The following is a 107,020-nucleotide window of genomic DNA, read 5'->3' on the forward strand; positions in this document are numbered from 1 at the left end:
GGCTCAAGGCCGGCCGCGAGGCGCGCGCGGGCCGCAGCGGCGCCGCGGGCACGCCGCGCGGCCAGAAGCTGGTGGTGCAGATGGTCGAGACCTTCCGCGAGCACATGCAGCCGGCCTTCGTCGACCGGCTCGATGCCTGGACCCTGCAGGAGCAGGCCGGCATGGACCTGCCGCCGATCATGATCTACGGCGACGACGTCTCGCACATCCTGACCGAGGAAGGCATCGCCAACCTGCTGCTGTGCCGCAGCGACGAGGAGCGCGAACAGGCGATCCGCGGCGTTGCCGGCTACACCGCCGTCGGGCTGGCGCGCGACCGGCGCGCGGTCGAGAACCTGCGCGACCGCGGCGTGATCCGGCGGCCGCAGGACCTCGGCATCGATCCGCGCGATGCCACCCGCAACCTGCTGGCGGCCCGCAGCATGCGCGACCTGGTGCGCGCGTCGGGCGGGCTGTACCAGCCACCCAGGCGTTTCAGAAACTGGTAGGAGGCCGCTGTGTCCACATCCCATTCCCCAGGGCTCGAGTCCCTCGAATTCACCTTCCCCGGCAGCCGGCCTGCCGGCGCCATCGCCCCGGTGCTGGTCGGCGTGGTCGGCTCCGGCAACCTCGAGGTGCTGCTCGAAGCCGCGGCCGGCCGCGACTGCAGCGTGCGCATCGAGACCTCGGCGCGCGGCTTCGGCCCGATCTGGCAAGCCGTGCTGAGCGACTTCCACCAGCGCCATCCGCTGGCCGGCGTGCGCATCTCGATCAACGACATGGGCGCCACGCCGGCGGTCGTCAGCCTGCGCCTGGACCAGGCGGCGGCGGAGCTGAGCGTATGAGCCGCCGGGCCGCTCCCAAGGCGAATACCGAAGCGCTGCTGCGCGAAGGTTATCCAATGAGCCGCCGGGCCGCTCCCAAGGCGAATACCGAAGCGCTGCTGCGCGAAGGTTATCCAATGAGCCGCCGGGCCGCTCCCAAGGCGAATACCGAAGCGCGCAGCGCGGAGGTACTCCTGTGACCATCATCAGCTTCGCCGAATGCTCGGCGCGCGAGCGGATCGCGCAGCTCTTCGATGCCGGCAGCTTCCACGAATGGCTGCCGCCGGCCGAACGCGCGACCAGCCCACACCTGGCGCAGCTGGGCCTGCCCTGCGCCTTCGACGACGGCGTCGCGGTCGGCCGCGCCACGCTGCACGGACGTCCGGTCTTCGTCGCCGCGCAGGAAGGCACCTTCATGGGCGGCGGCGTCGGCGAGGTGCATGGCGCCAAGCTGGTCGGCCTGTTGCGCCGCGCGCTGCGCGACCGGCCGGCCGCGGTGCTGCTGCTCGCGGAGTCGGGCGGCGTGCGGCTGCACGAGGCCAACGCCGGGCTGATCGCGGTGTCGGAAGTGATGCGTGCGCTGCTCGACGTGCGGGCCGCCGGGATCCCGGTGGTGGTGCTGATCGGCGGTGCCAACGGCTGCTTCGGCGGCATGGGCATCGTGGCGCGCTGCGCCGACCGCATCGTGATGAGCGACGTCGGCCGGCTCGCGATGTCGGGGCCCGAAGTCATCGAGGCTTCGCACGGCGTCGAGGAATTCGATTCGCGCGACCGGGCGCTGGTCTGGCGCACCACGGGCGGCAAGCACCGCTACCTGTGCGGCGACTGCGATGCGCTGGTCGAGGACGACGTGCACGCCTTCCGCGTCGCGGCGATCGCCGCCATCAACGTGCCGGACGCCTCGCTTGCGCTGACGCTCGAGGCGCTGGAGGCCGAGCACGCGCTGCTGGCGGCGCGGCTCGACGCGCTGTCCGGCGCGGCCGACGGCGGTGACGAATCGTTTCGCCTGTGGCAATTGCTGGGCATCCCGGAGCCCGAGCGGGTGCCGGATCTCGACGTCAAGGCGGTGCGCGCGCTGCGCCCTGCCTGAGGAGACAACGATGGAATGGAAAGCACTCGCCGAAGCAATCTTCGGCCCCGGCCACGGCATCGAGCCCGATGGCGACTTCCTGCATGGCGAAGCTCGCTTCGACGGCCGGCCGGTCACCGTGGTCGGCACCACGAACCACGCGCCGATCGGCGTCGCGCTGGCGCTGGCGCAAGCCCGCGTGGTGCTCGACACCATCGCCGCACGGCCGGGCCAGCCGATCCTGCTGCTGATCGACACCCAGGGCCAGCAGCTGCGCCGGCGCGACGAGCTGCTCGGCATCCACCGCGCGATGGCCCACCTGGGCGCCAGCATTGACCTGGCCCGGCGCCGCGGGCACGCGGTGATCGCGCTGGTCTACGACCAGGCCTTGTCGGGCGGGTTCATCACCTCGGGCCTGATCGCCGACGCCTGCTATGCGCTGCCGGAGGCCGAGATCCGCGTCATGCGAATTCCGGCGATGTCGCGCGTCACGAAGCTGCCCGAGGACATGCTGACGGCCCTGTCGCGGTCGAACCCGGTGTTCGCCCCCGGGGTCGGCAACTACCTCGCGATGGGCGGTGTGCGCGCCCTCTGGCAGGGCGACCTGGCGGCGGCGCTGCGCAGCGCCCTGGCGCAGACCGGCACCGACGATCGCCGCGCACGCGACGGCGCCGAGCGTGGCGGCCGCACGCTGGCGGCAGGCATTGTCCAGCGCGTGCTGGACGCGGCTTGAGCTGGCCATGGTGCCGCTGCGTCGCCATCGGCTGGCCTATCTCTGCGCTGCCGGCTGGCACGAGGTGCTGGCTCGCCCCTGGGACGAGGAGGCGCGGGCCTGCCTTTCGCACTGGGCCTCGCAGCGGCTGCCGCTGGTCGTGACCCGGCAGCACCCGGCGGGTGAGGGCGCGGATGCCGCGCCGATCGCGCTGGGCCTGCCGGCACCGCTGCGCTGGGGCCGTCGGCGGCTGGCGCTGCAGGTTTCGCGCGAGGCCCTGTCGTGCTTCGACGAGTTTCCGCGCGCGGCCGAGGCCGGCCGCCTGCTGCCGCGCCCCGTGCGCACGGCATGGCGGGCGCTCGACGCCGGGCTGCGCGCGCTGCAGGCGGGCGCACGTGTCTACGGCAGCCATGGCTGGCAGCTGCTCAGCGGGCTCGACTACCTGCACGCGGGATCCGACATCGACCTGTGGATCGCGGTCGACGACGTCGATCATGCCGATGCCGTCGCGCGGCAACTGCAGGATTTCGCCGGCGGCGAGCGCGTGCGGCTCGACGGCGAACTGGTCTTCCCGGACGGCGCCGCGGTCGCCTGGCGCGAATGGCATGCCTGGCGCGGCGGTTGCACGCGCCGGCTGCTGGTCAAGCGGCTGGACGGCGCGACGCTGGCAGAGGCGGGGCCGTCGATCGGCGCATGCGTGCAGCACGGGGTGCTTGCATGACGGCGGCGTTGTGTCCCCGCGCGCCGCCTGCGCCGTTCGAGCCGGGCCCGGATGCGCACGAGATCGGCCGGGCCGCGGTGCTGGCCCTGCACGACGAGCTGGCACTGGCGCCCAAGCCCGGGCTGGTGTCCTTCGTCGACAACGGCAGCCACGCGGACATGGACGCCCATACCTTCATGCGCAGCCTGTTCGCGCTGCGCCACTACTTCCCGGCGATCTTCGAACGGGGCCGCGAAGGCGCACCGTTCGCCGCGCTCGAGGCCTGCGGCATTGCGGCCGAGCAGCGCATGCTGGCCGCCACCGGCGGCATCAACACCCATCGCGGCGCGGTCTTCTCGCTCGGCCTGCTGTGCGCGGCCGCGGGTGCCGTGCGGACCGAAGGCGGGCGCCTGCGGCCGGCTACGCTGCGCGCCGCCTTGCGCCGTCGTTGGGGCGATGCGCTCGCCGAGCGGGCGCTGCGGGTCTCGATGCTGCCCGGCGGTGTCGCGGCGCGCCGCTACGGCCTGCGCAGCGCGTCGCAGGAAGCGGCGCTGGGTTTCCCGGTCATCTTCGAGACCGCGCTGCCGGCGCTGGAACGCGCGCTCTCGCGCGGCCTCTCGCCCCGGCAGGCACGCATCGACACGCTGTTCGCGGTCATGGCGGTGCTGGACGACAGCAACCTGGCGCACCGCGGCGGCCTCGACGGCCTGCGCTTCGCGCAGGCTGCGGCGCGCCGTTTCCTTGATCGCGGCGGCATCGCCGCACCCGATGGCTTGCAGCAGGCGCAGGCGGTGCACCGCGGCTTCGTGGCCCGCCGCCTGTCGCCCGGGGGCGCAGCGGATGCACTGGCCGCCGCCTGCTGGCTGCGGCGCATCTGCGAGGCAACATGAGCGCAGCGCCGGGCCGCCCCAAGCAAGCTCGCACCGCAGTGCGCAGCACGGAGGTCGTTCAGTGAGCCTGGCGCTGGTCTTCTCGGGCCAGGGCATGCAGCATGCGGCGATGCTGCCGTGGCTGGCAGCCGACGACTCGTTGCGTGCAGTGGCCCGCGTGCTCGGCGAGGATTGGCGTGCGCGGCTGGCCGATCCGGCCTGGGCCGGCCGCAATGCGCATGCGCAGGTCCTGCTGGCCGGCCTCGGCTGCGCGGCCTGGTCGCAGCTGGCACCGCAGCTGCCCGTACCGGTCGCGGTCGCCGGCTACAGCGTCGGCGAGCTGGCGGCTTTCGCCGTGGCCGGGGTCTACGAACCGGCCACGGCGATCGACCTGGCGCGCCAGCGGGCCGCGCTGATGGACCGTGAGGCCGAGAAGGGCGCGGCCGGGCTGCTGGCGATCAGCGGGCTCGCCGACCTTGCGCTGCAAGCGCTGTGCGCGGAGGCGGGGCTGGCGATCGCGATCCGCAATGGCGTCGGCAGCGTCGTGGTCGGCGGCCCGCGCGCCGCGCTGGGCGCGGCTGCCGAGACGGCGTCGCGCCAGGGTGCGCATTGCACGCCGCTCAATGTTCACGTCGCCTCGCACACGCCCTGGATGGCGGGGGCCGCGAACGACTTCGCGCGCGCCATCGCCGCGCTGCCGTTCGAGGCGCCGCGGATGGCTTTGTTCAGCAATTACACCGGCGGTGTCGTCGGTGCGGCGCAAGCGCGCGAGGCGCTCGCCGCGCAGATCGACCACGCCGTGCGCTGGGACGAGTGCATGGAGGGCATCGCCGCCAGGCGGGTCTCGTGCGTGCTCGAGATCGGCCCCGGCCGGGCCCTGGCACGCATGTGGAACGCGCGCTTTGCGCAGATCCCGGCGCGCTCGGCGGACGAGTTCCGCAGCGTGGCGGGGATCGCGGCCTGGGTGGCGCGGGCTACAGCACCTTGACCGCCCGCCCGATGAAATGGCCCCAGCCAGCGCGCTGGCGTCGATGCGCAATAATCATCCCCATGCATTTCGCGAAAAGCGCATCTCGGGGCGGCCTGCCATGAGTTCCAGCGTACCGACTCCGCAGCAACTCGCCGGCATCGACGACGACGAACTCCTGCGCCTTGCCGTGAGCTGGCGGGCCCAGGCCTCGCGGGGTGACCGCGAGGCCTTCGGCATTGCCCATGCACTCGAGGTCGAGTGCCGGCGGCGCCTGCGCACCAGCCAGCTGCAGCAGTTGCCGCCCGAGCCGCCGCCCGCAGCGCGGCCCTGGTGGAAGTTCTGGAGAGCGAAGATCGACTCGGTCTCCGCCCCCTGACTCAGCCCCCGCGCACCATCGACAGCTTGCGCCCGCCGGCGTCGTAGCGCCTGGCGACATGGCCCGGCGCGTAGGTCGTGGCAAAGAAGCCTCAGGTCAGCGCACCCGGAATCGTCATGATGTCCCAGGCGCCGCCGAAGCCGCTCGGCGTCGGGCGTTCGACGGGCGGCTGGAAACTGGCCAGCACCCGGTTGCCCGCCGCCTGCGCGGCCTGGTAGGAGGGCAGCGGCCCGCTGCCCGAATCGACCACTTGGCAAGGCCCCAGCCTCAACCATCCGCCGGGCCGGACGATCATCCAGTAGTAGTGGCCGGCAATGGGTTCTTCGATGACGAGGCTGAGTTCAGGCTTCATGTGCGACGGGGTTTCAAACGCATGTGCTGGCATGGGATTGAATCGAAGGCGCGCGGGCCCGCCAAGGAAAAAGATCACGCCGCCGAGCCCTATTTGCTCCGGGCAATCCCCAGGGGCGCATCGCGCTTGGCCAGCCCCCGCGACAGGGTGCGGGCGATGCCTGCCGCGATGCGCTGGAGCTCGGCCGCCCGCGCCGGTTCGAACAGGGCCTCGGTGTGCTTCTTCCACGCCGCCTGCCAGCGCGCGAACATCGCGGGCTCCAGCCCGGGGATCGCCATGTGACGGCCGAAGACATCGCCCGTGAAAGAGCGGCTGCCGAGCACCAGCGTGGCCCAGAACTCCACCATCCGGTCGAGGTGCGGCTGCCAGTCCTGCCCGATCGCGCGTTCGAACAGCGGGCCGATCTCGGCATCCTGCCGCAGATCGCCGTAGAAGGCATGCACCAGGGTCCGCAGCCGGGCGCGGTCGCTGTTGTCGGCCTCAGCCATCGCGGCCGTCCGCGCGCGTGCTCAGCAGCCAGGGCGCGAAGCGCAGCAGGTAGAGGATGAAGCTCAGGGTCCAGGCCGCGGCGGCACCGAGCAGCGTCGCGGACTGGACCGACGGCGGAAGCCACGGGACGGCCACCCGGGCCAGGGCCGCCGCCATCACCAGCGCGTAGGCCGCGATCTCGGCGCCCGAGACCTTCAGCTCGCGGCCGGTGTGGCCGCGGGCGGTGCGGGTCATCATGCCGATCACGAGGCCGCCGACGCAGCCGACGGCCAGGGCGTGGACGCCGGCCGCGCTGCCGATCCAGCCGGCCTGGGCGGCGGCCAACAGCCCCAGGCCCAGCGGCAGCCAGGCATAGGACAGGTGCAGCACCCAGAGGATCGGCCGGCGCCGGCTGGCCATCGGCGCCCAGGTGGCCAGGCGCAGCGCCTGCAGCAGGGCCGCGGCCGCCAGCGCCGCGGCGCCCGAAACCGCCGCCACGTCCGCGGCCCAGACCGCCAGGCCGAGCGCCGTGCAGGCCACGGCCGCGGGCGACAGCCAGCGCGGCTCGACGATCCTGAGCCCCGGCGTGGCGCTTTGGGTGAAGGCCGGGATCACGCGGCCGGCGACGATCGAGACCAGGACCACGATCAGCGCCAGTCCCGCATGCAGCGCACGCATGGGTTCGGCCCATCGCGCGCTGAGCGCACCCAGGTGGAATGCCGCATTCGCGATGGCCAGCAGCGCCAGGACCGCCACCACTTTCAGGTTGCGCCAGTTGCGCGCCCGCAGGATCAGCGTGGCGAAGATCGCCGCGGCAGCAAGGAGGAACAGCGTGTCGATGGCTGCGAAGAGGGGCGCGGGTGCCGCCACCGAGGCAATGCGCCCCGCCAGCCAGAGCAGCCACAGCGCCGCCAGCGGGGCTCCGCGCGGTGTCTGCAATCCGGTCCAGACCTTGCCCGCCGTCAGCAGGAAGCCGACGATCACGGCGGCGACGAAACCGAACAGCATCTCGTGCGCATGCCAGTAGACCGGCGGCACCTGCTTCGGCAGCGTCGCATGGCCGCTCAGCAGCCCGGCCCACAGCGCCATCCAGGCCACGGCGACGGTTGCCGCGCCGAGGTAGAACGGCCGGAATGCCAGCCGCAGGACCGGCAGGCCCGAAGGTGGGGGTGCCTTTAACATATACATGAGATGTAGTTTATAGATGGCGAGACATCAAAGCAATAGATAAAATAAACCTTATGCGACTGACCCTCTTCACCGACTATTCCCTGCGCGTTCTGCTGGTGCTTGCGACCCGCACCGACTCGCTGGTCACCATCGCCGACCTGTCGAAGGCCTTCGACATCTCGAATGCACACCTGATGAAGGTCACGCACATGCTGGGCAAGTCGGGCTGGGTCGACACCGTGCGCGGCCGCAACGGCGGCATGCGGCTGTCGGCGCATCCCTCCAAGCTCAGGATCGGCACCATCGTTCGCCATCTCGAGACCGATTTCGCGCTGGTCGAGTGCTTCGGCGACGGCAATCGCTGCGTCCTGACCGGCGGCTGCGAGCTGGCCGCGGTGCTGGCGCGGGCGATGCAGGCTTTTCTCGACGAGCTCGACCGCTACAGCCTGGCCGACCTTGCAAATGCCAGCCCGGCGCTGATGGTGCTGCCGCTGTGGCAGGAGCTCACCTGGCACGCGCCGGTGAAGCGTCCGAGCATCGAGGTGGTGCCGGGGATCGCCCAGGCGCTGCTCAGCGAACCCGCCGCCCTGCGGCCGCGCCGCAAGCGCGCGGGCTGAGGGCGCCGGCGACAGGCGCCTGCCACGGGCGCCGTCCGGAGGACAATCGGGGAAAATTCAGCCTGAACCCACAGCCACGACCATGTCCCGCCTCGACGATCCCCTCCACGATGCCGAAATCGGCTCCCGCGACAGCACGCTCGACACCACCCGCATCGACGACGTGCGCATCGGCGCCGTCCGCCCGCTCATGACCCCTGCGCTGCTGCAGGAGCGCGTGCCGGTGCGCGACAACACGCTGGCGCTGGTCGAGGGCAGCCGCGCCGCGATCGCCGACGTGCTGCACGGCCGCGACGACCGGCTGCTGGTGGTGGTCGGCCCGTGCTCCATCCACGACCACGACCAGGCGATCGAGTATGCGCAGCGCCTCAAGCCGGTTGCCGACTCGCTGCAGGACGACCTGCTGATCGTGATGCGCGCCTACTTCGAGAAGCCGCGCACCACGGTGGGCTGGAAGGGCTACATCAACGACCCGCACCTGGACGGCAGCTTCGCGATCAACGAAGGCCTGGAGCGGGCGCGGCGCCTGCTGCTCGAACTGACCACGCTGGGCCTGCCGACCGGCACCGAGTTCCTCGACCTGCTGAGCCCGCAGTTCATCGCCGACCTGATCGCCTGGGGTGCCATCGGCGCCCGCACCACCGAGAGCCAGAGCCATCGCCAGCTGGCCTCGGGCCTGAGCTGTCCGGTTGGGTTCAAGAACGGCACCGACGGCAGCGTCAAGGTCGCGGCCGATGCGATCCTCGCGGCCCGCGCACCGCATGCCTTCATGGGCATGACCAAGATGGGCATGGCGGCGATCTTCGAGACTCGCGGCAACGACGACTGCCACGTGATCCTGCGCGGCGGCAAGGCGCCCAACTATTGCGCCGCCGACGTGGCGGCGAGCTGCGAGGCGCTGGAGGCCAACGGCCTGCGGCCGCAGGTGATGATCGACGTCTCGCATGGCAACAGCAGCAAGCAGCACCAGCGGCAGATCGTGGTCGCCGAAGACGTCGCGGCGCAGATCGCGGCCGGAGAGAAGCGCATCACCGGCATCATGATCGAGAGCCATCTCGAGGAAGGGCGGCAGGACCTGAGGCCGGGCGTGGCGCTCCGGCATGGCGTCTCGATCACCGACGCCTGCATCGGCTTCGCGCAGACGGTGCCGGTGCTGGAGGGGCTGGCCAATGCGGTCAAGGCGCGGCGGCGTCTGGTGAAGGGCGCACCGTCGGTGAGTCCAATCTTCCCGTGATCCTGCAAGCCGAGAACCTGGGCTTTGCCTACCCCGGACAGCAGCCACTCGCCACCGGCTGGACAGCGTCCATCGGCCCGGGCGTGACGCTCCTGCACGGCGACACCGGCAGCGGAAAGTCCACCCTGCTGCGCGTGCTGGCCGGCACCCTGGCCGCCCGTGGGCAACTGACACTGAACGGCGCCCGCCTCGACACGGACGCCGAGGCCTACCGGCGCGGCGTCTTCTTCGTCGATCCTGCCACCGACGCCTTCGATGCGCTCACGGTGCGCGCCTGCACGGCCGCGCTGCGCGAAGGCGATGCAGGCTTCGACGCGGCGACGTGGCAGCGGCTGGTCGACGGCTTCGCGTTGGCCCCGCATCTCGACAAGTCGATGTTCATGCTGTCGACCGGCTCGAAGCGCAAGGTCTGGCTGGCCGCGGCGCTGGCGTCGAGTCGCCCGCTGCTGCTGCTCGACGAGCCGACCGGTGGCCTCGACGCCGCTTCGATCCGCTGCCTCTGGAGCGCACTGTCGGAGAGCGCACAGGCCCGGGCCGTGGTGGTGGCGAGCGGTGAATGCATCGACGCGCTGCCGCTGGCCGCAACGCTCGCACTGCCGCTGCGCTGAGCGCTACGGCGCCACCAGGTCCGCGGGCCCCTCGGTGAGGGGCGCGACATCCAGCATCGTGCCGCGGCAGCTGGCGGCACCGCAGCGGCACGGATAGTCTGAAGGCGACGAGCCGTCGTCGGCCGTGAGCCCGTAGTCGATGAAGAGCTCGTCGCCGGCCTCGACCGGCACCAGCGTCTGGAACTTGAGCACCAGGCGGCCCGCCTCGTCGTATTCCTCGACCGCCTCGCAGTTCGGGTCGCAGGAGTGGTTCAGGTGGCGGGTCGCGTTGCCGCCCTTGCCGCCGTCGATGACCTCCTCGTTGGAGAGCATGAACAGATAGGTGAGCTGGTCGTTCCACTGGCGGGCGGCGACCTCTTCGGCCGTGTAGCGACGGCCTTCGTAGAGACCGAGCATGGCGTTGGCGGGCAGGTCCCGGGTCGCGAATGCGCCCAGCCCGTGGACGCCGCTGGGGGATACCCGCAGGCAGGGCGTGGAGGAGGCGGCGGATTTTCTGGCGGCGGTCATGGTCGGAACGGGATGCGTGGGCGCAGGATCTCGAAGGCCGGTGAAGCGCTCGGCGGATGCGCCGTCGCAGGCGTGCTGCGGCGGGTCTGCATCGTACTCAAGAATCACGCGAAGGATCTCCTCATGAAATTCCTGGCTGCCTGAGTGGTGCAGTGCGGCCAGGCATCGCCGCTGTTGCAACCGCGGCACTCCGACTAAGCTATGGCACTTTTCTCAACGCACAGTGATGCCCATGACTACGACATACGTTCAAATCCAGAAAAAGATCGCATTGCTCCAGCGCCAGGCCGACAGTCTTCGCGAGAAGGAAGTCGCCGGCGTGGTCGAGCGCATCAAGGTGGCCATCGCTCATTACGGATTGACTGCGCCGCAACTGGGCTTCGGTGCCGCGGGCGCGAGCCCGAAGGCAGCGTCGCGCAACAGGAAAGAGAAGGCGGTCGCGACAGCGGCCCGCTTCAGCGATGGCGACGGCGGCACCTGGTCGGGGCGCGGTCCTCGTCCCGGCTGGCTGCGCGAGGCGCTGGCGGCCGGCAAGTCGCTCGATGACTTCAGGGTCGCTTCCGGGCCGGTGATTGCCCCGCGCGCCGCGAAGAAGGCGGCCCGGACGAAGCGCCGCCCGTCGACCGTGCTCTATCGCGACGATGCCGGCCGTTCATGGACCGGTCGCGGGCCGCAGCCTCGCTGGCTGAAGGAAGCACTGGCGCAAGGCAAGACCTTGAGCGAACTGGCCGGCTGAGCAAGCAGCCCCTCATGCACACGGTCAGCGTGATCGGCGGCGGCTTGGCGCTGATGGCTGCCTGCCTGCTGCTGGGGCATGCCTGGGGCGGCAGGGCAGGACTCGTCATGGGTGCCGGGCTCTTCATCCCGATCTGGCTGGTGGGTGCCTTCGTCAACATGTGGGTCGGCGTCAGCACCGCCGGTTATTCATGGGGTGAAGAGTTCCCGATCTTTCTCGGCATCTTCGCCGTGCCGGCGGCGTTGGCGGGGCTGCTGTGGTGGAAGCTGGCCTGAGGGCTGTCGACGATTCGAGGCTGGGAACAGGGACTGCCGGACGGTGACGGCGGCGCGCTGAACGGATCCGTGCATTTGTACGCAAATCGCGATATACACAGCGATGTAATCCATTCGGCTTCATTGTGATCGCTACACAATGGCGCAAATCCCGGTCCTCAGCCCATGAAAGCATCACCTCTTCTCGGAACATTGCATCGCCTGCGCAGTCGCCTTCAGCGACTGTTCGGCGGCCGCAGGCCGGCGCGTTCGGCGCCGCGCGTGGTGGCGTCCGCCATGCCGCGACCCATGGCACCGGTCGACCTGGCGCTGCCGTCGAAGCCAGTCCCGCTGGCGGCTGAGGTGCACAAGCCGGTGGCGGCGCCGGTCCAGCCGGTTGTCGCTGCGCCGCGAGCCGAGCCGGTTCCGGACCCGGCACCGGCACCGGCCAAGACCATGCGCTCGCTCGACGAGGTGCGGGCCGATCTGGCCCGGTTGCGCGAGAGTGCCAAGGAACGGCACGCGCGTGCGTCGGTCCCGGTTCGACGCGACATCAGTTTCGATCCGACCGATTTCATGGACTTCGCCAAGCCGGCGCCAGCGCCGGAGCACGACGAGTCCTTCGAACAGACCGCGTTCCTCGACTTCACGACCTTGAAGCCGCGCTCCTAGCCCTCGCCGAGGCCTTCGCCGGCAGGCTCGGACGGAAGTTCGCGCGGGAAGTACCGTCACGCTTCGAAGAAGCGATCCGGCCCGGTCCGCATGTTGACTGCGCGCGTGGTGGAGGTGCTCAGTGCGAGCGCCGACAGCGGCAGCAGAAGCAGCAACGCCAGGACGAAACCCCTGGCCTGCGCCGGTGATGCCACGGGCCTTTACCAGCCCATCTGCTGCTGCCTGCCGCCCCTGATGTTCCCGGCCACGCCGCCGGCGATGCCGCCGATGGCTGCGCCCGTCCAGGCGTCGCCGCCCGAGATGGCCGCGATGCCGGCGCCGCCCGCCGCACCCATCGCCGCGCCGCTCATCGTTCCCTGCTGCCGCGGCGTCATGTCGGTGCAGGCGCTCGCCAACGTGATCGCCGCAACGATCGCCACCCATTGAAGTCGTTTCATGATCGCTCTCCGCTACTTGTTCTTCTGCAGGCCGGGCAGCGCCATCTCGAACCAGATCGTGTCGAGCACCGGCCGCTTCAGCTTGGCCGGATTGGCCGCATACCAGCGATCGAGGCCTTCACGCACGCTGTCCAGCGTCTGGCCTTGCATGCCCTTGGCAAGGCGCGGGATGAAGTTCTGCGCATCGGTCGGCGGGTTCGCCGCGAAGTAGGCGGTCTGGACCTGGACCAGATTGGCGATGCCGACGAGATAGGCCTTCTTGACGGCCTCGCTCGAGGTGGTCCATTGTTCGCCGGTGACGACGGGGACTTCGGCCGCGCGAGCCGGCAAGGCCGCCATCGCCAGCGCCATGCACGCCGCAGCCAGCGCCGTGCGCATGTGCAGTTTCATTGTCATCGCCTTCTCCGTCAGGTTGCCGTTGCGTACGAGTCGCGGTGGATATTGCGCTTGGGTTTTCGCCTGTGTCAAACACGACGAAGAAGGGTTGTGGAGGGCGTTGCCGAGTCGCGGCGACGCGGGTCGCTTCGGGCCATGACTAAGATGCCGGCTTCGATCTCCGGGGGAACATCGAATGAAGAAAATTGTCATGCTGGTCTTGCTTGCGGCGGGTGTCGTCGGCGCCGCGCAGCCGCAGCGCAGCGCAGCGCCGGCCCTGGCATCGGTCGAGGGCCCGACCTGGCGCCTCACCGAATTGCGCGGCTTCGACGGCGCGGCGCTGCCCAGCGGGCCGCAGTCGGTCACGGCCCGCTTCAAGGGCGGCCGCGTCGACGGCTTCTCGGGATGCAACCGGTATTTCGGCAGCTATGCATTGAAGCCGGGCCGGCTGGAGATCGGCTCGCTGGCCGGTTCGATGATGGCCTGCGACCCGGCATCGATGGCGCTGGAGACCGCCGTGCAGCGGGCCCTGTCGGGTTCGTTCCGGCCGGTGCGCACCGGCGAGCGCCTGGGCCTGCTGTCCGAGGACGGGCAGGCCGTGCTCGTGTTCAAGGCCGAGCCGGCCCCTGCGCTCGCCGGCCTGCGCTCGAACATCACCGGCTTCAACAACGGGCGGCAGGCCGTCGTGAGCCCGCTGCTTGGGACCACGCTCTCACTGTCCTTCGGCGACGGCATCGTCAAGGGCTTCGGCGGCTGCAACACCTTTCGCGCCACCTACAGCAGCAACGGCAACCAGATCGCCATCGGACCCGTGGCCGCCACGCGCAGGCACTGCCCGGCAGAGGGCGTGATGCAGCAGGAGCGGGCGTTCATCGCGGCCCTGGAATCGACCACGGCCTGGGCCTTCAGCGGCGCCATGCTCGACATGCATCGGGCCGATGGGGAGCGCACCCTCACAGGCAGCCGCGAGACCGAGTGATTCTCGAAGATATGACACGTCTTGAAGGGCCCGGCGATATCCCGCTGCCCGCGCATCGGCGGGCATTCATCAGTCTCACAATGAACCGGAGCGCCAGAAGCCCTGAGGCGGGCGCGCCCCGATCAGCCGCGCACGCGCAGCCGCATGCGCAGGCCGATCGGCGTCATCGTGAAGGAGAGATGCTCGCGCGCCGGCTGGCCGTCCGGCGTGTCGACGCTTTCGATGTCGAAGCAGTTCAACAGCTGGGCCATCGCCATCTTCATTTCGAGCAGCGCAAGGTAGCGTCCGGGGCACATGCGCGGCCCGGCGCCGAAGGGCATCGAGACGCGCTTCGCGCTGCTGGCCGCGGCACCGGCCGGGCCATCGGCCAGCCAGCGCCCGGGCTCGAAGGCCTCGGCCTGCGCCAGATGGCTGTCGCTCACGCTGTCGACGCGCATCAGGTTGATGACCACCGTGCCGGCCGGCACCTCGACGTCGCCCAGCCGGGTGTCCCGTTCGGCCTGCAGCGCGAGGATCGGCGCCACCGGCTTGAGCCGCATCGTCTCGTGGGCGCAGGCCTCGACGAAATCGAGCTGCGCCAGCTGCTCGAAGCTCGGGCATCGCGCGTCGCCGAGGACGCCGCGCACTTCGCTGGTGGCGCGCTGCAGGGCCGCCGGGTGACGCCATAGCAGGTCGATCATCCAGGCGATGGTGTTGGCGGTCGTGTCCTCGCCGGCCAGCAGCATGGTGAACACGTTGCCGGCCACTTGCACGTCGGTGATGCCGCTGCCGGGCTGGTCGGCCGCTGCGACCATCGCCTCCAGCAGGTTGCGGGGGTGCGTGCGCAGCGTGGGGTCGGCCTCCAGCCGGCGGCGCGTCTCGGCGATGAACCCCGTCACCGCCTCGTTGACTGCCTGCACGCCGTGCTTCAGTTCGCGGTCGGCCCGGGTCGGCAGCAGGCGCCAGGTCGGCAGCGGCGCCAGCATCCGCCTGACCAGCGCCGGGAAGATCTTGTCGAGATGCTGCTGGATCACGTCGCCGTCGGACTCCAGCGTGTTGACCTCGGCACCGAAGGCGAGCCCGGCGATCGTGTCGACGGTGTAGCGCATCAGGTCGGCCTGGAGGTCGATCGCATCGCCGCGCCGCGTGGCCGCCTGCCATCGGCCGACCAGCCGCTCGGCGACTTTCTGCAGCGACGGGAAGTAGTGCCGCACGTGCGCCGGGTCGAAGCTGGCCATGACCATTCGGCGCTGCCGCCGCCAGTCCTCGCCATTGGCGCCGAAGAGGCCCGGCTTGAGGCCCATCTCGCTGGCCACGGCCTCGAAGCGGGCCGTGCGCTTGAAGCCCTCGGGCCGGTCGCGCAGCGCTGTGGCCACGGCCTCGTGATCGCCGACGATCAGCAGTCTGCGCCGGCCCATCCGCAGCTTGAAGAAGGGACCGAACTCGCGGCACCATTGCTCCAGCTGCTGGTGCATGCGCGGGGCATCGATCTGCAGCAGGTTGCCGATCAATGGGGCGCCGCGCGGTCCCGGTAGGTCGTCGATGTGGCGCAAGGCAAGGGTTTCCATCATGCAATTTTCGTGAAGCCGTCGGCGCTCCAGCGTTCGCTGCCGACGCCGTGGTGGACGAAGAAGAGGCCGTCGGGATCGTAGCGCTCCTTGGCTGCGAGCAGCCGCGGGTAGTTGCTGCCCCAGAAGGAGCGCTGCCAGTCGGGCTCGAAGTAGTTGCTCTCCGACAGGTAGGAGCCGGGTTGCGGCACCCGCTTGCGCAGTTCGTCGACCGCACGGCCGATCGCTGCCGCCTGGCGCCGCGCGAGGGCGGCGTCGGGCTCGTGCCCCGCCACGCCGGGCAAGGCCGGCGGTCCGTCGGCGCCGCAGATCACCAGCGCGAAGGCGTCCAGCACCGCCGGGTTCATCGCCGTGTCGCGGGCGGCGGCGATGACCTCGGGCGGCGCGCCGGCCAGCCCCTTGTTGACGTGCATCGACAGGCCCCAGTGCCGGCTGGCGTCGAACAGGGCATCGCACAGGCCCTGTCGGCGCTCGGGATGCAGCAGCGCGGCAGGCAGCCAGGCGGATTGATAGCCGTGCAGCACCTGTCCCGCCTGGCCCTGGTCGCCGGGCCAGAAGACATTGCCCGGCGGCGCACCGGGCCGGTCGTCGGTGCTGATGAATCCGAGCACGCGCTTGAACAGCGTCGGCGCCCAGAAGTCGCGCGCCGAGGTGGAGACGATCTTGAGCGGCGAGAACTCGATCCTGAATGCGTCGGGCTGCGCCTCGACGGCATCGAGGAAGGGCTGCCAGACCGCCTGCGCTTCGCTGCGGCTCAGGCCCTGGAACACCATCGCGAGACGCAGCGTGTCGTCCGGCCGCAGGCGGATCTGCTCGCCCCAGTGCGGGTTGTGCAGGTTGCCGGCGTAGAAGTCGACGACGAGGCCGATCAGGCGGCGGAAGGCCGGCGCCGAAGATGCCTTGATCGTCATGTTGACCGCGCCGAAGAATTCGGGGAGGGCGTGGACCTTCAGGGTCAGGCGCGTGACCACGCCGAGGCTGCCTCCGCCACCTCCCTTGAGGCCCCAGAACAGCTCCGGCTCGCTGCAGGCGTTGGCGATCCGCACCTGGCCGTCGGCGGTCACCACCTCGGCCTCGAGCAGGCTGGCCGAGGCCAGGCCGTAGGCCTTCGAGAAGCTGCCGAAGCCGCCGCTTTGCACCAGCCCGGCGACGCCGACGGTCATGCAGCCGCCGCCCTGCACGTAGCCGCCGCCGCGCGTGCTCACCGCGTCGTAGACATGGGCCCAGATCGCCCCGGCGCCGACCGAGACCGCTCGCGTGGGTGCCGCCTGCGCCTCGCAGCCCCGGGCGACGAAGGACTCATGCAACGTGACCTGGTTCATCCGGCGGGTCCAGACCAGCAGCGAATCGGGCGCGTTGGAGGTGCCCTGGTAGCTGTGGCCGCCGCCCTTGACCACCAGGCGCAGCCGGTTGTCGCGCGCGAAGTCGACCGCCGCGGCGACGTCGCCGGTGCTGCGGGCCGACACCGCATGGACGCTGGGGCTCGAGGTCCAGGCGCCGACCCAGCCGAGGGTCTGCGTCAGGCCGATGTCGTCGCCGAGGAAGTAAGGGTTGCGGACCGCCTTGAAGAACTGCGTGCAGGCGGGCCCGGCAGCTGCTTCGAGGCAGGGCGCGAACGGCGACTGCACCTTCAGCAGCGCGTCGCCGCCCAGTTGTTCGCCGAACTGCTTCCATTGCGCGTCGGAGGGCCAGCCCGGATCGCCCGGACGCACGCGGGAGGCGGTGGCCGCCGCGTGCACCGGCGTCGCCCACGGATGGGCGAAGGGGATGGCGGCGGCGAGCTGGACCAGACGTCTTCTTTTCACAGGGTCCCTTTCCGAGGACTGCGTTCGAGAGCGGGCTGAAGTATGCCGAAGGCGCTCCGCGACGTCTTCCTCGGCGGTCCTCAGCGGGAGCCGGTTCAGCCCTGCTGCTCGATCGCGGCCTGCACGATCGGCCGGGCCCATTCGGGTGTGGCCTCCAGCGCCGCGGCATCGTCGGCTTCGGGGAACACGAGGCGGCCGCCGACCATCTCGAGCAGCAGGACCGGCTCGGGAATCTCCTCGCCCGGTGCCGCCTCGGCGCTGTTGTCGAACAACTGCAGGCGCGCCAGCAGCGGCATCAGGCGGATCAGGTTCATGCGCGAGCTGATCCAGCGTTCGCGGATCTTGGCGACCGGGATGTCGTGGCCGCCGCAGGCGACCCGGGCCCGGACGCGCCGCAGGTGCATCTCGGCCGAAGCGAGGCCGCAGAAGAGCATGACCAGGTCGTGGCTGCGCGAGGCCTGGGCGAGCAGTTCGGGGATGGTGTTGGCGCCGAGCGTGGTCTCGAAGGCGTAGTTGCGGCCGCTGGCGATCGCGGCGGCGAGCTGGCTGCGGCCGTATTCCCAGGCGCGGCTGTTGGCGTCGACCACCTCGAGCCCGAGCTGCGCGACCAGTTCGCGCGCATAGCTGTCGGGGTTGTACCAGGCCAGGCCGTGCTCGGCGAGCAGGGCGCCGCCGACCGAGCTCTTGCCGGCGCCATTGACGCCGGCCAGCACGAAGATGAAGGGCCGCGCAGCGCCCGCTGGGGCCATCAGAACGAAGCGCCGGCCTTCGGGCGCCGGGCCAGCTTGCCGCGGGCCTCGAACAAGGCGCCGACCCGCTGGGCCGCCTCGGGTTGCTGCAGCACGGCGAGGCGGCTGTCGAAGCGGCCGGACAGCTCTTCGAGCACCGACTGCTCGCGCGCCTGGAGCGTCATCAGGTCTTCGGTCAGCTGCTGGTAGGTGGCGGCATCGAGCAGCACCATCTCGACCGCGGCATGGTTCGTGATGGCCACGCTGCCGCTCTGGCGAACCTGGCGCACGACGTCGCCCCATTTGTTCTTGACCTGCGAGGCGTTCTGGCGCGGCAGGTCGTGGAGGGCGGGCAAGGCGGTGATCATGGCAAGCTCCGAGTGGAATTGCCATTATGGCAAAAATAGCCAGATCGTGCGCTGGGTGTCTTTTTTGCGAGCGAGACGAGCAAAAAAGAGAGCCATCGGTGGGTGGTCCACTCTGGATGGCTCTGGAGAGCCGCCGACCGTTGCCGATCGGCGTACTTGCAACGTAGATGGGTTTGAGCGCGCGACGGCTGCAGTTGTTCCCTTCGTCGCCCGGTTTTTGGGTGCCCCGTACGCGTGCCGCTGGCAGAAGCAGTGTTGAACTCAACGCACGCCTTCTCTGCTTGCCCCAGCCCGCCGACCATGGCGGGAAGCCCTCGCGGGAGAATGAACGCATGAACACCGAACACCATTTCCTGAGCTTGTTGACGGGATCCTTCGCGTCACCGGCCGACGAGAATCCGACGGTGGCGATGATCGAGGCGGCGTACCGTGCGCTCGGGCTCGATGCACGCTATATCAACTGCGACGTGCCTGCCGCCATGTTGGGCGACGCCGTGCGAGGTGCGCGCGCCATGGGATGGGCCGGCTTCAATTGTTCGATTCCGCACAAGCTTGCGGTGATCGAGCATCTGGATGCCCTGGCACCCTCGGCGGCCCTGATCGGTGCCGTGAATTGTGTGGTGCTGCGAGAAGGCCGTCTGGTGGGCGAGAACACCGATGGCCAGGGCTTCCTGGACTCGCTGCGCACGGTGGCCGAACCGGGCGGCAGCCGGGTCACGCTGTTCGGTGCCGGCGGCGCAGCGCGTGCCATCGCGGTCGAACTCGCGCTGGCTGGCGCGGGCCACATCACCATCGTCAACAGGCGTGCCGAACCGGCGCGCGAACTGGCCGAGCTGATCAGCCAGCGCACCGGCGCGCAGGCGAGCGCCGTGCCCTGGACGCCGCATCATCGCGTGGACAGGCAGACCGGCATCGTTGTCAACGCGACCTCGATCGGGCTGTTCCCGAACGTCGGCGCGATGCCCGATCTCGACACCGACAGTTTGCACCCCGGCATGGTGGTGGCCGACGTCATTCCGAATCCGCCGCGTACAGCGCTCATCGAAGCGGCGACGCAACGCGGCTGCGTCACGCTCGATGGGTTGGGAATGCTGGTGAACCAGGGCTTGATCAGCATCGCGCACTGGACGGGACGGACGGCCGACGCCGCCGTGATGCGGGCGACGCTGGAGGGGCTGTTCAGCCCCTGAGCCGGGGGCCGCCCATGAGCTTCGCCATCCGGCCCGTTCTGCTTTCTCGACGATCGCATCGGTGAACTGCGCGCGGCTCTGCTCAGGCCGCTCGCTGCTTGCGCATGCGACAGATGATCTGCCGCTCCGTATCGATTGTTGATTCCAAGTCAATTGTGTTCTGAGCAGAACAGTGTTTTTCTGCAAGGATCATGCGGCCACACTCCGTCCCATTCCCCAGGAGTGTCTACATGCCCATTGCCTTGTTCGCGCTGACGCTCAGCGCATTCGCCATCGGCACGACGGAGTTCGTGATCGTCGGCCTTCTTCCCACCGTCGCGGCCGACCTCGGCATCGGGCTGCCCTCGGCCGGCCTGCTGATCAGCCTCTACGCGCTGGGCGTCGCGATCGGCGCGCCGGTGCTGACCGCGCTCACGGGCAAGCTGCCGCGCAAGGCGCTGCTGCTCGGCCTGATGGCGCTGTTCACCGCCGGCAACCTGCTGGCCTGGAAGGCGCCGAGCTACGAGTCGTTGATCGTGGCGCGCGTGCTGACTGGCCTCGCGCATGGCGTGTTCTTCTCGATCGGCTCCACCATCGCCACCGGCCTGGTGCCGAAGGAGAAGGCGGCCAGCGCCATTGCGATCATGTTCACCGGCCTCACCGTCGCGCTGGTGACCGGTGTGCCGCTGGGCACCTTCATCGGCCAGCAATTCGGCTGGCGCGAGACTTTCCTGGCGGTCTCCGCGCTCGGCGTGGTCGCCTTCATCGGCAGCTGGGTTTTCGTGCCGAACAACATCAAGCACACGCCGCCGGCCTCTCTCGTGCAGCAGGCCAGGGTGCTGGGCGAGCCGCGGCTGCTGCTCGTGTATGCCAAGACGGCCATCGGCTACGGCGGCTCCTTCATCCCCTTCACCTTCCTCGCGCCGATCCTGCAGGAGGTTTCGGGCTTTGACGCCGGCGCGGTGGGCTGGGTGATGCTGGTGTACGGCGTCTCGGTGGCCGCGGGCAACCTCTGGGGCGGCAAGCTGGCCGACCGCAAGGGCCCGATTCCGGCACTCAGGATCATCTTCGCGCTGCTGGCTGCCGTCCTGCTGCTGTTCAACTTCACGGCGCCGCACAAGTGGCTGGCCCTGATCACCGTGCTGCTGTGGGGCGCGGTCGCCTTCGGCAACGTGCCCGGCCTGCAGGTGTATGTGGTCAAGCAGGCTGCGCGCTTCACGCCGCAGGCGGTGGACGTGGCTTCGGGCCTGAATATCGCAGCCTTCAACCTCGGGATCGCTCTCGCGGCCTGGGCCGGCGGCCTGATCGTGACGCACCTGGGCTTGATGCATACGCCCTGGATCGGCGCACTCGTGGTGCTGTCGTCGCTGGCGCTCACGCAGTGGAGCGGCGTGCTGGACCGGCGTGCCGGCATCCCGGTGCGGGCCCACGGCCCCTTGCCCGTCGGCCACTGAACAAATCGCCAACCCCCGCTCTCGGCTTCACCCACAAGGACATCTCATGAACAACGCTATTCCGGCCTTCGGCCTCGGCACTTTCCGCCTGCAGGGCCAGACAGTCATCGACTCGGTCAGGAACGGCCTCGATCTCGGCTACCGCCTGGTCGACACGGCCCAGATCTACGGCAACGAAGCCGAGGTGGGCCAGGCCATCGCCGAAAGCGGCGTGGCCCGCGCGGATCTTTTCATCACCACCAAGATCTGGACCGAGCACCTGGCGAAGGACAAGCTCGTTGCGAGCCTGAAGGTCAGCCTCGGCAAGCTGCGCACCGACCACGTGGACCTGGCGCTGATCCATTGGCCTTCGCCCGGCGATGCGGTGCCGGTGGCGGAGTTCATGGGCGCGCTGGCCGAGGCGCAGGACCGGGGCCTGGCCAGGCGCATCGGCGTCTCGAACTTCAACATCGCGCTGCTGCGTGAAGCCATCGACGCCGTCGGCGCCGAGCGCATCGCGACGCACCAGATCGAACTGCACCCCGCGCTGCAGAACCGCAAGGTGGTTGCGTTCACCGCGGCGCGGGGCATCCACACCACCTCGTACATGACGCTGGGTTACGGCAAGGCGTTGCAGGAGCCGGTGATCCAGGACGTCGCGCGGCAGCGCGGCGCGACGCCCGCACAGGTCACGCTGGCCTGGGCCATGCAGCACGGCCTCGCGGTCATTCCCTCGTCGACGAAGCGCGTCAATCTGGAAAGCAACCTCCAGGCGCCCGCACTGCGGCTGAGCGATGCGGAGATGGCGCGGATCGACGCGCTGGACAAAGGCGCCCGTCTGGTCGATCCCGACGGCCTGGCACCGCGCTGGGATTGATGACGCAACCCCGAGCCATCATCACCCGAGGACCTCATCCCCATGAACGCACCGACCAGACCGCCGTTCGCCGGCAACCCGGCGAGCGAACCAGCCGCGGTCCTCACATCACCTGCTCGAAGCGGATCGGCAGGTCGCGCACGCGCTTGCCGGTCGCGTGATGGATCGCATAGGCCACCCCTTGTCAAGGCTCCTTGGCCGCGATTGTTGAGTTTCCACCTATTGAGTTCAATGCATAGTGAAGATAACCTCAATGCAGAGGCTGCAATTGGCCGCCGAGGAGTCGCATGGACCTCAAGCGTTGGACGCACATCGTCGCCGTGGCCGACAGGCGCAGCTTCGTCCGCGCGGCCGAGCAGGTGCACCTGAGCCAGCCGGCCCTCACGCGCAGCATCCAGGCGGCCGAGGCCGAGCTCGGGTTGCTGCTGTTCGATCGCGGCAGCCAGGAGGTGGTGCCCACGCCAGCCGGCGAATTCATCGTCGCCCGGGCGCGCCGTCTGGTGTTCGACAACCGCTGCCTGGAGCGCGACATCGCGCTCTACCGCAGCCTGGAGCTCGGTGACACCGCCTTCGGCGCCGGGCCGTTTCCGGCTGCGACCTTTCTTGCGCCGCTGCTGGCGTCGATGCGGCGCGAGTTCCCCGCGATCAACCTGCGGGTCGAGATCAGCAACTGGCAGTTGCTGCTGACGCGATTGCGGGAGGAGGACATCGAGTTCTTCGTCGCCGACACGCGCGACCTGCCGACCGACAGCAGCCTCGCGCTGCGTCCGCTGCGGCAGGAGTCCGGTGGCTTCTACGTGCGGGACGGCCACCCGCTCGCACGCCGCGGGCCGGTGACGCTGCCGAAATTGTGGGCGCACGGGGTGCTGTCTGTGCGGCTGCCCGCGGGCGTGCGGGCCGCGCTCGCGCGGCTGGCGGGCCTGCCGTCGGCGAGCGAGCTCTCGCTGGCGCTCGAATGCGACGACGTCGGGCTGCTGAAGGCCATCGCGCTCGAATGCGACTCCGTGCTCGCCGCACCGCACGCGGCGGTGGCGAAGGAGGTCGAGGACGGCCAGCTGCGGGCGCTGGAGGTCAAGGGCCTGGTGTCCACCGCGTCCGAGATGGGCATCGTGACGCTGAACGGGCGCACGCCGTCGCCGATGGCCCGGCTGATCATCGACCGGCTGCCAGTCGGGGCCTCGGCGCCGGGCTCCGCTTGAGCATCGCATGCCGGCCGCGAATGTCGCCTCGCGGGTAGCCGCCGGGCCCTATCATGTCGTGCTCAAAATTCAACTGAGGCCACGAACACGATGCGTCCAACCCTGCACGGCCGGTTCCCGGCGAGGTCCTTCCTCTTCACCTTCTGCGGCCTCGGCGCCACGCTGGCATGCCTGCCGGTGGCGGCCCAGAACATTCCATCGACCAACGACTGGCAGTTCGAATTCGTGCCCTATCTGTGGACGGCCGGTGTCCGCTCGGACTTCAAGTTCGGCCCGCTGCCCGGCAGCACCGTCTCGGTGAATTCCATGACCCTGCTGAAGGCGCTTGAATTCGGCGCCATGGGCACGCTGGAGGCCCGCAAGGGCGACTGGGGCGGCTTTCTCGACATGCAGTACATCAAGCTCGGCGTCTCCAATCAGGTCGCCGGCGGGCTCCTGGGCGGCTACGACGTCGACTACGTGCAGCAGGTCTACACCCTGGCCGGCACCTACCGCGTGCTCAACGGACCGGTGGCGGTCGACGTGCTCGGCGGCGGCCGCTACGCCAATGTCAAGGCCGACGTGAACATCTCGCCGAGCCTGCGGGGTCTGGGAGGCCAGATCGAGGACTCGGGCGGTGCCTGGAACGGCATCGTGGGCGTGCGCGCCCTCATGCCGCTCAATGACAAGTGGTCTCTGCTCGGCTACCTGGATGTGGGTGAAGGCAGTGCGACCTCGAGCTGGCAGGCCCTGGCCGGTGCCAGCTACCAGTATTCGCCCACCGTGTCGCTGAAGTTCGGCTATCGCTACCTGAGCTACACGTTCGACGACCGCGTGCTCAACAAGATCGCGTTGGGCGGTCCCTACTTCGGCGCCGGCTTCAAGTTCTGAAGAGGCCCTATTCGAGCGCCGAGGCCGGCCCGAAGAACTCGTAGCGGGCCTGCCGATCCGGCACGCCCAGGGTTCGCAGCGCGCTCTTCACCTGCTGCATGAAGGGCTTCGGGCCGAGGAAGTAGGCATCGATGTCGCGCGTCGCCGGCAGCCACTGTGCAAGCTTCTGGGCGTCGAGCCGGCCCACCGCGTGCGGTGCATCGGCTTGCGCTGCGTCCCTGGCAACCTCCTCGTAGCAATAGAAGCGCTCGAGCTGCGGGTGCTTGTGCGCCAGCGCATCGATGGCTTGGCGGAAGGCGTGCACGCCGCGGGTGCGTGCGCAATGGATGAAATGCACGGCGCGCGAGGTCTTCAGCGCAGCCTCGAGCATCGCCAGCGTCGGCGTGATGCCGACGCCGCCGCTGATCAGCACCAGCGGCCGCTCGCTGGCCTCCAGCGTGAAGGCGCCCGCAGGCGGGAACAGCTCGACCGTGCCGCCTTCGCCGAGCTGGTCGTGCAGGTAGTTGGACGCCAGGCCGCCGGCTTCGCGCTTGACGCTGATGCGGTAGGTCTTGCCGTTCGGCGCCGCCGACAGCGAGTAGTTGCGGCGGATCTCCTGGCCGTCGACCACCAGCCGCAGGCCGATGTACTGGCCGGGCTTGAAGTCGAGGATCGGGCCGCCATCGGTCGGCGCGAGATAGAAGGAATGGATCTCCTCGCTCTCGACCTCTTTCTTCACCACCGTGAACGACCTGGCGCCGCGCCAGCCGCCGGGCCCGTCGGCGCGCTCGTCGTAGGCCTGCTTCTCGGCGCCGATCAGGATGTCGGCAAGCTGGCCGTAGGCGGCGGCCCAGGCGGCGATGACCTCGTCGGTGGCGATCTCGGCACCCAGCACCTCGCGGATCGCGCGCAGCAGGCAGGCGCCGACGATCGGATAGTGCTCGGGCTGCACCTGCAGCGCGACGTGCTTGTTGACGATCTGGCCGGCGAGATCGCCGAGCGCCTCGAGCCGGTCGATGTTCTTCGCATACATCAGCACGCCGTTGGCGAGCGCACGCGGCTGTTCGCCGCTGGCCTGGTGGGCCTGGTTGAAGAGCGGCCGCACTTCCGGATGCTCGCCGAGCATGATCCGGTAGAAGTGGGTCGTCAGCGCCTCGCCGCCGGTTTCGAGCAGCGGCACGGTGGCGGTGACGATGGACTTTTGTTGGGTGGTCAGCATGGAAGGGTTCCTGGAGTGCACATTGAATGTCTTGTGCACTGCAATACCCGTTCCAGGCGCACCCGCCAGGAAAATCAATGACTTGGCGCGATCAGTGTCTCTTTGACCCAGCTAACATCGTGTCTCAATGACTCATCAACGTGTCCATCTGACTGCCGACAAGCTGCTCGAGGCGGTTGCGCCGCTGTTGGCGGACATGGGCGCCGGCCTGCCCGGCGAGGAACTCTACCGCCGCCTGCTGCAGGCGCTGCGCCTGCTGCTGCCCTGCGATGCGGCGGCGCTGCTTCGGCTGGAGGACGGCAGTCTGCTGCCGCTGGCGGTCGATGGCTTGAGCCGCGACACGCTGGGCCGCCGTTTCCGGATCGCCGAGCACCCGCGCTTCGCTGCGCTGCTGGGAGCGGGCGGGCCCTTGCGCTTTCCGTCCGACAGTCCGCTGCCGGACCCGTACGACGGCCTGGTGGAGGGCGTGCACGGCGGCCTCGACGTGCACGATTGCGTCGGCTGCCCGATCCAGCTCAACCAGCGGATCTGGGGCCTGCTGACGCTCGACGCGCTGCAGGCCGACCGCTTCTCGCGCGGAGACCTGGCGGCGCTGCAACTGTTCGCGAACCTGGCCGCAGCGATCGTGACCGTGGCCGGCCGCATCGAGCAGCTCGAGAACCGGGTCGCGCTCGAGAGCCTGCGCGCGGAGGGCTTCAGGCTCGCCGCCGCGCCGCGGGCGCGCGAGCTGATCGGGCGCAGTGCGGCCATGCGCCAGTTGCTGGCCGACATCCGGCTGGTCGCCGGCAGCGAGCTGTCGGTGCTGATCCAGGGCGAGACCGGCGTCGGCAAGGAACTGGTCGCGGAGGCGATCCATGCCGGCTCGGCGCGGGCGGCGCGACCGATGATCAGTCTCAACTGCGCAGCCTTGCCCGAGACGCTGGTCGAGAGCGAACTCTTCGGCCACGTGAAGGGCGCCTTCACGGGCGCCACCGGCGACCGGCCGGGCAAGTTCGAGCTGGCCGACGGCGGCACGCTGTTTCTCGACGAGGTCGGCGAGCTCTCGATGCCGGTGCAGGCCAAGCTGCTGCGTGTGCTGCAGAGCGGCCAGCTGCAGCGCCTGGGCTCCGACCGCGAGCACCGCGTGGATGTGCGCCTGATCGCGGCCAGCAACCGCGATCTCGCCGAAGAGGTGCGGGCCGGGCGGCTGCGGGCCGACTTCTATCACCGCGTGAGCGCCTATCCGCTGCGTGTGCCACCGTTGCGGGAGCGGGGCCGCGACGTGCTGCTGCTCAGCGGCTTCTTCCTCGAGGAGAACCGTTCCCGTCTCGGCGTCGGCGCCGCCCGGCTGGATCCGAGCGCGCAGGCGGCGCTGCTGGCCTATGGCTGGCCGGGCAACGTGCGCGAACTGGAGCACTTGCTCGGCCGCAGCGTGCTGAAGGCGCGCGCCCGGCACCCGCAGCGGCCGCGCATCCTGAGCCTGGGCGCGGAAGACCTGGAACTGGAGGCGCACCCCGGCAATGCACTGTCGGCCGCGGGCGACGCCACGGTGGCCGGGCCCGACAGTGCGGCCGGCAGCGGGCGAGAGGGCGAATTGCTTCAGGACGCGGTCGATGCGCTGAAGCGGGAACGGGTCCGCACGGCGCTCGCGGCGCATGGTTTCAACCGGGCGGCGGCGGCGCAGTCGCTCGGCCTCGACCGCGCCAACCTGATCCGGCTGGCGAAACGGCTGGGTGTCGCGCTGGAGCCGCCCGGCCAGGGGTCGCGCGCACCGTGAGGCTTCAGGCCAGGATGCGCAAACCCGCGGCACCGGCTTCGGTATGGCCGATCGCCGCCGCGGCACCGAAGCCTTCGCTGCGGAAGATCTCCAGCACCGCATCGACCACCTCGGGCGCGCAGCTCACAAGCAGCCCGCCGGCGGTCTGCGGGTCGCTCGCCAGCGCCTGCGCGGTGGCGGGCAGGCCCGCGGCGAGTTCCACCTCGGCGCCGTAGCCGCTCCAGTTGCGGCTCGAGGCGCCGGTCACGAAGCCTTCGGCGGCCAGCGCCTCGACACCCGCGAGCAACGGCACTTTCGACCACTCGACCACGGCCCTCAGTCCGGCCCCGCGCGCGAGTTCGAGCGTGTGGCCGGCCAGGCCGAAGCCCGTGACGTCGGTCAATGCATGCACGCCTGGCAGCGCCGCCAGCGCGATGCCCGGCGTGTTGAGCCGGGTCGTGCTGTCGATCAGTTGGCGGTAGCCGGCCTCCGGCAGCTGTTCCTTCTTGAGCGCCGCCGAGAGCACGCCGACGCCCAGCGGCTTGCCGAGCACCAGCACGTCGCCGGGCCGGGCATCGGCGTTGCGCTTGACCTGGGCCGGGTCGACCAGTCCCATGACCACCAGCCCGTAGATCGGCTCGACCGAGTCGATGGTGTGGCCGCCGGCGATCGGGATGCCGGCCGCGCGGCAGACGTCCTGGCCGCCGCGCACGATCTCGCCGATGGCCTCGAGCGGCAGCTGGTTGACCGGCATCGCGACCAGCGCCAGCGCCATGATCGGCTTGCCGCCCATCGCGTAGACGTCGCTGATCGCATTGGTGGCGGCGATGCGGCCGAACTCGTACGGGTCGTCGACGATCGGCATGAAGAAGTCGGTGGTCGCGATCAGGGCCTGGCGGTCGTTCAGCCGGTAGACCGCGGCATCGTCGGCGGTCTCGATGCCGACCATCAGCTCGGGCGGCATCAGGCCGCCAGCACCGCTCTTGAGGATCTGCGAGAGCACGCCGGGCGCGATCTTGCAGCCGCAGCCCCCGCCGTGCGAGAAGCTGGTGAGGCGCAGCGGCGCCAGCGGGTTGACGGGGCGGGAGGAGGGGGATTCGGTCATGGCGGGAAGCGGATCGGACGGGTGCCCATTATCGAAGCAGGAGCGCCGGTGCGCCTTTCTACAATGGCGTTTGTCCGCTTTCCTACGCTCCTGCGTCTTTCCCCGATGAAAACACTCCGCCGCCTCGCCATCGCGCTGGCCCTGTCCGCCTGTGCCGTGGCCGTCCTGGCCCAGGGCAAGGTGCTGCGCGTCTCCGCCATTCCCGACGAGGCGCCGACCGAACTGCAGCGCAAGTTCAAGCCGCTGGGCGACTACCTGCAGAAGGAAACCGGCCTGGAGGTGAAGTTCACCCCCGTGACCGACTACGCGGCGGTCGTCGAGGGCCTCGCGACCGACAAGCTCGACCTCGCCTGGCTCGGCGGCTTCACCTTCGTGCAGGCGCGCATCCGCACCCAAGGCGGCGTGGTGCCGATCGTGCAGCGCGCCGAGGACAAGGTCTTCACCAGCAAGTTCATCGTGCCGATCGACAGCAGCGCCAAGACCCTGGCCGACCTGAAAGGCAAGACCTTCGCCTTCGGCGCGCCATCCTCCACCTCGGGCAGCCTGATGCCGCGCTATTTCCTGCTGCAGGCCGGCATCGATCCCGAGCGCGACTTCAAGACCGTGGCCTTCTCCGGCGCGCACGATGCCACCGTGGCCTTCGTCGCCGCCGCGCGGGCCGAGGCCGGCGTGCTCAATGCCTCGGTCTGGGACAAGCTGGTCGAAGCGAAGAACCCGAACGCGGCCAAGGTGCGCGTGCTGGCCACCACGCCGACCTACTACGACTACAACTGGACGGTGCGCCCGGGGCTCGATCCGGCCGTGACGAAGAAGCTGACCGAGGCTTTCCTGAAGCTCGATCCCGCGGACCCGGCCCACAAGGACATCATGGACCTGCAGCGCGCCAGCAAGTTCATCCCGACCCAGTCGTCGAACTACGACGGCATCGAGGCTGCGGCCAAGTCGGCCGGCCTGATCAAGTGATGCGGCCCCTGCCGCTCGCAGGGCCGGCGGCGTGAGCTTCTCGCTCGCTGCGGTCGGCCTGGTGCATCCGAACGGCCACCGCGCGCTGCAAGGCGTGACGCTGGCGGCCGGCACTGGCGAACGACTGGCCATCATCGGCCCCTCGGGCGCCGGCAAGACCACGCTGCTGCGCGTGCTCGGCGCGGCGCTGCGGCCCGGCGAAGGCGCGGTGCGACTGCTCGACGAATCCCCCTGGCAGCTGCCGGCGCCGGCGCTGCGCCGGCTGCGTGCGCGCATCGGCACCGTGCACCAGAGCCCGCCGATCGCGCCGCGGCTGCGCGTCGTCACCGCCGTGCTCGCGGGGCGGCTCGGCCAGTGGTCCCTGCCGCGCGCGCTCGGGTCGCTGTTGCTGCGCCCCTCCGACCTGCCGGGCGCGCACGAGGCGCTGTCGCGGCTGGCGCTCGAGGACCGGCTGTTCGACCGTTGCGATCGCCTGTCGGGGGGCCAGCTTCAGCGGGTGGGCATCGCCCGCGTGCTGTACCAGCGGCCGGCCTTGCTCTTGGCCGACGAACCGGTGTCGGCGCTCGACCCCGCGCTGGCCGACGCCACGCTGCAGCAGCTGGTGCGGCAGGGCGAGGCAACCGGCGCGACGCTGGTGGCCTCGCTGCACGCGGTCGACCTGGCGCTGCGCTGGTTCCCGCGCATCGTCGGCATGCGCGACGGCCGCATCGTGTTCGACCGGCCGGTCGGCGAGGTCAGCGACGCGATGCTGAAGGCGCTCTACGAATGACGGCCCGGCCGGCGCTGCGCGATCCATTGGCCCGGCGGCGAGGGGTCGGCTGGCTGGTCGCGCTGGTGATCGCCTGGCCTTTGCTGCAGCTGTCGGAGTTTCATCCCTCGGCTCTTTTCGGTGCCGGCAACCTGCAGGTCATCGGCGGCTTCCTGGCGGGCTTCCTGCCGCCGGCGACCGCGCCCGATTTCCTGGCGCTGCTCGCCAAGGCCACGCTCGAGACCGTGGCGATGGCCACGGCCGGCACCGCCCTGGCATTTCTCATCGGCGCGCCGCTGGCCTTCGTCACCACCCGCGCGCTGTCGCAGTCGCGCATCGGCCCGGGGCCGGTCCGCGTGCGCGCCGCCGCGGTCCGCCAACTCGCTCGCTGGCTGCTGATGGTGCTGCGCGCCATTCCCGAAATCGTCTGGGCGCTGATCTTCGTGCGCGCGCTGGGACTGGGCCCGGCCGCGGGCGTGCTGGCGCTGGCGATCACCTACGGCGGCATGCTCGGCAAGGTCTACGCCGAGGTGCTCGAATCGACCGACACGGCGCCCGCCCGGGCCCTGCTCGAAAGCGGCAGCGGCCGGCTGGCGGCGCTGTGCTACGGGCTGCTGCCGAACTGCGCCCAGGAGCTGACCTCCTACACCGTCTACCGCTGGGAGTGCGCGGTGCGGGCCTCGGTGGTGATGGGCTTCGTCGGCGCCGGCGGCCTGGGGCAGTTGATGGACCAGTCGATGAAGATGCTCAACGGCGGCGAGGCCAGCAGCATCCTGATGGTGTTCCTGCTGCTGGTCCTGCTGGCGGATGCGCTGAGCCATGCGTTGCGGAGGCTGCTGGCATGAATGCCTCCACCATCGCTGCGCCGCCGCGCTGCCTTCGCTGCTGGGCGGCAACCGCCGGCGTGCTGGTCGCGGTGGCGGCCAGCTTCCTTTATCTGGCGATCGACTACGGCGCGCTGTTCACTGCCGAGTCGCTGTCGCTGATGGGCAAGTTCATCGCCGAGTTCTTCCCGCCCGATGTCTCCGCCGCCTTCCTGCAGAAGACCGCATGGGGCGCGCTGCAGACCCTGGCCGTGTCGGCGCTTGGCACGCTGCTGGCCGCCGTCGGCGGCGCGCTGCTGGCACTGCCTGCCTCGGGCCGCTCGGGCGTGATCGTGCAGGCAATCACGCGCTTCGTGCTCAACTTCCTGCGCAGCGTGCCCGAGTTGGTCTGGGCCGCCCTGATGGTGCTGGCGGCCGGCATCGGCCCCTTCGCCGGCGCCCTGGCGCTGGCGCTGCACACCACCGGCGTGCTGGGCCGGCTGTTCGCCGAGAGCCTCGAGAATGCGCCGCGTGCGCCCGAGCAGGCACTGCGCCTGAGCGGCTCGGGCGCGGTCGCGGCCTTCGGCTACGGCAGCCTGCCGCTTGTTCTGCCGCAGTGGGTGGCCTACACGTTGTATCGTTGGGAGATGAACATTCGAATGGCCACCGTGCTGGGCTTCGTCGGCGGCGGCGGACTGGGGCAGCTGCTTTACTTCCACCTGTCGATCTTCCAGCAACCACAGGCGATGACCGTGCTGGTCGCGATGTTCGGCCTGGTGGCGCTGGTGGACATGGCGAGCGCCCGGCTGCGCCGTGGCCTGGGGCCGGCCTATGCGTGACGACGACAAGCGGCAGCGCCCGCCGACGCGGGTGGCCGACATCCCCGCCTTCGACACCCTGATCGACGCCCGCTCGCCGGCCGAGTTCGCGCTCGATCACATTCCGGGCGCGATCAACTGTCCGGTGCTCGACGACGAGGAGCGCCGCATCGTCGGCACGCTCTACAAGCAGACCGGCGCCTTCGAGGCCCGCCGGGTCGGCAGCGCGATGGTCGCCGCCAACCTGGCGCGCCATCTGCGCGAGCAATTCGCCGACCGGCCCGCGAACTGGAAGCCGCTGGTCTATTGCTGGCGCGGCGGCTTGCGCAGCGGCTCGATGGTGACCTGGCTGCGGCTGGTCGGCTGGGACGCGCAGCAACTGGCCGGCGGCTACAAGAGCTTTCGCCATCATGTGCTGGCGCAGATCGAGGCGATCTGCCCGCAGCTCCAGCTGCGCGTGATCTGCGGCGCCACCGGCAGTGCCAAGACGCGCGTGCTGCAGGCGCTGGCCGCGCGCGGCGAGCAGGTGCTCGACCTCGAGCACGACGCCCGCCACAAGGGCTCCCTGCTGGGCGCCTTGCCCGGCGTGCCGCAGCCTTCGCAGAAGCAGTTCGAGACCCGCATCGCGACCTGCTTCGATGGGCTGGACTTGTCGCGGCCGCTGTATGTGGAAGGCGAGAGCGCGCGCATCGGCCGGCTGTCGCTGCCGATCCCGCTGATAGCGCGCATGCGCGAGTCCGACTGCATCGAGGTGCAGGCCGATCCGGAGGCCCGACTGGCCTATCTGCTGCGCGACTACGCCTACCTCGGCGACGACCGTGAGGCCTTGGCCGGCCAGCTCGGCAAGCTCAAGGAACTGCAGGGCAAGGCGGTGGTGGAGCGCTGGCAGCAGTGGGCGCTCGAGGGCGAGCTGGCGCCGCTGTTCGCGGAGCTGATGGCGCTGCACTACGACCCGCACTACGAGCGCTCGCAGGCGAAGCACTTCAGCCGCTGGCCGCAGCGGGTGAAGGTCGCGGCCGGCGACCTGACGGACGCGGGGATCGAGGCGGTGGCCGAAGCGATTCTGGCTGGTGAGATGGCGCAGGCGCGGTGAACATTTCGCTTCCCGATTCGCTGGAGGCCTTCGTGGATGAGCAAGTCGCGCAGCGCGGCGACGCACCTGCAGCGAATACGTGCGAGAACTGATCCGCAAGGATCGCCGCCGTGGGGTGGCGCCCGCGATCGGCCGAAGCGTCCGGCGACCGAGCCCCACGGCTACATGACCGTGGCGTGCGGATGCCGCGGGTGGGCCAGCGTGTCGGCGATCAGGTGCAGGGCACGGTCGCATTCGTCGCGCGACATCGGTCCGCCCAGGCAGATCCGTACCGCCTCGGGCGGTGAGCCGTCGGTCGAGAAGGCCGCGCTGGCGACCACGCCGACGTTCTGCGAGCGCAGGTAGGAGGCGAACTCCACCGTGCTCCAGGCCGAGCTCAGCGGCAGCCATAGGTGGAAGCCTTCGCTCTGCGCGGCGATGCCGTGCGCCCCCAGGTGGCGGGCCGCCAGCGCCTGGCGCACGCCCGACTCGTTGCGGATCGCCTGCAGCATCGCGTCGGCGGTGCCGTCCTCCACCCACAGCGTGGCCAGTGCGTTGGTGATCGGCGAGGCCATCACGGTGGTCGCGCGCAGTGCGCCGGCCAGCCGCTGCGACTGCCGCGCGCCCGGCGACCGCACGTAGGCGTTGCGCAGCCCCGCGCCCAGCGTTTTCGAGAAGCCGGTGATGTAGTAGGTCAGCTCCGGCGCCAGGGTGGCGATCGCGGGCGGGACCTGGCGCGGCAGCAGGGCGTAGGCGTCGTCCTCGATGATCGGGATCGCGTAGCGCAGCGCGATGTCGGCCAGGGCCTCGCGCCGGGCGCGCGAGATGGTGGCGGTGGTCGGGTTGTTGAGCGTCGGGTTGCAATAGAGCGCCTTGGGCTTGAGCGTCTTGCAGGCGTGCTCGAAGGATTCGCCCATCGGGCCTTCCTCGTCGAGCGGCAGCGCGTGCAGCTGGATGCCCAGCTGCGTGGCGATCGCCTTCACGCCCGGATAGGTCAGCGCCTCGACGCAGATCAGCTCGCCCGGCCGCGCCAGCTGCGAGAACAGCGCGGTCAGCACGCTGTGGATGCCCGGGCAGACCAGCATCTGGTCGAGCCGGCAGTCGGGCACCCTGGGGCGGATCCATTGCATGCCGGCCTCGCGGTCGCGCGCAGAGCCGCCGAAGTCCTGGTAGCGCAGCAGCTCGTACAGGCCGGCCTCGGCCATCACGCGGCTGGCCGACTGGCGCATGCGTTCGATGAGCGCCGCATCCTGCGGCTCGGGCGGCAGGTTCATCGTCATTTCGGCGCCGCCGCCACCGCGCAGCGGCAGGCTCGGACTGACGCCGCGGATGAAGCTGCCGCTGCCCGAGCGCGAATCGATCAATCCGCGCTTGCGCGCTTCGGCATAGCCGCGCGCCACGGTCGTGTAGTTGAGCCGCAGTTCCGCCGCCAGGTCGCGCAGCGTCGGCAACTGGTCGCGCGCGCTCAGGCGCCCGGTCCGGATGTCGTCGGCAATCAGGTCGGCGAGCAGCAGATAGGCCGGCTTGGGGCTGGCCTCGAGGCGCTTGTGCCAGTGCTGGGTGAGTTTGTTCATGGCGGAATTGATCGCATGGGTTGATTGCATCGATGGCCGGGGATGAACGCACGAAACGTGCCGGTTCCTTGCCGCCGGTCGCATGGATCCCGTGCATCGGGCACCGTTGATCGGGTGCATTGATTGCATGAAAAGCGCATCAATTGAGTGCGAAAAGCGGTGCTCCCGGCGCTCCCGGCAGGCCCGGAACAGGGCCTCGAAGTTTTTTTCAGCCCCGCATCGCGCACAGCGCCTGATTGATCGTGCATTGATCGCATGAAGGGCCACCGGCGATGGCACAACGCATGCGAAAGAAGAGGGCGCGCAGCACCTTTCATTCATCCTTATTTCGGAGCAAGCATGCCCAAAGTCACCCACGCACCCCACGCCACCGGCGATTTCCTCGTCGATTACGAAGAGAAGGTCTTCGAGGACGTGAAAGCCGATCCGGGCGAGAAGGCCCTGGTCACCTTCCACACGGTCGCGTTCGAAGGCTCGATCGGCTTCGTGAACCTGCTGCAGGCCACGCGCCTGAAGCGCAAGGGTTTCGAAACCACCATCCTGCTGTACGGCCCGGGCGTGACGCTGGGTGTCCAGCGCGGCTTCCCGACGCTCGGCGACGAAGCGTTCCCGGGCCACCAGAACTTCAACAAGCAGCTCGTCAAGTTCATGGAGGAAGGCGGCAAGGTCTACGCCTGCCGCTTCGCGCTGCAGGCGCTCTACGGCCATGGCGAGGGCTCGCTGATCCCCGGCATCGTGCCGATCAACCCGCTCGACGTGCTGGACATCGTGCTGCTGCACCGCAAGGCCAACGCCTTCATCCTCGACACCTGGACGCTGTAAGGCGAGCGCCATGACGACGAGCTCCTTCTCGCCGCGCAGCGTGCGGGCCGCCGCGGTCCAGATCGCGCCGGACTTCGACGACCCGGACGGCACCCTGGCCCGGGTCTGCGAAGCGATCGACGAGGCCGCGGGCAAGGGCGCGCGGATCGTGGTCTTTCCCGAGACCTTCGTGCCGTACTACCCCTACTTCTCCTTCGTGCAGCCGCCGGTGCTCCAGGGCCCTGCGCACCTGCGGCTGATGGAGCGCGCGGTGGTGGTGCCGGGCCCGGTCACGGCCGCCGTGGCCGAGCGGGCCCGGGCCTGCGGGGTCGTGGTGGTGCTCGGCGTCAACGAGCGCGACCATGGCAGCCTCTACAACACCCAGCTGGTGTTCGATGCCGACGGCACGCTGGCGCTCAAGCGCCGGAAGATCACGCCGACGTACCACGAACGCATGGTCTGGGGCCAGGGCGACGGTGCCGGGCTCCGGGTGGTCGACACGGCCGTCGGCCGGGTCGGCGCGCTGGCCTGCTGGGAGCACTACAACCCGCTGGCGCGCTACAGCCTGATGGCCCAGCACGAAGAGATCCACTGCGCCCAGTTCCCGGGCTCGCTGGTCGGCCCGATCTTCGCGGAGCAGATGGAAGTGGCGATCCGGCACCACGCGCTGGAGTCGGGCTGCTTCGTGATCAATGCCACCGGCTGGCTGACCGACGCCCAGATCGCCGCCGTCACGCCCGATGCGGGCCTGCAGAAGGCGCTGCGCGGCGGCTGCCACACCGCCATCGTCTCGCCCGAGGGCAAGCACCTCGCGCCGCCGCTGACCGAAGGCGAGGGCATGGTGATCGCCGACCTCGACATGGCGCTGATCAGCAAGCGCAAACGGATGATGGATTCGGTCGGCCACTACGCGCGGCCCGAATTGCTGAGTCTGGCCATCAACGACCGTCCCGCGGCGACCACCTTCGCGATGCCCGCGGCCGCCGCCGAATCTTCAACCCTCGCCCACGGGAGCCACCATGACCACGATCGCCCATCCAGCCGCGCCAGCGAGCCGCCAACTGATGACCGAGCTGCAGTCCTTCGGGTTGCGGCTGGATGATCCGAGTGCCGGGGCGGCCAGCCGCCGCGGCGGCGCCGGCCCCTCGGACCACAAGGCCGTGACGGTCGACGGGCACACGATCATGGTGCCGGTCCATACCTCGACGGCCTGGAACTCGCCCTTCACGGCGCAGGCGCCCGACGCGCAGGGCCGCAGCACGCTGACGCGCGGCAGCATCCCGATCGCCAGCATCAGCTTTCCGAAGCAGCCGCGCTTCTATGCGATGCAGACCTTCGACGGCGTGCCGTACGCGCACATCGCGACCCTGCACGGCAGCGACGTGCTGGCGACCACCGTGCTGCAGACCTGCATCCGCTACGAGAGCCGGCGCAAGAGCTGCAAGTTCTGCGCGATTGGCCAGTCGCTGGCGGCCGGCCGGACCATCGCGCGCAAGACGCCCGAGCAGCTCGCCGAGGTCGCCCGCGCCGCCGTGCTGCTCGACGGCGTGAAGCACATGGTGCTGACCACCGGCACGCCGAACGCCACCGACCGCGGCGCGCAGATCCTGTGCGAGAGCGCCTTCGCGATCAAGGCGGCGGTCGACCTGCCGATCCAGGGCCAGTGCGAGCCGCCCGACGACGACCGCTGGTTGCGCCGCATGCAGGTGGCCGGCATCGACACGCTCGGCATGCACCTGGAAGCGGTGACGCCCGAGGTTCGCGAACGCATCATGCCCGGCAAGGCGAGCGTGCCGGTGTCGCGCTACATGAGCGCCTTCGAGGCCGCGGTCGGCGTCTTCGGCCGCGGCCAGGTCAGCACCTACATCCTGGCCGGCCTGGGCGACACGCGCGAGGCGATCCTGGAGACCTGCGCGCGCCTGCTGTCGTTCGGCGTCTATCCCTTCGTGGTGCCCTTCGTGCCGATCAGCGGCACGCCGCTGGAAGACCATCCGGCGCCGACGCCGGCGTTCATGAAGTCGATCCTCGAGCCGCTCGGCCGCATGGTGGCCGCGGCCAACCTGCGCTCGAGCGACATCAAGGCGGGCTGCGGCAAGTGCGGCGCCTGCTCGTCGCTGTCGGTCTACGAGAGCTGACCATGGGCTGCATCGTCGATGACCGGCTGGAGCCGGCCGTGCAGTACCAGCCGGTCGAGTTCCTGGTGCGAGAGGCCGCGCAGCACTGGGAGCGCGAGCAGGCGCATGCGCTGCGCCGCGCGGTGTTCTGCATCGAGCAGGGCATCTTCGTCGGCGACGACCGCGATGCGCTCGACGATCGCGCCCAGTTGCTGGTGGCGATGTCGTGTATCGGCGGCATGCCCGACCAAGTGGTGGGCACGGTGCGCATCCACCAGAGCGCGCCGCAGGTCTGGTGGGGCTCGCGGCTGGCGGTGCATCCGGCCTTCAGGAGCCAGGGCCATCTCGGCGCGACGCTGATCCGCCTCGCGGTGTGCCGGGCGCATGCGCAGGGCTGCGTTGCCTTCCACGCGCATGTGCAGTCGCAGAACGTGCCGCTGTTCCAGAAGCTGCACTGGACGCTGGAAGGCGAACTCGTCGTGCATGGGCGGCCGCATGCCGAGATGCGGGCGGCGCTCGACTTCTATCCGCCTTGCCACGATCCGGTGAGCGGCTTCGTCTCGCGCGCGCGGAGCGCCTCATGACGCTCGCCGAGATGACCGCCGCATTGCGGTCCAGCCGCGGCTTTGCCCACAAGCGCGACATCAGCGACGTCGTCTCGGCCTTGGGCCGGGCGCTGCCGAACGGCGGCGCGGACCTCTCCCAGGCGGTGCCGATCGGCGACGACTGCGCGGCGCTGCCCGACGGCCAGGGCGGCTACCTGCTGTTCGCGATCGAAGGTCTGGTCGAGGACTTCATCGTCCGCATGCCGTGGTTCGCCGGCTATTGCGGGGTGATGGTCAACGTCAGCGACATCTACGCCATGGGCGGCCGGCCCACTGCCGTGGTCAACGCGCTGTGGAGCGCGGGCATGGACCCGGCGCAGCAGTTGCTCATGGGCATGGCCGCGGCAGCCGGCCGCTACGGCGTGCCGATCGTCGGCGGCCACAGCAACAACCGGAGCGAGCGGCCGCAACTGGCGGTCGCCATTCTCGGCCGGGCGAAGCGGTTGCTGACCAGTTTCGATGCGCGGCCCGGCGACAGCCTGCTGATGGCGGTCGACCTGCGCGGCGCCTACGAGGAGCCCTTTCCGTACTGGAATGCCTCCACCACGGCACCGGCGCAGCGCCTGCGCGGTGACCTCGAACTGCTGCCGCAGCTGGCCGAGGACGGCCTCTGCGACGCGGCCAAGGACATCAGCATGGCCGGCGCAGTCGGCACCGCCTTGATGCTGCTCGAATGCTCGGGCGTCGGCGCGACCATCGATGTCGATGCCATCCCTCGGCCGTCCGGGGCGCCCTTGCCGCGATGGCTCGGTGCCTTCCCGAGTTTCGGCTTCGTCATGAGCGTGCGGACTTCGAACGTCGGCGAGGTGAGACGCCGCTTTGCCGCGCGCGACATCGCCTGCGCCGTGGTGGGGCAGGTCGACGATTCGCGCCAGCTCGTGCTGCGCCGAGGCAAGGCGCGTGAACTGCTGTGGGACCTGAACGACGATGTCTTCATCCGCGAGGCTGCCGTTGCGCAGGGTGTGCATGAATGACGTTTCGGATCGAGGTCCGCTCAAGATCGGGCTGCTGACCCACTCGGTCAATCCGCGCGGTGGCGTGGTCCACACGATCGAGCTGGCCCACGCGCTGCACGACGCCGGGCACGACGTGACCGTGATGGCGCCGGCGGCGCCGGACCAGCGCTTCTTCCGGCCGGTGCGTTGCGCCACGCAGCTGGTGCCGGTGCGCGGCGTGCCGAAGGACATGGTCGAGATGGTCGGCACGCGCATCGAGGCCTTCAGGCGCCACCTCGAGAATCAGCTCGAGGGCACGCGCTTCGACGTGCTGCACGCCCACGACCCGATCGGCGGCAATGCACTCGCCGACCTCGTGGATGCGGGCCTCGTCCATGGCTTCGTTCGCACGGTGCATCACCTGGAAGTCTTCGCTTCGCCGCAGCTGATGGCCTGGCAGTCGCGGGGATTCCGGCGCGCGAGCCAGGTGTTCTGCGCCAGCCGGATGTGGCGCGACATCCTGGCGCAGCAGCATGGCGTCAGCGCATCGGAGATCTGCAATGGCGTGGACCGCACGCGCTTCAGCGCCGTGGGCCGGCTCGACGACGCGACGCTGGGTCGTCGGCTCGGCATCCGCAGCGCAGCACCGGTGGTGCTGGCGGTCGGCGGCGTCGAGGAGCGCAAGAACACGCTGCGGCTGCTGCGGGCCTTCGTGCGGCTGCGCGCCGAGCGTCCTCATGCCCAGCTGGTCATCGCCGGCGGCGCGAGCCTGCTGGACCATGCCCGCTACACGCTCGACTTCCAGGCGCTGGCACAGGCGAGCGGCCTGGGCATCGGCCCGGGCCAGCCCATCGTGCTCACCGGACCGCTGGCCGACGACGACATGCCTGGCCTCTACCGGCTGGCCGATGTCGTGGCGATGCCGTCGCTGGTCGAGGGTTTCGGCCTGGTGGTGCTCGAGGCGCTGGCCAGTGGCGTGCCGGTGGTGGTCTCGCGCATCGCGCCGTTCACCGAACACCTGGGCGACGCCGATTGCCAGTGGGCGGACCCGCATGACCCGGCGTCGATCGCAGGTGCGCTGGGACGGGCGATCGACACCCGCGACAGCGACCAGATCGCCCGTTCGGCCGAACGCCTGGGGCATCAGTTCGACTGGTCGGCGTCCGCACAGCGGCATGCGCTCCTCTATCGCCAGGGCTTGCGCGCATCGCGTTCGCAGGCCCTGCCCATCACCTTCTGAATCGACACCGAAAGGCGCAAGAAAACCCATGCCCGTCATGCACTTCAGCGTTCGCTGGCCCGACCAGCGCGAGACGCGCTGCTATTCACCATCCCTCGTGGTCCAGGACTATCTGCGTCCGGGCCAGACCTATGCCCTGGACGATTTTCTGCAGCGCACCCGCGAGGCGCTCGACATCGCCTCGGAGCGGGTCCGCGCCAAGTTCGGCTTCGCCTGCTCGCAGGCCATGGACCAGCTGGCCGAGATCGAGCACATCGCCGGCGGCTTCGCCGACCGGCCCGGCGCCGAGGTCACGGTCCTGGCCTTCGACTGACCGCCTCCCCAGTTCCCTTCCGAAAGTTCACCATGCTCCCCAAGACCACCCACTACAGCGTCATCATCGTCGGCGGCGGCCAGGCCGGCCTGTCGATGAGCCATTGCCTGCAACGGCGCGGCATCGACCACCTGGTGATCGAGAAGCGCACGCTGGTTCACAGCTGGCGCACCCAGCGCTGGGATTCCTTCTGCCTGGTCACGCCCAACTGGCAATGCAATCTGCCCGGCTGGGCCTACCAGGGCGACGATCCGCACGGCTTCATGGTCAAGGACCAGATCAACCACTGGCTCGCCGGCTTCGTCGAGCAGGTGCAGGCGCCGGCGATCGAAGGCGTGACCGTCGAGAAGGTGTCGCGCGCCGGCGATGCCGACCGCTACACGGTGCAGACCAGCGCCGGCAGCTTCACCGCCGACCAGGTGGTCGTGGCCTCGGGCGGCTACCACAAGCCGGTGGTGCCGCGCATGGCCGAGAAGCTGCCGGGCTCGATCGTGCAGTACCACTCCGCCCAGTATCGAAATCCCGACCAGCTGCCCGAAGGGGCCGTGCTGGTGGTCGGCTGTGGCCAGTCGGGCGCGCAGATCGCCGAAGACCTGCACCTGGCCGGGCGCAAGGTCCATCTCGCCACCGGCAATGCGCCGCGCTGCGCGCGCTTCTACCGCGGCAAGGATGTGGTCGACTGGCTGGCGGACATGGACTACTACGACATGCCCGTGACCCAGCATCCGCTGCGCGAGGGCGTGCGAGACAACACCAACCACTACGTGACGGGCCGCGATGGCGGCCGCGACATCGACCTGCGGCGCTTCGCCGTGGAAGGCATGGAGTTGTACGGCCTGATGACCGGCCTCGACGGCGACGAGCTCGAGTTCCAGCCGAACCTGCGCGAGAACCTCGACCATGCGGACCGCATCTTCAACGGCATCAACGCCTCGATCGACAAGTTCATCGCGAGCCGGGGCATCGACGCGCCGCCGGGAGAGCCTTATGTGCCGGTCTGGCAGCCCGAGCAGGAGCGCACCCGGCTGAGCCTTCGTGCATCGGGCATCGCCAGCGTGGTCTGGTGCATCGGCTTTCTGCCCGACTTCGGCTGGGTCGACGCACCGGTGTTCAACGGGCGCGGCGAGCCGGTGCACCTGCGCGGCGTGACCGGGCAGCCGGGTCTCTACTTCCTCGGGTTGCCGTGGCTGCATACCTGGGGCTCGGGGCGCTTCTCGGGCGTTGCGCGGGATGCGGAGTTCCTGGCCGAGGCGATCGCTTCGGCTGCGGCTGAACAGGATGAGGGTCAGAAAATGCCCGGCAGGAATCTGCGTGTCCGAGTGCGGTAGGCCGCGTAGCCCGGATGCGCCACCAGCAGCCAGCGCTCCTCCACCTCGGCCTTGACGCCGAGCACGATCGCCAGCGCTGCAACGCTGATCCAGCCCCAGACGGAGCTGGCGGCCCAGGCACAGGCCAGCCCGCAGGCCATGACCGCGGTGTACATCGGATGGCGGATCCAGCGGTAGGGACCGCTTTGCACCAGCTGTCCGCCTGCGCGCGGCGTCGGCCGGATATTGAAGTTTCCTGGCCGATTGCAGGCGAGCGACCAGAGTCCCAGCAGCACGCCCAGCACCGCCAGTACCCAGGCCCCTGCAGGTGCGTGAACGCCGAGGAATTCAGGTGCCGCGAGCAGCGCCAGGGCGGTGATCAGCGCGAACTGGATCGCGACCAGCACGGTTCCTGGATCATGTCGGAATGGGCTGTCGGTGTTCATTCGGCGCCAACCGTACCAGGCTTGCGATCCTGCTCGAGTCACGCGCTCAGGCGTGGCGTTCCCTTGGCTTGATCCGGACGGCGCTCAACCGGCGACCAGCACGCAGCAATGCGCGCGATCGATGACGCGCTTGGCCAGGGACGTCTCGGCCAGACGACTCAGCAGCGCGCGCTTGCGGTGGCCGATGACGATCAGGTCGGCGCCGAATCGATCCGCGGCCGCGACGATCTGTTCGGAACAGTTTCCCTCCACGACTTCCAGTTCGACGTCGACCCGTGCATCCGCGCCCCTGTTGCGCAGCGGCGCCAGATAGGCCCAGCACTGCGCACGGGCCTGGTCGAGGGAGGCATGCGTCTCGACCTCGGCGGACCACGCCACGGCTACCACGTGAAGGGGCGCATGGGCCTCCCGAGCGGCTTCCATCGCGCGCCCGAACGCGATTTCCGAGCTTTGGGTTCCGTCGTACGCCAGCAGGATCTTTCTGAACATGGTGCGTCTCCTTCAGTGTGCGCAGGCGGTCCCCTGCCGTGCCACGGAGCCGATCAGCCATCGCTCGATGCGGCCGACCCGACAAGCCCCATCTCCAGTGGCAGCTTGACGTAGAAAAGCTCGAGCTTCTCGCCGTCAAGGTGGGCGAGAAAGCGCTGGGCCTCATCCTCGCTCAGCGCAAACCCGACCTCCACCGGGACATCGCCGGCCAATTCGAAGAAGTGCTCCTCGTGCAGCTTGCCATGGCGGCCGTAGCCGGCGATGGCTCGAAAGGCCGAGCCGCCGTGGATGCCCAGCTTCCGGGCTTCCCGGAGCAGCCATTCATAGGCGAGGATGCCGTGGTGACGGCGGTTTTCCTGGACGTAGAACTTGAGGTAGATGCCTTTCACGGTGTCCTCCTTCGGCTCGAATCACGGGTTGGGACAGCATCGCCTGCCGGGCCTCTAGACCCTGACGAAGAGCGCATTCGCGATCAGGATGCCGATCCCGGTGAGGATCAGCGAGCCGGCGAGGTGCACGCTCGCGGCCCCCAGGGCCCACCAGTGCTGGTGCCGGCCGATCAACGTCACGACCTCGACCGAGAATGTGGAGAAGGTCGTCAGGCCGCCCATGAAGCCGGTGATGATCAGGAGCCGCCATTCAGGCGCGAGGCCGCTGTTGTGAGAGAAGAAGGCGCTCGCGACGCCGACCAGCAAGCCGCCGATGAGATTGGCGGCCAGGGTGCCCAGCGGAATCGTCGGGAACATCGGGTTCAGCCAGCCACCCAGCCACCAGCGCAGCAAGGCACCGCAGCCGGCACCGCCGAAGACCGCCAGCAATGAAAAGCCGCTCATGTCGCTCCTTGGTCAAGGGGCCGGAGCGACCGGTGCGGCAAGGGCGCCGGTCCACGCGGGTCCCGGGTCGATATCATCGGCCGCACGCAGCGCGCTGGGCCGTCTCGGCACTTGACTTGGTCACGACAATGTGACAACTTGTGTCCCGTGCGTGCGCGGACGCACCGCATCGATACGGAGAGCCGACCATGCTGGGTGAATTCGTCTCGAGGGAAGTCGCTGCCACCCTGGCTGCTCGGGGGCGGCAAAAGACGCAGCATCTGATCGCGTTCGATCCCGACACCGTCCGGTCGTCATACAACCGGCGACCGTTCCTGGTGAGCCATCGCCTGGCCGACCATCCCAGTTTCTCGCTGCCGGAACTGTTTGCGCTCTGCCGGCGTCTGCCGCGCGACGAGGTGAAGTATCGCGTCGGCGTGATACCCGGCGACGCCGACTTCGACTCGTCCTATTCGCGTTACAGCCAGGGCCTTGTCCTGGACGACGTGCTGGAAAGCTTCGAGCAATCGAGGGCCTTCATCTGCATCTACAACCCGGAACGCGATGCCGTCTACCGCCCCTTGCTGGAAGGGCTGTTGGCCGAGATCGCCGCGGCGATCGAAGAGTTCGATCCGGTGATCACCTGGTACTCGACGTACATCTTCATCTCCACGCAGGACTCGATCACGCCCTACCACATGGACCGCGAGATGAATTTCCTGCTTCAGGTGCGAGGGGAAAAACAGGTGGCGCTTTGGGACCCCAGCGACGACGAGATCATGAGTTCGGCAGAAAAGGACCGTCTGCTTTCGCTCTTCAACACCAGGCGGCCGACCTATCTGCCCTCGTTCGAATCGAAAGCGAAGATCTTCGATCTGAAGCCTGGGCTCGGTGTCCACCACCCCTTCATCGCCCCCCATCGGGTCCACACCGGCTCCGAACTCTCCATCTCCCTGGCATTCACTTTTCGCACGCAGAAGTCCGACATGTTGACGAGCGCGCATGCGTTCAACTACATGTTGCGTCGTTGCGGCTGGTCGCCGGCAGAGGTCGGGCAGAGCCCGTTTGCCGATCAGATCAAGATTGCAGCAGCGAATGCCGCACGCGTGCCCATCAACCTGCTGAAAAGGGCTCGGCATGCACGCGGGCCCTCGCCCTGAGCCTGTTTCTGGAGGCCGCGCTCTACAGCCCGGCGGCAAACTGGCGGCGGAAGCCACTTCGACTGGCATACTGGCGGATCTCTAGTGCCTTTTCACACGATCGTGAAAACCTTGATCCTGGTGCGGCATGCGAAGTCGAGTCGCGACGATCCGTCCTTGCCCGATCGGCTGCGACCCTTGGACGATCGGGGCCGCCGCGACGCGCCCACCATGGGCAAGCGCCTCGGCAAGCGCGGGCCGAAGCCCGATCTGCTCGTGTCGAGCCCGGCACTGCGAGCGCTGGCGACGGCGCAACTCATCGCCGACGAGATCCACTGTCGGCGCAAGGACATCGTCGTCGATGAACGCCTCTACGCCAGCAGCCCCGACACCTTGCTCGCCGTCATTCGCACATTGGATGACAAGCTGAATTGCGTGATGCTGTTCGGCCACAACCCCGAGTTCACCGAGCTCGCGCACCAGCTGTCGAACGAGATCGTCGACATGCCCACGTGTGCCGTCGCCGAGTTCCGCTTCGACGCCAAGGCATGGGCGCAAGTCGGGGAGATCGGCCCGACGAAGGTGAAGCTGGACGTGCCCAGGGCGTAAGTCCACGGCGGACATGCAGGCCGCCCGCTGGGGGACTCGACGCGCCAGTTCCAGCTCGCGATCTCGGCTCTTTCCCGTGGCGTGCTTCCCAGCAGAGGCAGCTCCTGGAAGCGAGCTCAGTCCCAGACGATTCGCGTCCCTGCCTGGACCGCCCAGGCCTGATAGGACTGCTTGCCCGTTTGCCAACCCAGGGTACCCCAGGCCGTCCAGCCCCTCTGGAACCTGGCGTCGATGCCCGCCTTGAGTTCGAAGCGGTCCGCAGGGTAGAGGTACTTGGTCGAGACGTTGTTGGTGATCACCTCGTCGCCGAGGGCGTCGTGCCACCAGTTCACGGCCGCGAACGGCCGCACCACGGCGCCCCCCCAGCCGAAGGATTCGCGTTCGGCCCGCACGCCCAGCCTCGACAGCCACCCGCCCCGGTGGGCGCCGTCGACCTCCAGGCCATCCAGCTGGGTCACGTTGTAGGTGTGGTTGTGGTCGTAGACGAACTGGCCTTGCGGGATCAGCGACCAGGCGCTGTCCTGCCACCGCATGACATAGCCGCCTTCCGCCGACAGGATGCCCGCGTGCGAGTTGTAGTCGACCCGTTCCCCCAGCAGGGTGTCGACGTGGTTGGAGAACCAGGCGTACTGGCCCCAGAGGTCGCTGTACCAGCCACTTCGGGTTTGATCGTTCTGGTACCAGGTACCAAAGGCGCCCAGGCTGAATCCGCTGGTTCTTCCTTGCGACTGGAGGCCGTACGCGACGCCCTGCGAATCGCTTCGCGTGGCACCGTAGCCGAACATCGCGCCGATGTGCATGTTGTCGGCACCGCCGAACGGCGACCAGTGGGCCAGTGTCGCCGTGCCTTGCACGAAGGCCGCCTTGCTGTCGATGTCGAAGCTGCCGGTGTCGCCGTGGGTCTGATCGCCGGTGCCGCCGACGCGCAGGTCGATGGGGCCTTTCGCTGGCTGCAGGCCGGTGCCCTGGGGCTGCCAGCCCCAGCCGCCCTGGCGGTCGTCCAGGCTGTTCACGAAGAGAACGCCCGACTGGTGCTGATTGCCGAAGTAGGCGCCGGCCTCGGGCCTCGCGCCCGGGGGGATGAGCGGCACCGACGTGCAGGGAGACAGGAGCGACGGCGGCACGCACTGGGCCCAGGCCCCGCAAGCCGCGAGGCCGACAGCGGCCGCTACCACCCAGCGGCAGGCTTCGGCGAAGGCGCGGCCCGACCGGACGTGTCGGGCGCCGGCCGGTTGTCGAGTTTCTGAAGACAGACGCATGGTCGCACTCCTTCGCTCCGGACCGCAGCCGCAACGAGCCCCTCGGGGAACTCTAGGGTTCCATCATGAAGGCAATCCGAGCGCATTGGAAGACGCGCGGCGTCATCGAGTGCGTGCGGGGCTCCCCGGCTCGCCGCCTGCGTGTTGCGCTGCACGCTGCGAAAACCAGGCCGGCCCCTGCAGGGCCAGCAGTCCCGAGCGTCCCGCCACTTCGCCCTGGACCAAGCGGTGGCGCGGCAGGGTCGCGGGGTCGGTCGACGCGGCGAGGTCGCCCAGCGTGACAAGCTGGTGTCCCTGGGCCTGCCAGCCCTTCAGCAGGCGCTCGAAGACGGGCATGAGCTTCATGCCCTCGAGCTCGGCGTGCAGCGTGTAGACCTGGTCGCGCTGGCACCCATCGGTGAGCGCGAGCACATGGGCATGGACGTTCTGCGCATCGAGATCGTCGATGCCGATCAGTTCGTCGAGCGTGGGCAGGGTGGTCGGCCATTGCGGCGGCCCGATGGCACGCCCGTCGTCGGCCACCGGGACGAAAGGCCCCGTGCCTCGCGTATCCGACGCCACTTCGATACCGAGCTCGGTCTCGGCTTGCGCCGCGGCCGCATTGAACTGCCATCCGGCCGCGCCATGCAGCCGCGGCGCAGAACCAAAGATCTGGGTGTGCCGATCCACGGCCCGGCGCATCTCGCGCGTAGTCCAGGCGGGGTCGCGCCGCATCAGGTGGTCCTGCCAGGCGATGTGGTCCCAGCAATGCACGCCGACCTCGAAGCCGGCATCGCGTACCGCGCGCAAGGTCGAGGCCTCGCGCCGGCCGATATCGGGCCCCGGCAGCAGGCTGCCGTACAGCAGGGTGCGCAGCCCGTAGTGCTCGAGCACCGAGGTGCGCGCCACCTTTTGCAGAAAGCCGGGGCGGAACACGCGCAGGATGGCCCTGCCGGTGTGGTCCGGGCCGAGGCTGAACAGGAAGCTGGCCCGCGCGCCGCCGCGCTGCAGCAGCTCCAGAAGCCGGGGTACGCCTTCGCGGGTGCCGCGCAGGGTGTCGACGTCGACCTTCAGTGCGATGCGCGCCATCGCCTCAAAGCGCCAGGTCCGCGGCCGCCTCGACCTCGTCGCGGTAGTAGGCGAACAGACTGGCAAGGGCTTCCTGCATGCCGACTTGCGGGCTCCAGTTCAGGTCCTTCATGGTCGCGCGGATGTCGGGCACCCGGTGGGACACGTCCTGGTAGCCGCGGCCGTAGTAGTCGGCCGACGAGACATCGACCAGGCGCACCTTCTCGGCGGCCTCGCGGTACTCGGGCAGCGTGCGCGCCAGCGCGAGCATCATCTCGGCCAGCGCGCGGATCGAGTGGTTGTTGACCGGGTTGCCGATGTTGTAGATCTTCGAGTCGGCCACGCCGCCCTCGTTGGCAATGATCTTGACCAGCGCCGCGATGCCGTCGTCCACGTAGGTGAAGGCCCGTTGCTGGCTGCCGCCGTCGACCAGCCGGATCGGCTCGCCGCGCACGATGTGGCCAAGGAACTGGGTGATCACGCGGCTCGAGCCCTCCTTTGGCGTGTGCAGGCTGTCCAGGCCGGGCCCGATCCAGTTGAACGGACGGAACAGCGTGTAGCGCAGGCCTTCCTGCAGGCCGTAGGCGTGGATCACGCGGTCCATCAACTGCTTCGCGGCGGCGTAGATCCAGCGCGGCTTGTTGATCGGGCCATAGACCAGGTTCGACTCCTCGGGGTCGAAGGCCTCGTCGGTGCACATGCCGTAGACCTCGCTGGTCGAGGGAAACACCACCCGCTTGCCGTACTTGAGGCACTGCCGCACGATCGGCAGGTTGGCCTCGAAGTCGAGCTCGAAGACACGCAGCGGCTGCTTCACATAGGTCGCCGGGGTCGCGATCGCCACCAGCGGAAGGACGACATCGCACTTCTTCACGTGGTATTCGATCCATTCCTTGTTGATCGTGATGTCGCCTTCGAAGAAATGGAAGCGCGGGTCGCCGAGCCACGGCGTGACGCGATCCGTCTGCATGTCCATGCCGTAGACGTGCCAGTCGGTGGTTTCGAGGATATGGCGCGTGAGGTGGTGGCCGATGAAGCCGTTGACGCCGAGGATGAGGACTTTGAGCATGATGGGGCAATCCGTGGTGTGGGAATGAATCAGGTGTCGGCCGGCACGCAGGGCGCGCCGAAGAGGCGTTCGAAACCGGCCGCGTCGATCGCGCCGGCATCGCCCTGTGCGGCCAGCACTTCGAGCGCGCTGCCGTCCGCTGCCAGCAGCCAGAGCGCGCCGGCCTCGCTCGCCAGGCGCAGGCCCGGGGCGGTTTCTCGCCGCGGCCGTTCGGCGAACCGGGTCCGGTCGATCCGGATGCGCTGTCCGCCGACGCGGCAGAAGGCGCCGGGATAGTAGGGCGGCGCGAGGGCGCGCACCAGGTTGTGGATCTGCATGGCGTTCGCCGTCGGCGGGATCGATCCGTCCTCCGGCTTGCGGCCGCCGAAATACCGGCCTTGGGAGAGGTCCTGCGGCCGCTCGACGGCGGTCCCCGCCAGCAGCCCCGGCAGGCTTCGCGCCAGCGTGATCTCGGCGGCGACGACGACCTTGCCGAACACCTCGTGCGCGGTGTCGTCGATCAGGATCGGCACCGCGCATTGATCGACGATGGCGCCGTTGTCGGGCTTCTCGTTCATGCGATGCAGGGTGGCGCCGGTCTGTTTCGCGCCCTCGATGACGGCCCAGTTCACCGGCGCCCGCCCGCGGTACTGCGGCAGCAGCGAGCCGTGCATGTTGTAGGCGCCGCGGCGCGGCAGCTGCAGCCACGGCGCCTTGAGCATCTGGCGGTAGTAGAACGAGAACAGGAAGTCGGGGGCCGACGCCTTCGCTTCGGCCAGCAGCTCCGGCAGATGCGGGTCGGCCGGCGTCACGCAGCGCAGGCCGTGCGATGCCGCCACCTCGGCCACGCTGGCGAACCAGATGGCCTCGCCGGCCGCGTCGGCGTGGGTGACCACCAGCGGCACGTCGACACCGGCGTCCAGCAGCACCCGCAGGCAGCGCACGCCGACGTCGTGGTAGGCGAAGACGATGGCTTTCATGGGCGTTTGCGTTCCAGCACGGCGTTGATGACATAGCGCGGCCGCGCGCGCACCTCCTGGTAGATGCGCCCGATGTACTCGCCCAGCAGGCCGATGCCGAACAGGGCCAGCCCCATCAGCAGGAACAGCAGCGCGAACAGCGTGAAGACGCCGCCTTCCTCGGGTCCCAGCACGATCCGGCGTGCCGCCAGGATCACGAACAGCAGCGCGGACAGCATCGACACCGCGATGCCGAGCAGCGAGAAGGCCTGCAGCGGCAGCAGCGAGAAGCCGGTCACCAGGTCGAAGTTGAGGCGCACCAGGCTGTAGAAGGAGTACTTCGACTCGCCCGCATGCCGCTCTTCGTGGCCGACCACGACCTCGGCCGGATTGCGCGAGAACTGCAGCGCCAGGGCGGGAATGAAGGTGTTCATCTCGTTGCACTGGTTGATCAGCTGCACCACGTTGCGGCTGTAGGCGCGCAGCATCGAGCCATGGTCGGTCATCACGATGCCCGTGAGCCGATGGCGCAGGCGGTTCATGGCACGCGACGCCCAGCGCCGCCAGGCCGAATCCTGGCGATCGCGCCGGATCGATCCGACGCAGTCGTGCCCGCGGTCCATCGCGTCCAGCAGCAGTTGGATGTCTTCCGGCGGATTCTGCAGGTCGGCATCGAGGGTGACGATGCGCTCGCCCTGGCAGTGCTCGAAGCCCGCCAGGATCGCCCGGTGCTGGCCGAAGTTGCCGTTGAAGAGAATCACCCGCGTGACGTCGGGGCGGCGCTCGAACTGCGCCGCCAGCAGCGCGGCGGAGCGGTCCCGGCTGCCGTCGTTGATGAAGATCACCTCGTAGCTGAGCCCGAGCGCATCGAGCGCCGGATAGAGGCGATCGAACAGCGCCGCCAGGCCCTGTTCCTCGTTGTAGACCGGAATCACGACGCTCAGCTCGGGTGCGTCGCTGCGGGCTTCGGTCTCGTCGTCGAGGATGGAAACCGCCTTCAGTACCGTCATGGCCGGACTCCCCTCAGTTGGGCCGTCACTTCGGCGACGCTGTCGCAGACGCGGTCGACATCGGCGTCCGTCATGGCAGGAAAGAGCGGCAGCGTGACCGTGCGTTCGCCGATGTCCTCGGCCACCGGGAAATCGCCGCGGGCGAAACCCATGGGCCGGAACAGCGAGAACAGGTGCATCGCGGGATAGTGCACGCCGACGCCGATGCCGCGCTCTTTCATGGCGGCCAGGAAATCGGCGCGCGCGGGTGCCAGCTCGCGCGGCAGCAGGGGTTGGAACATGTGCCAGTTGCCGTTCAGCTCCGGGTCTTCGGGGGGCAACTCGAAGCCGAGCGACCGGTCCCAGCGCTTCAAATAGCGCTGCGCCAGCCGACGCCGGCTGGCGTTGAAGGCATCGATGCTGCGCAACTGTCCGAGGCCGATCGCCGCCGCGATGTCGGTCATGTTGGCCTTCGCGCCCCAGGCTTCCACCTCCATGCCGCCGCCGGGCAGCCGCACGACGCCCTGCAGGCGCAGCCGCTCGAAGCGCTGCGCCTCGTCGTCGTCGTTCAGCACCAGGCAGCCGCCCTCGCCCGAGGTCATGTTCTTGTTGGCATGGAAGCTGAAGGACACCAGGTCGCCGAAGCTGCCGATCGCCCGCCCGTCCCACTGCGCGCCGAAGGACTGCGCGGCATCCTCGACGACGCGCAGTCCATGGGTTGCGGCCAGGCGATTGAGCCGTGCCCGGTCGACGGGCAGGCCGGCCAGGTCGACCGGCAGCAGCGCGCGCGTGCGCGGCGTGATGGCGGCCTCGACGCGCTCGAGGTCGATGTTGCGGGTGCGTGCGTCGACATCGACGAACACCGGCGTGGCGCCGACCGCCAGCACCACGTTGGCCGTCGCGACCCAGCTCAGCGGCGTCGTGATGACCTGGTCGCCCGGGCCGATGCCGCACAGGCGCAGCGCCAGCTCGAGGGAGGCGGTGCCGGAGTTCACCAGGCGCACGGGCCGGCCGTCGAAGCGGCTGGACAGGGCGGCCTCGAGCGCCTGGCACTTCGGGCCGGTGGTGAGCCAGCCGGAGCGGAGCACCTCGGACACCTCGGCGACGGTGCGTTCGTCGATCGACGGACGGGTGAAGGGAAGGAAGGGCGCTGCGCTCATTGCGTGCTCCCGCTGCGCGCCACCAGGACCACGCCGACCACGATGACCGCGATGCCGAGCCAGCGCTGGGCGTTGACCTGTTCGCCGAACAGCCACCACGCGAGCGCTGCATTGACGACATAGCCGATCGAAAGCATCGGGTAGGCGATGCTCACTTCGACCCGAGACAGGGCGACGATCCAGACCACCACGCTGATCGCGTAGCAGGCCAGGCCGCCGAGGATGCCGGGGTGCTGCGCCAGTCCGGTCGCACTGCGCCAGAGCGCGGCACTGCCGTCGGACATGGATATCTCGCCGACGCTGCGCGCCCCGGCCTTCAGCAGCAACTGGGCTGCAGCGTTGAGCAGGACACCGCTCAGCACCCATGCAAAATCGATGATCTTCATTGTCTCGCCACCACCACTCGTCGTTGATCCTGATAAATGACACGCATCGGAATGTCGCGCTGGCGCAGGGCCAGGAAGCTTGGAAAGTCCATGTAGGCGGCCGCCTGCGGCAGCGCCTGCCAGCGGCTCGCGAATTCGTCGAGCGACTCGATCGAGCGGCCGGGCTCCAGCACCTGTCCCATGGCGAACTCGTCCTGGTAGTTCACCAGCGTGACGTCGCGGCGCAGGTAGAAGGGCAGCGTCTGATCATAGATGCCGACCGCGAACACGGGCGCCCCGGACCGCAGCACCGGTTCCATGGCCGACACGAATGGCGCCGAGCTCTTGAGCTGCCCGAACGGGTTGTGGGACGCCATCACGATCGCCATCCCGATGATATGGCCGAGCGCCAGGCTCGCAACGGCCAGCGTGACGCCGCGCCGCCGCAGGGCCCACCATGCGAAGGCCGCGAACGCCAGGAAGACCGCGGCGCCCCAGCGGATCCCGGCGCCGAGCTGGGCGAAGATCTCGGCCGGCGTCGAATAGGATGCCACCCGGGCGCTCTGTGTCGAGGCGATCAGGGCCACGGTCCAGGCCAGGATCGGCACCAGCAGGTGACGGCGCAGCACGCGCGGGCTGGCCTGCTGGAGCCGCAGTCCGATGAGCAGCGCCAGTGCCGGGAACATCGGCAGGATGTAGGAAGGCAGTTTCGAACCGCTGGCGCTGAAGAACAGCAGCACGAAGAGCGAGTGGACCAAGAGGATGTCGGCCGGCGCGATGCGTCGTGGCGGCCCGTCCTCGGTTCGCCGGGGCCACAGCCAGGGCAGGGCGCTGGTCCAGGGCAGCATCCCGCCGAGCAGCAGCGGGAGGTAGTACCACCAGGCGCCTTCGCGCTGGTGCACGTTCGTCAGGTAGCGTGCGAAATGCTCATGGATGAAGAAGAACTGGGCAAAGCTCGGATTGCGCATCGAGACCAGCACGAACCACGGCGCGGCCAGCAGCAGGAAGATCAGCAGGCCCGAGACCCAGTGCATCCGGCGCCAGGGACCGAAGTCGCGGCGCCAGAGACAGGTCAGCAGCAGCGTCGCGCCAGGAATCAGCAGCCCGACCAGCCCCTTGCTCAACACTGCGCCGGCCATCGCGGCCCATGCGAGCCAGATCCAGTTCCTGCGCTGCGTCGGCGTGGCGGCGACGTTCTCCGCGATCAGCACGGCGCACAAGGCGGTCGTGAGGAACAGCGTCAGGCTGGCATCGAGGGTCAGGAAATGGGCGTTGCCGAAGACCCAGGTCATCGACGCGGCGACGGCCAGGCTGCGGATGCCGGTCTCCTTGCCCCAGAGCCGCCAGGCGGTCGCGCCGACCACCAGCACCGCGAGGAAACCGGCGAGCGCGGGCCACAGGCGGGCGGCGAAGTCGTTCAGGCCGAACAGCTGCAGGAACAGGGCGCTGACCCAGTACTGCAGAGGAGGCTTCTCGAAATAGAGCAGGCCGTTCAGGCGCGGCGTGACGAAGTCGCCGCTGCGAAGCATCTCCCAGGCGAGGCTGGCATAGCGGCCCTCGTCGGGACTGATCAACGAACGGTTGGACAGGGCGCCGAACCAGACCACTGCCAGCACGGCGAGCAGCAGCGCCAGCACCGCGGGAGAGACCGGTCGCTCGGCCGCAAGCGGCGTCGCGCCGCTGTAACTAACTTGATCCATCTGATGATTCATGAACACGTTGGGATGTGCCTCGGGAGCAGCGCTCCGTTGCACGGCTGGCGCCTCGGCGCCCCGTCTCGATGAAGATCAGCGTGGGGGAGCCGTCTCTGGCGGACGACTTCGCCAGAGCGCGGTGCGCGGCGGTGCGCCGCTTGCCGTCGGCACCTTGAAGGCCGGCGTGCGCGACAAGGGCGAGACCCGGCGGCCGGGCCATACGGTCAGCGGCGCCATCAGCAGCACCAGGCCGAGGAAAGCGGCGAGGCCGCTCAGGAGGGCCAGCGGCGAGTCGATGCTGGCGCCGGCGGGGACGAAGAGCGTGACCTCGAGCGCCATCGGTGCCTTGGCGTCGTCGTCCGGCTGGAACCGGGCGGTCTCGCCGACGGAGCGGACGCTGAGCTGCTGCTGCGGGACGAGGCCGTCGTCGTCGAAGCGCACCGAGAGGAAAGGCTGGGCGGCGCTCAACGCCACAAGCAACGTGCACCACCAAGGGCAAAGCCTGGCGAGACGTCGAAGAAGGCGGTGGGTCAACATTGGTGCATGCTACGCGCTCCACCTGTCAGAAACCTGAACGAGCGGGCGCGCCGCCGGATGGCGGGGGTATTGGGGAGTGTTCAGGGAGCCGGCATCCTAACGCCCCGCCTCAGTTTCATGCAAGCCTTCGGGACGACCGCGCGCCAGGCGCCGTCCGGCCCGTGCACCAGCCGCAGGAACAGGAAAACGATCCACGGCAGACTGAGCCCGATGGCCGCATCGCGGGTGGCCGAGTTGACGCTGATCGCCACCAGCAGCGTCAGCATCGCGACGAAGGCCAGCCGGCCGGTCAGGTCGGATCGCCGCCAGGCCATGCGAAGGCCGGTGGCGAAGACGAGCGCCAGCGCCAGCAGCCCCGGCACGCCGGTTTGCGAGCCCATCCAAAGGAAGTCGTTGTGCGGCATGTTGTAGTCGTGCAGCAGGCTCGGCGCGCGCCGCTGCCATTCGCTGGTCCAGCTGCCGACGCCCCAGCCGGTCCAGGGCCGTTCGAGCATCATGCGCGTCGTTTCCCGGTACATGTAGAAGCGCACCACCCAGCTGCCTTCCGACACCGCGCCCGCCTGCGCCGCTTCGATCTCCTGCACGCCGAGCTTGAACTTCTCCTGGGCCGACGGTGCTTGCGAGATCAGGCCGCCGGCGGCGATCACCATGACGCTGAGCGAGAACGCGAGCGCTCGCAGCCGAAGGCGCCATTGGTGCACGCAGGCACCGAGCACGGCGAGGAACAAGGCGATCAACGAGGTGCGCGAAGGCAGTGCCAGCGTGACGATCAGGGCGCAGCCCAGGGTCGCGGCGAAGGCGGCGGCCAGTCCGACGGCCCGCCGCGGCGTGGCGGCCGGGAGCGCCAGGCCCCAGGTGGCCGCCAAGGCGCCGATCAGGGCGAACAGCAAGGCATCGTTGATCGACTTGTTGCCCTTCATGGTCGTGACGTTGTGCCAGATCGCCAGACCGGGCAGTCCGAAGGCGCGGGTCAGCAGCATCGCCAGCAGCGCCAGCAAGGCGCCGATGAAGAAGCCGCGCAGGCCCCAGGCGGCTTCCTCGGTCGACAGCAGGATCGGCAGGGCGATCGTGGCCGCGATCCGGAAGCCGTGCCCCAGCTCCACCGGCGTTCCGGCATAGCGCGGGCCCAGCGCGAGGACGGCCAGCGTCCACAGCACGAAGGCCAGGATGGCCCACCGCAGGGGATGGGTGCGCCATCGGTCGAGGCGCTCGCGCAGTTCGCCGCCGGCCAGGAGCGCGAGGATGAGCAGGGTCGCGCCGAGGTAGTTGAGGCCTACCGGCATGAAGACGACAGCGCCCCACAGGAAGGCGCAGTTTCGAACCCAGGTGGGTCGGGACATGGGATGCACAGGGGCTTCGATCGACCTTTCGGGCGGTCGATTCAGGGCGAGCGAAAAAACCTGCAATTGTTCGCGACCAGCGTGAACGAAGCATGAATGCCGCTGGCGCGTCCAGCGGCGCAGGCCCAGATCGGCCGCCACGGCGTCGCGGAAGGCCTCGGTCCATGCGCGAACCGCCGCTTCGGCGACCTCGGCGCTCATGGTCACGCGCGCAGGGCCACACCAGCTCCACCTTCTGCGCACGGGCGGTCGGCATCCCGGCCAGCTCGCCGCCCTGCGGGGCATCGCTGAGAACCGACGGGCTTCAGTCGGGCTTGATGTTGGCCCGTGCGATCACCGTCTTCCAGCGTGCCTGCTCCGCCGCGATGAACTGCGCGAACTGCTCCGGGGTGCCGCCGATGGCCTCGGCCGCGTCGCCGCGCAGCCGTTCCATGGCGGCCGGAGAGCGCACCGCCTTCATGGTTTCGGCCGACAGCTTCGCCACGTTGGCGGGCGCCATGCTGGCCGGCGCGAGCATGCCGTACCACTGGGTCATCTCGAAGCCGGGATAGCCCTGTTCGGCCACCGTCGGAACCTCCGGCAATTGCGGCAGGCGCGTGGCCGAGCCGGTGGCGATGCAGCGCACCTTGCCCGACTTGATGAAGGGGATGATGGCCGCCGCCCCGATCGCCGAGGCGTCGAGCCGGCCCGACAGCAGGTCGGTCAGCATCGGTCCGGTGCCGCGGTAGGGCACGTGCAGCATGAAGACCCCCGAGGTGACTTTCAGGTACTCGAAGGCCAGGTGGCCGGCGCTGCCGTTGCCGGCCGAGCCATAGCTCAGCTTGCCGGGCTTCGATTTCGCATAGGCGATGAACTCTCTGAGGTTCTTCGCCGGCACGTCCGGATGAACCACGTAGAGGCTGGGCACCTTGGCCAGCAGGCTGACCGGCTTGAAGTCCTTGTTGGCGTCGTACGGCAGCTTGTCGAAGATGAAGGGGTTGACGGCCAGCGTGCCGATGTGGCCGAGGATGATCGTGTGCTGGTCGTCACTGCGCGCCACCTCCGCCATCGCGATGTTGCCGGCGGCGCCGGGCTTGTTGTCCACGTAGACGCTCTGGCCCAGCGTGTTGGAGAGCTCGGCCGCGGTCGACCGGGCCACGATCTCCGAGCTGCCGCCGGGCGCGAAAGGCACCACGAAACGCACCGACTTGCTCGGCCAGCCGCCCTGGGCCGACGCCAGGCGCGGCATCAGGCCGGCGAGGCCGAGGGCGCCGCCGGCCTGGAGGATGCGGCGCCGGGCCATCGGGGAGGTCGCTGCGAGTTCGTCGGGGGTGTCTGCAATCATGGTGTCTCCATCGATCTGTTCAAGGTCCGCGATGTTGCCTCGGCGAAGCTTTCGGAATGCTGTCAGTTCCGCAGGCCCTAGACCGTCGCGCCGAAGATCGAACCCACCGATGCGGTCAAGCCCATCGCCAGCGCGCCCCAGAAGGTGACGCGCCAGGCGCCGACCGGCACGTTCGCGCCGCCCGCCCGCGCAGCGACGCCACCGAGCAGTCCGAGGAATGCGATCGACATGCCGGCGACCCAGGGGATCACGGAGGCGCCGGTGGCCGCCGCCGCGACCGCCAGCGGGAGCGCGGCACCGACCGTGAAGCTGGCGGCGGAAGCCAAGGCCGCCTGCACCGGCCGTGCGCTCGTCGTGTCGGAGATGCCCAACTCGTCGCGCGCATGCGCGCCGAGGGCATCGTGCGCCATCAGCTGCTCGGCCACCTGCCGTGCCAGTGCGTACGAAAGGCCCCGTCTGACGTAGATGGCCGTCAGCTCGCGGCGTTCGGCGGCAGGGTCTTCCTTGAGCTCGGCGCGCTCGCGCGACAGGTCCGCGCGCTCGGTGTCGGCCTGCGAATGGACCGAGACGTACTCGCCGGCGGCCATGGACATCGCCCCGGCCACCAGCCCGGCAACGCCGGTGATCAGGATGCTGGCGTGGTCCGCCTGGGCCGCGGCCACGCCGACGATCAGGCTTGCCGTGGAAACGATGCCGTCGTTGGCACCGAGCACGGCGGCGCGAAGCCAGCCGATGCGGGTGTTGCGATGACGCTCGAGGTGGAGTGTCCAAGGGCCTTTCATGAGGTGCAACCGGTCGGTGCCGCCCGCTTCGCGGGCGCGTCCAGGGGGGGTGGGAAAGGGGCTTTCTCGGTCGTCATCGCCATCTCCGCAGGGGCTCGGCCAAGAGTTCGGCCGACCGCCCACCCGTCCATCATGCCTGCGGAAGACGCGCGATGGCTCTCCTCGGGGCCGGCCGCGTGCATTCCGACTGAGCGAGATCAATCGGGATCCCGCGGGATGTCGCTAGGCTGCGGGAGAGTCCTGAGCACCGCGCATCGCGTGGCGTTGGACCGCGAGGGTGGAGATGCCCTTCGCGGTCCTTCGGTCTCGAATGTTCGGTCATGCGTCATGAGGCACGTCCTGCGGCACCGCAACCGCGCGCAGCACCTGCATCGGCCCAATTGCATGGACGCGGTCCAGTTCCTTTCGCGAACGCAAGAACAATGAGCCAGCGAAGCCGAGCCCGTTCACGGAGATCGATTCGAAGCAGGCGCGCGAACGCGGCACGACGAACATCCAGCCTCGGCGAATCAGCAGGTTGTAAGGTGCCGACTGAACTTCGCCCTCTTCGGTGGCAACGGCGGAAATGCCGCACCGATGAAGCAACTCGCGATAGAGGGCATGCAACTCGGGAGCCGTCGCCTGCGGCGCCAGATGTGCGAACGCATGCCTGAACGGCAGCCGCGCGCCGCTGCCGAGCGCTCGCTCCATCGGTACTTCGTCCGGGCTTTCGCGCGTGAGCGGGAGCGGCACCAGCTGCAGGTGCTTGTGCCGTTGGCTGGCCCCGGCTTCGACGCCCCCGTTGTAGAAGCCGAGCCCATCGACCTCGCTCAGGCAAGTGATGAGCGCCGCGAAATCCTCAACGGTAAGAAGGCGCTCCTGGCGTTCGAAGCTGCGGGTGACGAGCAGTACATGGCCGGCGAGCAGTTGGAACTTGTTCAGCAGAACGTAGTGCGAAGGCCCGAGCTCGCCGACGAACAGAGAACAGTCGTAGTCGCCGAGCGGATCCCCGGTTGCCGCGACATGGTGCGCCTTGTCCTTGCGCGCGAGGCTCGAAACCGTGTGCAAGACGAACCGGACGCCATCGCTGTCGAGGAGGATGGCTTGGGTCTCGATCGGCTGCAGTGCACCGTCTGCCAGGGCACGCCGCATTGCATCTTGGACGATGGACAGTGAAAACACGCCGTCATTCTCGACCCGTTCCGGGCACCTGGGAACGACCACGTGGGGCCCAGCGGTATCGGTACCGCGCGCGGTACCGGTCTTTTCCTGCCGCTCGGCGAACTCACGCTGCCAGGCGGTTGCCGGTCATCCAGGTGCCCAGGAAATCTCTGCATCGATGCGAGTCCAGACCCGTCTTCAAGGGGCCCGACCGGCGATCGGGAATTCTGAACGCATCGACTGGAGCACCGACAGAAGTTCGGCGACGGTGGGCAATGTATCGAAGGGCCCGCCGCTCCACACGTAGCGAACCACACCGGCGCGATCGACTGCTACCACCAACTGTGGCGACTGGAAGCGGCCCAGGCGCAAAGCGGGGATCGGCGGCGGCGATTTTTCGCCGTGCAACAGCAGGTCTTGAGCCACCATCGCGGAGGAGCTCACCCAATTTTCGGCCACCGCGCCCAAGCTCTGTCGTTCCAGCGCAACTCCGTAGGCCAAATGCACGCGCCAGTCCGCATCGCAGAGGTAAGGAGTGGCCAGGTGGTAGTTTCGGAAATAGACGTTGGCCTCTTTCTGCGTGTTGTGGGTGATCTGCAGGATCTCGGCGTCCAACGCCACAAACTCCGTGTAGACCTGGCTCAGGCGCGCCATATTGCGACGGCAGAAGGGGCAGTACAGGCCCTTGGAAAACCACAGCAGCAGATTCTTGCGGCCCAGGTAGTCGGACAGGGCGACCTCGCCGCCGCCCGCCGCGGCAAGCCGGAAACCAGGCGCCTTCTCGCCGAGTGTCGGGTGAGCGTGCGTGGACTGTTCCATGACGGCCGATAGTAGCGATTCGGTGCAGTACACCCGGCATGACCTCAATGGGCGCCAGCCTGGGCGTGTGTCTCGTGGCACCCGACGCATCCTTCGTCGAAGCGACTCGAACTGCGGACGCAATGATGTACGAAGGCAAGAGTGGGCGCAATCCAGCGACCGTCTCGCACGCAGCTTGCCTGTGCGGGCGCAATGACGCAGGAGGTGGTTCATATGGCCTGCATCTTGCTTTGAATAGTCCACACTCCGGGAGGCATCATGACCCCCACTTTTATCAAGGCAGCCGAACTTTGGGTGCCCAGCCACGACGGCTCGCTGCTCGAGTTCGGTGGCGGGGCGTTCGGGACTGCCAGGCGATTCGCGGCCATCAGCCGGGAGATGTGCTTTGGTCGCGGTGAGGGACTGCCCGGGCGGGCCTGGGAGGAGCGCCGGCCCATCCTGCTGCCGCAGTTCGAAGGTTCGTTCTTCCGTCGCAACGCCGCGGCAAGGGCTGCCGGTCTCACCTGCGCCATCGCGCTGCCGAGCTTTGAGCACGACCGCCTCATTTCGGTGCTCGTGATGTTCTGCGGTCATGAGGCCAAGGGCAGTGGCGCGCTCGAGCTTTGGCGCGACGACGCCGGCGGTCGTGGCGAAATGACCCTCGTCGACGGTGCCTTCGGGCAGAACGCCCAGACCTTCGAGACGATCACGCGTCAGACCCATCTTCAGCGTGGCGCGGGTCTCCCGGGCCAGGCGTGGCTGAGCCGCCATGCCGTCTTTCTGGAGGATCTGCCGGCCTCGACGGGGCGCTTCGTGCGCACTCGACAGGCCGCAGCAGCCGGTCTGCAGCGCGGTCTGGCCATCCCGTTCGCGTCGCAGCAGGAAGAGTGCCATGTCGTGACCTTCCTCGCCGGTGCTGAACTGCCACTGGCTCGACGCATCGAGCAATGGACGCTGGACGAGCCCCGGGCCCAACTACGGCGAGTCTTCGCGTTCAGCGAACTGCACGGGGGGGCGTCACGGATCGAGGCCACGCTGCCCCTGTCGCCGCCGACGGGATCGATCGTCAAGGCGTGGACCAGCGGGACGCCCGTGATCAATGACTGGCCTGCCGATGAATCGGGAGCGCCGGCAGCTGCGGCAGCATCGATCGGCTCCTGGGCTTTGTTGGCGATACCTGTGATGTCGAAGGGCTCGGTGGTCGAGGTGGTGACACTGTATTTGTAGCGCGGAAGGCCATTCTTCAGGCGAAGCGTTCTCGGTCTCGCCGCGGCAATCGACCACGACCGCGCCACGCGCATCAAGCGCATCAAGCGCATCGTGCATGGCAGCTTCGGCATGTGGTGCGCTGCGCGGCGACTTGACGCTGGGCGCTTCGTAGCGCTTCGCCGTTCAAGGCCGGCACCCGATTCGGGCACTTTCCGACGATGAAGGCACGCCTTCGTCTTTGCCATCCTCCCCCCGAAGGGGCGCAGTGCTACGCTACGCAGGCACGCGAGCAGGAGGCAACGATGACAGCCAGCTACGTGGAAATACAAGGCGCCCAGGCGGATATTGATCTCTGGGATGGGTTGATCACGGATCAAAACGCCCTCATCGTCGTCATGATGCAGAAGATGTCCCAGGTCGGAAGCACGGATGCAGCGTGGCTCGACGAGCGAATCACGGAGGCGGAAAGCATCGAGAATCGCTTGATCGTCGGACTTGAGCGCGCCCAGCGCCGATTGCGGGCAATGATCTAGACATCCCGATGGCTCGATTCAAGCGGCCCAACCTCCGGGAATGAGGACAGCATTCGAGCTCGAGGCATGCGGTGTGCGTGGACGGGCAGCGGCGCGGAGGCGCCGCGCCAGGCTTGGGTCGCCTGTGCCACCCGCCCACCCGCCCATCCGCCAGCCGGTCGGCCGCGAAGCACGAGCGCACGGTCTACTTCCGCGCCGTCTCACACTCTCGACGCCATGGCGTCAAAACAACGCCGCCGGCATTTTCTGGGCGCAGCGGCCTGCGCGGCGCTGGCGTCAAGGTGCTCCAGGCTAGCTGATTCGGCACAGGCCGGGCTGTTTGCTCATCGGCCTGCTTTGATCGCGGTCGCCGTTCGGCGCATTGCAAGGCTGATGGCCTTGCCGAATGTCGGCCTCGGATCGCGCTTTGATGCGCGGTCAGTCATTCAGTCGCGTGGTGCGGCTTTCGTCAATGTCTCTGCTTTGAGGTCGCTCACCAGCTTGAATCTCGACGCGCTGAGCGTTGAGCGGTCGCGTCTGGCGGGTCTTGGCCGCCGGCTTGCGCCGATGCCAGCGATTGCCTGGGAGCCCCGACTACGCCTCGCCCTCGAAGAAGCCAAGCTTCCCAGCGCGCGGCAGCGCCTTGAGCCTGAATTCCGCCCGCAATGCATCACCCTTGCAAGCGTATTCGCGGGCTGCGAGCACCCGCACTGGAGGCCGCGCGCGTGTGAATTTGGCGCCTAGCAGGCTGCTGAAGTACCAAGCGCGCCAAAGTCATCCTGCACACTGAAGATGGCGGTTGTGAGATTTCGACGTTCCGGGTTGGCTTCCATGGCTGTTTTCCCGGTTCAGTAGTGTGTTTTCGGCTCTCGCTGACCCTCTACGCGGCCAACGGACGGACTTTTGCCAAGGTCCGCATGCGAACGAGGTTGTAGGCAGCCATCGTCAGCACGAACAACTGGTCGACCTTCTTGATGCCGCGCACCATCACCTGCCGGATGGGGCCGACCAACTTGGCCCAGCCGAAGCCTTGCTCGATCAGCTTTCGCTTGCGCTGAGAGATCGCATAGCCCTCGCTCTGCGCGATCTCGTCGGCCACCGCCGAGCGACGTCCCGACTTGTTCTGCGCCACATGCGGCGTGACCTTCATGCGGTGCAGCTCCTCGATGAACTCGGCCGCGTCATAACCCTTGTCGGCGCCGAGCGTGACCTCGGTATCCGCACTCGCGGCTGCCTGACGTGCGTCCCTGATCATGATCTTGGCCGCTTCACGTTCGGCAAAGCCGTCGGCCTGCGTGACCATCGCGTTGACGACTAGGCCGTGACGGTTGTCGGTGAGCGTGTGCCCCATGTAGCGCAGCTCGCTGGCCGTCTTGCCCTTGCGGTACAGCTTTGAATCGGGATCGGTCTTCGACTCGTGCGTTTCATTGCTGCGTTGCTGGCCCTTGAAGTCCCCGCCGCTGTCGCCATCGTCGTCACCGTCCTTGCGAACGAAGCTCTTGTGTCCTGCCCAGGCCTGGATCAACGTGCCGTCGACGCTGAAGTGCTCACCCGACAACCAATCCTTGTTCTCGGCCGTCTCCAGCACTTCGTTGAAGAAGGCGACCACTGCGTCGTGCTCGATCAGGCGCTGGCGATTCTTGCTGAACACCGTCGGCACCCACACCGCGTCGTCCATCGCCAGGCCGATGAACCAACGAAACAGCATGTTGTATTGCGTCTGCTCCATGAGCTGGCGCTCCGAGCGGATGCTGAACAGGATCTGCAGCAGCATCGCACGCAGCAGTTTCTCTGGCGCGATGCTCGGACGTCCGCCCTTGATGTCGGCCTCGTACATCCGCGAGAACAACTCGTCCATCTTGGCCAGCGCCTCGTTGACCATCACCCGGATACGTCGCAGTGGATGGTCGGCGGGAACGAAGTCGTCCAGCCGTCTCATGGTGAACAAACCTTCGGTGAATGTATCGGGGCCGCGCATCGGAAGTGGTTTCGTGGGTCTGCAAAGACAACGCGCCAGGCTCTCTGACGGGGGACCTTCAAGCGAAGTATTTCAGCAGCCTGCTAGTCCGAAGACATGCTGGAAGAAGCGCTGCTCCACGTCGAGCGCGATCCCCGCGTAGTACAGGCCGCCCTCGCATTCCAGGAGGTAGAGCCAATAGGGCTTGGGTGGCGGGTCGGGCAGGGTGCGAGGCACGCGCCGATTGTGCAGCGACAATCCGCGGATGGCTCAAGGCAAGCGCATCTCGGCAGACATCGGTGGCGACGCCCTCCAGGCGATCAAGGACATGGGCGCGGCGGCCAGGCTTGCCCGCACCAGTGCCGGCGACGGCCAGGCCGCAGCTGCCGCCCGACTGGGTGTCCACGTCCAGACGATCGCCCGGATCGAATCGGGTGAAGCAGGCGTCGCGATCGGGCACGTGCTGGGCCTGCTTGCGCTCTACGGCATCGCCACCAAGTTGCAGCCGCCAAACGGCGACCGGTCCGCAACCTGAGTGGTTCTCACCGCTGCCTGCCAGCCGAGAGTTTGCTTCGCCTTCGCACCCCGGCCTGCGCGTGCCTGGCCTCCAGCGTCTCCACCCGGTGGCGTAGTCCCCCAGCCGCTCGAGACCGGTCGCCGCGAGTATCCAATTCCACAAAAGCAGCTAGAAGAGCAATTGTTTTCTATCCATCGGCTTTTTGGTGCAAATTTGAGAAAAACATGCGCAGCGGTGGCGCTTAGACTGAACGCACTTCCACAGCGACTGCACGTCATGGCGGTATGGTTGATGCGCGTGACCCACGCATTCCGTCCACTTTGCGAGAACCTGAATGAACGCCTTACGCCGCAAGAATCCATTTGCTGCCTTGCTCCTGCTATTCACGGCGTCGCTGATCGCGTTCTGCGCGCCGGCATCGGCCGAGGAGTGGCCGACCCGGCCGGTCACGATGCTCATGGGCTTTCCGGCCGGGTCCGGGGTGGACGTGGTGGCGCGCGCCATCCAGGAGCCGCTCGGCAAGCAGCTGGGGCAGCCGGTCGTCATCGACTACAAGTCCGGCGCGGCGGGCAACCTCGCCAGTGAATATGTCGCGCATGCCAAGCCGGACGGCTACACCCTCGTGTTCGGCACGGCCGCCACGCACGGCAGCAATGCGGCGATCTACAAGAAGCTCGCCTTCGACGTGGAAGACGACTTCGTGCCCGTGTCCCCGGTGCTGGACGTCTCGAACGTGCTGATGGTGAACACGGATGTCGTCCCGTCGAAGACGCTCAAGGAATTCTTCGCGCTGATCAAGGCCAACCCGGGCAAGTTCGACTACGCATCGACCGGCAACGGCGCCGGCACGCACATGGCGTTCGCTGAATTCAATTCGCGGCTGGGCCTCAGCATGGTTCATGTGCCCTACAAGGGCGGGCCCGAAGCCATCCTGTCGGTGGTGCGCGGCGAGACCTGCTGCATCATGAACCAGGTGCAAACGGCACTGCCGCAACTGGCTTCGGGCAAGGTGCGGTTGCTCGGCGTCACCACGGTCAAGCCGGTGCCGGCCATCAAGGACGTGCCGACCATCGCATCGAGCGGACTGCCGGGCACGCAGGGCTTCGACAGCGCCATCTGGTTCGCCGTGTTTGCGCCGAGGGGAACCGACCCGGCCATCGTCGACAAGCTCAACAAGGCGATCCGGACCGTGATGGAGCAGCCCGAGTTGCGCGCCAGATTCGAAAGCCAGGGCAACACCGTGCGCATCGAATCGCCGGCCCAGTTCAAGCAGACCGTGCATGCCAACCGGCTGAAGTGGGCAGAGGTCGCCAGGACCGCCAACATCAGCCTGGACTGAATCCGCCATCCACAAATGAAAACAGATACTTCTTCCTCCTTGTCTCGTTCTCCGCTGGATTCGCCCGGCGGTCTGGCCGCGCTCGAGCGGCGTCTTGCCAAAGATCTCGAATGGCTGGGCTGGCCGGCACGCGACTGGATGCCGCCCCGCGTGCATGACGGCCAGGCGGTGCTCGACGTGGCGATCATCGGCGGCGGACAGTCAGGCCTTGCCGCCGCCGTGGGCTTTGCGCAGCTGGGCATCCGCGCCGCGGTGTTCGACCGTGCGGGCGCCGGCTTCGAAGGCCCCTGGGCCACCACTGCGCGCATGGAGACGCTGCGCTCGCCCAAGGAGCTCACCGGACCGGCGATGGGCCTGCCGGCACTCACGTTCCGCGCCTGGTTCGAAGCGCAGTTCGGGCTGGACGCCTGGACGGCCATGGACAAGATCCCCCGCCTGCAATGGATGGACTATCTGCGCTGGTACCGGCGCGTGATGGCGGTGGATGTGCGCAACGACACGCAAGTGGTGGCCATCCACCTGCGCGCCGACGCGATGGTGGGCCTCGACCTGCAGACGCCCGCCGGCACCAGCCAGGTGCTGGCGCGCCGCGTCGTGCTGGCCACGGGCCGCGACGGCCTGGGCGGCCCGACGGTTCCCGCCTTCGTGCGCGGGCTGCCGCGCGCCCGCTGGGCCCACTCTTCCGACGAGATGGACTACGACAGCCTCGCCGGCCTGCGTGTCGGCGTGATCGGTGCCGGCTCGTCGTCGATGGACAGCGCGGCCACGGCACTGGAGGCCGGTGCACGCAGCGTCGACCTGCTGATCCGGCGCGACGACCTGCCGCGCGTCAACAAGGGCAAGGGCGCCGGCGTTCCGGGCCTCACGCAGGGCCACTACGACCTGCCCGACGAACTCAAGTGGCGCCTGCGCCACTACATCAACGTCGCGAACGTGCCGCCGCCGCGCGGCAGCACCCAGCGCGTCTCGCGCCACCCCAACGCGCGCTTCAACTTCGGCTGCCCGATCCGTGGCGTCGAGATGGCCGGCGATGCACTGGCCATCTCGACACCCAGGGGTGAATTCGAGGTCGACTTCCTGATCGTCGCGACCGGTTTCCGCATCGACTGGTTCAGCCGGCCCGAGTTCGCCGCCATCGCCCCGCACATCCGGGCCTGGAAAGACCGCTTCGAGCCCGCGCCCGGAAACGAAGACGAAGAGCTGTCCGACTCGCCCGATCTGGGGCCGGCCTTCGAACTGCAGGAGAAATCCGCGGGCGCATGCCCGGGCCTCGACCGCATCCATTGCTTCTGCTACCCGGCCGCGTTGTCGCATGGCACCGTGTCGGGCGACATCCCCAACATCAGCGACGGCGCCAGGCGCCTTGCCGGCGGCCTCGCCAGCCTGTTCTACCGCGAAGACTTCGCGCAGCACTTCGCCAACCTCGAGGCCTACGACGAGCCCGAGCTGCTCGGCGACGAATGGGTGCCGGCGCCACCGCCCGGCGCATCCGCCCGCGCGCCGCTGCAGACCGTGACCGGCTGAGCGCCGCGCGCCGTTTCTTTTCCAGACCACAGCCCATCCACCCACGACATGACATCTACAGAAGAGACGGTCGACGTGATCGACCAGGCCGTTCCATTGGCCACGGATCACCCCATCTATGCACTGCGGCGACAGAGACCCAAGATCGTCGCGTCCACCCAGGGCAGCTACGAGAGCATGTTTTCACCGGCGGTGAAGGGCATCTCCGTCATCGAACGGCTGCTGGTGGCGCTGCATGCGTGCCGGCTGTCGAAGGCCGACACCCTGGCCGAGCACTACCGCGGCCGCCTGCTGGCCGAAGGTGCGGACGCCGGCCTGGTCGCTGCTGTGGCCAGCGGCGATGCGGCGGTGCAGGCCGATGCGCGCCTGCAGACGATCCTGGGGTTCACTGCCAAGCTGATCGACCGCCCGATCGAGGGTGACCGCGCAGCGATCGACGCGCTCCTGGGCGTGGGCCTCAGCACGCCCGCCATCGTCGCGCTGGGCCAGCTGATCGCGTTCCTGTCGTACCAGATTCGCGTGGCCGTCGGGCTGCAGGCGATAGCGCAAGCGGGGGCTGCGGAATGAGCGCCGCGATGAGCGCGCCGATCCGCATCAACGGCTTCACCAACGAGGTGCTGGGCTGGAAGGCCTGGCTCGAAACGGTCGACCTGGCGAGCGCGAGCCCCGAGCAGCTTGCCGCGCTCGAGGAAATGAGCCCGCAGGCCAAGCAGTCCGCCTACTTCCTGCTGCTGGCGCACCAGCCCGAAATGCTGCTGCAGCGCTCGATTGCCTTCAACGCCATCATGTTCGCGCCCGGCGGCATGCCGCGCGCCGAACGCGAGCTCGGTGCCACGGTGGAATCGCGCCTCAACGGCTGCGTCTACTGCGCGTCGGTGCATGCCCAGCGCTTCGAGCAGCTGGCCAAGCGCAGCGACGTGATCACGCAGTTGTTCGCGGATCCTTTTTCGGCGGGCACCACGCCGCGCGAGCAGGCCATCGTCAAGTTCTCCGCCGATCTCGCGCTGAAGCCCGATGCACTCTCGGCCGCGCACGTCCGCGCGCTGCAGCAGGCCGGGCTGACCGACATGGAAGTCCTCGACCTGATCCATGCCGTGGCACTTTTCGCCTGGGCCAACCGGCTCATGCTCAACATGGGCGAGCCCATTTTTCCAGAGGTGAGCGCATGATCCGCTACACCCCCGAGCACCTCTGGGTGCGGCAGGAAACGGGCGGCGCGACGGCGACTGTCGGCATCACGCGCCACGCGCAGGAAACGCTGGGCGACATCGTGCTGGTCGAACTGCCGGCGCTGGGCCGCCACGCGCAGGGCGCAGCGGTCGGCGTGGTGGAGTCGACCAAGACGGCCGCCGACCTGCACATGCCCACGACCGGCGAGATCGTCGAATGCAACGCCGTGCTGGTCGACCAGCCCGACCTGCTCAACACCGACCCGATGGGCGCGGGCTGGGTGTTCAAGCTCGACGCGATCGAGCCCGGCCAGTTCGATGCGCTGATGGACGAAGCCGCTTACGGGGCTTTCGCCGCCTGACCGGCGCGCCGGCTCAGCGCAGGCGGGCCTGAAGGCCCGCGACCGTTTCGCTCGCGAGGCCGAGCGGTTCGAGCAGGTCGTTGTCCTGCACGTGGTCGCGGCCGGCCACCAGGCAAGCGCTGTCGACCATCGTGCGGGTCGCCGGCATCGGCACGCCCGCCAGGCGGCCCAGCGCCTGCAGGAACACCAGTCCGTACGGCACGTCTTCCGTCAGGAAGCGCGTGTCCAGGCGGGTCGGCCCGGGCGGGCCGCCGCGCTGGGCATGCAGCTCGTCCGCGATGTCCTGCAGCCGCGTGGCGGTGGTGCCGAACGAGCGCGCGAAATGCGCCTCGACGCTGCCGACCTCGATGCCGAAAGCATCGGCCAGTGCGCGCCGCTCGGCGTCCAGCGCCTCGATCACCCGCGCCACGCCGGGCGTGAGGCAGTGGTACTGCGGCCAGGACTCGGCGCGTTCGATGCGGGTCCAGTTGAACAACGCCAGCGGCACGTGGGTGCCCGGGTTGACGTTGGAGAGCGCGCTGGCCAGCGCATTCGCCTGGCCCGAGAAGCCGTCGCCGAACAGCGCAGTGCACAACGCCACCGCCGCATCCGTCTGCGCCTGCGGCAGCGCCGACACGCCCACCGCGCTGCGCCGCATCATGATCCGCACATGGCCGGCCGATGCGCGGCGCGCGGTCAGCACCGTGGTGCTGAAGCTGGCCACCGTCACCCGCTTGCCGGCACGCAGGGCGCTTTCATGCAGGTAGAGGGCCGACAGCGAGGCCATCGAGCTGACGATCACCACCTGGCCGTCGCGCAGCCATGGCAGCAGCGCATCCATCACGCGGCGATGGCCATTGGCCGGTACGGCGACCAGCAGCACGTCGCTGTCCCGGCAGAGTCGGGCCGGGTCGTCCGCCACCGGCACGGCCAACGCGCCCTGGAGCAGCCCTTCGGTGTGCAACGGGTTCGCGCGCAGGGCCTCGGTGCCGGCACCGCCGGGCGACCACAGCATGGCGCCGTGCCCGGCCCGGATCAGCCAGGCCGCGCTGGCGAGCGCGACCGCGCCGGCGCCCGCGATGCCGACACGGTAGCGCTGCGCCTGTTCAATCAACCTTGATACCGCCGAGCTTGACGACGTCGGCCCAGCGCTGGCTGTCCTCGGCGATGACCTTGTCGAGTTCCGCGCTGCCGCCGCAGGTGCTGACGGCGCCCAGCTGCGCAAAGTGCTGTTTCGTCTCGGGCAACTGGCACACCTCGAGCAGTGCGGCAGACAGCTTCTTCACCTGATCGGCCGGCATGCGGGCAGGCGCCATCACGCCGACCCAGATCGGCACCTCCATTCCGCGCAACTTGCCGGCTTCGCCCACGGTCGGCGGATTGCCGAGCGCGGGCAGGTGCGCTTTCGAGAACGTGCCGAGCACGCGGGCCTTGCCGCTCTGAACCATCGGGTCGATCGACGCGGCGCTGGTGACGATCATCGAAACCTGCCCACCCATCAGATCGGTCAGCGCAGGGGAGGCGCCGCGGTAGGGGACGTGCAGCAGCGTGACGCCGGCAGCCTGGCCCAGCAAGGCGCCGGTGAGATGCGACACCGTGCCGTTGCCCGTCGAGGCGTAGCTCACCTGCCCGGGGCGTGCCTTCGCGTCGCGCAGCACGTCGGCCAGCGTCTTGTAGGCACTGTCGGAGCGCACCGCCACGGTCATGGGCGTGTCTGCGATCAACGCCACCGGGACCAGGTCGCGCCGGGGGTCGTAGGGCAGCTTGGACTGCAGTTGCGGCGCCACCGTGATGGCGCCACCGGTGGCCATCAGCACCGTGGCGCCGTCGGTTGCCTTGGCCACGGCATCGGCAGCCACGATGCCGCCCGCGCCTGCCTTGTTGTCGACGATGACCGTGGTGCCCAGCTTGCCGTTCAGCTTGGCGCCGAGGTAGCGGGCGATGACGTCCTGCGCGCCACCCGGCGCGAACGGCACGACGATGCGCAGCGGCTTGCTGTCGGTTTGCGCCATGAGCGGCGACAGGGTCAGGCAGGCCACCAGGCCCAGGAACAGTTGATTCAAACGCAGCTTCATGATCAATCCAGGCAAGACGAAGGGAACCGAAAACGCGAGTTTAGAGGTGGCGCTGCGTTCGATCGAGCGTGCTCGCAAGGATCGTGGACGGGTTGCGCCCGGCGCGTACGAGATGGGTTTCGGATTCGAAGGAGCTCAACGTTTCGACTTTCGTGAATGGCTCTTTGGCCGGCACCCAGTCTAGGCCGGACCCGTGGGATTTTTTTTGCGGATCGCCGCCCCCATTCGGGCAATCGAGCAAACGCATTCCTTATGGAACGCCGAGACACGAATAAAAATGCTCCCCATGGAAGAAGTCGACAAAGTGCGCAAGGCCGATGCGGCGCGTCCTGCCTGAACGGTTCTACCGGCCTTCGGCCGCATCCGCCGCATCGTGATGCCAGCGCGGCAGCTTCGCGCCGCAGTCGCTGCAGAAGCGCGCGCTGGGCGCATGGCCTTCGCTCAGGCATTCGTGGCAGGTGCGCGTGGTCGGCCTGCGCATGCGGCTCGTGGTGAACTCCGCGCTCACGATGCCGGTCGGCACGGCCAGCGTGCCCCAACCCAGCAGCATCATGGCCGACGCGATCACGCGGCCGAGGTCCGTATGCGGCGTGATGTCGCCGAAGCCCACCGTGGTCATGGTCGTGATCGCCCAGTAGATGCCCACCGGGATGCTCGTGTAGCCGTGCGATGGCCCCTCGACCACATACATCAGCGTGCCCATGATAACGACCACCAGCATCACGAAACTCATGAAGACCAGGATCTTGCGGCGCGATGCGGCGAGCGCCTGCCCCAGGGCGCCGAACTCTTCCACGTAGGCGGTGAGCTTCAGGATCCGGAACATGCGCAGCAGCCGCAGCACCCGGACGTCGATCAGCGCATGCAGGCCCGGCACGACGATGGCGACATAGGTCGGCAGCAGCGCCAGCAGGTCGATGATCCCCAGGACGCTTCTCGCATAGCGAATCGGCCGCCGCACGCAGGCCAGGCGGCAGAGGTACTCGATCGTGAAGGCGATCGTGAAGAGCCATTCGAGGACGTTGAACAGAGTCGCGAAGCGGCCATGCACGGAGGCCATGCTGTCGAGAACCACCACCGCCACGCTGGCCAGGATGACCGCGATCAACGCCAGGTCGAACGCCCGGCCGGCGCGGGTGTCGGCCTCGAAGATCACAATGTACATCCTGAGCCGCCATCCGGAATCGGGGCGGCCGTAGCGGCGGGAGTCCGGCTCGGCCGGGGTGGATGGCGTCATGGGGGCGATCGTATGCGATGCAATTCCTCCGCCTCCGCGCCCCCCGCACCTCATCGACGCGCTGCATCGCTCCATTCGACAAGTCTTGCGCACATCGATCAAGACCGCGGCGGCGCCTGGCACATCGGCTTCTCGTCTGTATTTCCTGCAGCCGGCGGCTCACAATGGGAGCTGGCTCGAAGCCCAAGGAACCATTCCATGACCACTCCCAAAGTCCCCTCCGAGGACGATCCCGCGCAGCTTCCCGTGGAGCCGGAGTTTCCGACCGATGGCGACCCGGCCAACCCCCATTCGGACGAGGGCAGCCCCTCTGCGGACGAGAATGCGGCCGGCTTCGTCAAGGACAAGCTCTGAAGCCTGGGTGCCGCGTGCGCGCGCTGCGCCTGGGTCGCGGGGATCGCGCCCGGCGCCTGCCTTGAGGGCCTGACACCGCGGGCCGCCGCCTGGGCCCATGGAGTCCGCTGCCCGCGGCTTGTTTTTCAGGCCAACCCAAGGCAGAGTCGCTGCGTCAGGCAGATGCCTCGTTCATTTTCAGGAGCAACTCCATGTCGTCCACCCCCATTGCGATCTGGCACCAGCTCGTCAAGGAGCGCAATGTGCGAGGTCTCGACATGCTTCTGGCGGAAGAGGCGGTCTTCCATTCCCCGGTGGTACACACACCTCAAGTCGGAAAAGCCATCACGAAGACCTACCTCGCTGCCGCGTTCCAGGTCTTCTTCAATCCGACTTTTCGCTATGTCCGGGAACTGACGAGCGATCGAGACGCGGTTCTCGAGTTCGAGCTCGAGCTGGACGGCATCCGCGTCAATGGAGTCGACATGATCAAGTGGAACGAGGAAGGCAAGATCACCGAGTTCAAGGTGATGCTTCGTCCGCTGAAGGCGGTCAACCTGATCCACCAGAAGATGGCGGCCATGCTGCAAGCGAACCAGTAGCCGGCTTGCCGATGGCCCCTTTCCCGCGGTGAAACTTGATCCAGGTCAAACGTGGATTGAAGCCCGCTCTTACGATCGATCCATTCTGGCTCCGGTGGCAAGGGGGTTGAATGAATGCTCCAGATCGCGGTCAATTGCAGCCCTTCGCGTACCGAGGCTGGACCTTCAGTTGCGCCGCCCGGCCCGATGGGCGCGGCATGTTCCTGCCGGAGGTCATGTGCATCGGCACGGCTTCCGGGCGGCAGACGGAATTGCCGCGCGATACCGAGGCCTACGCGACCGAGGCAGAAGCACTGCGCCAAGCCGAGCAGCAGGCGATCAGGTGGGTCCAGGAACACGAGGACACGCGTGGGCAAGAGTGAGGGGAAGCGGGGGGAGCGTTGATTCGGAGGTGAGCGCATGCCTGACGACCTTGACAATTTCAAACCACTGGATCCCGGTCGGATCCTCGACGACGACCCCGTGGAGTTGCAGTACTGGTGCAAGGAATTTCGATGCACCGAGGCGAAGCTGCGGGACGCCATCTTCAAGGTCGGCAATCACGTGGCCGCGGTGCGCGAACATCTGGCGTCGCACGCCGGTTGATCTGCATCAAGGGCCCAGGCCTGACCGGGGGCTAGCGTGAGGCGTCCCGCAGGGACACGCCGCGAGGCGGTGCTTTTTCGGGCAATTCCGCCTGCATGCGGCCCGCCTCAATCTCAACGAGATGGAGACACACATGCCTATCTTTATGACCAGTTTCAGCTACAACACGGAAGGCTGGCAGAAACTCGCCAAGCACCCTGAAGACCGCAGCGTTCCGGTCAAGGCGCTGTTGGAAAAGCTGGGTGGGAAACTGCTCAGCATGTACTACATGGCGGGCGACTACGACGGCTTCATCATCTACGAGGCGCCGGACGCCAAGGTGGCCGCCACGGCCATCATCGCCGTCGAGCTCGCCGGCCATATTCGCCTGCTCAAGACCTCGCAGCTCTACACCGTCGCCGAGACCGTGGAAATGATGGGCAAGGCAGGTCAGCTGGCCTATCCCGCACCCAAGGGCTGAGCCTGGCGACCGCGCCGGGATGGGCTGGGAGCAGTCAATCCCGGTCGATGGTTTTTTCTCCGCCCGCGATGGGTCGGGGCTTGGCGCCCCGCAAGGCCAGCCCGACCAGCGCCACCAGGCTGAAGCCGGCGCCGGCGTAGAACGTGACGGACGCCCCGAGTCGATCCCACAGCAGTCCGGCCAGGACGCTGGCGATCAGCATGGCCACACCGCCGACCAGGTTGAAGAATCCGTAGGCGGTGCCGCGCAGGTCGGCGGGCGCGGTGTCTGCGACCATCGCGGCCAGCAGGCCTTGCGTGAGGCCCATGTGGATGCCCCACAAGGCGACCCCGATCAGGACGCCGCCCCAGTGACTGCCCCAGGCAAGGACCAGATCGGCGGCGACCAGGACGGCGAGTCCGAGGGCCAGCAGCCTGGTGTGGCTCGTGCGGTCCGAGAGCTTTCCGAACGGATAGGCCGACAGCGCATAGACCAGGTTCATGGCCACCATCACGAGTGGCACCAGGGCTGTCGGAATGCCGCCTTGCTGCGCGCGCAGCACCAGGAAGGCCTCGCTGAACCTGGCCAACGCGAACACTGCGCCGATGCCGACCACCCACCAGTAGGCGCGGCCAAGCCGCTCCAGGTTCTGGCGACGGATCGGATGGGTCCGGGGCCCGGCCCGATGCCGGTCCGGCTCTCGCAGGCCGAAGATCAGCAGGGCGACGGCCAGCACGCCCGGGATGGCTGCAACCCAGAAGACCGCCCGGAAATCGTCGGCCCACAGCAGCATCAGGCCCACGGCCAGCAAGGGGCCCAGGAAGGCGCCGACGGTATCGAGCGACTGGCGCAGGCCGAAGGCGGCGCCGCGCAGCTGCGGCGGCGCCAGGTCGGCCACCAGGGCATCCCGAGGCGCGCCGCGGATTCCCTTGCCGACTCGATCCAGGAGCCGCGCTGTCAGCACGATGCCGATCGAAGGGGCCAGGGCGAACAGGGGTTTGGTGAGCGCGCCCAGCGCGTAGCCGAGAACGGCCAGGCCCTTGCGCCTGCCCAGATAGTCGCTCAGGGTCCCGGAGAAGATCCTGACGATCAGCGCCGTGGCCTCCGCCAGGCCCTCGATGAGGCCGATCGCGAACGCACTCGCGCCCAGAGTGGTCAGCATGAACATCGGCAGCAGGCTGTGGATCATTTCCGAGGAGACGTCCATCAACATGCTGACGAAGCCGAGCAACCAGATACCCGGCGGTAGTTGACGAAGCCTGGCGCTGCCTGATTGGGTGCTCACGTGATTCCTTTCCCTCGCCACAGGATGGAGGCGCTTCCGTCCGAGCCACCCAGATGGCCGTGACCATGCCATTGTTTCTGGCTGACGAACACTGCAGTTCCTTTCGCGTCGTTTTTTCCCGGGCGATCGGGCTCAAACTATCGCCTCAGAGAGGCATCAATGAACACGACATGGAACTTCATCTTGGCCGGCGCCGTCATCCTGGCGTCCTCGGCGGGCATCGTCAGCGGTGAGGCTGCAAAGGGTGAATTGCGCCTGGTCGAAGCGGCCACGTCGGTCGGCGCCAGCTCCGAGGCGTTCGCATTGCTGACCGGAGGCACGGCCTCGGTCGCCTCCGCTCAATAGAAGCGGCCCGTTCGCTCCACAATGCATGCCGGCAGGCGGCTGGTACGGGGATGCCCATCCCGCGGCACCCATGGCTGCCACCCGCAAAGATGGAGGAGTGAACATGGCCGACGCATGGCTGCCAAAAGAAGAGTACATCGCACTGCGCAAGGAAGTGCAGGGCGCGACGGCGGAACTCGCGCGCCTCGAGCTGGCCTGCGTCCTGGCCGTGGCGGCCCTCTTCGCCTGGCTGGTCAGGGGTGCGGGGGATTTTGTCGGCTACCAGGGGCTCGTGTGGGGGGTCCCGATCCTTGTCCCGGCCTATGGCGGCTTGAAGGCCTGGGCCGTCCACGCTCGAATGGCCCGTCTCCGAAGCTACCTGACTAGGCTGGAGGGCTCCGCATCGCCTGGGGAAGAGCGGTGGCTGGGCTATCTGGCGCGGACGCGTTCCAGGGCCCGCAGCACGGTGGCGCTCGCAGCCTGGGTTTTGCTGCTGGTGTTCACGCTGGCGGGCAGTGCACTCGGTTTCATGGATTTTCGCGAGCAATGCCCTGGACCGCTGCGCAACGCGTGTATTCAGGACGTTGATTCGGAGGAGTCCACCCAGGGGGCCTAGCCGGAGAGCGGATTCAGGCGACGGCGACGCCAGATCCGGGAGATTTCCTGGCGGGGCGCCCCTGGAAGGGCTCGGAAGGCATGGGGTTGCGGTGGCGGTACGGGCGATGCGAGCCTGACAGCCAATTCCACTGGATGGAAATAGGGGGCTGCCCTTCAGCGCTTGTTTCCCTAAGCTCGGCTTGTCGTTGAGAAGAGCAGCACCGCCGCTTCGACCCGCCTCTCGCCTTCCTCCTGCAACCCGGAGACAAATCCATGCAATTCATCCACACCCTGGCGCGCGCCAGGTTGGCCGTCCACTTCTTGCTGGCTTGTGCGACCAGCGGCATCTTCTTAACCCCCGCCATCGCCGCGTTTCCGGACAAGCCGATCAAGATCGTCGTGCCCTTCGCCCCGGGCGGCGGCACCGACCTGGTGGCCAGGACCATGGGCATCGCCATGAGCCAGGAACTCGGTCAACCGGTCATCATCGACAACAAGCCCGGCGCCGGCACGATCATCGGAACGGACGCGGTGGCCAAGAGCCCGCCGGATGGCTACACGCTCGTGATGGCCACCGTCGCACATGTGGTCAACCCGAGCATTCAAGGCAAGCTGCCCTACAAGCACGAGAAGGCGTTCGCGCCGGTCATGCTGGTCGGGGTTTCGCCGAACGTGCTCGTGGTGCGTGCCGACAGCCCCCTCGGGTCGGTCAAGGACGTGATCGATGCGGCGAAGGCCAGTCCGGGCAAGTTGTCCTTTGCCTCGCAAGGGGCCGGCACGTCGGCGCACCTGGCCGGCGAACTGTTCAAGAACCTCACGAAGACGGACATCACCCACATCCCCTACAAGGGTGCCGGGCCGGCGATCACGGACGTGCTGGGCGGCCAGGTCGACATGATGTTCGCGACGGCGGCCGCGGTCGGCACGTTCATCGACAGCGGCAAGCTGCGCGCACTGGCCGTCACCACCGCCACGCGATCGCCCAGTCCCGCGCTGGCCAAGGTTCCCACGATCGCCGAAGCCGGCGTGTCGGGCTATGTCGCCGACAGCTGGTACGGCCTGTACGTGCCCGCAGGCACGCCGCCCGACGTCATTGCGCGCCTGAACGCCGCGGCCAGGAAGGCCGTTCGGACGGAGTCCTTCCGCAAGCGCGTGGAAGGCGAGGGCCTTGTCATCGACGGCGGCTCGCCGCAGGACTTCGACAGATATGCCAAGGGCGAGGAGGCGCGCTGGCGCAAGGTCGTCAAGGAAAACCACATCACCACCGATTGAACGGAGAGCATCGAGATGACAACCGGACTGATTGAACTGAGCGTGCGCGACGGTGTCGCCACGCTGCTGCTGAACCGACCCGACAAGCGCAACGCGATGAGCGACGCCATGCGCACCGAGTTCATTGCCGCCCTCGAACGCGTCACGGCCGACAAGGCGATCCGGGCGCTGGTCCTCACCGGCAGCGGCAAGGGCTTCTGCGCCGGCGGCGATGTCGCCGGCATGGAGCGGCGCATGAGCGCACCGGCCGGCGAGATTGCCTTCAACGGCTGGCACCGCCAGCAGCGCGTGCACTATGCGCAGTCCTTGCTGCACACCCTGCCGAAGCCGACCATCGCGGCCGTCAACGGCGCCGCGTCGGGGCTGGGTGCCGACACCGCGCTGGCCTGTGACTTCATCATCGCGAGCGACGCGGCGAGCTTCAGCTGGTCCTACATCCATCGCGGCATCGTGCCGGACGGCGGCGGCATGTATTTCCTGCCGCGCCGTGTCGGGCTCGCCAAGGCCAAGGAGCTGATCTTCACGGGGCGCAAGGTGGAGGCCGACGAGGCGCTGCGGCTGGGCATCGTCGACCGCAAGGCGCCCGCCGAGAGCCTGGTGGCCGACGCCCGGGCATGGGCCGCCGAGTTGAGCAAAGGGTCGGCCACCGCCTTGGCGCTGGGCAAGACCATCCTCAACCAGAGCTTCGAGCTGCCGCCTGAGCAGGTGTTCGCGCAGGGCAGCCAGGCACAAGGCATCTGCTACACGAGCAGCGAGCATCGCGAGTCGGTGATGGCCTTCCTGGCGAAGAGCGCAGACCCGAGCGCATCGCGCGCGGGCCGGGAGTAAGCACGCCATGGACGCCATCTCACGCCTCCTCAAGCCCCGCAGCGTGGCGGTCATCGGCGCCTCGGCCGATGCGAGCAAGACCGCCGGCCGCCCGGTCGCCTACCTCCGCAAGCATGGGTTCAGCGGAGACATCTATCCGGTCAATCCGCGCGCCGACAGCATCGACGGCCTGCGCTGCTACCCCGGCATCGCCTCGCTTCCATCGGTGCCGGACGTGGGCATCGTCCTGCTCGGCGCCGAGCGCGCCCATCTGGCCGTGCAGGAGCTCGCTGCGCGAGGCACCGCCGCGGCCATCGTGCTGGCCAGCGGCTATACCGAGACCGGCGAGGAGGGTGCGCGTCGCCAGGCGCAGCTCGTCGAGGCTGCAGGGCGGATGCGCATTCTCGGCCCCAACACCATCGGTCTGGTCAATCTGACGGATCGCATCGTGCTTTCGGCGAGCGGTGCGCTGGAGATGGATCACTTCCCGGTCGGCTCGATCGGCGTGGTGTCGCAAAGCGGCGGCATCCTCGGCGCGCTGCTCTCGCGCGCGGCGCCGCGCGGCATCGGGCTTTCGAAGCTGATCTCGACCAGCAACGAGGTCGATCTCGAACTGGCCGATTTCATCGACCATCTGGTCGATGACGAGGCGACCAAGGTCATTGCCCTCTACGTCGAAAGCGTGCGCAATCCCGAGAAGTTCCGTGCCGCCGCGCTGAAGGCAGCGCGCGCGGGAAAGCCCGTGGTGGCGTTCAAGATCGGGCGCTCCGAAGCGGGCGCCAAGGCGGCCGTTTCGCACACCGGCGCATTGGCCGGTGCCGACCGCATGTACGACGCGTTGTTCAAGCAGGTGGGCGTGATCCGCGCCCAGACCTTCGGCGACCTGCTCGACATCCCTGCGGCACTTTCGACCGGCCGGGTGCTGCGCGGCAAGCGTGTCGCCATCCTCACGTCGACCGGCGGTGCCGGGACGCTGGTGTCCGACAGCCTGGGCGTGTCCGGTTTCGACACGCCCCCGCCCGACGCCGAGACCGCCGCGCGCCTGCGCGCCCTGCAGACCGGCGACCACGCGGCCCTCGACCGCAACCCGATCGACGTGACCTTGGCCGGACTCAAGCCCGACCTGCTGCGCGGTGCCATCCGCGCACTGCTCGACAGCCCGAGCTATGACGCGCTGGCGATCATCGTCGGTTCGTCGGGTCTTGCATTGCCCGAACTGATGGCCGGTGCCATCCAGGATTGCCTGGCCGGCAGCGACAAGCCCGTCATCGCCTATGTCAGTCCGCATGCGCCGGAGGTCGCGGCGTTGCTGACGCAGCGCGGTGTGCCGGCCTTCTCGGCGGCCGAGAGCTGCACCGTTGCATTGGCCGGAATGCTGGAAGCCACCCGGTGGCGGGCGCATGAGGCCTCGGTGCTGGGCGCCCCGGTGTCGATCTCCGACCTGCCGGCCGGATCGCTCGACGAGGCCCAGGCGAAGAAACTGTTCGCGCGCTTCGGTATCCCCTGCGCGGGGGAAACGGTCGTCGGTACGCCGGGGGAGGCCGAAGACGCCGCGCAGGCGCTGGGCGGCCGCGTGGTGCTCAAGGTGCTGTCGGGCCGGATCACGCACAAGAGCGACGTCGGCGGTGTCGCCGTCGACCTCGGGCCCGATCGGGTGGGGGCGCGCCTGACGGCCATGCAGGCCGAAGTGGAAGCCAGGACCGGCATCGTGCCCGAGCGCTTCCTGGTTCAGGAGATGGTCTCCGGCGGCACAGAACTCATCCTGGGCATGCACCGCGATGCACTGGGCACCGCCATCCTGCTGGGCATGGGCGGTGTCACGGCCGAACTGTTCAAGGACACCACCCTGCGGCTGCTCCCGATGGCGGGGGGGCTGAGCCGCGAGGAGGCCCTCGAGATGGTGCACGCCCTCAAGACCTGGCCGCTGCTCGACGGCTTCCGCGGCCGCCCGAAGGCCGACGTCGAGGCCCTGGTCTCGGCGATCGTGGCTTTTTCCCGGATGACGGCGCAACTGGGCGAGCGCCTGGTCGAGGCGGAGATCAATCCGGTCTTCGTGCTGCCGGCGGGCCGGGGCGTGCGGGCCGCCGATGGCGTCGTCGTGCTCTCGAGCCCGGCCTGAAGCAGGTCAGTTCGACTCGTCGACCTCTTTCGATGTCCGGACGCCGTGGAAGACCAGGGCGCCGGCTGCGGCAAGAACCATCAAGAGGATCAGCATGAAAGCACTTCGTTCGTCATGGGAGGTCGATTCTGGGGTAAACCCTAGGATCCTGTCGGGTCCCTGGAACATAACCACGCTGGCTGCAGGCGAGGAACGGTGCGACTTGACTTCAGGCCCGGACCCGGCCGATCGCCTTGTTCAGGCCTCGACCTGCTTCCCGTCCAGCGCAGCCACCACCGCATCGCCCATCTCCTCGCACACGCCAACTGCAGCAGAGCACGGACGAGTGGCTGCTGCGAATCAAGGTGCCGCCCACCTTCGCGATCCTCTGGCTGATCCCGCGGCTGGCGCGCTTCCATGCGCTGCATCCGCGGATCGACGTGCAGATCACCACTTCGCACAAGCCGGCCGGCTTCGATCGTGACGACGTCGACGTCAGCATCCATTCCGAGCCCCATCCGCCGAGCGGGGCCGGCTTCCGGCTGCTGTTCCGCGAGACCCTGCCGCCGGTTTGCCGACGCGGCGGAAGGCTAGTGTCGTCCTCGATTGTTTCTGCCATTGAAACGCCGCGATTCAGAGAGATGCGGGTTTCTACCTAGTTTTCGGCGCAAACTTCATTCCCACAGACCAGCCGACAAGCTGATCTGGGTGGACAGGGCCCCCGAGCGAGGTGGCCGCCAAGCCGGCGGCGACCCACCCAAGACCGGTCCGACGTCATCCAAATCATTTGAAGGAAAACATCTTGAACACCGCATCCAAGCTCCTCTCCGGTTTCGCCCTCGCGATCATTGCCGCCGCCGGCGTTCACGCCGAAACCTATGAAGGCGTGCATGCGCCGGTGTCGGCCAACAGCCGTGCCGACGTCAAGGGCCAGGCCGTGGTTGCCGCACGCAGCGAGAACCCTTACGCCGAAGGCGCTTCGGCCGGCGTCGCGCAGGCCGTGGCCAGCGTGGCCGACCGCGCCACCGTTCGTTCGCAAGCCGTCGTTGCCGCCCACAGCGAGAACCCGTACGCGGAAGGTGCTTCGGCGAAGGCCGCCCCGATCCTGGCCAGCACGGTGGATCGCGCGAGCGTCAGGGCCGAAGCGCGTGCCGCAGCACGCGGCAACGGGCTCGCACTCTAAGCCCCGACCCTCTGAAAGGCCGGGCCCTGCGAGAGCAAGGCCCGGCTTTTCGCCGTCTGCTGCTGTCAGTCGATCCAGGGACCCCCGAGCATCGCTTGGATGTACGCTGCGACCTTGACCAGGTCGGCGTCGGACATCGGGATCGGGGGGGCATCGACGAGGTGCTCGGCGACCATGTGCAGCTTGGCCGATGCATTGGGCTGCTCCTGGAGCAGAACCGCGATCGCCGCGGTCTGGGCGACGGCCCGCAATTCGAGCGCACGGAGTCGTTCGTTGACTTCTTCCAGTTCCATTGAGTCCCTCCTCTGCGGGTCCGACTTGAGAAATGTGGATTCTGCTTCGAAAGCCGGGTGAACATGGACTCGGTTCGTCTGGGGTACCACCCGGGCGTGCGAACATCATCGCCATGATCGACAGCATCGATTCCGGCGTTCCCGCGTTCACCCGCCGCAAGGTCGGGTTCCTGCTGCTGCTCTCCACAGGTGCCTGCCTGCTGGCATCGGGCTGCGCGAGCCCGCCGGCGCCGATGCCGGCCGGGAGCATCGGGTCGCTCTCGGCCGAGCAGTCGAACGATGTCGCGATCCATGCGCTCGGCCTGGTCGGCACGCCCTATCGCTATGGCGGCAATACGCCCGAGGGTGGTTTCGATTGCAGCGGGCTGATCGGCTACGTCTATCGCAAGAGCGTGGGCCAGGCGACGCCGCGCACGGTGGCGCGGATGGTCGGCTTCGGCCGGCCGGTGGCTGTTTCCGACATCCGCTCGGGCGACCTGGTGCTGTTCGGCGCCTCCACGCCGTCGCATGCTGGCATCTATGTCGGGGAGGGGCGCTTCGTGCACGCGCCGTCGAGCGGCGGCGAGGTGCGGCTCGATCGCCTCGATGGGCTCTACTGGTCGCGCCAGCCGACGCAGGCGCGGCGGCTCTGAGGCGGCGGCTTCCAGGTTCCGCTAGGTGCGGCTGGAAACCGCAGACACATCGACCGGCATCGCCTTGCCCCGGAGCGACACCGGGCCCAGCAGCTCGACCGGGATGCGACCGGCCAGCGCGACGCAGGTCGCCGGGTCGACCAGGATCGTCCGCCGCGCCAGCTTGGTGTGCTCCTCGAGCCGGGCGGCGAGGTTCACCGTGTCGCCGATGCAGGTGTAGGTTGCGCGCTGTCGCGTGCCGGTGTAGCCGGCCACCATGTCGCCGGTGGCGATGCCGACGCCGATGCGGATCGACCGCTTGCCGAGCGCGGCGCGCTCGGCGTTCAGGAACTCGACCTTCTCGACCATGTCGAGCGCCGCGCGGACGGCGGCCACGGCGTGGTCGGCCAGCGGCAGCGGGGCGCCGAAGATGGCCATCAGCCCGTCGCCGATCATCTGGTTGACCACGCCGCCATGGCCGTTGATGGCGTCGAACATCAGCGCGTAGTAGGCGTTCAGCAGCGCGATGGTCTCCTCGGGCGGCTGCGATTCGACCAGCGCGGTGAAGCCGCGGATGTCGGAGAACATCACCGTTCCCCGCAGATGCCGCCCGCCGAGCGCAAAGCCGGATTGCTCCAGGTCCTGCGCCACCTCGGAGGTGGCGAAGCGGCGCACCAGCTCCTTCTGCTGGTCGCGCAGGCGCTTCTTCTCGAGGCTGGCGCCGATGCGCGCCTTCAGCAGCACCGCATTGACCGGCTTGTGCAGGTAGTCCTCGGCGCCGAGTTCGATGCAGCGAACGATGTTGGCCATGCCCTCGAGCGACGAGGTCACGATCACCGGGAGGTCGCGCAACTTCGGGGTCCCGGTGAGTTGCTCCAGCACCTGGAACCCATCCATCTCGGGCATCTCGATGTCGAGCAGCAGCAGGTCGAAGGTGTCGCGCCGCAGCAGCTCGAGGGCGACCCGTCCGTTCTCGGCACATTCGACGCTGTGGCCCTGCAGCTCGAGGCTGCGGGCCAGCAGCAGGCGGTTGACCTTGCTGTCGTCGGCGACCAGCAGGCGCGCCTGCGGGGGTTGAAGCTCAGTCACGACTGAGCTCCGCGAGGGTCTCTGCCACCCTCCCGTACTCTGCCGCCAGCGCGTCGAGCGCTTTCGGTCGCCGCGCCGCCTCGAGGCCTCCCAGCTCCAGTTCGCGGGCCATCGCGCCGAGCGCCAGCGCGCCGAAGGTGAGGCTGTTGGACTTCAGCGAATGCGCCGTGCGGCGAAAGGCGTCGACGTCGCCCGCGGCGAGCGCACCCTGAAGCTCCTTCAACATGACCGGGGCCTCCTCCAGGAAGGTCTGCACCAGCTCCCGCACGAATTCGGCGCCCGCGGTGTCCTGAAGTTCCGCATAGGTCGCCCGGTCGATCGTCGCATCGCTCATGTCACTCGGTCCTTTCGTGCAGGTACGCTGTTCAGTGTCTCGACCAGCCGGTCGACCCGGATCGGCTTGGTCAGGTAGTCGTCCATGCCGGCCGCCATGCACATCTCGCGGTCGCCCTGCATGGCGTTGGCGGTCATTGCCACGATGCGCGGCCGCTGGGCCGGTGCCGGCAGCAGCGTGCAGATCTGCCGCGTGGCGTCGAGCCCGTCGAGCTCGGGCATCTGCACGTCCATCAGCACCACGTCGTAGCGCTGGCGCTGCACCGACTCCACGGCCTCGATGCCGTTGGCGGCGAGGTCGGCCCGGTAGCCCATCTGCTGCAGCAGGCGCAGCGCAAGCTTCTGGTTCACCGCGTTGTCTTCGGCCAGCAGGATGCGCAGCGGATGGCGTGCCGCCATCGCGGGATCGATCTGCGGCTTGTGCGCCGCAGCGGCCTCCGGCCGGGCGGTCGAATCGTGCGACAGCAGGCCCGCCAGGGTGTCGAACAGGTGCGACTGCCGGATCGGCTTGGAGAGAGAGGCGCCGAACAGCGATTCGGTCTCGCCCGCCTCGCGCCGGCCCAGCGAACTGAACAGCACCAGCGGCAGCGTGCCGTGGATCGCGCGGACGCGCCGCGCCAGGTCGACGCCGTTCATCTCGGGCATGTGCATGTCGAGGATCGCGACATCGAAGTCTTCGCCTTGTCCGAGCCAGCGCAGGGCCTCGAGCGGCGATTCGGTGGCGCGCCACCGCATGCCCCACTTGTCGACCTGCAGCGAGAGCACCCGCCGGTTGGTCGCGTTGTCGTCGACGACCAGCACGCGCTTGCCTTGCAGCTCGGGCTGCATGCCGGCGTAGTCCCGGTGCCGGCTGGGCGGCAGCTGTGCCGCCGGCGCTTCGATGGTGAAGAAGAAGGTCGAGCCGGTACCCGGGCCGCCGCTTTCGGCCCACATGGTGCCGCCCATCAGCTCGGCCAGCCGCTTGCTGATCACCAGGCCCAGGCCGGTGCCGCCGTACTTGCGCGTGGTGCTCGAGTCGGCCTGCGAGAAGGACTGGAACAGCCGGCCCATGCCTTCCGGCGTCAGGCCGATGCCGGTGTCGCGCACGGCGAAGGTCAGCCGCACCTTGCCGCCTGCGCCGGCCTGCGAATTGACCGTCAGCACCACCTCGCCGGCCTCCGTGAACTTCACCGCATTGCTCAGCAGGTTCAGCAGGATCTGCCGCAGCCGCGGAAGGTCGCCGCTCACGGCGGCCGGCATGTCGCCTTCGAGCACATAGGCGATGTCGAGCTCCTTCTCGGTGGCGCGCGTGCTGATCAGGTCGAGCGCCGACTCCACGCAGTCGCGCAGGTCGAAGGGTTGCGACTCGATGTCCATGCGCCCTGCCTCGATCTTCGAGTAGTCCAGGATGTCGTTGATGATGGTCAGCAGCGCGTCGCCCGAATCGCGGATGGTCTCGACGTAGTCCTGCTGCTCGGCGTCGAGCCGGGTGTCGAGCAGCAGCCCGCTCATGCCGATCACCGCGTTCATCGGCGTGCGGATCTCGTGGCTCATGGTGGCCAGGAAGGCGCTCTTGGCTTCATTGGCGGCCTCGGCAGCGGCCCGCGCTTCCTTGGTTTCGGCGAACATGCGCGCGTTCTGGATCGCGATCACGGCCTGGTCGGCAAAGGTCTTTAGCAGCTTGATCTCCTTGCCGTCGAACGGCCCCGGGGGCTGGCGGGTGACGTGGATCGAGCCGATGCTGCGGCCCTCCCAGATCAGCGGGGCAACCATGATCGCGTAGCTGCCCACCTGCTCGGCCATCAGGCGCATGAAGGAGGGCAGCGACGGTGCGGCAAGCGCATCGGGAATGTGAAGAAATTCGAAAGCTCCCGTGGCAGGGCCGAAGGGCGTGTGATCGATCGGCCGCGGATAGTACCGCTCGAGCACGGCGCGGGCAGAGCCCCGGTGCGCGCCCAGGTGGACCAGGCCATCGTTGCCGATCAGCGAGATGCCCATCTGCGAGCCGGAGAACAGGCGCTGGCAGCTCTCCAGGATCTTGTCGAACACGGGCTGCGCATCCTCCATGGAACCGCTGATGACCTGGAGCACGTCGGTGGTGGCCTTCTGCTGCTCCAGCGCCTCCCTGGTTTCGTTGAAAAGGCGTACGTTCTCGATCGCGATGACCGCCTGGTCGGCGAAGGTCTGCACCAGCCCGATCTCCGCCGGCGTGAAGGGGTGCGGCTGGTTGCGCAGCAGGACGATCACGCCGATCGATCGGCCGTCGCGAAGCATGGGCACGGCCAGCACCGTGCGAAAGCCGTTGCGTGCCTGGAGATCGCGCACGTCCGGATATTCGCTGTCGAGCAAAGGCACGACGTCTTCGACATGCACGCAGCGGCGCTCCAGGAACGCGCGTCCGCCGATCGAGCTGCGGCGCAACGGCAGTTCCGCGCCGACCGCTCGGGTGCCGTACGCGGGCCCGTAGCTCGTCATCGCGCGAAGACGGTCGCCGATCGCCAACCACACCCGGCTGCCTTCGGCCCGGCACAGCAGGCCGGCACGCTCAGCCACCGTGTCGAGCACCGGCTGGACGTCGGTGGGCGAGCCGCTGATGATCTTCAGCACCTCGGAGGTTGCGGTCTGGCGCTCCAGCGCCTCATGCGTCTCGTCGAACAGCCGGGCGTTCTCCAGCGCCACGCCCATGCTGGCGGCCACTGTCTCGAGCAGCCGGATCTGGTGGCTGCCGAAGGCGTATTCGCGCTCATGGTCCTGCAGGCCGATTAGGCCCAGCACGCGGTCGCTGCCGATGATCGGCACCGCGGCGAGCGAATGCGCCCAGTCGGTGCCCGGCGTCGGCTGGAGTCCGGCCCGGGTCTGCTCCTCGCGCGTGTTCGCCACGCCGGCCTCGCGGGTTCGGATGATCCGCTCCATCGGCTCGCCCGGCTTCAGCGGCCGCGCCGGCAGCAGCGGCAGCGGGCGGTTGTGTTCGTAGCGGTACAGCGCCTGGATGAGCTGGGTCTTGTCGTCCCACCACAGGATGTTCACGTCGCCGGAGTCGAACAGCTCGCGCAGCTTGTCGCCCACCATGCGGACGATGGCCTGGAATTCCAGCCGGGCCGCCATGCCTTGCTGGATGCTGTTGATGAGCGCGAGTTCGCCGGTGCGCTGCGCCAGTTCGGCCTCGCGCTGGGCCAGCAGCGCGCGCAACTCGCTCTCGCCGTGGGACGAGAGCATCGACAGTGGCCGGGACCGGGACTTTGCCATTGGGCATCTGCCTCCTGCGATCGGGGATCCCGGTCGTGCTCTTGGGTGGCGCCTGGGACTGCGTCGAGCTATGGCGCCGGGACGACCTCGTAGTACACGCCGCTGGAGCCGAAGTACGGCTTGTACCAGGTCGCTCCGGACTGGTAGTAGTTGACCCCGTTCACCACCATGCTCCTCGCGTCGCCGGGCAAGGAGGCCAGCTGGGTGCCGAGCGGCATGCCGGACTGCACGACCATGGGCGGCGGCTGAACGATCACGGCCGGCTGCTGGACCACCACGGCGGGGCGGCTCGCATCGGCGATCGCGGCGCCCACCGCCATGCCCGCGACCGCGCCCGCGGCTGCCCCGCAGCCATAGCAGCCCGCAGGACGGTAATAGGGATGGTAGGGGTGGAAGCCGCCGACCGCGACCGCGCCGCCGCGCCAGCCGCCCGCGGCCGCGACCCAGGCGTTGGCACCCGACAGGGGGAGGAGTGCGCCGGCCACGACGGCTGCACCGAGGACGAGGGTCTTGAACTGCTTCATCGCATTGCTCCTTGTCGCGCTCACTTGGCGGGGCCCATCTGCTTGAACTCGAGCTTCACGGCACCCTGCGGAATAGAGGCGCTGAAGGTCTTCGCCGGCAGGGTCGCGTTGAGCTTCCATTCCGACAACTCGACGGTGAAGGTCGGCTGGCGTTCGCCCGTGCGGTAGGAAACGACCATCAGGCGGGGCAGCTTGTCCGCGGCGCCGATCCAGACCTCCCAGTCGAGTCCGGGTGCCGTGAACGCGAGGTGCTCGGTCTTGACGCCGCCGATGGTCGACTGCCCGACCCAGAGGGCGCTGCTGAAGTCCTTCGTCAGGAAGGCATACGGATCCGCGACCAGCAGGTCGAGAAAGGGCGCCGTGGCGTCGGAGCCCGGCTGGATGCTTTGCATCAGCGCCTCGATCGCGCCGCCCGCGGCATCGCGCTGCACATAGAACTTGCGGTCGGCGCCGATCACGGTCACCGTCTTGCCGTCGTAGAAGCTGTCGCTCGGGAACAGGTCGCCGCGCGCTTCCACGAAGAGCTTGTCGGGCCGCTGCATCACCACGCGCGAGGATGCGAACAGGCTGACGAACTGCCCCGTCGGCGACGGTGTCGGCACGATGCCGCGGACCCTGAAGCTCAAGGTCTTGGCGCCGGCCAGCGTGTCGCTCATGCTCTTGAGCAGCGCCAGCGCGCGCTCGTCCTTGAAATCTTTGGCGGGCGACGCCATCGGCGCCGGCTTGGCGTCCTGCGCCAGGGCCGCACGGTCGGCGGCCAGCAGCGCCACGGCGGCGAGCAGGGCCAGGCCGACGCAACGGCCGATTCGATTCATGGTGGGTGTCATCGGTGTCCTCCGGAAGTGGGGTCAGGGTAGGGGGCGGTGCGGCCGGTGTCAACGCGCCGCCGCATCGAGCCTTTCCCACAGGAAGCGATAGGCCAGCGCCTGCATCGTGGCGGCCTGCTCGTTGTTCGCGGCGCCGCCGTGGCCGCCTTCGATGTTCTCGTAGTAGCTCACGTCCTTGCCGGCCTCGATCATCGCCGCCGCCATCTTGCGTGCGTGGGCCGGGTGCACGCGGTCGTCGCGGGTCGAGGTGGTGAACAGCACCGGCGGGTAGTCGCGGCTGGGATCGAACAGGTGGTAGGGCGAGAAGGTCCGGATGTAGTCCCATTGGGCGGGGTCGTCGGGATCGCCGTATTCCGCCATCCAGGAGGCCCCGGCCAGCAGGCGCGAGTAGCGCCGCATGTCCAGCAGCGGCACCTCGATCACCACGGCGCCGAAGAGCGCCGGATAGCGGGTCAGCATCATGCCGGCCAGCAGTCCGCCGTTGGAGCCGCCCTGCACCCCGAGCTGCCGGGGCGAGGTGATCCCGCGGGTCACCAGGTCCTTGGCGACCGAGGAGAAATCCTCGTAGGCGCGGTGCCGGTGCCGCTTGAGCGCCAGCTGGTGCCAGCGCGGCCCGTACTCGCCGCCGCCGCGGATGTTCGCCACCACGTACACGCCGCCCCGGGACAGCCAGGCGCGCCCGAGGGCACCGGAGTAGCCCGGGGTCAGCGAGACCTCGAAGCCGCCATAGCCGTACAGCAGCGTCGGCGCCGTGCCGTCGAACACGAGGTCCGCGCGCCGCACCATGAAGTAGGGCACGCGGGTGCCGTCGTCGGAGGTGGCGAAGTGCTGCTCGACCACCAGTCCCCCGGCGTCGAAGAAGGCCGGCATGGACTTGAGCAATTCGGGCGGCTGGCCCAGCGTGGCCAGCGAAAGGGTCGAGGGCGTGAGGTAGTCGGCCGCGCTCAGCCAGACGGCGTCCGATTCGTCCCGGTCGACCGCCCTCGCATCGACGCTGCCGATGGCCGGGGCGCCGGCGAACTCGCTGCGCGTCCAGGGCCCGGTGCCGCCGGCGGGTGGCGTCAGGACGTGGAGCCGGTTCTTCACGTCATCGAGCACGTTGACCACCAGGTGGTTGAGGGTCCAGGTCGTGGCTGCCAGCGAGCGCGTCGGGCCGGGTTCGAAGAGCACGGCGAAGTCACGCTCGCCGCGCATGAACCGATCGAAATGGGTCGCCAGCAGCGAGCCGGCGATGTACGTGCGGGCGCCGACGCTCCAGGCTTCGCGCAATTCGACCAGCAGCCATTCGCGCTGGATGCTCGGCTCGGCGGACAGTGGCACCTCGACCTTCGACAGCCTGTCGCCTTCGGTCAGCAGGAAGAGCTCGGCGCTGTAGAAGGCGAGCGACCGGGCGACGAAGTCGCGCTCGAAGCCGGGGGTGTGCATCCGGTGGGCCGAGATGTACATGTCATCGGCCAGGCCTTCGTACACGATGGGGGCGGACGCCAGGGGCGTGCCGCGTGCCCAGCGCCTGGCGGTCCGTGGATAGCCCGAGGTGGTCGACCCACCCTCGCCGAGCGTCGTGAACGCATACACGGTGTCGTCATCGATCCAGGCCAGGCCGCCCTTGGATTCCGGCCGGAAGAAGCCGCCCTGTTCGGGCGCCACGAAGGTCTTGGCCACGAGGTCGAACTCGCGCGTCACGTCGGCGTCGGAACCGCCGGGCGAGAGGCTCACGAGCGCCTTGCGGCAGCTCGGCCGCAGCACGGTCGCGCCGTGCCAGACCCAATGCACGCCCTCGGCGGCGGCGAGGGCGTCGAGGTCGAGCACCGTCTCCCAGGCCGGTTCGTCGCTTCGGTACCGGGCGAGCGTGGTGCGACGCCACAGGCCCATCTTGTGCTCGGCATCCCTCCAGAAGTTGTAATAGAAGTCGCCCAGCTTGGAGACTTCGGCGATCTTCGCATCGGAGTCGAGCACCGCCTGCACCGAGGCCTTGGTGCAAGCGAACGCGTCCGTCGCGGCCAGGGTGCCAAGGGTCAGGGCGTTGCGCTCGCGGACCCACGCGAGCGCGTCGGCACCTTCGACCTCCTCGAGCCACAGTCGCGGGTCGGTAGCGTCCTCGGCGGGGGGGGCGCATTGATTTGTTTGCATTACATTCGATCCTTGCGTATTTTCACGATCATGCCGGGCGGCGCGTGCAGCGAACCGCATGAGACACCAACACACGTGAGGAGGCGGTCATGAAGGACTTTCTGGGCAGGTGGATGCTTCTTTCCTTCGCGCTGGCGCTGGCCGCGTGCGGCGGCAGCGGCAGCGGGGGCACGCTCGACATGTCGGTCGCTGCGGCCCCGGGAGCGGGCGGCAGCGGAGGAGGCAGCGCCAGTGTTTCCCAGGTCTTCCAGGCCGGCGCCACGATGGCGACAACCGACACATCGGCCGCCTCGACCGATGCCGATCCGTCTGCGATCGTGGTCCGTTTCGATCCGCCCTCGATCGCGATAACGATACCCGTCGATTTGCAGGCGGCGAATGCGCCCACGCTGTCGGTCACCGCGACCGCCTCGAACCTTCCCAGCGCGCCGGTGAGCGTTTTCCTGGTGGACGAGTCGGGCATCCTCAAGCCGGAAGCACATCCGTTGTATGGCGCCGGCGCCAACACCTTCGCGACGCTGCCGCCCTCTCTGCCCACCCTGAAGCTGCCGCTGACCGTGGGCGTCCACGAGGGGGTCCTGAAGATCATGTTCTGCACCGACAGCGGGTGTGGGACCCGGTATCCCGTCAGCGCCTCGAGCGTTCTGCCTTATAGCGTGACCGTGACCCAGGGGAACCCCTAGGCTGCGGCCGCCAAGGCGGCGCAGGCCCTGCCTCTTCTGCCTTGATCCGGGGTCCGGCTACCAGCGCCGGCGTTCTTCCATCAGGTCGTCGCCGACGTTGTAGTGATCGACCCGGCCCGTGGGATCGATGTAGATGTACAGGAAGCGCCGGTTGTTGATGTGCAGGTAGCGCCACGACCAGACGGTGCCGTTGAAGGAGGCCACGCGCGTCTGCTCGTAGGGCAGTCCATAGGTGAAGAGGACGTCGGGCACGCGCCACTCGCCGGGCCGGATGGTGCTGCCGAACAGCCCCTCGTCGAGCTCCTGGCGCACCGAGCGCACGCGTCCGGAGGCGTCGAGGTCGACATTGCTGACCTGGAATCCCATGGGACCGCGCGAATACTGCAGGCGTTCTCCGCCGGCAAAGGGATAGATCGCGGTCGGCGGGCCCAATTGCTGCATCACCTCGGCGCGGCCGGTGCCGGGCTGGACGCGGGACGGATCGCTGGCGCAGCCGGCCAGCAGGCCGCAAAGCAGGGCCATTGCGGCGGCAGCCTTGCGCGGGGCGCGAACGAGATCCTGCATGGTGTTCGAAGTATCCGTGACCTGGAACGATCCGGTTGTCGGACGAGCCGCTGCGCGGGTGTGGGCGGATTTTCAATCCGCTTCGATTTTCGCCGCCTTGATCACCTCTGCCCAGCGCGCGGTCTCTGCCTTCACCATGGCATCCATCTGCTGCGGGCTCAGGTAGTCGGCCGTGGCGCCCTGTTCCTGCGCCTTCTGCCTGAAGGCCGGCGTGGAAACGACCTTGGCGATCTCCGCGCTCAGCTTGTCGATGACCGGCCTGGGTGTCCTGGCGGGCGCGAAGACGCCGAACCACGAGGTGGCGTCGAGCTTCGGCAGGCCCGCTTCGGCGGTCGTCGGCACCTCCGGCATGCTGGCCAGGCGCGTCTTGCCCGTGGTGGCCAGCACCCGCAGCTTGCCCGACTGGATGTGCGGCACGAAGGGCGGCGCGGTGCCGAAGGTGATGTCGACCTGGCCGCCCAGCAGGTCCTGCAGCGCCGGGCCGGTGCCCTTGTACGGGATGTGGGTCAGCTGGATGCCGGCCTGCTGCTCGAGCATCGCGCCGGTCGCGTGCTGCAGCGAGCCGTTGCCCGAGGACGCGTAGTTGATCTTGCCTGGGTGCGCCTTGGCATAGGCGACGAATTCGGCCATGGTCTTGAAGGGCAGGTCGGCGCGCACCACCACGATCTGCGGCGCCGACAGCACGTTGGCCACCGGCGTGAGGTCCTTCGCCTCCCATTGCGGCGCCTGCTTGCTGACCAGCGGCGTGATGACGTGGTAGCCCGAATACTGCATCAGCAGCGTGTAGCCGTCGGGCTCGGCGCGCTTCACCGCGACGGCGGCAATGGCACCGTTGGCACCGCCCTTGTTGTCGACCACCACGGTCTGTCCGAGCGCGCTGCCGAGCGGCACGCCGAGCATGCGGGCCGCGATGTCGGTGGTGCCGCCCGCCGCCGCGGGCACGAGCAGCATCACGGGCCGGCTCGGGTAGCCGGTGGGCGCCTGGGCGTGCAGGGCCGGGGCCATGCCGAGGGCCGCGAAGCCGAGCGCGGCAAGGCCGAGCCTGCGGCGCGAGATGTCATTCGAGGGTTTCATGGAAGTCTCCTGTCGTCGTTCTTGGATCAAGGGGGAAGGCTCAGGCGCCGCGTGCCAGGGCCCGGTCGCGCCACAGCGCGAAGTCCGGCGGCGGCGCGTGCAGGTCGAGCCGGCGGCCGGCCTTGGCGATCTGGCTCGGGATGTCGTGGCCGATCAGGGCCGGCAGCCGGGCGGCGGCCCGCAGCAGCAGGGCCAGGTCGCAGCCGGTGTCGAAGTCCATCAGTTCGAGCGCATGGACGATCTCCTCGGTGCAGACGTTGCCGCTGGCGCCCGGCGCATAGGGACAGCCGCCGAGACCGCCGAGCGAGGCGTCGAAGCGATCGGCACCGGCGTCCAGCGAGGCCAGCACGTTCGCCAGGCCCATGCCGCGCGTGTTGTGGAAGTGCAGCGTGAGTTCGGCGGCGGGCAGGCGTTCGCGAAACGCTCCGACCACCTGCGCGACCTGCGAGGGGAACGCCATGCCCGTGGTGTCGCACAGCGTGATGCCGCGCGCGCCGGCCGCCATGAAGCGTTCGGCCCAGCCGAGCACCACCGCGGTGTCGATGTCGCCCTCCATCGGGCAGCCGAACACGCAGGACAGCGACACGTTGATCGGCACCCCGGCCTGGCGTGCCAGCGCGGTCACCTCGCAGAGCGCCGCGAACGACTGGGCGCGCGTCATCCGCAGATTGGCGAGGTTGTGGGTCTCGCTGCACGACATCACGAGATTGAGTTCGTCGGCGCGCGCCTCGATCGCGCGTTCGGCGCCACGCACGTTCGGCACCAGGCAGGTGTAGACCACGCCCGGGGCGCGGGCGATCTCGCGCAGCACGATCTCGGCGTCCCGCAGCGCCGGGATGGCCTGCGGCGAAACGAAGGCGGTGGCCTCGATCTTCGCCAGCCCGGCCGCCGACAGCGCATCGACCCACGCGATCTTGTCGGCGGTCGGCACGAAGGCCGACTCCATCTGCAGGCCGTCGCGCGGCCCGACTTCCTGCATGTGAATGCGGCGGCGTGCGCCGGCCCAGGGTGAGTTCGATGCGGTCATGCGATCGCGCCTTTCGAGCGGAGGAGGGATATCTGTTCGGGCGTCAGGCCGGCCTCGCGCAGCACGGCATCGGTGTCGTCGCCGAGCCGCGGCGCCGACGAGCGCACGCAGCCGGGCGTGCCCGACAGCTTCGGCACGATGCCCGGCACGTCGATCTCATGGCCGTCGCGCGTGGTCTGGCGCAGGATCATGTCGCGCGCCCGATAGTGCGGATCTTCGTGGATGTCCTTGGCGGTGTAGACCCGGCCGGCCGGAACGTTGGCGGCGGCGAGCAGCCGCAGCACCTCGGCGATTTCGCGCGGCTGCGTCCAGGCGCCGATCGCGGCGTCGAGCTCGTCGACCCGCGCCACCCGGCCGGCGTTGCTCTGCAGATCGGCTGCGGCCGCTAGGTCGGGCCGGCCCACGACCTCCATCAGCCGCCTGAAGATGCTGTCGCCGTTGCCCGCGACCAGCACGTAGCCGTCGGCGCAGCGGTAGGCGTTGGACGGCGCGATGCCCGGCAGTGCGCTGCCGGCCGCCTCGCGCACGGCGCCGAAGGCGCTGTATTCGGGCAGCAGGCTTTCCATCACGTTGAAGACCGCCTCGTGCAGCGCCACGTCGATCACCTGCCCGGGCCCGCCGTGCACCTTGCGGTGGTAGAGCGCCAGCAGCACGCCGATGGTGCCGTGCAGCGCCGCCAGCGTGTCGCCGATCGAGACCCCGACGCGCACCGGAACCCGACCGGGCTCGCCCGTGAGGTGGCGCAGCCCGCCCATGGCCTCGCCGATGGCGCCGAAACCGGGCAGGTCGCGGTAGGGGCCCGTCTGGCCGTAGCCCGAGATGCGCAGCATCACCAGCCCCGGGTTGAGGCGCCGCAGGTCCTCCCAGCCCAGGCCCCAGCCTTCGAGCGTGCCGGGCCGGAAGTTCTCGATCAGCACGTCGGCCTCGGCGATCAGCCGGCGCGCGAGCGCCTGGCCTTCGGCTGCCCGCAGGTCGATCGCCACCGAGCGCTTGTTGCGCGATTGCACCTGCCACCAGACGGAGGTGCCGTCCTGCAGCATGCGCCAGTTGCGCAGCGGGTCGCCGTTGCCCGGCGTCTCGATCTTCACGACGTCGGCGCCGAACTCGCCCAGCGTCTTGCCGCAGAAGGGGCCGGCGATCAGCTGGCCCATCTCGACCACGCGCAGGCCGGCGAGGGCGCTGGGGGCCGAAGGCGGCGAGGATGGGGTGGTCGGGGGAGCGGAGGCAGCGGTCATGGAGCCGAATGATGGCCAGCCGGCCCCGACCTGCAAAGCGGCCATTGGCGAGGCTGCCATCGCGGATCGCGATGGTGCTCAAATACGCCGCATGAAGCTCGATCCCGTTTCGCTGCGCCTGTTCGTCGCCGTCATGGAAGAAGGCACCATCGCCGCCGCCGCGCTGCGCGAGCACCTGGCCCCGGCGGCGGTGAGCAAGCGCATCAGCGAGCTCGAGGATGCGCTGGACGCGGTGCTGTTCCAGCGCAGCAACAAGGGGGTGCAGGCCACTGCGGCGGCACATGCGCTGCTCGGGCTCGCACGCGGCGTGCTCAACGGCCTGGACGACATCGCCGAGCAGATGGCCGGCTATGCGAGCGGGCTGCGCGGCCACGTCCGGGTCTTCGCCAACATCTCGGCCATCACCCAGTTCCTGCCGGACGACCTGCGCAGCTTCATGGCCACCGCGCCGCTGGTGCAGGTGCACCTGCAGGAGCGCATCAGCTCGGCCATCGCGCGCGCCGTGGCCGACAGCACGGCCGACATCGGCATCCTCAACGCCGGCGCCTACGGCGAGGCGCTCACGGTGCTGCCGTACCGCGAGGACGAGCTGGTGCTGATCGTGCCGCGCGAGCACGCGCTGGCGCGGCGCCGGAAGGCGAGCTTCCGGGAGGCGCTGGCGCACGAGTTCGTCGGCGCCCATCCGGGCAGCGCGGTCAACAACCTGCTGCACAGGGCGGCGGCCGAGATCGGCCTGCCGCTGCGACTGCGGATCCAGGTCAGCGGCTACGACGCGATGTCGCTGATGGTGGCGGCCGGCATGGGCGTCGGCATCCTGCCGCGCCAGAGCGCGCGCCTCTATCTGTCATCGCTCGGCATCCGCGCCGTTGCGCTCGACGAGCCCTGGGTGCGGCGCCAGCTCATGGTGTGCGTCCGCTCGCTGGAGGCCCTGTCGCCCGCGGCGCGCAGCCTGGTCGACCACCTGTGCGCGACTGCGTCGCCGGTCAGTCCTTGAGCTTGATGGAGGAGATGCGGACGCTAGAAGCGATTGGCGGCCCGCCGTACGACGACTTTCTCCTTGTCCGCAGCTTTTTCCGGCTGGGCCGCCGCCTTCCGTGGAGCGCGTTTGGCCGGCTTTCGCCGTCCCTTGAGGGATTCGATCAGGGAAAGGGCTTGCTTGTCGAACTTCGCGTTATCGTCGGGCATGGCGGCCTCCGGAGGATGCGAGTGCCGGATGGTACGACCATACTGACATCGCCGCCCAGGCCACTCTGCGCCAGCCACTCTGTCAGGTCCGAGGCGACCCCTCCCAAGTGGGCGCCGGGGACCACCGGGCCATCTGTCCGTCCGACCGAGCGCTTCCCTCCGGATCTCCCTAACATAGACAGATGACTCGAGGAGATCTTCGATGAATTCGAACGAGTTTGGCGCCACCCCAACAGTTGCGGATGAAAGCAGCACGGTCGTCGACGACGACGAGGTGATATCTAGAACGCTGCCGTCTGCACTGATGCCCCAGAGTGCAGGGCGACTGCAGGAGCAGGTCGATCACGTCCTGAACGTGATCCGCGGCTGTGTCATCAGACAACCCATTCGAGCGGTACTGGTCGCCGCCGCAGGGGGTGCGTCACTGACCGCCCTGCTGGTTGCCTGGATGCAGCGCGAAGACATTTGAGGTGGGCGGGGCAGTTGGGGGCCCCCAGCTGCTCGGCGGTGATGCCATTGAAGTTCGCTTCGAACTCGTAGGTTAGGTCGCAAACCATTGTCGTGCTTGAGTTTTTGTCCCAAAGCGCACCGATCTGCACCAAGAGGACGATCACCCCGAGAAGTGTTCGCGACCTGTGCCGCAAAAGGACGAAGCCTTATTTCTGGATGTCGCCCAGACAGAGATATTTGATCTCGACGTAGTCGTCCATGCCATGGTGCGAGCCCTCGCGCCCCAGGCCCGACTGCTTCACGCCGCCGAAGGGCACATGTTCGGTGGCGATCACGCCGGCATTGATGCCGACCATGCCGTACTCCAGCGCCTCTGCCACGCGGAAGATCCGCCCCATGTCGCGGGTGTAGAAGTAGCTGGCCAGCCCGAACTCGGTGTTGTTCGCCGCCTCGATGGCGTCCTGCTCTGTCTTGAAGCGGAACACGGGTGCGAAGGGGCCGAAGGTTTCCTCCTTGGCGCACAGCATGTCGGGCGTGGCCTCGGCGATCACCGTGGGTTCGAAGAACTGGCCGGTGATCCTGCGCCCGCCCGCCAGCACCTTGCCGCCCTTGGCAACGGCATCGTCGACGTGGCGCTGCACCTTGTCGATGGCCGCATCCTCAATCAGCGGCCCTTGCGTCACGCCTTCTTCGAAGCCGTTGCCGACCTTGAGCGCCTTGACCTTGGTCGCGAATTTCTCGACGAACCGGTCATAGATGCCGTCTTGCACATACAACCGGTTCGCGCAGACGCAGGTCTGGCCCGCGTTGCGGTATTTGCTGGCCATGGCGCCTTCGACCGCCGAGTCCACGTCGGCATCGTCGAAGACCAGGAAGGGCGCGTTGCCGCCGAGCTCGAGCGACAGCTTCTTGACCGTGGGTGCGCATTGGCTCATCAGGATGCGGCCGACTTCGGTGGAGCCCGTGAAACTCAGATGGCGCACGACATCGCTTTCGCAAAGTTCCTTGCCGATGGCGATACTGTTCTGGCCGTCGGCCGTGAGCACGTTGAGCACGCCTGCAGGAATGCCCGCGCGCACGGCCAGCTCGGCCACGGCGAGCGCGGTGAGCGGTGTGAGTTCGGCGGGCTTGATGACCACGGTGCATCCGGCGGCGAGCGCCGGCGCTACCTTGCGCGTGATCATCGCGAGCGGAAAATTCCAGGGCGTGATCGCCGCGCACACACCGATGGCCTGCTTCATCACAAGCAGGCGCCGGTTGTTGTCGAACTGCGGCAGCACCTCGCCGTTCACGCGCTTGGCTTCTTCGGCAAACCACTCGATGAAGCTTGCGCCGTAGGCAACCTCGCCCTTGGCTTCGGCGAAGGGCTTGCCTTGCTCGGCGGTCATCAGGCGGCCCAGGTCTTCCGTGTTGGCAATCAGCAGGTCGAACCACTTGCGCAAGACGATGCTGCGCTCCTTGCCGGTCTTGCCGCGCCAGGCCGCGAGCGCCTTGTTGGCGGCGGCGATCGCCAAGGCCGCGTCCGCGCGCGCGAGGTTGGCGACGTCGGCCAGCTTCTGGCCGGTGGCAGGGTCGTTCACATCGAAGCGGCTCGCGCCCCGGATCCATTCGCCGGCGATCAGCGCATCGCTTTTGAGCAGGGTCGGGTCGTTCAGCAATGCGAAGGGGGATGTCTTCATGTTCATGTGTTCGGTTGTCTTGGGAGAATCGGGCTGGCCAAGGCCAGCCGCATCAGCGGTAGGGCACGCCGGGCAGCACGCAAAGCATCTCGTAGAGAAGATTGGCGCCAAGCAGCGCGGTGTTCCCGCTGGTGTCGTAGGGCGGGCTGACTTCCACCAGGTCGGCGCCCACCACGTTCAGGCCGCGGCAGCCGCGAACGATCTCCAGTGCCTGCGGCACGGTCAGACCGCCGATCTCGGGCGTGCCGGTGCCGCCGGCGAACGAAGGATCGATGCCGTCGATGTCGAAGCTGATGTAGACGGGATGCGCCGGGCCGATGCGCTCGCGCACCTGCGCCATCAGCGGGGCCAGCGACTGGTACCAGAGCTCGTGGGCTTGCACCACGGTGAAGCCTTGTGCACGCGGCCAGTCGAAGTCGTCCGCGGCATAACCGGTGCCGCGCAGGCCGATCTGCCAGACCTTGTCGCAGGCCAGCAAGCCTTCCTCGACGGCGCGGCGGAACGGCGTGCCGTGGGCGATGCGCTCGCCGAACATGTCGTCGTTCACGTCCGCATGCGCATCGACATGCACCAGCGCCACCGGGCCGTGCTTGCGCGCCACCGCGCGCAGGATCGGCAGCGCAATGGTGTGGTCGCCGCCAAGCGTCAGCGGCGCGCAGCCGGCGGCCAGCACGGTGTCGTAGAAAGCCGAAATGATGTCGACAGACTTGTCGAGCGAATAGGTGTTGATGGGCACATCGCCCAGGTCGGCCACGTTCAGCCGGTCGAACGGGGCCGCGCCAGTCGCCATGTTGTAGGGCCGCAGCAGTGCCGATTCGGCGCGGATCTGGCGCGGCCCGAAACGCGCGCCCGGGCGGTTGGAGGTGCCGATGTCCAGGGGCACGCCGATGAATGTCGCATCCAGCCCCACCGGGGACGTTGCAGCCGGCAGCCGCATCATCGTGCCGGGGCCGGCGAAGCGCGGCATCGTGTTGCCGCTGAGCGGCTGGTTCGGTGGGATGGCGGGCATCGTGCGGGGGTTCAGCGCCGCCGGCCGCGCAGCCATTCGAGCGCGAGCAGCAGCGTGGTGGTGAAGATGATCAGCAGCGTCGCAACGGCGGCGATGGTGGGCGAGATATTTTCGCGGATGCCGGTGAACATCTGGCGCGGCAGCGTGACCTGGTCCGGCCCCGCGAGGAACAGCGTGACCACCACTTCGTCGAACGACGTGGCGAAGGCGAACAGCGCGCCCGAGATCACGCCCGGCGCGATCACCGGCAGCGTGATGCGCATGAAGGTCCTGAACGGTGTTTCGCCCAGGCTCAGCGATGCGCGCACCAGGTTGTGGTTGAAGCCGGCCAGCGTGGCGAGCACGGTGGTCAGCACGAAAGGTGCGCCCAGTGCCGCATGCACCACGATCAGCCCGATGTAGGTGTCGGCCAGGCCGATGGGTGCGAAGTAGAGGTAGGTGGCAACGCCCACCACCACGATGGGCACCACCATCGGCGAAATCAGCACGCTCATGAGCAGCCCCTTGAAGGCAAAGCTCGTGCGCGACAGGCCCACCGCGGCCAGCGTGCCCAGCACGGTGGCCAGCACCGTGGCGGCCGGCGCGACGATGAAGCTGTTGCGCGCCGCGCGCGCCCACTCGGGCGACTCGAACAGGTTGCGATACCACTTGAGCGACCAGCCGGGAATCGGGTACGCCAGAAAGGAACTGTCGGAGAAAGACAGCGGAATCACCACCAGGATCGGCGCCAGCAGAAAGGCCAGAACCGCGACGCAGCCAATACGCACCAGCCACCAGCCGAGCTTGTCGGCAAAGGTGGCATAGGCCGGGAATCGAGGGAGCTTCAGCATGCTTGTCTTTCTTCCTTGCCGCTCAGCCGAGGCTCAGCTCGGCCTTGCCGATGCGGCGATACACGGCGTACAGCACCAGCGTGGCGACCAGCAGCACGGCACCCAGCGCGCAGGCCATGCCCCAGTTGATCTCCACGTTGGTGTAGCGCGCGATGTAGTAGCTCAGCATCTGGTCGTCCGCGCCGCCGAGCAGGGCCGGTGTCACGTAGTAGCCGATGGCCAGGATGAAGACCAGCAGCGCACCGGCACCGATGCCCGGATAGGTCTGCGGCACGTACACCCGGAAAAAGGCCGCCAGCGGCGAGCTGCCCAGCGAGACAGCCGCACGCAGGTAGGTGGGCGGCACGCTCTTCATGACGCTGTAGAGCGGCAGAATCATGAACGGCAGCAGGATGTGCACCATCGCGATGATCACGCCGGTGCGGTTGAACAGCAGCGCCAGCGGATGATCGATCAGCCCGATGCCCATGAGGCCGCGGTTGACCAGGCCTTCGGACTGCAGCAACACGATCCAGGCCGCCACGCGCACCAGGATGGAAGTCCAGAACGGAACCAGCACCAGGATCATCAGCACGTTGGCCTTGCGCGCCGGCAGCGTCGACAGCCACCAGGCCAGCGGATAGGCCAGCAGCAGGCAGAAGAAGGTGACCACGGCGCTGATGTTGAAAGTGCGCAGCAGGATGCCGGCGAAGGCGCGCTGGTCGGCAGGCATGCGCTCCACCTCGCCCGCCACGTCGCGCCGCAGGTCGACCGATGCGAGCAGGTAGTCGGGTGTCCAGCGCGAGCCGTTCTTGGCGATGGCCTGCCAGAACGGCGTCTCGCCCCAACGCGGATCGATCTCCAGCATGCGCGCCTTGATTTCTTCCGGCGTGCCGGCAATCGGCAGCGCCCGAAAGGTGCCCATCACGAGCGAGCGGGCGCCCGCAATCTCGGTGTTGAGGCGTCGCGCCAGGGCGCCCGCATCGGAACTGTCGGGCAGCTGGCGGAGGTCGGCCGCGATGGCGGCGTAGGCCGCGGGCGCGGGCGCGTCCTTGCGGTTCCATCCGTCGAGCGCACGCACGGTGCGCGGCAGCGCATTCGCCACTTCCGGGTTCTCGACCGCACGCTGCAGCAGCGCCACGATGGGCACCAGCAGCGTCAGCAGCAGAAACACCAGCAGCGGCACCGTGAGCGCGAAGGCGCGCCACTTGCGGCGCGACTCGGCGCGCGCCAGCGCACGCCGGAGTTCGCCGGGTGGAGCCTCTGCCGAGACCTGGGGAACAGACATCGCCGCGTGCATGGCCTCTTGCCTGCTTACTGCGTGGCCCAGGACGCGAAGCGCTTCTCGAGCGCCTCGCCCTGATCAGCCCAGAAGCCGACGTTGAACTGCAGCGAATCCTTGGCGTTGTTCGCCGAGGTTGGCAGGTCGGCCAGCACCTTGCTGCTGAGCGAAGCCAGTGCCTTGGTGTTGGCGGGACCGTAGGCGATGTTCTGGGCATAGACCGCCTGGTTGGCCGGCTGCATCACGAACTGGATGAATTTCAGCGAGGCCTCCTTGTTCGGTGCGCCCTTCGGAATCACCAGGTAGTCGAGGTCGTAGATGCCGCCCGGCCAGTAGATCTTGAGGTCGCGGCCTTCGCGGTTGGCCGCGTCGATGCGGCCGTTGTACACGGTGGTTAGCACCACGTCGCCGGCCACCAGGAACTGCGGCGGCTGTGCGCCGGCTTCCCACCACTGGATGTTCGGCTTGAGTTCGGTGAGCTTCTTGAAAGCGCGGTCGGCGCCGTCCTTGGTGGCGAGCACCTTGTAGACATCGGCCGGCTTCACGCCGTCGGCCATGAGCGCGAACTCGAGGTTGTAGCGCGCGCCCTTGCGCATGCCGCGCTTGCCCGGGATCTTCTTCACGTCCCAGAAATCGGCCCAGCTGGTGGGCGCGGTCTTGAGCTTTTCGCCGTTGTAGGCCATCACGGTCGACCACACGAACAGGCCAACGCCGCAATCCGTGACGGCGGCCGGCAGGAAGTCGGCCTTGCTGCCGATCTTCGAATAGTCGAGCTTCTCGAACAGGCCCTCGTCGCAGCCGCGCGCCGCGTCGGGCGATTCGACCTCGACCACGTCCCAGGTGACTTTCTTGGTCTCGACCATGGCCTTGATCTTGGCCTGTTCGCCGTTGTATTCGACCGGAATGATCTTGGTGCCGGTCTTCTCGTAGGGCTCGTAGTAGGCCTTCTTCTGGGCGTTGGCGTTGGCGCCACCGAAGTTGACCACGGTGAGCTGATGCTGGGCGAAGGCCGGCAGCGCGAAGCTGGCGGCGACGGTGCAGGCGAGGAGAGTCTTTTTCATGGTGGGTGTAGTCCTGGGTGATGAACGGGAACGAGAAATGAGACCGGATTCAGAGCGCATAGATGCGCGCATGCGCAACCGGAAATTCGAGCGCCACCGATTCGCCGGCCTGCGGCGTGGCGGCGCCGTCGAGGCCGGTCAGCGGCAGCTTCACGGTGGCTTCGGCCTGGCCGCCGCCCACGCTGCAGAGCAGCCGCAGGTGGTCGCCGAAGTAGATGACGCGCGCCACCTCGGCGGCGAGCATGTTGGCGCCCTGCGCGTCCGGCCGGCGGTGCAGCACCACGCGCTCGGGGCGGATGCAGGCCTCGACCGCCGCGCCCGCGGCTGCGCCGCTGACGTTGAGCCCGTGCAGCACGCGGCCATCGGGCAGCGTCATTTCGGCGTGCTCGCCGCCACGGCTCAACTGGCCCTTGAGCACGGTGTTGTCGCCGACGAAGCCGGCCACGAAACGGTTGGAAGGCGTCTCGTAGAGCCGGCCGACCGTGTCCAGCTGCTGGATCACGCCTTCGTTGAACACCGCCACGCGGTCGCTCATGGTGAGCGCCTCGCCCTGGTCGTGCGTCACGTAGACGAAGGTCACGCCCAGCTGGCGGTGCAGGTCCTTGAGTTCGATCTGCATGTGTTCGCGCAGCTGCTTGTCGAGCGCGCCGAGCGGCTCGTCCATCAGCACCAGCTGGGGTTCGAACACCAGCGCGCGCGCCAGCGCCACGCGCTGCTGCTGGCCGCCCGAGAGCTGGCCTGGCAGGCGGTCGGTCATGCCGCGCAGCTGCACCATGTCGAGCGCGCGCTGCACGCGGCGCTGCTGCTCGTCTTTCGACACCTTGCGCACCGTCAGCGGATACGCAACGTTCTGGCCTACGCTCAGGTGCGGAAACAACGCGTAGTTCTGGAACACCATGCCGAAGTGCCGCTTGTGCGGCGGCGTGCCGGTGATCTGCTTGCCGTCGAGCAGGATCTCGCCGGAGGTCGGCGACTCGAAGCCCGCCAGCATCATCAGCGTGGTGGTCTTGCCCGATCCCGAAGGCCCGAGCAGGCTCAGGAACTCGCCACGGTGGATGTCCAGATCGAGCTGGCGCACCACCAGGTGTTCGCCATCGTAGGTTTTCCGGACGCGCTGGAAGCGCACCAAGGGTTCGTCTGTCATGGAGGATTTCAGCAAAGGGTCGATCAGCGCAGCGCGGCGAAGCTGTCCGCGAGAAGCGCCAGGCCTTCGTCCACTAGCAAGTCGGATGCCGTCAGCGGCACCAGCACGCGAATTACATTGCCGTAGCTGCCGCATGACAGCAGGATTAACCCGCGTCGCGCCGCCTCCGCGACCACCTCGCGGGTCAGCGCGGCACCGGGTTGCGCGGTGTCGCCCTGCTCGAACAATTCGATGGCCACCATGGCGCCGAGCCCCCGCACGTCGCCAATGGCGGGCTCGTCGGCCGCGATGCGGCGCAGGCCGGCCGTGAGCCGTTCGCCCAGCGCCCTGCTGCGAGCCAGCAATTGCTCGTCGTCGAACACCTTGAGCACCGCGAGCGCCGCGGCGCAGCCGATGGGGCTGCCGGCATACGTGCCGCCCAGGCCGCCGGGCGCGGGGGCGTCCATCACCTCGGCGCGGCCCACCACGCCGGAGATCGGAAAGCCGCCCGCCATCGACTTGGCGGTGGTGATCAGGTCGGGCGCCACGGGCCATTGCTCGCTCGCGAACCAGGTGCCGGTGCGGCCGGCGCCGGTCTGCACTTCGTCGGCAATGATCAAGATGCCGTGGCGGTCCGCCAGCGCGCGCAGGCCTTCGATGAAGTCGTTGGGCGCCACGTAAAAGCCGCCTTCCCCCTGCACCGGCTCCAGGATGAAGGCCGCCACGCGTTCGGCCTCGATGTCGTTCTTGAACAGCAGTTCGACCGAATGCAAGGCGTCGTCCACGCTCACGCCGTGCAACGCATTCGGGTAGAGCGCATGAAACACCTCGCCCGGGAATGGGCCGAAGCCGACCTTGTAGGGCGCCACCTTGCCGGTCAGGCCCAGCGTCATCATCGTGCGGCCGTGATAGCCGCCGTTGAAGGCAATGATGCCCGGCCGCCGGGTGTAGGCGCGGGCAATCTTCACCGCGTTCTCGACCGCCTCGGCGCCGGTGCTCAGGAAGACCGATTTCTTCGCGAATTCGCCCGGCGCCAGCGCGTTCAGGCGCTCGGCCAGCTCCACGTAGGGCTCGTAGGCCAGCACCTGGAAGCAGGTGTGCGAATAGAGATCCACCTGCGCCTTGACGGCGGCACTGATCTCCGGATGGCAGTGGCCGGTGTTCAGAACCGCGATACCGCCGGCGAAGTCGATGTAGCGTCGCCCTTCGACGTCCCACAGCTCGGCGTTGGCGGCCCGGCTGACGAAGATTTCATGGGCCTGGCCAACACCGCGGGCCACCGCCGCGCTGCGGCGGGCCATGAGGGCGGCGTTGCTGAGATGGGATTCGCGCTGCATGGGTACGACCTGTGCCTGAAAGAAGAAGCAGGCACTTTAGGTTTCAGGTATCGGGCTGACCATGTACAAGGAAAGCGATGGTTTTACGGACTGTGCTGGTCTTGTATCCTGTACATACTTTCCTCAATATGGTGCAGATCGGGTCTTGCCGGGATGCTCTCGATGCTCATTCTTCACCCCGAACAACCGACGCCGCTCGTGAGTCAGATCGTGGAGGGGCTTCGCGGGCTCATCGGCGCCCAGAAACTCAGGGCCGACAGCAAGCTGCCCTCGATCCGGGCCTTTGCCGCGGCCCATGGCGTCAGCGTCTTCACGGTGGTCGAGGCCTACGACCGGCTGGTGGCGCAGGGCCTGCTCGTCTCGCGGGCCAATGCGGGGTTCTTCGTCAAGCGCCGAAGCGACGACGCCGCCGGGAGCGGGCCCACCGTGCCGCAACCCGACCCGCGCTTCGATGCGCGCTGGTATCTGCGGCAGATTTTCGAGAACCGCAACCTGCCGCTCAAGCCGGGCTGCGGATGGCTGCCGCACGACTGGCTGTTCGAGGACGGCATGCGCCGCAGCCTGCGCAGCCTCGCGGCCGGCGGCACCGACATCGGCGGCTATGGCCTGCCGTTCGGGCACATGGCACTGCGCATGGCGGTTGCGGATTCGCTTTGCGAGCGGCAGATCGCGGTCGACGCGGGCCAGGTGTTGCTCACCCAGGGATCGAGCCAGGCGCTCGATCTCGTGGCGCGCCAGTTGCTGAAACCGGGCGACGAAGTGCTGGTGGACGACCCCGGCTATCCCAACCTGATGTTCATGCTGCGCTTTCTCGGCGTGCACATCATCGGCGTGCCGCGCACGCCCACCGGCTACGACCTGCCCGCGCTGGAGGCGCTGCTGTCGGTCCACCGGCCCAAGGCCTTCTTCACGCAGCCGCGGCTGCAAAGCCCGACTTGCTCGCTGGCGTCGATGCCGCAACTGGTACGCCTGCTTCAGCTGGCGCAGGAGCATCAGTTCATGCTGGTCGAGAACGACATCTATGCCGACATGGACGCCTCATCGCGGCCCTCGCTGGCGAGCCTCAGCCAGTTGCGCCAGGTGGTCTACGTCGGCAGTTTTTCCAAGACGATTTCCCCGAATCTCCGGGTCGGCTACGTGGTGGCGCAGCCCGAGTTGATGGAAGATCTTGCCCAGCTGAAGATGGTCTCGGGCCTCACCTCTTCGGACATCACCGAGCGGCTGGTCTTTGGCGCCGTGACCGATGGGCGCTGGCGCAAGCACCTGAAGTCGCTGCGTGACCGGCTGGCGCAAGCGCATTCGAATGTGGCAAGGCGATTGGAAGCCCAGGGTTTCGAGCTTTTTCACGAGCCCGCGGCAGGCCTGTACCTGTGGGCACGCCATCCGGACATCACCGATGCCGCAGACTTGTCGCGGCTTGCTGCCACGGAGGGAATCATGCTCGGCCCCGGGCAGTTGTTTCTGGTGAATCCACGTCCCACGGGTTGGCTGCGCTTCAACGTGGCCTTCAGCGAGGATGAGCGGCTTTGGCAGTTCCTGGCGCGCCGCATCGACGAGCGCAAAGGGGACTGACGGAGGACTGGAACGCCGCCCAAGAAGAGGGGATCGTCCATCATCCGCGCGACCGCGCTCACCGCCGTCCCTGCGGCCGAAGTTCACGCGCGAGACCGTTGCGCGATGATCGGCAGATGACTTTTCGACGACTTGGCGTCCGCCTGGGTGCGGCGCTCGTGCTGTTCCTTGCCTGCCACGCGGCGGGTATCGCCGCCACCTCGACGCCGAGCGGGCCGGACCCGAGCCCCAGCTGGGGCGCGATCGCTTCCCGGCGCGCCTGGTACGGCTACGCGTTCAATCACAAGACCCGCGATGCGGCCGAGCAGGCGGCCCGCGCGCAATGCGATCGTGCGGCCGGTCGCGCCGGGACGTGCGAGGTGCGCATCCAGTTCGACCGGTCCTGCGCGGCGCTGGCGACCGGCAACTTCGGCGAGTGGGGCGCGGCCAGCGCCGCGACGACCGGCGCCGCGGGCCAGGCGGCCATCGCCCAATGCGAAGGCCACTTGCCGACCGAGCCGTGCAAGGTGGTCGTCACTGCCTGCTCCTTGCGCTGAGCCAGGGCGAGGGCCGGGTTCGGCGCCCGTGGCAAGTCTCACGGGACCTGGGAAATCCCGGGTGTGGCGGACGCGATCGGACCCGCACGCGGCAGCGAAATCAGGAGTACAAGTGCGCGGTGGGCAGAGGACATTGCGGCGCTCCCTTCCGGGGGCAGTCGAGTGAAAGGAGGGCAGTCATGGCCAGACATCTTGCGGTCGGGGACTCATCCGGACCGATCACCATCGCGAGTGCCAGCTACTACAACCCGACCGGCGTGCTGCTGGCGCCCGGCGAGACCTACGAGATCGCCGCCGACGACAGCCGATGGGTCGACTGGCACCTCGCGTCCAGCGCCGACGGCAGGATCGAGCCCAGCCTCATGCAGTCGATGGCGCACTGGGCGCTGCGCTGCAAGCAGGGCCGCTGGTTCCAGTTGATCGGCGCCATCGGGCGCTCCGACTCCAACCTGTTTCCGATCGGCATGCACGCCGCCTGGACCTACAAGGGCCAGAGCGGTGATGCCGAGCCCGAGCTGTGCCTGTTCGCCAACGACGCCTGGTTCGCCTACCTCAACAACCACGGCTCGGTGAAGGTGACGATCAAGCGCGTTGCGTAGCGGGCGCCGCGGCGGGCAGTGGCGCCGCTCAGCCGACCGCCTTGATCAACCCCTCGCGCCCGGCCTTCGCCAGCATCGAGGCCACCGCGCACGAGGCCAGCCGCGTCGCTTCCGAGTCGGCCCGGCTGGTCAGGATCACCGGCACGCGGGCGCCGAGCACGATGCCGGCGGCGTAGGCGCCGGCCA

At 68.5% G+C, this 107,020-nt stretch carries 123 protein-coding genes (1 of these 123 cut by a window edge); 65 read left to right on the plus strand and 58 right to left on the minus strand.

From position 1 onward, the window contains the following. From AC1DYD_RS14735 to AC1DYD_RS14775, 9 genes are all read left to right on the plus strand, one after another. Positions 1–488: malonate decarboxylase subunit alpha (locus tag AC1DYD_RS14735; RefSeq protein WP_478173488.1), on the plus strand; the 488-nt coding region annotated here is incomplete at its 5' end. Between the two features lie 9 nt (positions 489–497). Continuing rightward, the gene (gene mdcC, locus AC1DYD_RS14740; protein ID WP_478173489.1) at positions 498–824 is read left to right on the plus strand and encodes a malonate decarboxylase acyl carrier protein; all 327 of its coding nucleotides are present in this window, start codon (positions 498–500) and stop codon (positions 822–824) included. Further along, entirely contained in the window at positions 821–1,003 is a 183-nt protein-coding gene (locus AC1DYD_RS14745; protein ID WP_478173490.1) for a hypothetical protein, read from the plus strand. Before mdcC ends, AC1DYD_RS14745 begins: the two co-directional genes overlap by 4 nt. A gap of 2 nt (positions 1,004–1,005) precedes the next feature. Then, complete coding sequence (locus AC1DYD_RS14750; RefSeq protein ID WP_478173630.1) at positions 1,006–1,893, plus strand: biotin-independent malonate decarboxylase subunit beta; 888 nt, start codon at positions 1,006–1,008, stop codon at positions 1,891–1,893. 10 nt (positions 1,894–1,903) lie between these two features. After that, the gene (locus AC1DYD_RS14755) at positions 1,904–2,605 is read left to right on the plus strand and encodes a biotin-independent malonate decarboxylase subunit gamma (RefSeq protein WP_478173491.1); all 702 of its coding nucleotides are present in this window, start codon (positions 1,904–1,906) and stop codon (positions 2,603–2,605) included. 7 nt (positions 2,606–2,612) lie between these two features. Next, the gene (gene mdcG, locus AC1DYD_RS14760; protein ID WP_478173492.1) at positions 2,613–3,305 is read left to right on the plus strand and encodes a malonate decarboxylase holo-[acyl-carrier-protein] synthase; all 693 of its coding nucleotides are present in this window, start codon (positions 2,613–2,615) and stop codon (positions 3,303–3,305) included. Next, positions 3,302–4,174: a triphosphoribosyl-dephospho-CoA synthase MdcB gene (gene mdcB / locus AC1DYD_RS14765; protein ID WP_478173493.1), complete on the plus strand. Its 873-nt coding sequence runs from the start codon at positions 3,302–3,304 to the stop codon at positions 4,172–4,174. Before mdcG ends, mdcB begins: the two co-directional genes overlap by 4 nt. A gap of 61 nt (positions 4,175–4,235) precedes the next feature. Next, positions 4,236–5,141, plus strand: coding sequence for an acyltransferase domain-containing protein (locus AC1DYD_RS14770; RefSeq protein WP_478173494.1), 906 nt, complete (start codon positions 4,236–4,238; stop codon positions 5,139–5,141). A gap of 100 nt (positions 5,142–5,241) precedes the next feature. After that, complete coding sequence (locus AC1DYD_RS14775; protein WP_478173495.1) at positions 5,242–5,499, plus strand: hypothetical protein; 258 nt, start codon at positions 5,242–5,244, stop codon at positions 5,497–5,499. A gap of 91 nt (positions 5,500–5,590) precedes the next feature. On the opposite strand, the gene AC1DYD_RS14780 is transcribed toward AC1DYD_RS14775, so the two are convergent. The 3 genes from AC1DYD_RS14780 to AC1DYD_RS14790 all read right to left on the minus strand — a co-directional run bounded on the left by AC1DYD_RS14780 (position 5,591) and on the right by AC1DYD_RS14790 (position 7,501). Further along, positions 5,591–5,851, minus strand: coding sequence for a hypothetical protein (locus AC1DYD_RS14780; RefSeq protein ID WP_478173496.1), 261 nt, complete (start codon positions 5,849–5,851; stop codon positions 5,591–5,593). Between the two features lie 89 nt (positions 5,852–5,940). Then, a complete protein-coding gene (locus tag AC1DYD_RS14785; RefSeq protein WP_478173497.1) occupies positions 5,941–6,339 on the minus strand; it encodes a group III truncated hemoglobin in 399 nt (132 codons plus the stop codon). Next, complete coding sequence (locus AC1DYD_RS14790; protein ID WP_478173498.1) at positions 6,332–7,501, minus strand: NnrS family protein; 1,170 nt, start codon at positions 7,499–7,501, stop codon at positions 6,332–6,334. Before AC1DYD_RS14790 ends, AC1DYD_RS14785 begins: the two co-directional genes overlap by 8 nt. A 59-nt stretch (positions 7,502–7,560) precedes the next feature. Between AC1DYD_RS14790 and AC1DYD_RS14795 the strand changes: the two genes are divergently transcribed. The 3 genes from AC1DYD_RS14795 to AC1DYD_RS14805 all read left to right on the plus strand — a co-directional run bounded on the left by AC1DYD_RS14795 (position 7,561) and on the right by AC1DYD_RS14805 (position 9,948). Then, positions 7,561–8,106: an RrF2 family transcriptional regulator gene (locus tag AC1DYD_RS14795; RefSeq protein WP_478173499.1), complete on the plus strand. Its 546-nt coding sequence runs from the start codon at positions 7,561–7,563 to the stop codon at positions 8,104–8,106. Positions 8,107–8,188: 82 nt separating this feature from the next. After that, on the plus strand, positions 8,189–9,340 hold the full coding sequence (locus AC1DYD_RS14800; RefSeq protein ID WP_478173500.1) for a 3-deoxy-7-phosphoheptulonate synthase: 1,152 nt from the start codon (positions 8,189–8,191) through the stop codon (positions 9,338–9,340). Further along, positions 9,337–9,948: an ABC transporter ATP-binding protein gene (locus AC1DYD_RS14805; protein ID WP_478173501.1), complete on the plus strand. Its 612-nt coding sequence runs from the start codon at positions 9,337–9,339 to the stop codon at positions 9,946–9,948. The genes AC1DYD_RS14800 and AC1DYD_RS14805 overlap by 4 nt, the downstream gene beginning before the upstream one ends. A 3-nt stretch (positions 9,949–9,951) precedes the next feature. Here the strand turns inward: AC1DYD_RS14805 and AC1DYD_RS14810 are convergent, their stop codons facing one another. Beyond that, entirely contained in the window at positions 9,952–10,563 is a 612-nt protein-coding gene (locus AC1DYD_RS14810) for an SET domain-containing protein (RefSeq protein ID WP_478173502.1), read from the minus strand. 124 nt (positions 10,564–10,687) lie between these two features. On the opposite strand from AC1DYD_RS14810, the gene AC1DYD_RS14815 reads away from it, so the two are divergent. From AC1DYD_RS14815 to AC1DYD_RS14825, 3 genes are all read left to right on the plus strand, one after another. Beyond that, positions 10,688–11,191 carry an H-NS family nucleoid-associated regulatory protein gene (locus AC1DYD_RS14815; RefSeq protein WP_478173503.1) on the plus strand — a complete coding sequence of 168 codons (504 nt, stop codon included), beginning with the start codon at positions 10,688–10,690 and terminating at the stop codon, positions 11,189–11,191. Positions 11,192–11,205: 14 nt separating this feature from the next. Next, on the plus strand, positions 11,206–11,466 hold the full coding sequence (locus AC1DYD_RS14820; protein ID WP_478173504.1) for a hypothetical protein: 261 nt from the start codon (positions 11,206–11,208) through the stop codon (positions 11,464–11,466). A 276-nt stretch (positions 11,467–11,742) separates the two neighbouring features. Beyond that, the gene (locus AC1DYD_RS14825; RefSeq protein ID WP_478173505.1) at positions 11,743–12,117 is read left to right on the plus strand and encodes a hypothetical protein; all 375 of its coding nucleotides are present in this window, start codon (positions 11,743–11,745) and stop codon (positions 12,115–12,117) included. 56 nt (positions 12,118–12,173) lie between these two features. Here AC1DYD_RS14825 and AC1DYD_RS14830 read toward each other — a convergent pair whose 3' ends face one another. Genes AC1DYD_RS14830 through AC1DYD_RS14840 form a run of 3 tightly spaced genes read right to left on the minus strand, consistent with a single transcriptional unit; the run spans position 12,174 to position 12,950 of the window. Next, positions 12,174–12,311 (minus strand): hypothetical protein, encoded by a 138-nt coding sequence (locus tag AC1DYD_RS14830; protein WP_478173506.1) that lies wholly within the window; start codon positions 12,309–12,311, stop codon positions 12,174–12,176. Between the two features lie 6 nt (positions 12,312–12,317). Then, positions 12,318–12,554, minus strand: a complete 237-nt coding sequence (locus AC1DYD_RS14835; protein ID WP_478173507.1) for a hypothetical protein — start codon at positions 12,552–12,554, stop codon at positions 12,318–12,320. A gap of 12 nt (positions 12,555–12,566) precedes the next feature. Next, positions 12,567–12,950 carry a hypothetical protein gene (locus AC1DYD_RS14840; protein ID WP_478173508.1) on the minus strand — a complete coding sequence of 128 codons (384 nt, stop codon included), beginning with the start codon at positions 12,948–12,950 and terminating at the stop codon, positions 12,567–12,569. 190 nt (positions 12,951–13,140) lie between these two features. Between AC1DYD_RS14840 and AC1DYD_RS14845 the strand changes: the two genes are divergently transcribed. Beyond that, a complete protein-coding gene (locus AC1DYD_RS14845) occupies positions 13,141–13,908 on the plus strand; it encodes an META domain-containing protein (RefSeq protein ID WP_478173509.1) in 768 nt (255 codons plus the stop codon). Between the two features lie 122 nt (positions 13,909–14,030). Here AC1DYD_RS14845 and AC1DYD_RS14850 read toward each other — a convergent pair whose 3' ends face one another. The 4 genes from AC1DYD_RS14850 to AC1DYD_RS14865 all read right to left on the minus strand — a co-directional run bounded on the left by AC1DYD_RS14850 (position 14,031) and on the right by AC1DYD_RS14865 (position 18,356). Continuing rightward, entirely contained in the window at positions 14,031–15,458 is a 1,428-nt protein-coding gene (locus AC1DYD_RS14850) for a cytochrome P450 (RefSeq protein ID WP_478173510.1), read from the minus strand. Continuing rightward, positions 15,455–17,260: an FAD-binding oxidoreductase gene (locus AC1DYD_RS14855; RefSeq protein WP_478173511.1), complete on the minus strand. Its 1,806-nt coding sequence runs from the start codon at positions 17,258–17,260 to the stop codon at positions 15,455–15,457. Before AC1DYD_RS14855 ends, AC1DYD_RS14850 begins: the two co-directional genes overlap by 4 nt. Positions 17,261–17,355: 95 nt before the next feature. Further along, positions 17,356–18,009 carry an ATPase gene (locus AC1DYD_RS14860; RefSeq protein WP_478173512.1) on the minus strand — a complete coding sequence of 218 codons (654 nt, stop codon included), beginning with the start codon at positions 18,007–18,009 and terminating at the stop codon, positions 17,356–17,358. Next, positions 18,009–18,356 carry a type II toxin-antitoxin system prevent-host-death family antitoxin gene (locus tag AC1DYD_RS14865; RefSeq protein ID WP_478173513.1) on the minus strand — a complete coding sequence of 116 codons (348 nt, stop codon included), beginning with the start codon at positions 18,354–18,356 and terminating at the stop codon, positions 18,009–18,011. Before AC1DYD_RS14865 ends, AC1DYD_RS14860 begins: the two co-directional genes overlap by 1 nt. 332 nt (positions 18,357–18,688) lie before the next feature. Here AC1DYD_RS14865 and aroE point away from each other — a divergent pair, with 332 nt between their 5' ends. The 5 genes from aroE (at position 18,689) to AC1DYD_RS14890 (ending at position 23,904) form a co-directional block, all read left to right on the plus strand. Next, positions 18,689–19,546, plus strand: a complete 858-nt coding sequence (gene aroE, locus AC1DYD_RS14870) for a shikimate dehydrogenase (RefSeq protein ID WP_478173514.1) — start codon at positions 18,689–18,691, stop codon at positions 19,544–19,546. Between the two features lie 230 nt (positions 19,547–19,776). After that, positions 19,777–20,979, plus strand: coding sequence for an MFS transporter (locus AC1DYD_RS14875; protein WP_478173515.1), 1,203 nt, complete (start codon positions 19,777–19,779; stop codon positions 20,977–20,979). Positions 20,980–21,025: 46 nt separating this feature from the next. Beyond that, complete coding sequence (gene dkgB, locus AC1DYD_RS14880; RefSeq protein ID WP_478173516.1) at positions 21,026–21,835, plus strand: 2,5-didehydrogluconate reductase DkgB; 810 nt, start codon at positions 21,026–21,028, stop codon at positions 21,833–21,835. A gap of 287 nt (positions 21,836–22,122) precedes the next feature. Then, positions 22,123–23,034 (plus strand): LysR family transcriptional regulator, encoded by a 912-nt coding sequence (locus AC1DYD_RS14885; protein WP_478173517.1) that lies wholly within the window; start codon positions 22,123–22,125, stop codon positions 23,032–23,034. 90 nt (positions 23,035–23,124) lie between these two features. Further along, on the plus strand, positions 23,125–23,904 hold the full coding sequence (locus AC1DYD_RS14890; protein WP_478173518.1) for a porin family protein: 780 nt from the start codon (positions 23,125–23,127) through the stop codon (positions 23,902–23,904). Positions 23,905–23,911: 7 nt separating this feature from the next. On the opposite strand, the gene hmpA is transcribed toward AC1DYD_RS14890, so the two are convergent. Continuing rightward, complete coding sequence (gene hmpA, locus AC1DYD_RS14895) at positions 23,912–25,102, minus strand: NO-inducible flavohemoprotein (protein ID WP_478173519.1); 1,191 nt, start codon at positions 25,100–25,102, stop codon at positions 23,912–23,914. Positions 25,103–25,229: 127 nt separating this feature from the next. Here hmpA and norR point away from each other — a divergent pair, with 127 nt between their 5' ends. Next, on the plus strand, positions 25,230–26,858 hold the full coding sequence (norR, locus tag AC1DYD_RS14900; protein ID WP_478173520.1) for a nitric oxide reductase transcriptional regulator NorR: 1,629 nt from the start codon (positions 25,230–25,232) through the stop codon (positions 26,856–26,858). Positions 26,859–26,862: 4 nt separating this feature from the next. On the opposite strand, the gene selD is transcribed toward norR, so the two are convergent. Further along, positions 26,863–27,942: a selenide, water dikinase SelD gene (selD, locus tag AC1DYD_RS14905; RefSeq protein ID WP_478173521.1), complete on the minus strand. Its 1,080-nt coding sequence runs from the start codon at positions 27,940–27,942 to the stop codon at positions 26,863–26,865. 105 nt (positions 27,943–28,047) lie between these two features. Here selD and AC1DYD_RS14910 point away from each other — a divergent pair, with 105 nt between their 5' ends. From AC1DYD_RS14910 to mnmH, 5 genes are read left to right on the plus strand one after another with little or no spacing between them, the layout of a single operon-like run. Continuing rightward, positions 28,048–28,905 carry a putative selenate ABC transporter substrate-binding protein gene (locus AC1DYD_RS14910; RefSeq protein ID WP_478173522.1) on the plus strand — a complete coding sequence of 286 codons (858 nt, stop codon included), beginning with the start codon at positions 28,048–28,050 and terminating at the stop codon, positions 28,903–28,905. A gap of 31 nt (positions 28,906–28,936) precedes the next feature. Further along, positions 28,937–29,674, plus strand: coding sequence for a phosphonate ABC transporter ATP-binding protein (locus tag AC1DYD_RS14915; protein WP_478173523.1), 738 nt, complete (start codon positions 28,937–28,939; stop codon positions 29,672–29,674). After that, positions 29,671–30,498, plus strand: a complete 828-nt coding sequence (locus tag AC1DYD_RS14920; protein ID WP_478173524.1) for a PhnE/PtxC family ABC transporter permease — start codon at positions 29,671–29,673, stop codon at positions 30,496–30,498. The genes AC1DYD_RS14915 and AC1DYD_RS14920 overlap by 4 nt, the downstream gene beginning before the upstream one ends. Beyond that, the gene (gene phnE, locus AC1DYD_RS14925; RefSeq protein WP_478173525.1) at positions 30,495–31,295 is read left to right on the plus strand and encodes a phosphonate ABC transporter, permease protein PhnE; all 801 of its coding nucleotides are present in this window, start codon (positions 30,495–30,497) and stop codon (positions 31,293–31,295) included. The genes AC1DYD_RS14920 and phnE overlap by 4 nt, the downstream gene beginning before the upstream one ends. After that, positions 31,288–32,367 carry a tRNA 2-selenouridine(34) synthase MnmH gene (mnmH, locus tag AC1DYD_RS14930; protein WP_478173526.1) on the plus strand — a complete coding sequence of 360 codons (1,080 nt, stop codon included), beginning with the start codon at positions 31,288–31,290 and terminating at the stop codon, positions 32,365–32,367. Before phnE ends, mnmH begins: the two co-directional genes overlap by 8 nt. 161 nt (positions 32,368–32,528) lie before the next feature. On the opposite strand, the gene AC1DYD_RS14935 is transcribed toward mnmH, so the two are convergent. Continuing rightward, the gene (locus AC1DYD_RS14935; protein WP_478173527.1) at positions 32,529–33,920 is read right to left on the minus strand and encodes an aminotransferase-like domain-containing protein; all 1,392 of its coding nucleotides are present in this window, start codon (positions 33,918–33,920) and stop codon (positions 32,529–32,531) included. Between the two features lie 339 nt (positions 33,921–34,259). Here AC1DYD_RS14935 and AC1DYD_RS14940 point away from each other — a divergent pair, with 339 nt between their 5' ends. The 8 genes from AC1DYD_RS14940 to AC1DYD_RS14975 are packed head-to-tail and all read left to right on the plus strand — an operon-like array spanning position 34,260 to position 41,256. After that, a complete protein-coding gene (locus AC1DYD_RS14940; RefSeq protein WP_478173528.1) occupies positions 34,260–34,742 on the plus strand; it encodes an MSMEG_0572/Sll0783 family nitrogen starvation response protein in 483 nt (160 codons plus the stop codon). Positions 34,743–34,752: 10 nt separating this feature from the next. After that, positions 34,753–35,823: a Nit6803 family nitrilase gene (locus AC1DYD_RS14945; RefSeq protein WP_478173529.1), complete on the plus strand. Its 1,071-nt coding sequence runs from the start codon at positions 34,753–34,755 to the stop codon at positions 35,821–35,823. Next, complete coding sequence (locus AC1DYD_RS14950; protein WP_478173631.1) at positions 35,786–36,856, plus strand: MSMEG_0568 family radical SAM protein; 1,071 nt, start codon at positions 35,786–35,788, stop codon at positions 36,854–36,856. Before AC1DYD_RS14945 ends, AC1DYD_RS14950 begins: the two co-directional genes overlap by 38 nt. Before the next feature lie 2 nt (positions 36,857–36,858). Next, on the plus strand, positions 36,859–37,419 hold the full coding sequence (locus AC1DYD_RS14955) for an MSMEG_0567/Sll0786 family nitrogen starvation N-acetyltransferase (RefSeq protein WP_478173530.1): 561 nt from the start codon (positions 36,859–36,861) through the stop codon (positions 37,417–37,419). Further along, positions 37,416–38,414 carry a sll0787 family AIR synthase-like protein gene (locus AC1DYD_RS14960; protein ID WP_478173531.1) on the plus strand — a complete coding sequence of 333 codons (999 nt, stop codon included), beginning with the start codon at positions 37,416–37,418 and terminating at the stop codon, positions 38,412–38,414. Before AC1DYD_RS14955 ends, AC1DYD_RS14960 begins: the two co-directional genes overlap by 4 nt. After that, entirely contained in the window at positions 38,407–39,615 is a 1,209-nt protein-coding gene (locus tag AC1DYD_RS14965; RefSeq protein ID WP_478173532.1) for an MSMEG_0565 family glycosyltransferase, read from the plus strand. Before AC1DYD_RS14960 ends, AC1DYD_RS14965 begins: the two co-directional genes overlap by 8 nt. A gap of 28 nt (positions 39,616–39,643) precedes the next feature. Further along, positions 39,644–39,928 carry an MSMEG_0570 family nitrogen starvation response protein gene (locus tag AC1DYD_RS14970; protein WP_478173533.1) on the plus strand — a complete coding sequence of 95 codons (285 nt, stop codon included), beginning with the start codon at positions 39,644–39,646 and terminating at the stop codon, positions 39,926–39,928. A gap of 32 nt (positions 39,929–39,960) precedes the next feature. Continuing rightward, on the plus strand, positions 39,961–41,256 hold the full coding sequence (locus AC1DYD_RS14975) for an MSMEG_0569 family flavin-dependent oxidoreductase (RefSeq protein ID WP_478173534.1): 1,296 nt from the start codon (positions 39,961–39,963) through the stop codon (positions 41,254–41,256). On the opposite strand, the gene AC1DYD_RS14980 is transcribed toward AC1DYD_RS14975, so the two are convergent. From AC1DYD_RS14980 to crcB, 4 genes are all read right to left on the minus strand, one after another. Next, positions 41,214–41,681: a methyltransferase family protein gene (locus tag AC1DYD_RS14980; RefSeq protein ID WP_478173535.1), complete on the minus strand. Its 468-nt coding sequence runs from the start codon at positions 41,679–41,681 to the stop codon at positions 41,214–41,216. The genes AC1DYD_RS14975 and AC1DYD_RS14980 overlap by 43 nt on opposite strands. Positions 41,682–41,765: 84 nt before the next feature. Next, complete coding sequence (locus AC1DYD_RS14985; RefSeq protein WP_478173536.1) at positions 41,766–42,170, minus strand: universal stress protein; 405 nt, start codon at positions 42,168–42,170, stop codon at positions 41,766–41,768. 53 nt (positions 42,171–42,223) lie between these two features. Continuing rightward, the gene (locus tag AC1DYD_RS14990) at positions 42,224–42,559 is read right to left on the minus strand and encodes a DUF190 domain-containing protein (protein ID WP_478173537.1); all 336 of its coding nucleotides are present in this window, start codon (positions 42,557–42,559) and stop codon (positions 42,224–42,226) included. A 54-nt stretch (positions 42,560–42,613) separates the two neighbouring features. Then, complete coding sequence (crcB, locus tag AC1DYD_RS14995) at positions 42,614–43,003, minus strand: fluoride efflux transporter CrcB (protein WP_478173538.1); 390 nt, start codon at positions 43,001–43,003, stop codon at positions 42,614–42,616. A gap of 188 nt (positions 43,004–43,191) precedes the next feature. Here crcB and AC1DYD_RS15000 point away from each other — a divergent pair, with 188 nt between their 5' ends. Continuing rightward, positions 43,192–44,142, plus strand: a complete 951-nt coding sequence (locus tag AC1DYD_RS15000; protein ID WP_478173539.1) for a cupin-like domain-containing protein — start codon at positions 43,192–43,194, stop codon at positions 44,140–44,142. Positions 44,143–44,244: 102 nt separating this feature from the next. Beyond that, entirely contained in the window at positions 44,245–44,730 is a 486-nt protein-coding gene (locus AC1DYD_RS15005; protein WP_478173540.1) for a SixA phosphatase family protein, read from the plus strand. A gap of 116 nt (positions 44,731–44,846) precedes the next feature. Here the strand turns inward: AC1DYD_RS15005 and AC1DYD_RS15010 are convergent, their stop codons facing one another. The 14 genes from AC1DYD_RS15010 to AC1DYD_RS15075 all read right to left on the minus strand — a co-directional run bounded on the left by AC1DYD_RS15010 (position 44,847) and on the right by AC1DYD_RS15075 (position 59,193). Then, positions 44,847–45,989 carry an autotransporter outer membrane beta-barrel domain-containing protein gene (locus AC1DYD_RS15010; protein WP_478173541.1) on the minus strand — a complete coding sequence of 381 codons (1,143 nt, stop codon included), beginning with the start codon at positions 45,987–45,989 and terminating at the stop codon, positions 44,847–44,849. A 102-nt stretch (positions 45,990–46,091) separates the two neighbouring features. Then, on the minus strand, positions 46,092–47,057 hold the full coding sequence (locus tag AC1DYD_RS15015) for a polysaccharide deacetylase family protein (RefSeq protein WP_478173542.1): 966 nt from the start codon (positions 47,055–47,057) through the stop codon (positions 46,092–46,094). A 4-nt stretch (positions 47,058–47,061) separates the two neighbouring features. Beyond that, positions 47,062–48,105: a bifunctional UDP-4-keto-pentose/UDP-xylose synthase gene (locus AC1DYD_RS15020; protein ID WP_478173543.1), complete on the minus strand. Its 1,044-nt coding sequence runs from the start codon at positions 48,103–48,105 to the stop codon at positions 47,062–47,064. A gap of 29 nt (positions 48,106–48,134) precedes the next feature. Then, positions 48,135–49,064, minus strand: a complete 930-nt coding sequence (locus AC1DYD_RS15025) for a formyltransferase (protein WP_478173544.1) — start codon at positions 49,062–49,064, stop codon at positions 48,135–48,137. Next, positions 49,061–50,053 carry a glycosyltransferase gene (locus AC1DYD_RS15030; protein WP_478173545.1) on the minus strand — a complete coding sequence of 331 codons (993 nt, stop codon included), beginning with the start codon at positions 50,051–50,053 and terminating at the stop codon, positions 49,061–49,063. Before AC1DYD_RS15030 ends, AC1DYD_RS15025 begins: the two co-directional genes overlap by 4 nt. Beyond that, a complete protein-coding gene (locus tag AC1DYD_RS15035) occupies positions 50,050–51,192 on the minus strand; it encodes a DegT/DnrJ/EryC1/StrS family aminotransferase (protein WP_478173546.1) in 1,143 nt (380 codons plus the stop codon). Before AC1DYD_RS15035 ends, AC1DYD_RS15030 begins: the two co-directional genes overlap by 4 nt. Further along, positions 51,189–51,578 (minus strand): SMR family transporter, encoded by a 390-nt coding sequence (locus AC1DYD_RS15040; RefSeq protein ID WP_478113769.1) that lies wholly within the window; start codon positions 51,576–51,578, stop codon positions 51,189–51,191. The genes AC1DYD_RS15035 and AC1DYD_RS15040 overlap by 4 nt, the downstream gene beginning before the upstream one ends. Further along, positions 51,575–53,269, minus strand: a complete 1,695-nt coding sequence (locus AC1DYD_RS15045; RefSeq protein ID WP_478173547.1) for a phospholipid carrier-dependent glycosyltransferase — start codon at positions 53,267–53,269, stop codon at positions 51,575–51,577. The genes AC1DYD_RS15040 and AC1DYD_RS15045 overlap by 4 nt, the downstream gene beginning before the upstream one ends. 75 nt (positions 53,270–53,344) lie before the next feature. Next, entirely contained in the window at positions 53,345–53,719 is a 375-nt protein-coding gene (locus tag AC1DYD_RS15050) for a hypothetical protein (protein ID WP_478173548.1), read from the minus strand. A gap of 149 nt (positions 53,720–53,868) precedes the next feature. Further along, complete coding sequence (locus tag AC1DYD_RS15055) at positions 53,869–55,128, minus strand: O-antigen ligase family protein (protein ID WP_478173549.1); 1,260 nt, start codon at positions 55,126–55,128, stop codon at positions 53,869–53,871. A 304-nt stretch (positions 55,129–55,432) separates the two neighbouring features. Then, positions 55,433–56,452: a Bug family tripartite tricarboxylate transporter substrate binding protein gene (locus tag AC1DYD_RS15060; RefSeq protein WP_478173550.1), complete on the minus strand. Its 1,020-nt coding sequence runs from the start codon at positions 56,450–56,452 to the stop codon at positions 55,433–55,435. A 77-nt stretch (positions 56,453–56,529) separates the two neighbouring features. After that, positions 56,530–57,234 carry a VIT1/CCC1 transporter family protein gene (locus AC1DYD_RS15065; protein WP_478173551.1) on the minus strand — a complete coding sequence of 235 codons (705 nt, stop codon included), beginning with the start codon at positions 57,232–57,234 and terminating at the stop codon, positions 56,530–56,532. 318 nt (positions 57,235–57,552) lie between these two features. Then, positions 57,553–58,437, minus strand: coding sequence for an ATP adenylyltransferase family protein (locus AC1DYD_RS15070; protein ID WP_478173552.1), 885 nt, complete (start codon positions 58,435–58,437; stop codon positions 57,553–57,555). A 135-nt stretch (positions 58,438–58,572) separates the two neighbouring features. Continuing rightward, positions 58,573–59,193: a peroxiredoxin family protein gene (locus AC1DYD_RS15075; RefSeq protein WP_478173553.1), complete on the minus strand. Its 621-nt coding sequence runs from the start codon at positions 59,191–59,193 to the stop codon at positions 58,573–58,575. Between the two features lie 258 nt (positions 59,194–59,451). On the opposite strand from AC1DYD_RS15075, the gene AC1DYD_RS15080 reads away from it, so the two are divergent. From AC1DYD_RS15080 to AC1DYD_RS15090, 3 genes are all read left to right on the plus strand, one after another. Then, a complete protein-coding gene (locus AC1DYD_RS15080; protein WP_478173554.1) occupies positions 59,452–60,399 on the plus strand; it encodes a hypothetical protein in 948 nt (315 codons plus the stop codon). Between the two features lie 284 nt (positions 60,400–60,683). Continuing rightward, the gene (locus AC1DYD_RS15085) at positions 60,684–60,914 is read left to right on the plus strand and encodes a hypothetical protein (RefSeq protein ID WP_478173555.1); all 231 of its coding nucleotides are present in this window, start codon (positions 60,684–60,686) and stop codon (positions 60,912–60,914) included. Positions 60,915–61,130: 216 nt separating this feature from the next. After that, positions 61,131–61,637 carry a hypothetical protein gene (locus tag AC1DYD_RS15090; protein WP_478173556.1) on the plus strand — a complete coding sequence of 169 codons (507 nt, stop codon included), beginning with the start codon at positions 61,131–61,133 and terminating at the stop codon, positions 61,635–61,637. A 136-nt stretch (positions 61,638–61,773) separates the two neighbouring features. Here the strand turns inward: AC1DYD_RS15090 and AC1DYD_RS15095 are convergent, their stop codons facing one another. Together AC1DYD_RS15095 and AC1DYD_RS15100 are read right to left on the minus strand one after the other, a co-directional pair. Next, entirely contained in the window at positions 61,774–62,871 is a 1,098-nt protein-coding gene (locus AC1DYD_RS15095; protein WP_478173557.1) for an IS5 family transposase, read from the minus strand. Positions 62,872–62,943: 72 nt separating this feature from the next. Then, on the minus strand, positions 62,944–63,087 hold the full coding sequence (locus AC1DYD_RS15100; RefSeq protein WP_478173558.1) for a GIY-YIG nuclease family protein: 144 nt from the start codon (positions 63,085–63,087) through the stop codon (positions 62,944–62,946). Between the two features lie 28 nt (positions 63,088–63,115). On the opposite strand from AC1DYD_RS15100, the gene AC1DYD_RS15105 reads away from it, so the two are divergent. From AC1DYD_RS15105 to AC1DYD_RS15130, 6 genes are all read left to right on the plus strand, one after another. Continuing rightward, positions 63,116–63,385 (plus strand): helix-turn-helix domain-containing protein, encoded by a 270-nt coding sequence (locus tag AC1DYD_RS15105; RefSeq protein ID WP_478173559.1) that lies wholly within the window; start codon positions 63,116–63,118, stop codon positions 63,383–63,385. A gap of 316 nt (positions 63,386–63,701) precedes the next feature. Beyond that, the gene (locus tag AC1DYD_RS15110) at positions 63,702–64,706 is read left to right on the plus strand and encodes a Bug family tripartite tricarboxylate transporter substrate binding protein (protein ID WP_478173560.1); all 1,005 of its coding nucleotides are present in this window, start codon (positions 63,702–63,704) and stop codon (positions 64,704–64,706) included. Positions 64,707–64,745: 39 nt separating this feature from the next. Continuing rightward, positions 64,746–66,230 (plus strand): NAD(P)-binding domain-containing protein, encoded by a 1,485-nt coding sequence (locus AC1DYD_RS15115; RefSeq protein ID WP_478173561.1) that lies wholly within the window; start codon positions 64,746–64,748, stop codon positions 66,228–66,230. Between the two features lie 48 nt (positions 66,231–66,278). Then, the gene (locus AC1DYD_RS15120; protein ID WP_478173562.1) at positions 66,279–66,797 is read left to right on the plus strand and encodes a CMD domain-containing protein; all 519 of its coding nucleotides are present in this window, start codon (positions 66,279–66,281) and stop codon (positions 66,795–66,797) included. 8 nt (positions 66,798–66,805) lie between these two features. Then, positions 66,806–67,399: a peroxidase-related enzyme gene (locus tag AC1DYD_RS15125; RefSeq protein ID WP_478173563.1), complete on the plus strand. Its 594-nt coding sequence runs from the start codon at positions 66,806–66,808 to the stop codon at positions 67,397–67,399. Further along, positions 67,396–67,761 carry a glycine cleavage system protein H gene (locus tag AC1DYD_RS15130; protein WP_478173564.1) on the plus strand — a complete coding sequence of 122 codons (366 nt, stop codon included), beginning with the start codon at positions 67,396–67,398 and terminating at the stop codon, positions 67,759–67,761. The genes AC1DYD_RS15125 and AC1DYD_RS15130 overlap by 4 nt, the downstream gene beginning before the upstream one ends. Positions 67,762–67,774: 13 nt before the next feature. Here the strand turns inward: AC1DYD_RS15130 and AC1DYD_RS15135 are convergent, their stop codons facing one another. The 3 genes from AC1DYD_RS15135 to AC1DYD_RS15145 form a co-directional block, all read right to left on the minus strand. Beyond that, positions 67,775–68,854 carry an NAD/NADP octopine/nopaline dehydrogenase family protein gene (locus AC1DYD_RS15135; protein ID WP_478173565.1) on the minus strand — a complete coding sequence of 360 codons (1,080 nt, stop codon included), beginning with the start codon at positions 68,852–68,854 and terminating at the stop codon, positions 67,775–67,777. Next, on the minus strand, positions 68,847–69,815 hold the full coding sequence (locus AC1DYD_RS15140; RefSeq protein WP_478173566.1) for a Bug family tripartite tricarboxylate transporter substrate binding protein: 969 nt from the start codon (positions 69,813–69,815) through the stop codon (positions 68,847–68,849). The genes AC1DYD_RS15135 and AC1DYD_RS15140 overlap by 8 nt, the downstream gene beginning before the upstream one ends. A 343-nt stretch (positions 69,816–70,158) precedes the next feature. Continuing rightward, complete coding sequence (locus AC1DYD_RS15145) at positions 70,159–71,052, minus strand: ion transporter (RefSeq protein WP_478173567.1); 894 nt, start codon at positions 71,050–71,052, stop codon at positions 70,159–70,161. A gap of 198 nt (positions 71,053–71,250) precedes the next feature. Between AC1DYD_RS15145 and AC1DYD_RS15150 the strand changes: the two genes are divergently transcribed. The 5 genes from AC1DYD_RS15150 to AC1DYD_RS15170 all read left to right on the plus strand — a co-directional run bounded on the left by AC1DYD_RS15150 (position 71,251) and on the right by AC1DYD_RS15170 (position 73,032). Next, positions 71,251–71,406, plus strand: coding sequence for a hypothetical protein (locus AC1DYD_RS15150; protein WP_478173568.1), 156 nt, complete (start codon positions 71,251–71,253; stop codon positions 71,404–71,406). Between the two features lie 191 nt (positions 71,407–71,597). Continuing rightward, positions 71,598–71,987: a nuclear transport factor 2 family protein gene (locus AC1DYD_RS15155; RefSeq protein ID WP_478173569.1), complete on the plus strand. Its 390-nt coding sequence runs from the start codon at positions 71,598–71,600 to the stop codon at positions 71,985–71,987. 110 nt (positions 71,988–72,097) lie between these two features. Beyond that, positions 72,098–72,349 carry a hypothetical protein gene (locus AC1DYD_RS15160; RefSeq protein WP_478173570.1) on the plus strand — a complete coding sequence of 84 codons (252 nt, stop codon included), beginning with the start codon at positions 72,098–72,100 and terminating at the stop codon, positions 72,347–72,349. A 37-nt stretch (positions 72,350–72,386) separates the two neighbouring features. Continuing rightward, entirely contained in the window at positions 72,387–72,572 is a 186-nt protein-coding gene (locus AC1DYD_RS15165) for a DUF3606 domain-containing protein (protein ID WP_478173571.1), read from the plus strand. Positions 72,573–72,705: 133 nt separating this feature from the next. Continuing rightward, entirely contained in the window at positions 72,706–73,032 is a 327-nt protein-coding gene (locus AC1DYD_RS15170) for a GYD domain-containing protein (RefSeq protein ID WP_478173572.1), read from the plus strand. A gap of 34 nt (positions 73,033–73,066) precedes the next feature. On the opposite strand, the gene AC1DYD_RS15175 is transcribed toward AC1DYD_RS15170, so the two are convergent. After that, complete coding sequence (locus AC1DYD_RS15175; RefSeq protein WP_478173632.1) at positions 73,067–74,224, minus strand: MFS transporter; 1,158 nt, start codon at positions 74,222–74,224, stop codon at positions 73,067–73,069. Positions 74,225–74,455: 231 nt separating this feature from the next. On the opposite strand from AC1DYD_RS15175, the gene AC1DYD_RS15180 reads away from it, so the two are divergent. The 7 genes from AC1DYD_RS15180 to AC1DYD_RS15210 all read left to right on the plus strand — a co-directional run bounded on the left by AC1DYD_RS15180 (position 74,456) and on the right by AC1DYD_RS15210 (position 80,577). Next, complete coding sequence (locus tag AC1DYD_RS15180) at positions 74,456–74,641, plus strand: hypothetical protein (RefSeq protein ID WP_478173573.1); 186 nt, start codon at positions 74,456–74,458, stop codon at positions 74,639–74,641. A 103-nt stretch (positions 74,642–74,744) separates the two neighbouring features. Next, positions 74,745–75,236 (plus strand): hypothetical protein, encoded by a 492-nt coding sequence (locus tag AC1DYD_RS15185; RefSeq protein WP_478173574.1) that lies wholly within the window; start codon positions 74,745–74,747, stop codon positions 75,234–75,236. A gap of 254 nt (positions 75,237–75,490) precedes the next feature. Further along, a complete protein-coding gene (locus AC1DYD_RS15190) occupies positions 75,491–76,489 on the plus strand; it encodes a tripartite tricarboxylate transporter substrate binding protein (RefSeq protein ID WP_478173575.1) in 999 nt (332 codons plus the stop codon). Positions 76,490–76,504: 15 nt separating this feature from the next. Beyond that, the gene (locus AC1DYD_RS15195) at positions 76,505–77,317 is read left to right on the plus strand and encodes an enoyl-CoA hydratase/isomerase family protein (RefSeq protein ID WP_478173576.1); all 813 of its coding nucleotides are present in this window, start codon (positions 76,505–76,507) and stop codon (positions 77,315–77,317) included. A gap of 7 nt (positions 77,318–77,324) precedes the next feature. Then, complete coding sequence (locus AC1DYD_RS15200; protein WP_478173577.1) at positions 77,325–79,415, plus strand: acetate--CoA ligase family protein; 2,091 nt, start codon at positions 77,325–77,327, stop codon at positions 79,413–79,415. Positions 79,416–79,759: 344 nt separating this feature from the next. Further along, positions 79,760–80,053, plus strand: coding sequence for a LysR substrate-binding domain-containing protein (locus tag AC1DYD_RS15205; protein WP_478173578.1), 294 nt, complete (start codon positions 79,760–79,762; stop codon positions 80,051–80,053). 143 nt (positions 80,054–80,196) lie between these two features. Further along, a complete protein-coding gene (locus tag AC1DYD_RS15210; protein WP_478173579.1) occupies positions 80,197–80,577 on the plus strand; it encodes a helicase SNF2 in 381 nt (126 codons plus the stop codon). 65 nt (positions 80,578–80,642) lie between these two features. Here AC1DYD_RS15210 and AC1DYD_RS15215 read toward each other — a convergent pair whose 3' ends face one another. Next, positions 80,643–80,870, minus strand: coding sequence for a hypothetical protein (locus AC1DYD_RS15215; RefSeq protein ID WP_478173580.1), 228 nt, complete (start codon positions 80,868–80,870; stop codon positions 80,643–80,645). Positions 80,871–80,983: 113 nt separating this feature from the next. Here AC1DYD_RS15215 and AC1DYD_RS15220 point away from each other — a divergent pair, with 113 nt between their 5' ends. Then, a complete protein-coding gene (locus AC1DYD_RS15220) occupies positions 80,984–81,502 on the plus strand; it encodes a C40 family peptidase (protein ID WP_478173581.1) in 519 nt (172 codons plus the stop codon). Between the two features lie 21 nt (positions 81,503–81,523). Here the strand turns inward: AC1DYD_RS15220 and AC1DYD_RS15225 are convergent, their stop codons facing one another. The 6 genes from AC1DYD_RS15225 to AC1DYD_RS15250 all read right to left on the minus strand — a co-directional run bounded on the left by AC1DYD_RS15225 (position 81,524) and on the right by AC1DYD_RS15250 (position 89,609). Beyond that, positions 81,524–82,570 (minus strand): adenylate/guanylate cyclase domain-containing protein, encoded by a 1,047-nt coding sequence (locus tag AC1DYD_RS15225; RefSeq protein ID WP_478173582.1) that lies wholly within the window; start codon positions 82,568–82,570, stop codon positions 81,524–81,526. Then, positions 82,563–82,904, minus strand: a complete 342-nt coding sequence (locus AC1DYD_RS15230; protein ID WP_478173583.1) for an Hpt domain-containing protein — start codon at positions 82,902–82,904, stop codon at positions 82,563–82,565. The genes AC1DYD_RS15225 and AC1DYD_RS15230 overlap by 8 nt, the downstream gene beginning before the upstream one ends. Then, on the minus strand, positions 82,901–86,098 hold the full coding sequence (locus AC1DYD_RS15235) for a response regulator (protein WP_478173584.1): 3,198 nt from the start codon (positions 86,096–86,098) through the stop codon (positions 82,901–82,903). Before AC1DYD_RS15235 ends, AC1DYD_RS15230 begins: the two co-directional genes overlap by 4 nt. A 98-nt stretch (positions 86,099–86,196) precedes the next feature. Beyond that, on the minus strand, positions 86,197–86,676 hold the full coding sequence (locus AC1DYD_RS15240) for a hypothetical protein (RefSeq protein WP_478173585.1): 480 nt from the start codon (positions 86,674–86,676) through the stop codon (positions 86,197–86,199). Further along, the gene (locus AC1DYD_RS15245; RefSeq protein ID WP_478173586.1) at positions 86,673–87,467 is read right to left on the minus strand and encodes a DUF2092 domain-containing protein; all 795 of its coding nucleotides are present in this window, start codon (positions 87,465–87,467) and stop codon (positions 86,673–86,675) included. Before AC1DYD_RS15245 ends, AC1DYD_RS15240 begins: the two co-directional genes overlap by 4 nt. A 60-nt stretch (positions 87,468–87,527) precedes the next feature. Then, positions 87,528–89,609: a prolyl oligopeptidase family serine peptidase gene (locus AC1DYD_RS15250; protein WP_478173587.1), complete on the minus strand. Its 2,082-nt coding sequence runs from the start codon at positions 89,607–89,609 to the stop codon at positions 87,528–87,530. An 89-nt stretch (positions 89,610–89,698) separates the two neighbouring features. Between AC1DYD_RS15250 and AC1DYD_RS15255 the strand changes: the two genes are divergently transcribed. Continuing rightward, positions 89,699–90,292: a hypothetical protein gene (locus AC1DYD_RS15255; protein WP_478173588.1), complete on the plus strand. Its 594-nt coding sequence runs from the start codon at positions 89,699–89,701 to the stop codon at positions 90,290–90,292. Positions 90,293–90,349: 57 nt separating this feature from the next. On the opposite strand, the gene AC1DYD_RS15260 is transcribed toward AC1DYD_RS15255, so the two are convergent. The 4 genes from AC1DYD_RS15260 to AC1DYD_RS15275 form a co-directional block, all read right to left on the minus strand. Continuing rightward, positions 90,350–90,856 carry a hypothetical protein gene (locus AC1DYD_RS15260; protein ID WP_478173589.1) on the minus strand — a complete coding sequence of 169 codons (507 nt, stop codon included), beginning with the start codon at positions 90,854–90,856 and terminating at the stop codon, positions 90,350–90,352. A gap of 72 nt (positions 90,857–90,928) precedes the next feature. Beyond that, positions 90,929–91,930 carry a Bug family tripartite tricarboxylate transporter substrate binding protein gene (locus AC1DYD_RS15265; RefSeq protein WP_478173590.1) on the minus strand — a complete coding sequence of 334 codons (1,002 nt, stop codon included), beginning with the start codon at positions 91,928–91,930 and terminating at the stop codon, positions 90,929–90,931. 40 nt (positions 91,931–91,970) lie between these two features. Then, positions 91,971–92,957, minus strand: coding sequence for a hydroxymethylglutaryl-CoA lyase (locus AC1DYD_RS15270; RefSeq protein ID WP_478173591.1), 987 nt, complete (start codon positions 92,955–92,957; stop codon positions 91,971–91,973). After that, positions 92,954–94,192, minus strand: a complete 1,239-nt coding sequence (locus tag AC1DYD_RS15275; RefSeq protein ID WP_478173592.1) for a CaiB/BaiF CoA transferase family protein — start codon at positions 94,190–94,192, stop codon at positions 92,954–92,956. Before AC1DYD_RS15275 ends, AC1DYD_RS15270 begins: the two co-directional genes overlap by 4 nt. A 91-nt stretch (positions 94,193–94,283) precedes the next feature. Between AC1DYD_RS15275 and AC1DYD_RS15280 the strand changes: the two genes are divergently transcribed. Beyond that, complete coding sequence (locus AC1DYD_RS15280; protein WP_478173593.1) at positions 94,284–95,186, plus strand: LysR family transcriptional regulator; 903 nt, start codon at positions 94,284–94,286, stop codon at positions 95,184–95,186. A 23-nt stretch (positions 95,187–95,209) separates the two neighbouring features. Here the strand turns inward: AC1DYD_RS15280 and AC1DYD_RS15285 are convergent, their stop codons facing one another. After that, positions 95,210–95,377 (minus strand): hypothetical protein, encoded by a 168-nt coding sequence (locus tag AC1DYD_RS15285; RefSeq protein WP_478173594.1) that lies wholly within the window; start codon positions 95,375–95,377, stop codon positions 95,210–95,212. Positions 95,378–95,579: 202 nt separating this feature from the next. On the opposite strand from AC1DYD_RS15285, the gene AC1DYD_RS15290 reads away from it, so the two are divergent. Next, on the plus strand, positions 95,580–95,846 hold the full coding sequence (locus tag AC1DYD_RS15290; protein WP_478173595.1) for a hypothetical protein: 267 nt from the start codon (positions 95,580–95,582) through the stop codon (positions 95,844–95,846). 187 nt (positions 95,847–96,033) lie between these two features. On the opposite strand, the gene AC1DYD_RS15295 is transcribed toward AC1DYD_RS15290, so the two are convergent. The 7 genes from AC1DYD_RS15295 to gabT are packed head-to-tail and all read right to left on the minus strand — an operon-like array spanning position 96,034 to position 104,127. After that, a complete protein-coding gene (locus tag AC1DYD_RS15295) occupies positions 96,034–97,512 on the minus strand; it encodes an NAD-dependent succinate-semialdehyde dehydrogenase (protein ID WP_478173596.1) in 1,479 nt (492 codons plus the stop codon). A gap of 46 nt (positions 97,513–97,558) precedes the next feature. After that, on the minus strand, positions 97,559–98,515 hold the full coding sequence (gene speB / locus AC1DYD_RS15300; RefSeq protein WP_478173597.1) for an agmatinase: 957 nt from the start codon (positions 98,513–98,515) through the stop codon (positions 97,559–97,561). Positions 98,516–98,526: 11 nt separating this feature from the next. Beyond that, positions 98,527–99,345: an ABC transporter permease gene (locus AC1DYD_RS15305; RefSeq protein ID WP_478173598.1), complete on the minus strand. Its 819-nt coding sequence runs from the start codon at positions 99,343–99,345 to the stop codon at positions 98,527–98,529. A 22-nt stretch (positions 99,346–99,367) separates the two neighbouring features. Next, positions 99,368–100,624, minus strand: a complete 1,257-nt coding sequence (locus AC1DYD_RS15310; protein WP_478173599.1) for an ABC transporter permease — start codon at positions 100,622–100,624, stop codon at positions 99,368–99,370. Positions 100,625–100,638: 14 nt separating this feature from the next. Beyond that, complete coding sequence (locus AC1DYD_RS15315; protein WP_478173600.1) at positions 100,639–101,667, minus strand: ABC transporter substrate-binding protein; 1,029 nt, start codon at positions 101,665–101,667, stop codon at positions 100,639–100,641. A 49-nt stretch (positions 101,668–101,716) separates the two neighbouring features. Beyond that, positions 101,717–102,811 carry an ABC transporter ATP-binding protein gene (locus AC1DYD_RS15320; protein WP_478173601.1) on the minus strand — a complete coding sequence of 365 codons (1,095 nt, stop codon included), beginning with the start codon at positions 102,809–102,811 and terminating at the stop codon, positions 101,717–101,719. Positions 102,812–102,834: 23 nt separating this feature from the next. Further along, complete coding sequence (gene gabT, locus AC1DYD_RS15325; RefSeq protein WP_478173602.1) at positions 102,835–104,127, minus strand: 4-aminobutyrate--2-oxoglutarate transaminase; 1,293 nt, start codon at positions 104,125–104,127, stop codon at positions 102,835–102,837. A gap of 162 nt (positions 104,128–104,289) precedes the next feature. On the opposite strand from gabT, the gene AC1DYD_RS15330 reads away from it, so the two are divergent. The 3 genes from AC1DYD_RS15330 to AC1DYD_RS15340 all read left to right on the plus strand — a co-directional run bounded on the left by AC1DYD_RS15330 (position 104,290) and on the right by AC1DYD_RS15340 (position 106,834). Next, a complete protein-coding gene (locus AC1DYD_RS15330) occupies positions 104,290–105,699 on the plus strand; it encodes an aminotransferase-like domain-containing protein (RefSeq protein ID WP_478173603.1) in 1,410 nt (469 codons plus the stop codon). A gap of 116 nt (positions 105,700–105,815) precedes the next feature. After that, the gene (locus AC1DYD_RS15335) at positions 105,816–106,235 is read left to right on the plus strand and encodes a DUF4189 domain-containing protein (protein ID WP_478173604.1); all 420 of its coding nucleotides are present in this window, start codon (positions 105,816–105,818) and stop codon (positions 106,233–106,235) included. 179 nt (positions 106,236–106,414) lie between these two features. Continuing rightward, a complete protein-coding gene (locus tag AC1DYD_RS15340; RefSeq protein WP_478173605.1) occupies positions 106,415–106,834 on the plus strand; it encodes a hypothetical protein in 420 nt (139 codons plus the stop codon). A 28-nt stretch (positions 106,835–106,862) separates the two neighbouring features. Here the strand turns inward: AC1DYD_RS15340 and AC1DYD_RS15345 are convergent, their stop codons facing one another. Continuing rightward, a protein-coding gene (locus AC1DYD_RS15345; protein WP_478173606.1) for a phosphate acetyltransferase crosses the window boundary here: on the minus strand, positions 106,863–107,020 show its end. 796 nt of this gene lie beyond the right edge of the window; the window shows 158 of its 954 coding nt (coding positions 797–954); its start codon lies off the right edge, out of view — the gene reads right to left on this strand; its stop codon occupies positions 106,863–106,865.

It is taken from the genome of Variovorax sp. P4_B11 (assembly GCF_056402355.1).

Excerpts from the sequence above, each read along its gene's own strand:
- AC1DYD_RS15190 (WP_478173575.1), top strand. The coding sequence starts at position 75,491 with ATGCAATTCATCCACACCCTGGCGCGCGCCAGGTTGGCCGTCCACTTC.
- AC1DYD_RS15060 (WP_478173550.1), bottom strand. The coding sequence starts at position 56,452 with ATGATTGCAGACACCCCCGACGAACTCGCAGCGACCTCCCCGATGGCC.
- AC1DYD_RS15270 (WP_478173591.1), bottom strand. The coding sequence starts at position 92,957 with ATGACCGCATCGAACTCACCCTGGGCCGGCGCACGCCGCCGCATTCAC.
- AC1DYD_RS15080 (WP_478173554.1), top strand. The coding sequence starts at position 59,452 with ATGACCCCCACTTTTATCAAGGCAGCCGAACTTTGGGTGCCCAGCCAC.
- AC1DYD_RS15340 (WP_478173605.1), top strand. The coding sequence starts at position 106,415 with ATGGCCAGACATCTTGCGGTCGGGGACTCATCCGGACCGATCACCATC.
- phnE (WP_478173525.1), top strand. The coding sequence starts at position 30,495 with ATGAATGCCTCCACCATCGCTGCGCCGCCGCGCTGCCTTCGCTGCTGG.
- AC1DYD_RS14820 (WP_478173504.1), top strand. The coding sequence starts at position 11,206 with ATGCACACGGTCAGCGTGATCGGCGGCGGCTTGGCGCTGATGGCTGCC.
- AC1DYD_RS14785 (WP_478173497.1), bottom strand. The coding sequence starts at position 6,339 with ATGGCTGAGGCCGACAACAGCGACCGCGCCCGGCTGCGGACCCTGGTG.
- AC1DYD_RS14860 (WP_478173512.1), bottom strand. The coding sequence starts at position 18,009 with ATGGCCCCAGCGGGCGCTGCGCGGCCCTTCATCTTCGTGCTGGCCGGC.
- AC1DYD_RS15185 (WP_478173574.1), top strand. The coding sequence starts at position 74,745 with ATGGCCGACGCATGGCTGCCAAAAGAAGAGTACATCGCACTGCGCAAG.
- AC1DYD_RS15250 (WP_478173587.1), bottom strand. The coding sequence starts at position 89,609 with ATGCAAACAAATCAATGCGCCCCCCCCGCCGAGGACGCTACCGACCCG.
- AC1DYD_RS14950 (WP_478173631.1), top strand. The coding sequence starts at position 35,786 with ATGACCGAGCTGCAGTCCTTCGGGTTGCGGCTGGATGATCCGAGTGCC.
- AC1DYD_RS15315 (WP_478173600.1), bottom strand. The coding sequence starts at position 101,667 with ATGAAAAAGACTCTCCTCGCCTGCACCGTCGCCGCCAGCTTCGCGCTG.
- AC1DYD_RS15235 (WP_478173584.1), bottom strand. The coding sequence starts at position 86,098 with ATGCTCTCGTCCCACGGCGAGAGCGAGTTGCGCGCGCTGCTGGCCCAG.
- AC1DYD_RS15085 (WP_478173555.1), top strand. The coding sequence starts at position 60,684 with ATGACAGCCAGCTACGTGGAAATACAAGGCGCCCAGGCGGATATTGAT.
- AC1DYD_RS14800 (WP_478173500.1), top strand. The coding sequence starts at position 8,189 with ATGTCCCGCCTCGACGATCCCCTCCACGATGCCGAAATCGGCTCCCGC.
- mdcB (WP_478173493.1), top strand. The coding sequence starts at position 3,302 with ATGACGGCGGCGTTGTGTCCCCGCGCGCCGCCTGCGCCGTTCGAGCCG.
- AC1DYD_RS14745 (WP_478173490.1), top strand. The coding sequence starts at position 821 with ATGAGCCGCCGGGCCGCTCCCAAGGCGAATACCGAAGCGCTGCTGCGC.
- hmpA (WP_478173519.1), bottom strand. The coding sequence starts at position 25,102 with ATGCTGACCACCCAACAAAAGTCCATCGTCACCGCCACCGTGCCGCTG.
- AC1DYD_RS15295 (WP_478173596.1), bottom strand. The coding sequence starts at position 97,512 with ATGAACATGAAGACATCCCCCTTCGCATTGCTGAACGACCCGACCCTG.
- AC1DYD_RS15090 (WP_478173556.1), top strand. The coding sequence starts at position 61,131 with ATGGCGTCAAAACAACGCCGCCGGCATTTTCTGGGCGCAGCGGCCTGC.
- AC1DYD_RS14955 (WP_478173530.1), top strand. The coding sequence starts at position 36,859 with ATGGGCTGCATCGTCGATGACCGGCTGGAGCCGGCCGTGCAGTACCAG.
- AC1DYD_RS14875 (WP_478173515.1), top strand. The coding sequence starts at position 19,777 with ATGCCCATTGCCTTGTTCGCGCTGACGCTCAGCGCATTCGCCATCGGC.
- AC1DYD_RS15215 (WP_478173580.1), bottom strand. The coding sequence starts at position 80,870 with ATGGAACTGGAAGAAGTCAACGAACGACTCCGTGCGCTCGAATTGCGG.
- mnmH (WP_478173526.1), top strand. The coding sequence starts at position 31,288 with ATGCGTGACGACGACAAGCGGCAGCGCCCGCCGACGCGGGTGGCCGAC.
- AC1DYD_RS15110 (WP_478173560.1), top strand. The coding sequence starts at position 63,702 with ATGAACGCCTTACGCCGCAAGAATCCATTTGCTGCCTTGCTCCTGCTA.
- AC1DYD_RS15140 (WP_478173566.1), bottom strand. The coding sequence starts at position 69,815 with ATGAAGCTGCGTTTGAATCAACTGTTCCTGGGCCTGGTGGCCTGCCTG.
- AC1DYD_RS14970 (WP_478173533.1), top strand. The coding sequence starts at position 39,644 with ATGCCCGTCATGCACTTCAGCGTTCGCTGGCCCGACCAGCGCGAGACG.
- selD (WP_478173521.1), bottom strand. The coding sequence starts at position 27,942 with ATGACCGAATCCCCCTCCTCCCGCCCCGTCAACCCGCTGGCGCCGCTG.
- AC1DYD_RS15160 (WP_478173570.1), top strand. The coding sequence starts at position 72,098 with ATGAATGCTCCAGATCGCGGTCAATTGCAGCCCTTCGCGTACCGAGGC.
- AC1DYD_RS15230 (WP_478173583.1), bottom strand. The coding sequence starts at position 82,904 with ATGAGCGATGCGACGATCGACCGGGCGACCTATGCGGAACTTCAGGAC.
- crcB (WP_478173538.1), bottom strand. The coding sequence starts at position 43,003 with ATGAGCGGCTTTTCATTGCTGGCGGTCTTCGGCGGTGCCGGCTGCGGT.
- norR (WP_478173520.1), top strand. The coding sequence starts at position 25,230 with ATGACTCATCAACGTGTCCATCTGACTGCCGACAAGCTGCTCGAGGCG.
- AC1DYD_RS15130 (WP_478173564.1), top strand. The coding sequence starts at position 67,396 with ATGATCCGCTACACCCCCGAGCACCTCTGGGTGCGGCAGGAAACGGGC.
- gabT (WP_478173602.1), bottom strand. The coding sequence starts at position 104,127 with ATGCAGCGCGAATCCCATCTCAGCAACGCCGCCCTCATGGCCCGCCGC.
- mdcG (WP_478173492.1), top strand. The coding sequence starts at position 2,613 with ATGGTGCCGCTGCGTCGCCATCGGCTGGCCTATCTCTGCGCTGCCGGC.
- AC1DYD_RS15200 (WP_478173577.1), top strand. The coding sequence starts at position 77,325 with ATGGACGCCATCTCACGCCTCCTCAAGCCCCGCAGCGTGGCGGTCATC.
- AC1DYD_RS14825 (WP_478173505.1), top strand. The coding sequence starts at position 11,743 with ATGCCGCGACCCATGGCACCGGTCGACCTGGCGCTGCCGTCGAAGCCA.
- AC1DYD_RS14865 (WP_478173513.1), bottom strand. The coding sequence starts at position 18,356 with ATGATCACCGCCTTGCCCGCCCTCCACGACCTGCCGCGCCAGAACGCC.
- AC1DYD_RS15285 (WP_478173594.1), bottom strand. The coding sequence starts at position 95,377 with ATGCCCGACGATAACGCGAAGTTCGACAAGCAAGCCCTTTCCCTGATC.
- AC1DYD_RS15015 (WP_478173542.1), bottom strand. The coding sequence starts at position 47,057 with ATGGCGCGCATCGCACTGAAGGTCGACGTCGACACCCTGCGCGGCACC.
- AC1DYD_RS15180 (WP_478173573.1), top strand. The coding sequence starts at position 74,456 with ATGAACACGACATGGAACTTCATCTTGGCCGGCGCCGTCATCCTGGCG.
- AC1DYD_RS15025 (WP_478173544.1), bottom strand. The coding sequence starts at position 49,064 with ATGAAAGCCATCGTCTTCGCCTACCACGACGTCGGCGTGCGCTGCCTG.
- AC1DYD_RS14835 (WP_478173507.1), bottom strand. The coding sequence starts at position 12,554 with ATGAAACGACTTCAATGGGTGGCGATCGTTGCGGCGATCACGTTGGCG.
- aroE (WP_478173514.1), top strand. The coding sequence starts at position 18,689 with ATGAACACCGAACACCATTTCCTGAGCTTGTTGACGGGATCCTTCGCG.
- AC1DYD_RS15320 (WP_478173601.1), bottom strand. The coding sequence starts at position 102,811 with ATGACAGACGAACCCTTGGTGCGCTTCCAGCGCGTCCGGAAAACCTAC.
- AC1DYD_RS15150 (WP_478173568.1), top strand. The coding sequence starts at position 71,251 with ATGACCACTCCCAAAGTCCCCTCCGAGGACGATCCCGCGCAGCTTCCC.
- AC1DYD_RS14920 (WP_478173524.1), top strand. The coding sequence starts at position 29,671 with ATGACGGCCCGGCCGGCGCTGCGCGATCCATTGGCCCGGCGGCGAGGG.
- AC1DYD_RS14780 (WP_478173496.1), bottom strand. The coding sequence starts at position 5,851 with ATGAAGCCTGAACTCAGCCTCGTCATCGAAGAACCCATTGCCGGCCAC.
- AC1DYD_RS14980 (WP_478173535.1), bottom strand. The coding sequence starts at position 41,681 with ATGAACACCGACAGCCCATTCCGACATGATCCAGGAACCGTGCTGGTC.
- AC1DYD_RS14945 (WP_478173529.1), top strand. The coding sequence starts at position 34,753 with ATGACGACGAGCTCCTTCTCGCCGCGCAGCGTGCGGGCCGCCGCGGTC.
- AC1DYD_RS15175 (WP_478173632.1), bottom strand. The coding sequence starts at position 74,224 with ATGTTGATGGACGTCTCCTCGGAAATGATCCACAGCCTGCTGCCGATG.
- AC1DYD_RS15275 (WP_478173592.1), bottom strand. The coding sequence starts at position 94,192 with ATGACCGCTGCCTCCGCTCCCCCGACCACCCCATCCTCGCCGCCTTCG.
- AC1DYD_RS14755 (WP_478173491.1), top strand. The coding sequence starts at position 1,904 with ATGGAATGGAAAGCACTCGCCGAAGCAATCTTCGGCCCCGGCCACGGC.
- AC1DYD_RS15260 (WP_478173589.1), bottom strand. The coding sequence starts at position 90,856 with ATGCAGGATCTCGTTCGCGCCCCGCGCAAGGCTGCCGCCGCAATGGCC.
- AC1DYD_RS15040 (WP_478113769.1), bottom strand. The coding sequence starts at position 51,578 with ATGAAGATCATCGATTTTGCATGGGTGCTGAGCGGTGTCCTGCTCAAC.
- AC1DYD_RS15065 (WP_478173551.1), bottom strand. The coding sequence starts at position 57,234 with ATGAAAGGCCCTTGGACACTCCACCTCGAGCGTCATCGCAACACCCGC.
- AC1DYD_RS14885 (WP_478173517.1), top strand. The coding sequence starts at position 22,123 with ATGGACCTCAAGCGTTGGACGCACATCGTCGCCGTGGCCGACAGGCGC.
- AC1DYD_RS14795 (WP_478173499.1), top strand. The coding sequence starts at position 7,561 with ATGCGACTGACCCTCTTCACCGACTATTCCCTGCGCGTTCTGCTGGTG.
- AC1DYD_RS15195 (WP_478173576.1), top strand. The coding sequence starts at position 76,505 with ATGACAACCGGACTGATTGAACTGAGCGTGCGCGACGGTGTCGCCACG.
- AC1DYD_RS15310 (WP_478173599.1), bottom strand. The coding sequence starts at position 100,624 with ATGCACGCGGCGATGTCTGTTCCCCAGGTCTCGGCAGAGGCTCCACCC.
- AC1DYD_RS15045 (WP_478173547.1), bottom strand. The coding sequence starts at position 53,269 with ATGAATCATCAGATGGATCAAGTTAGTTACAGCGGCGCGACGCCGCTT.
- AC1DYD_RS14790 (WP_478173498.1), bottom strand. The coding sequence starts at position 7,501 with ATGTTAAAGGCACCCCCACCTTCGGGCCTGCCGGTCCTGCGGCTGGCA.
- AC1DYD_RS15220 (WP_478173581.1), top strand. The coding sequence starts at position 80,984 with ATGATCGACAGCATCGATTCCGGCGTTCCCGCGTTCACCCGCCGCAAG.
- AC1DYD_RS15105 (WP_478173559.1), top strand. The coding sequence starts at position 63,116 with ATGGCTCAAGGCAAGCGCATCTCGGCAGACATCGGTGGCGACGCCCTC.
- AC1DYD_RS14840 (WP_478173508.1), bottom strand. The coding sequence starts at position 12,950 with ATGACAATGAAACTGCACATGCGCACGGCGCTGGCTGCGGCGTGCATG.
- AC1DYD_RS15165 (WP_478173571.1), top strand. The coding sequence starts at position 72,387 with ATGCCTGACGACCTTGACAATTTCAAACCACTGGATCCCGGTCGGATC.
- AC1DYD_RS14815 (WP_478173503.1), top strand. The coding sequence starts at position 10,688 with ATGACTACGACATACGTTCAAATCCAGAAAAAGATCGCATTGCTCCAG.
- AC1DYD_RS15255 (WP_478173588.1), top strand. The coding sequence starts at position 89,699 with ATGAAGGACTTTCTGGGCAGGTGGATGCTTCTTTCCTTCGCGCTGGCG.
- AC1DYD_RS14775 (WP_478173495.1), top strand. The coding sequence starts at position 5,242 with ATGAGTTCCAGCGTACCGACTCCGCAGCAACTCGCCGGCATCGACGAC.
- AC1DYD_RS15010 (WP_478173541.1), bottom strand. The coding sequence starts at position 45,989 with ATGCGTCTGTCTTCAGAAACTCGACAACCGGCCGGCGCCCGACACGTC.
- AC1DYD_RS14935 (WP_478173527.1), bottom strand. The coding sequence starts at position 33,920 with ATGAACAAACTCACCCAGCACTGGCACAAGCGCCTCGAGGCCAGCCCC.
- AC1DYD_RS15290 (WP_478173595.1), top strand. The coding sequence starts at position 95,580 with ATGAATTCGAACGAGTTTGGCGCCACCCCAACAGTTGCGGATGAAAGC.
- AC1DYD_RS15075 (WP_478173553.1), bottom strand. The coding sequence starts at position 59,193 with ATGGAACAGTCCACGCACGCTCACCCGACACTCGGCGAGAAGGCGCCT.
- AC1DYD_RS15055 (WP_478173549.1), bottom strand. The coding sequence starts at position 55,128 with ATGTCCCGACCCACCTGGGTTCGAAACTGCGCCTTCCTGTGGGGCGCT.
- AC1DYD_RS15280 (WP_478173593.1), top strand. The coding sequence starts at position 94,284 with ATGAAGCTCGATCCCGTTTCGCTGCGCCTGTTCGTCGCCGTCATGGAA.
- AC1DYD_RS15335 (WP_478173604.1), top strand. The coding sequence starts at position 105,816 with ATGACTTTTCGACGACTTGGCGTCCGCCTGGGTGCGGCGCTCGTGCTG.
- AC1DYD_RS15305 (WP_478173598.1), bottom strand. The coding sequence starts at position 99,345 with ATGCTGAAGCTCCCTCGATTCCCGGCCTATGCCACCTTTGCCGACAAG.
- AC1DYD_RS15245 (WP_478173586.1), bottom strand. The coding sequence starts at position 87,467 with ATGAATCGAATCGGCCGTTGCGTCGGCCTGGCCCTGCTCGCCGCCGTG.
- AC1DYD_RS15265 (WP_478173590.1), bottom strand. The coding sequence starts at position 91,930 with ATGAAACCCTCGAATGACATCTCGCGCCGCAGGCTCGGCCTTGCCGCG.
- AC1DYD_RS14940 (WP_478173528.1), top strand. The coding sequence starts at position 34,260 with ATGCCCAAAGTCACCCACGCACCCCACGCCACCGGCGATTTCCTCGTC.
- AC1DYD_RS15030 (WP_478173545.1), bottom strand. The coding sequence starts at position 50,053 with ATGACGGTACTGAAGGCGGTTTCCATCCTCGACGACGAGACCGAAGCC.
- AC1DYD_RS15000 (WP_478173539.1), top strand. The coding sequence starts at position 43,192 with ATGCTGGGTGAATTCGTCTCGAGGGAAGTCGCTGCCACCCTGGCTGCT.
- AC1DYD_RS15330 (WP_478173603.1), top strand. The coding sequence starts at position 104,290 with ATGCTCATTCTTCACCCCGAACAACCGACGCCGCTCGTGAGTCAGATC.
- AC1DYD_RS14965 (WP_478173532.1), top strand. The coding sequence starts at position 38,407 with ATGAATGACGTTTCGGATCGAGGTCCGCTCAAGATCGGGCTGCTGACC.
- AC1DYD_RS14985 (WP_478173536.1), bottom strand. The coding sequence starts at position 42,170 with ATGTTCAGAAAGATCCTGCTGGCGTACGACGGAACCCAAAGCTCGGAA.
- AC1DYD_RS14845 (WP_478173509.1), top strand. The coding sequence starts at position 13,141 with ATGCTGGTCTTGCTTGCGGCGGGTGTCGTCGGCGCCGCGCAGCCGCAG.
- AC1DYD_RS14910 (WP_478173522.1), top strand. The coding sequence starts at position 28,048 with ATGAAAACACTCCGCCGCCTCGCCATCGCGCTGGCCCTGTCCGCCTGT.
- AC1DYD_RS15170 (WP_478173572.1), top strand. The coding sequence starts at position 72,706 with ATGCCTATCTTTATGACCAGTTTCAGCTACAACACGGAAGGCTGGCAG.
- AC1DYD_RS15020 (WP_478173543.1), bottom strand. The coding sequence starts at position 48,105 with ATGCTCAAAGTCCTCATCCTCGGCGTCAACGGCTTCATCGGCCACCAC.
- AC1DYD_RS15125 (WP_478173563.1), top strand. The coding sequence starts at position 66,806 with ATGAGCGCGCCGATCCGCATCAACGGCTTCACCAACGAGGTGCTGGGC.
- AC1DYD_RS14960 (WP_478173531.1), top strand. The coding sequence starts at position 37,416 with ATGACGCTCGCCGAGATGACCGCCGCATTGCGGTCCAGCCGCGGCTTT.
- AC1DYD_RS14850 (WP_478173510.1), bottom strand. The coding sequence starts at position 15,458 with ATGATGGAAACCCTTGCCTTGCGCCACATCGACGACCTACCGGGACCG.
- AC1DYD_RS15035 (WP_478173546.1), bottom strand. The coding sequence starts at position 51,192 with ATGAGCGCAGCGCCCTTCCTTCCCTTCACCCGTCCGTCGATCGACGAA.
- AC1DYD_RS15095 (WP_478173557.1), bottom strand. The coding sequence starts at position 62,871 with ATGCGCGGCCCCGATACATTCACCGAAGGTTTGTTCACCATGAGACGG.
- dkgB (WP_478173516.1), top strand. The coding sequence starts at position 21,026 with ATGAACAACGCTATTCCGGCCTTCGGCCTCGGCACTTTCCGCCTGCAG.
- AC1DYD_RS14890 (WP_478173518.1), top strand. The coding sequence starts at position 23,125 with ATGCGTCCAACCCTGCACGGCCGGTTCCCGGCGAGGTCCTTCCTCTTC.
- speB (WP_478173597.1), bottom strand. The coding sequence starts at position 98,515 with ATGCCCGCCATCCCACCGAACCAGCCGCTCAGCGGCAACACGATGCCG.
- AC1DYD_RS15155 (WP_478173569.1), top strand. The coding sequence starts at position 71,598 with ATGTCGTCCACCCCCATTGCGATCTGGCACCAGCTCGTCAAGGAGCGC.
- AC1DYD_RS15120 (WP_478173562.1), top strand. The coding sequence starts at position 66,279 with ATGACATCTACAGAAGAGACGGTCGACGTGATCGACCAGGCCGTTCCA.
- AC1DYD_RS14975 (WP_478173534.1), top strand. The coding sequence starts at position 39,961 with ATGCTCCCCAAGACCACCCACTACAGCGTCATCATCGTCGGCGGCGGC.
- AC1DYD_RS15145 (WP_478173567.1), bottom strand. The coding sequence starts at position 71,052 with ATGACGCCATCCACCCCGGCCGAGCCGGACTCCCGCCGCTACGGCCGC.